The 87,672-nt window shown below is 48.5% G+C and carries 80 protein-coding genes, 3 tRNA genes and 1 pseudogene; 39 read left to right on the forward strand and 45 right to left on the reverse strand.

The annotated features are described in order from the left end of the window. The 5 genes from JNC77_RS13845 to JNC77_RS13865 all read left to right on the forward strand — a co-directional run bounded on the left by JNC77_RS13845 (position 1) and on the right by JNC77_RS13865 (position 4,117). Positions 1-77: transfer RNA gene (locus tag JNC77_RS13845), tRNA-Met, on the forward strand. Between the two features lie 688 nt (positions 78-765). Then, positions 766-2,517, forward strand: a complete 1,752-nt coding sequence (locus JNC77_RS13850) for an amidohydrolase (protein ID WP_374833501.1) — start codon at positions 766-768, stop codon at positions 2,515-2,517. Positions 2,518-2,722: 205 nt separating this feature from the next. Continuing rightward, positions 2,723-3,328 (forward strand): glutathione binding-like protein, encoded by a 606-nt coding sequence (locus JNC77_RS13855; protein ID WP_374833503.1) that lies wholly within the window; start codon positions 2,723-2,725, stop codon positions 3,326-3,328. 88 nt (positions 3,329-3,416) lie between these two features. Then, the gene (locus tag JNC77_RS13860; protein ID WP_374833505.1) at positions 3,417-3,632 is read left to right on the forward strand and encodes a hypothetical protein; all 216 of its coding nucleotides are present in this window, start codon (positions 3,417-3,419) and stop codon (positions 3,630-3,632) included. A 161-nt stretch (positions 3,633-3,793) separates the two neighbouring features. Continuing rightward, positions 3,794-4,117 (forward strand): GNAT family N-acetyltransferase, encoded by a 324-nt coding sequence (locus JNC77_RS13865; protein ID WP_374833507.1) that lies wholly within the window; start codon positions 3,794-3,796, stop codon positions 4,115-4,117. Between the two features lie 9 nt (positions 4,118-4,126). Here JNC77_RS13865 and JNC77_RS13870 read toward each other — a convergent pair whose 3' ends face one another. Beyond that, positions 4,127-4,879 (reverse strand): AraC family transcriptional regulator, encoded by a 753-nt coding sequence (locus JNC77_RS13870; RefSeq protein WP_374833509.1) that lies wholly within the window; start codon positions 4,877-4,879, stop codon positions 4,127-4,129. Positions 4,880-5,054: 175 nt separating this feature from the next. Here JNC77_RS13870 and leuA point away from each other — a divergent pair, with 175 nt between their 5' ends. Continuing rightward, positions 5,055-6,731: a 2-isopropylmalate synthase gene (leuA, locus tag JNC77_RS13875; RefSeq protein WP_374833511.1), complete on the forward strand. Its 1,677-nt coding sequence runs from the start codon at positions 5,055-5,057 to the stop codon at positions 6,729-6,731. Positions 6,732-6,881: 150 nt separating this feature from the next. Here the strand turns inward: leuA and JNC77_RS13880 are convergent. Next, positions 6,882-6,971: transfer RNA gene (locus JNC77_RS13880), tRNA-Ser, on the reverse strand. A gap of 348 nt (positions 6,972-7,319) precedes the next feature. Here JNC77_RS13880 and JNC77_RS13885 point away from each other — a divergent pair. Both JNC77_RS13885 and msrA read left to right on the forward strand, forming a co-directional pair. After that, complete coding sequence (locus JNC77_RS13885; RefSeq protein ID WP_374833513.1) at positions 7,320-7,628, forward strand: hypothetical protein; 309 nt, start codon at positions 7,320-7,322, stop codon at positions 7,626-7,628. 78 nt (positions 7,629-7,706) lie between these two features. Then, a complete protein-coding gene (msrA, locus tag JNC77_RS13890) occupies positions 7,707-8,351 on the forward strand; it encodes a peptide-methionine (S)-S-oxide reductase MsrA (RefSeq protein WP_374833515.1) in 645 nt (214 codons plus the stop codon). Between the two features lie 34 nt (positions 8,352-8,385). Here msrA and JNC77_RS13895 read toward each other — a convergent pair whose 3' ends face one another. Together JNC77_RS13895 and upp are read right to left on the reverse strand one after the other, a co-directional pair. Then, positions 8,386-8,592, reverse strand: coding sequence for a SlyX family protein (locus JNC77_RS13895; RefSeq protein ID WP_374833517.1), 207 nt, complete (start codon positions 8,590-8,592; stop codon positions 8,386-8,388). Positions 8,593-8,677: 85 nt separating this feature from the next. Beyond that, positions 8,678-9,304 (reverse strand): uracil phosphoribosyltransferase, encoded by a 627-nt coding sequence (gene upp / locus JNC77_RS13900; RefSeq protein WP_374833519.1) that lies wholly within the window; start codon positions 9,302-9,304, stop codon positions 8,678-8,680. 247 nt (positions 9,305-9,551) lie between these two features. Here upp and ubiE point away from each other — a divergent pair, with 247 nt between their 5' ends. From ubiE to JNC77_RS13920, 4 genes are all read left to right on the forward strand, one after another. Next, the gene (gene ubiE / locus JNC77_RS13905; RefSeq protein ID WP_374833640.1) at positions 9,552-10,343 is read left to right on the forward strand and encodes a bifunctional demethylmenaquinone methyltransferase/2-methoxy-6-polyprenyl-1,4-benzoquinol methylase UbiE; all 792 of its coding nucleotides are present in this window, start codon (positions 9,552-9,554) and stop codon (positions 10,341-10,343) included. Between the two features lie 14 nt (positions 10,344-10,357). Beyond that, a complete protein-coding gene (gene ubiB, locus JNC77_RS13910) occupies positions 10,358-11,938 on the forward strand; it encodes a 2-polyprenylphenol 6-hydroxylase (RefSeq protein WP_374833521.1) in 1,581 nt (526 codons plus the stop codon). A gap of 35 nt (positions 11,939-11,973) precedes the next feature. After that, the gene (coaBC, locus tag JNC77_RS13915; protein ID WP_374833523.1) at positions 11,974-13,227 is read left to right on the forward strand and encodes a bifunctional phosphopantothenoylcysteine decarboxylase/phosphopantothenate--cysteine ligase CoaBC; all 1,254 of its coding nucleotides are present in this window, start codon (positions 11,974-11,976) and stop codon (positions 13,225-13,227) included. Positions 13,228-13,560: 333 nt separating this feature from the next. Further along, positions 13,561-14,838 carry an ammonium transporter gene (locus JNC77_RS13920; RefSeq protein ID WP_374833642.1) on the forward strand — a complete coding sequence of 426 codons (1,278 nt, stop codon included), beginning with the start codon at positions 13,561-13,563 and terminating at the stop codon, positions 14,836-14,838. Positions 14,839-14,932: 94 nt separating this feature from the next. Here the strand turns inward: JNC77_RS13920 and JNC77_RS13925 are convergent, their stop codons facing one another. Both JNC77_RS13925 and JNC77_RS13930 read right to left on the reverse strand, forming a co-directional pair. Continuing rightward, entirely contained in the window at positions 14,933-16,522 is a 1,590-nt protein-coding gene (locus tag JNC77_RS13925) for a peptide chain release factor 3 (RefSeq protein WP_374833525.1), read from the reverse strand. A 229-nt stretch (positions 16,523-16,751) separates the two neighbouring features. Then, on the reverse strand, positions 16,752-17,303 hold the full coding sequence (locus tag JNC77_RS13930) for an HdeD family acid-resistance protein (protein WP_374833527.1): 552 nt from the start codon (positions 17,301-17,303) through the stop codon (positions 16,752-16,754). A 153-nt stretch (positions 17,304-17,456) separates the two neighbouring features. Here JNC77_RS13930 and JNC77_RS13935 point away from each other — a divergent pair, with 153 nt between their 5' ends. Next, positions 17,457-18,914 (forward strand): phospholipase D-like domain-containing protein, encoded by a 1,458-nt coding sequence (locus tag JNC77_RS13935; RefSeq protein WP_374833644.1) that lies wholly within the window; start codon positions 17,457-17,459, stop codon positions 18,912-18,914. On the opposite strand, the gene JNC77_RS13940 is transcribed toward JNC77_RS13935, so the two are convergent. Further along, positions 18,886-19,737, reverse strand: coding sequence for an endonuclease/exonuclease/phosphatase family protein (locus tag JNC77_RS13940; protein ID WP_374833529.1), 852 nt, complete (start codon positions 19,735-19,737; stop codon positions 18,886-18,888). The two genes, JNC77_RS13935 and JNC77_RS13940, sit on opposite strands and share 29 nt — an antisense overlap. 126 nt (positions 19,738-19,863) lie before the next feature. Between JNC77_RS13940 and crcB the strand changes: the two genes are divergently transcribed. Next, positions 19,864-20,253 carry a fluoride efflux transporter CrcB gene (crcB, locus tag JNC77_RS13945; protein WP_374833531.1) on the forward strand — a complete coding sequence of 130 codons (390 nt, stop codon included), beginning with the start codon at positions 19,864-19,866 and terminating at the stop codon, positions 20,251-20,253. Positions 20,254-20,311: 58 nt separating this feature from the next. On the opposite strand, the gene lepA is transcribed toward crcB, so the two are convergent. Further along, a complete protein-coding gene (gene lepA / locus JNC77_RS13950; protein WP_374833533.1) occupies positions 20,312-22,120 on the reverse strand; it encodes a translation elongation factor 4 in 1,809 nt (602 codons plus the stop codon). 198 nt (positions 22,121-22,318) lie between these two features. Between lepA and JNC77_RS13955 the strand changes: the two genes are divergently transcribed. Beyond that, complete coding sequence (locus tag JNC77_RS13955; protein WP_374833535.1) at positions 22,319-23,308, forward strand: complex I NDUFA9 subunit family protein; 990 nt, start codon at positions 22,319-22,321, stop codon at positions 23,306-23,308. A gap of 99 nt (positions 23,309-23,407) precedes the next feature. Here JNC77_RS13955 and ggt read toward each other — a convergent pair whose 3' ends face one another. From ggt to JNC77_RS14020, 13 genes are all read right to left on the reverse strand, one after another. Next, positions 23,408-25,063 carry a gamma-glutamyltransferase gene (gene ggt / locus JNC77_RS13960; protein ID WP_374833537.1) on the reverse strand — a complete coding sequence of 552 codons (1,656 nt, stop codon included), beginning with the start codon at positions 25,061-25,063 and terminating at the stop codon, positions 23,408-23,410. 47 nt (positions 25,064-25,110) lie between these two features. Then, the gene (locus JNC77_RS13965) at positions 25,111-25,308 is read right to left on the reverse strand and encodes a hypothetical protein (RefSeq protein WP_374833539.1); all 198 of its coding nucleotides are present in this window, start codon (positions 25,306-25,308) and stop codon (positions 25,111-25,113) included. 12 nt (positions 25,309-25,320) lie between these two features. After that, positions 25,321-26,952 (reverse strand): L-lactate permease, encoded by a 1,632-nt coding sequence (locus JNC77_RS13970; protein ID WP_374833541.1) that lies wholly within the window; start codon positions 26,950-26,952, stop codon positions 25,321-25,323. 441 nt (positions 26,953-27,393) lie between these two features. Beyond that, positions 27,394-27,480 (reverse strand) — tRNA-Leu (locus JNC77_RS13975). Positions 27,481-27,650: 170 nt separating this feature from the next. Then, complete coding sequence (locus JNC77_RS13980) at positions 27,651-28,274, reverse strand: 2,3-bisphosphoglycerate-dependent phosphoglycerate mutase (protein WP_374833543.1); 624 nt, start codon at positions 28,272-28,274, stop codon at positions 27,651-27,653. 33 nt (positions 28,275-28,307) lie between these two features. Next, complete coding sequence (gene dapB, locus JNC77_RS13985) at positions 28,308-29,144, reverse strand: 4-hydroxy-tetrahydrodipicolinate reductase (RefSeq protein WP_374833545.1); 837 nt, start codon at positions 29,142-29,144, stop codon at positions 28,308-28,310. Continuing rightward, on the reverse strand, positions 29,141-30,967 hold the full coding sequence (locus tag JNC77_RS13990; protein ID WP_374833547.1) for an ABC transporter ATP-binding protein: 1,827 nt from the start codon (positions 30,965-30,967) through the stop codon (positions 29,141-29,143). Before JNC77_RS13990 ends, dapB begins: the two co-directional genes overlap by 4 nt. Before the next feature lie 276 nt (positions 30,968-31,243). Then, positions 31,244-32,275, reverse strand: a complete 1,032-nt coding sequence (locus JNC77_RS13995; RefSeq protein ID WP_374833549.1) for a glucokinase — start codon at positions 32,273-32,275, stop codon at positions 31,244-31,246. A gap of 54 nt (positions 32,276-32,329) precedes the next feature. After that, positions 32,330-32,707 carry a methylglyoxal synthase gene (locus tag JNC77_RS14000; RefSeq protein WP_374833551.1) on the reverse strand — a complete coding sequence of 126 codons (378 nt, stop codon included), beginning with the start codon at positions 32,705-32,707 and terminating at the stop codon, positions 32,330-32,332. A 196-nt stretch (positions 32,708-32,903) separates the two neighbouring features. Beyond that, a complete protein-coding gene (gene mepA, locus JNC77_RS14005; RefSeq protein WP_374833646.1) occupies positions 32,904-33,740 on the reverse strand; it encodes a penicillin-insensitive murein endopeptidase in 837 nt (278 codons plus the stop codon). A gap of 71 nt (positions 33,741-33,811) precedes the next feature. After that, positions 33,812-34,747 carry an SDR family oxidoreductase gene (locus JNC77_RS14010; RefSeq protein WP_374833553.1) on the reverse strand — a complete coding sequence of 312 codons (936 nt, stop codon included), beginning with the start codon at positions 34,745-34,747 and terminating at the stop codon, positions 33,812-33,814. A gap of 2 nt (positions 34,748-34,749) precedes the next feature. Then, positions 34,750-35,904: a tRNA epoxyqueuosine(34) reductase QueG gene (gene queG / locus JNC77_RS14015; protein ID WP_374833555.1), complete on the reverse strand. Its 1,155-nt coding sequence runs from the start codon at positions 35,902-35,904 to the stop codon at positions 34,750-34,752. After that, the gene (locus JNC77_RS14020; protein ID WP_374833557.1) at positions 35,885-36,577 is read right to left on the reverse strand and encodes a glutathione S-transferase family protein; all 693 of its coding nucleotides are present in this window, start codon (positions 36,575-36,577) and stop codon (positions 35,885-35,887) included. Before JNC77_RS14020 ends, queG begins: the two co-directional genes overlap by 20 nt. Before the next feature lie 259 nt (positions 36,578-36,836). On the opposite strand from JNC77_RS14020, the gene JNC77_RS14025 reads away from it, so the two are divergent. Continuing rightward, positions 36,837-37,643, forward strand: a complete 807-nt coding sequence (locus JNC77_RS14025) for an undecaprenyl-diphosphate phosphatase (protein ID WP_374833559.1) — start codon at positions 36,837-36,839, stop codon at positions 37,641-37,643. 46 nt (positions 37,644-37,689) lie between these two features. Here the strand turns inward: JNC77_RS14025 and JNC77_RS14030 are convergent. After that, positions 37,690-38,736, reverse strand: a pseudogene (locus JNC77_RS14030) (DNA recombination protein RmuC); the annotation flags it as partial. 272 nt (positions 38,737-39,008) lie between these two features. Here JNC77_RS14030 and def point away from each other — a divergent pair. From def to truA, 3 genes are read left to right on the forward strand one after another with little or no spacing between them, the layout of a single operon-like run. Beyond that, entirely contained in the window at positions 39,009-39,539 is a 531-nt protein-coding gene (gene def / locus JNC77_RS14035; protein ID WP_374833561.1) for a peptide deformylase, read from the forward strand. Positions 39,540-39,544: 5 nt separating this feature from the next. Continuing rightward, the gene (fmt, locus tag JNC77_RS14040; protein ID WP_374833648.1) at positions 39,545-40,465 is read left to right on the forward strand and encodes a methionyl-tRNA formyltransferase; all 921 of its coding nucleotides are present in this window, start codon (positions 39,545-39,547) and stop codon (positions 40,463-40,465) included. Positions 40,466-40,468: 3 nt separating this feature from the next. Further along, positions 40,469-41,224, forward strand: a complete 756-nt coding sequence (truA, locus tag JNC77_RS14045) for a tRNA pseudouridine(38-40) synthase TruA (RefSeq protein WP_374833563.1) — start codon at positions 40,469-40,471, stop codon at positions 41,222-41,224. Here the strand turns inward: truA and JNC77_RS14050 are convergent. Both JNC77_RS14050 and dapD read right to left on the reverse strand, forming a co-directional pair. After that, a complete protein-coding gene (locus JNC77_RS14050; protein WP_374833565.1) occupies positions 41,221-41,829 on the reverse strand; it encodes a hypothetical protein in 609 nt (202 codons plus the stop codon). The two genes, truA and JNC77_RS14050, sit on opposite strands and share 4 nt — an antisense overlap. Positions 41,830-42,036: 207 nt before the next feature. Then, a complete protein-coding gene (dapD, locus tag JNC77_RS14055; RefSeq protein WP_374833567.1) occupies positions 42,037-42,891 on the reverse strand; it encodes a 2,3,4,5-tetrahydropyridine-2,6-dicarboxylate N-succinyltransferase in 855 nt (284 codons plus the stop codon). A gap of 206 nt (positions 42,892-43,097) precedes the next feature. Here dapD and JNC77_RS14060 point away from each other — a divergent pair, with 206 nt between their 5' ends. Beyond that, positions 43,098-43,937 carry an LOG family protein gene (locus tag JNC77_RS14060; RefSeq protein ID WP_374833569.1) on the forward strand — a complete coding sequence of 280 codons (840 nt, stop codon included), beginning with the start codon at positions 43,098-43,100 and terminating at the stop codon, positions 43,935-43,937. Between the two features lie 51 nt (positions 43,938-43,988). Here the strand turns inward: JNC77_RS14060 and JNC77_RS14065 are convergent, their stop codons facing one another. From JNC77_RS14065 to rpmH, 6 genes are all read right to left on the reverse strand, one after another. Further along, positions 43,989-44,684: a pyrimidine 5'-nucleotidase gene (locus JNC77_RS14065; RefSeq protein WP_374833571.1), complete on the reverse strand. Its 696-nt coding sequence runs from the start codon at positions 44,682-44,684 to the stop codon at positions 43,989-43,991. A 90-nt stretch (positions 44,685-44,774) separates the two neighbouring features. Further along, positions 44,775-45,671 carry an acetylglutamate kinase gene (gene argB / locus JNC77_RS14070; protein ID WP_374833573.1) on the reverse strand — a complete coding sequence of 299 codons (897 nt, stop codon included), beginning with the start codon at positions 45,669-45,671 and terminating at the stop codon, positions 44,775-44,777. Positions 45,672-45,761: 90 nt separating this feature from the next. Beyond that, positions 45,762-46,439: a ribosome biogenesis GTP-binding protein YihA/YsxC gene (gene yihA, locus JNC77_RS14075; protein ID WP_184219667.1), complete on the reverse strand. Its 678-nt coding sequence runs from the start codon at positions 46,437-46,439 to the stop codon at positions 45,762-45,764. A gap of 255 nt (positions 46,440-46,694) precedes the next feature. Beyond that, complete coding sequence (gene yidC / locus JNC77_RS14080; RefSeq protein WP_374833575.1) at positions 46,695-48,533, reverse strand: membrane protein insertase YidC; 1,839 nt, start codon at positions 48,531-48,533, stop codon at positions 46,695-46,697. Next, positions 48,523-48,957: a ribonuclease P protein component gene (gene rnpA / locus JNC77_RS14085; RefSeq protein WP_374833650.1), complete on the reverse strand. Its 435-nt coding sequence runs from the start codon at positions 48,955-48,957 to the stop codon at positions 48,523-48,525. Before rnpA ends, yidC begins: the two co-directional genes overlap by 11 nt. A gap of 36 nt (positions 48,958-48,993) precedes the next feature. Beyond that, positions 48,994-49,128: a 50S ribosomal protein L34 gene (gene rpmH / locus JNC77_RS14090; RefSeq protein WP_374833577.1), complete on the reverse strand. Its 135-nt coding sequence runs from the start codon at positions 49,126-49,128 to the stop codon at positions 48,994-48,996. A 386-nt stretch (positions 49,129-49,514) separates the two neighbouring features. Between rpmH and JNC77_RS14095 the strand changes: the two genes are divergently transcribed. Further along, on the forward strand, positions 49,515-49,862 hold the full coding sequence (locus JNC77_RS14095) for a RidA family protein (RefSeq protein ID WP_374833579.1): 348 nt from the start codon (positions 49,515-49,517) through the stop codon (positions 49,860-49,862). Here JNC77_RS14095 and JNC77_RS14100 read toward each other — a convergent pair. Further along, positions 49,843-50,925 carry an Lnb N-terminal periplasmic domain-containing protein gene (locus JNC77_RS14100; protein WP_374833581.1) on the reverse strand — a complete coding sequence of 361 codons (1,083 nt, stop codon included), beginning with the start codon at positions 50,923-50,925 and terminating at the stop codon, positions 49,843-49,845. The genes JNC77_RS14095 and JNC77_RS14100 overlap by 20 nt on opposite strands. A gap of 204 nt (positions 50,926-51,129) precedes the next feature. On the opposite strand from JNC77_RS14100, the gene JNC77_RS14105 reads away from it, so the two are divergent. Beyond that, a complete protein-coding gene (locus JNC77_RS14105; protein WP_374833583.1) occupies positions 51,130-52,059 on the forward strand; it encodes an alpha/beta hydrolase in 930 nt (309 codons plus the stop codon). Between the two features lie 37 nt (positions 52,060-52,096). On the opposite strand, the gene JNC77_RS14110 is transcribed toward JNC77_RS14105, so the two are convergent. From JNC77_RS14110 to JNC77_RS14120, 3 genes are all read right to left on the reverse strand, one after another. Then, entirely contained in the window at positions 52,097-53,071 is a 975-nt protein-coding gene (locus JNC77_RS14110; RefSeq protein ID WP_374833585.1) for a WD40 repeat domain-containing protein, read from the reverse strand. A 3-nt stretch (positions 53,072-53,074) separates the two neighbouring features. Continuing rightward, positions 53,075-54,217: a CobW family GTP-binding protein gene (locus tag JNC77_RS14115; RefSeq protein ID WP_374833587.1), complete on the reverse strand. Its 1,143-nt coding sequence runs from the start codon at positions 54,215-54,217 to the stop codon at positions 53,075-53,077. A gap of 108 nt (positions 54,218-54,325) precedes the next feature. After that, the gene (locus JNC77_RS14120; RefSeq protein WP_374833589.1) at positions 54,326-55,087 is read right to left on the reverse strand and encodes a creatininase family protein; all 762 of its coding nucleotides are present in this window, start codon (positions 55,085-55,087) and stop codon (positions 54,326-54,328) included. 216 nt (positions 55,088-55,303) lie between these two features. Here JNC77_RS14120 and JNC77_RS14125 point away from each other — a divergent pair, with 216 nt between their 5' ends. Both JNC77_RS14125 and JNC77_RS14130 read left to right on the forward strand, forming a co-directional pair. Beyond that, the gene (locus tag JNC77_RS14125) at positions 55,304-56,323 is read left to right on the forward strand and encodes a LacI family DNA-binding transcriptional regulator (RefSeq protein ID WP_374833591.1); all 1,020 of its coding nucleotides are present in this window, start codon (positions 55,304-55,306) and stop codon (positions 56,321-56,323) included. A 27-nt stretch (positions 56,324-56,350) separates the two neighbouring features. Then, complete coding sequence (locus JNC77_RS14130; RefSeq protein ID WP_374833593.1) at positions 56,351-57,322, forward strand: 2-hydroxyacid dehydrogenase; 972 nt, start codon at positions 56,351-56,353, stop codon at positions 57,320-57,322. Positions 57,323-57,386: 64 nt separating this feature from the next. On the opposite strand, the gene JNC77_RS14135 is transcribed toward JNC77_RS14130, so the two are convergent. Next, positions 57,387-58,148, reverse strand: coding sequence for a gamma-glutamyl-gamma-aminobutyrate hydrolase family protein (locus JNC77_RS14135; protein WP_374833595.1), 762 nt, complete (start codon positions 58,146-58,148; stop codon positions 57,387-57,389). 350 nt (positions 58,149-58,498) lie between these two features. On the opposite strand from JNC77_RS14135, the gene JNC77_RS14140 reads away from it, so the two are divergent. The 8 genes from JNC77_RS14140 to JNC77_RS14175 all read left to right on the forward strand — a co-directional run bounded on the left by JNC77_RS14140 (position 58,499) and on the right by JNC77_RS14175 (position 67,382). Then, on the forward strand, positions 58,499-59,242 hold the full coding sequence (locus JNC77_RS14140) for an SDR family NAD(P)-dependent oxidoreductase (protein WP_374833597.1): 744 nt from the start codon (positions 58,499-58,501) through the stop codon (positions 59,240-59,242). 317 nt (positions 59,243-59,559) lie between these two features. Continuing rightward, on the forward strand, positions 59,560-61,869 hold the full coding sequence (locus tag JNC77_RS14145) for a putative bifunctional diguanylate cyclase/phosphodiesterase (RefSeq protein ID WP_374833599.1): 2,310 nt from the start codon (positions 59,560-59,562) through the stop codon (positions 61,867-61,869). Between the two features lie 148 nt (positions 61,870-62,017). After that, entirely contained in the window at positions 62,018-62,758 is a 741-nt protein-coding gene (locus JNC77_RS14150) for an N-acyl amino acid synthase FeeM domain-containing protein (protein WP_374833601.1), read from the forward strand. 146 nt (positions 62,759-62,904) lie between these two features. Next, positions 62,905-63,126: an aa3-type cytochrome c oxidase subunit IV gene (locus JNC77_RS14155; RefSeq protein ID WP_374833603.1), complete on the forward strand. Its 222-nt coding sequence runs from the start codon at positions 62,905-62,907 to the stop codon at positions 63,124-63,126. A 267-nt stretch (positions 63,127-63,393) separates the two neighbouring features. Further along, complete coding sequence (locus tag JNC77_RS14160) at positions 63,394-64,722, forward strand: Re/Si-specific NAD(P)(+) transhydrogenase subunit alpha (protein ID WP_374833605.1); 1,329 nt, start codon at positions 63,394-63,396, stop codon at positions 64,720-64,722. Continuing rightward, on the forward strand, positions 64,722-65,141 hold the full coding sequence (locus JNC77_RS14165) for an NAD(P) transhydrogenase subunit alpha part 2 (RefSeq protein WP_184219429.1): 420 nt from the start codon (positions 64,722-64,724) through the stop codon (positions 65,139-65,141). Before JNC77_RS14160 ends, JNC77_RS14165 begins: the two co-directional genes overlap by 1 nt. Before the next feature lie 11 nt (positions 65,142-65,152). Next, positions 65,153-66,553 (forward strand): NAD(P)(+) transhydrogenase (Re/Si-specific) subunit beta, encoded by a 1,401-nt coding sequence (locus tag JNC77_RS14170; RefSeq protein WP_374833607.1) that lies wholly within the window; start codon positions 65,153-65,155, stop codon positions 66,551-66,553. A 112-nt stretch (positions 66,554-66,665) separates the two neighbouring features. Next, the gene (locus JNC77_RS14175; RefSeq protein ID WP_374833609.1) at positions 66,666-67,382 is read left to right on the forward strand and encodes an ATP-dependent Clp protease proteolytic subunit; all 717 of its coding nucleotides are present in this window, start codon (positions 66,666-66,668) and stop codon (positions 67,380-67,382) included. Positions 67,383-67,435: 53 nt separating this feature from the next. On the opposite strand, the gene JNC77_RS14180 is transcribed toward JNC77_RS14175, so the two are convergent. Continuing rightward, positions 67,436-68,752: an NAD(P)H-dependent oxidoreductase gene (locus tag JNC77_RS14180; protein ID WP_374833611.1), complete on the reverse strand. Its 1,317-nt coding sequence runs from the start codon at positions 68,750-68,752 to the stop codon at positions 67,436-67,438. A 114-nt stretch (positions 68,753-68,866) separates the two neighbouring features. Between JNC77_RS14180 and JNC77_RS14185 the strand changes: the two genes are divergently transcribed. Further along, positions 68,867-69,340, forward strand: a complete 474-nt coding sequence (locus JNC77_RS14185; protein ID WP_374833613.1) for a MaoC family dehydratase — start codon at positions 68,867-68,869, stop codon at positions 69,338-69,340. On the opposite strand, the gene JNC77_RS14190 is transcribed toward JNC77_RS14185, so the two are convergent. Then, positions 69,341-70,519, reverse strand: coding sequence for an alpha/beta hydrolase (locus JNC77_RS14190; RefSeq protein WP_374833615.1), 1,179 nt, complete (start codon positions 70,517-70,519; stop codon positions 69,341-69,343). 462 nt (positions 70,520-70,981) lie between these two features. Between JNC77_RS14190 and rpsU the strand changes: the two genes are divergently transcribed. Both rpsU and JNC77_RS14200 read left to right on the forward strand, forming a co-directional pair. After that, positions 70,982-71,212 carry a 30S ribosomal protein S21 gene (rpsU, locus tag JNC77_RS14195; RefSeq protein WP_022712514.1) on the forward strand — a complete coding sequence of 77 codons (231 nt, stop codon included), beginning with the start codon at positions 70,982-70,984 and terminating at the stop codon, positions 71,210-71,212. 504 nt (positions 71,213-71,716) lie between these two features. Further along, on the forward strand, positions 71,717-72,484 hold the full coding sequence (locus JNC77_RS14200) for a tetratricopeptide repeat protein (protein WP_374833652.1): 768 nt from the start codon (positions 71,717-71,719) through the stop codon (positions 72,482-72,484). An 85-nt stretch (positions 72,485-72,569) separates the two neighbouring features. Here the strand turns inward: JNC77_RS14200 and JNC77_RS14205 are convergent, their stop codons facing one another. The 4 genes from JNC77_RS14205 to JNC77_RS14220 form a co-directional block, all read right to left on the reverse strand. Continuing rightward, positions 72,570-73,235: a methionine ABC transporter permease gene (locus JNC77_RS14205; RefSeq protein ID WP_374833617.1), complete on the reverse strand. Its 666-nt coding sequence runs from the start codon at positions 73,233-73,235 to the stop codon at positions 72,570-72,572. Next, the gene (locus JNC77_RS14210; protein ID WP_374833619.1) at positions 73,216-74,268 is read right to left on the reverse strand and encodes a methionine ABC transporter ATP-binding protein; all 1,053 of its coding nucleotides are present in this window, start codon (positions 74,266-74,268) and stop codon (positions 73,216-73,218) included. Before JNC77_RS14210 ends, JNC77_RS14205 begins: the two co-directional genes overlap by 20 nt. A gap of 127 nt (positions 74,269-74,395) precedes the next feature. Next, positions 74,396-75,214, reverse strand: coding sequence for a MetQ/NlpA family ABC transporter substrate-binding protein (locus JNC77_RS14215; RefSeq protein WP_374833621.1), 819 nt, complete (start codon positions 75,212-75,214; stop codon positions 74,396-74,398). 267 nt (positions 75,215-75,481) lie between these two features. Further along, a complete protein-coding gene (locus tag JNC77_RS14220) occupies positions 75,482-77,179 on the reverse strand; it encodes a thiamine pyrophosphate-binding protein (protein WP_374833623.1) in 1,698 nt (565 codons plus the stop codon). A 202-nt stretch (positions 77,180-77,381) separates the two neighbouring features. Here JNC77_RS14220 and JNC77_RS14225 point away from each other — a divergent pair, with 202 nt between their 5' ends. Next, positions 77,382-78,962 carry a D-aminopeptidase gene (locus JNC77_RS14225; RefSeq protein WP_374833654.1) on the forward strand — a complete coding sequence of 527 codons (1,581 nt, stop codon included), beginning with the start codon at positions 77,382-77,384 and terminating at the stop codon, positions 78,960-78,962. An 84-nt stretch (positions 78,963-79,046) separates the two neighbouring features. On the opposite strand, the gene aptA is transcribed toward JNC77_RS14225, so the two are convergent. Further along, positions 79,047-80,375 (reverse strand): omega-aminotransferase AptA, encoded by a 1,329-nt coding sequence (gene aptA, locus JNC77_RS14230; protein WP_374833625.1) that lies wholly within the window; start codon positions 80,373-80,375, stop codon positions 79,047-79,049. Between the two features lie 153 nt (positions 80,376-80,528). Here aptA and JNC77_RS14235 point away from each other — a divergent pair, with 153 nt between their 5' ends. Further along, a complete protein-coding gene (locus JNC77_RS14235; protein ID WP_374833627.1) occupies positions 80,529-81,077 on the forward strand; it encodes a cupin domain-containing protein in 549 nt (182 codons plus the stop codon). Positions 81,078-81,146: 69 nt separating this feature from the next. Here the strand turns inward: JNC77_RS14235 and JNC77_RS14240 are convergent, their stop codons facing one another. Next, the gene (locus JNC77_RS14240) at positions 81,147-82,400 is read right to left on the reverse strand and encodes a D-amino acid dehydrogenase (RefSeq protein ID WP_374833629.1); all 1,254 of its coding nucleotides are present in this window, start codon (positions 82,398-82,400) and stop codon (positions 81,147-81,149) included. A 59-nt stretch (positions 82,401-82,459) separates the two neighbouring features. Next, on the reverse strand, positions 82,460-83,587 hold the full coding sequence (gene alr, locus JNC77_RS14245) for an alanine racemase (protein ID WP_374833632.1): 1,128 nt from the start codon (positions 83,585-83,587) through the stop codon (positions 82,460-82,462). 148 nt (positions 83,588-83,735) lie between these two features. Between alr and JNC77_RS14250 the strand changes: the two genes are divergently transcribed. After that, the gene (locus tag JNC77_RS14250) at positions 83,736-84,209 is read left to right on the forward strand and encodes an Lrp/AsnC family transcriptional regulator (RefSeq protein ID WP_374833634.1); all 474 of its coding nucleotides are present in this window, start codon (positions 83,736-83,738) and stop codon (positions 84,207-84,209) included. Positions 84,210-84,213: 4 nt separating this feature from the next. On the opposite strand, the gene JNC77_RS14255 is transcribed toward JNC77_RS14250, so the two are convergent. Next, positions 84,214-85,374, reverse strand: a complete 1,161-nt coding sequence (locus tag JNC77_RS14255; RefSeq protein WP_374833636.1) for an alpha-hydroxy acid oxidase — start codon at positions 85,372-85,374, stop codon at positions 84,214-84,216. A 136-nt stretch (positions 85,375-85,510) separates the two neighbouring features. Here JNC77_RS14255 and JNC77_RS14260 point away from each other — a divergent pair. Further along, positions 85,511-87,672: FdhF/YdeP family oxidoreductase (locus JNC77_RS14260; protein ID WP_374833638.1), on the forward strand; the 2,162-nt coding region annotated here is incomplete at its 3' end.

The raw sequence follows: 87,672 nt of genomic DNA on the forward strand, positions 1-87,672 counted from the left end.
CGCGGGGTGGAGCAGCCCGGTAGCTCGTCAGGCTCATAACCTGAAGGCCGCAGGTTCAAATCCTGCCCCCGCAACCAAAAAAATATCACTAAATCAGACGATTATAGAAAAGCTCCAATCTCCATGATTGGAGCTTTTTGCATTCTGGGGGCAGAGTAGGGGCATTAAATCTAAACACCAATCAACACACCCCAAATAAAGCCTGAGCAGGCTTGGCCTGAAATGATCTGTGCAGCTTTGTCGTGTTTTAGTACGACTATTCGGCTAAGCAACGCTGATATGGAGATTGCCCCCTTGGCAGCCTATGAGACGATTGTGATCATTTTGATAACATGAGGCACGGGGCTGCGGCGGCAAAAATTAAAAAATTCATGGCCTGCACAGGGGGCAGTCCTATGCATAGAGCAGATGTCTGTTTGTGTATGTGATGATCGGCCTGCCATTGGCATGCAAAATGGCGACGCGATTATAAGACCCCTCATAGCCCAGAATGACAGAGTGAGCAGGCAGCTGCTTCACCGTGCGCTTTTGTTTGCAAGGTTTGCCGATAATGGGAAAGGCGTTGATGAAACTCCGATGCCATTAACATTCAATGTTATTCATCTTCATTGCGGTAAACTAGAAGCGAAAAACACTGAAATGGCTTATTAACCGTTGTTTGTTTAATACCAGTCAGATTTGTGTGGCGTATAATTTTTATTTATTATCTGTTTAGGATAATTTATAATATTAATTAGATGGCAAGAAAGCAGGAAATGTTTGAGAATGTTTCATAGCAAAATAATATTGAGTATAATGATAGCATTCTCAGCCTCAATGACTACACAATCAGCAATTGCTGAATCATTCGAACGTATTTTATTCAATGGTAAGATTTTTACGGCAGATTCAGCACAGCCCTTTGCCCGGGCAATGGCGATTAAGGATGGCTACATCTTTGCTGTTGGTTCTGATGAAGAAATATTGACTTATAAATCTGCAGATACTGAATTGCTGGACTTACAAAATAAGCTGGTTCTTCCTGGTCTGATTGATGCGCATAGTCATGCCATTATTGGTGCGCTTGCTGAGCTTTCCCCTAATTTACATGATGAAGAGATCGATTTAGTTACTCTCAAGCAGCGCATAGATGGCTGGTTCGAGCAGGCGAGAGATGTGCGTAACCAGCCTTTTGTGGTCTTTGGTGCAAATCCGGCACTATGGAGCGATCCACAAATTTTGGCAGATATTTTTAATAACAACATCTGGAAAAAACAGCCATTATTGCTGATGGGCTCAGATCTGCACACGGCATGGGCAAATGGAGCGATGCTTAACACAGCCAGTATTGATGATGTTTATGTTCAAAATCTTGCTGATCATCAACGTCATATCATTGGTGTGAATTCAAAAGGCGCACCCGATGGTGTGCTTGTTGATGCCGGTGTTGATTTGGTGACGGTGCATCTGCCCAAGCCGGATGATGCGATGCTTTTGAAGGCTGCCCAATATGCAGTCCATATGAATAATAGTTACGGGATTACCGGTTGGATGGATCCTGCCGCCAATGCCGGTCCGGGCGAAGCTTTATTTTCCCGCAAACCTGCGAGTCTCGGGACAGGGATATTGCCTGCATATAAGCTATTGGCTGAGAAGGGGCAGTTGACGGCTCACGTTGCAGCTTTATTGGTGGCAAGTCCGTTGAGTGATGCAGCTGATCTTGATCGATTGGATATAGTGCGTCAGAAATTTGCAGCAGTGCCCAATCTGTCAATGCCCGGTATAAAAATATTCGCAGATGGGGTGCTTGAATTTCCGGCACAAAGTGCAGCCTTGCTTAGTCATTATAAAAACTCAGGCAAGCAAGGTGAAATGCTGTTGACGGAGGAGGGATTGAAAGCCCTCGTAGATGCTGCAGATGAAAAAGGGTTATTGGTCCATATTCATGCTTTGGGTGATCGTGCAGTAAAACAATCGCTGGACGCTTTTGAAGTCGCGCGGCAAAAGCGTGATAGCGGTATTGCGCATTCAATTACCCATTTGCAACTGGTTGATCCAAATGATTATCCACGCTTTGCGGTGTTAAATATTATGCCGGTCATGCAATTGCATTGGGCAGAGATGGATAATTATTTGCTCGATTTGGTTAAACCTTTTATCAACGATAGTGATTTTTGGCGGCAATATCCTGCACGGTCGCTGCAAAAAAACGGTGCTGTTATCGCCGGAGCAAGTGATTGGCCAATTTCAACGGCTAATCCGTGGGAGGCTATGCATCATGCCATGACCAGAGAAGGGCCGGATGGTGGTCTTAATAAAGCTGAACGTCTAGATCTCAATACGATGTTGTTAGCCTATACTATTCATGCAGCCAAAGCGGTGGGTATAGAGGATAAAACAGGCAGTCTGGTAAAAGGAAAACAGGCTGATTTTATTATCGTTGACAGGAATATTTTTGACGTCCCACATGATGAAGTTAAAAATACAAAAGTTTTGCAAACATATTTTTTAGGTAAATTAGTATATAATTTGAATTGATTATTTTGGATAAATCAAGGCGAATTTTTACTCGTATTCTGTATGTCTTGGTGTATTCAGGCTAAGAGTCGAGGGGATTAAAAATCGTTAAGAATAATAGTAATTGCGTAATTCATCAGTAGTTACGTTTTGGTGCCTCGTTGAGAGATTGAAATCCTTGTGCTACTTCCGTCTAGGCTAAGATTTTGATTTAAGGAAATTGACAATGAAGCTCTATTATAAAGCTGGTGCCTGCTCTCTAGCGCCACATATCACTTTATGCGAAACCGGGCTGGATTATAAATTAGAAGCTGTTGACCTCAAAGAAAAGAAGACAGAAACAGGTTCTGATTACTTGGCTATTAACCCGCGCGGTGCAGTTCCTGCATTGGAAGTTGCCTCTGGTGTTGTTGTCACGCAAAATGCAGCTATTTTGCAATATATTGGTGAACATTCAGATATCACTGCTTTCAAGCCGGCTTATGGCTCATTAGAACGCGCACGTTTGCAGGAAGCCTTGGGCTTTTGCTCTGATCTGCATAATGCTTTTGGACGTCTTTTCGCACCTCATCTGAGTACAGATGACAAAGCACAGGCGGTAGCAGGTGTTAACCGTCGTATGGCGCAGTTCGAAGCGATGTTAACGGACAATCAGGACTATTGGTTGGGTAGCAATGTGAGCCAAGCTGATATTTATGCGGCCGTTGTTATAAATTGGAAGGGTGTTTTGCAGCTCGATTTGAGTGCATATCCTAAAGCAATTGCGCTTTATGAGCGTGTTTTCGCGCGTCCTGCTGCTCAAAAGGCTTTGAGAGAAGAGGGATTGATATAATATCAGCACGGGCGCAATGTTTCATTGTGCCCGTTTATTATTGTGCTTAAATGTTATCTGATACAAATTTATTGCAGGTTGGTTATGGATGAAAGTATGCAAATTGCTAATTGCAGTCTGTTTGCTGGTTTCAGTGGTTTTTGTTGGCGTTCTTATTCATGATGGTGCTTTACGTGTAGCAAGAGATAAAGGGGGGCTGGATGAAGCCATTCTTGTCTTATTACTCATTATATTCTTGCCACCGGTTGCTATTTTAACCCTTACAAAAATAATCATGGCTCTTAATCGTTACTTTAAACCTTAAAATGGACATGAATGGAAATCGGTCTGTCCTCAGTTGCATAGCATAGGTTTATCTCATGATTTCTATCAGACCGGCCGTTTCTAATGATAATCAAACATTGCAGAAACTTTTCGAACAGTTGGGTTATCAAACACAGTGTGAGAATATTAGACGGCGGTTAAGTGAAAAAAACTGCTTATGAAATCATTCTTGTTGCCAGTACTGATGAAGAGATTTGCGGCGTGGTGGTTTTAAACTTTATTACGCCGATGCATGAAGATGGTTGCTGGGGTGTTATTTCAGCTCTTGTTGTTGATGAAATCAAGCGTGGTGCAGGCATCGGACATAGATTGCTTGCGGAGGCAGAAGCGGCAGCAAAAGCGAATGGTTGTTCGAAAATAGAACTGGCCAGCAGCATGAAAAGAGAGCGGGCGCATAAATTTTATGAAAACCACGGCTATGAAGAAAAACGCAAGCGTTACATTAAGCTTTTAATCAGCCCGTAATTACATAAATTATTGCATGAAGTAATCAGATGGCCGATGGCCGAAGTTACGTTTGAAGGCATTGGTAAAAGCGCTCACACTTTGATAACCACAGTCCAACGCTACCGATAAAATAGTTTTGCCTTCTGCAATAGCAGGCAGGGCAGCGAGAAGGCGTGCTTGTTGATGCCATCGCCCGAATGTCATGCCGGTTGCTTGTTCGAAATGGCGCATAAAACTGCGTCTGCTCATTCCAACGGATGAAGCTGCTGTTTCGAGAGGCAGATTAATATCGGGTGTCTGTTGAATTTTTAAACAAAGTGCCTGTAAGCGAGGCTCTGCGGGCATTGGCAAATTGAACGGCTCAGTTGGTAAAAATGTCAATTCTTCCAGCGCGAGATTACTGAGCATTTCGGTAAATTGCGTGAATGACTGGTCATTTAATTCTACTAATCTTAAAATTAGTTCCCGCAGTAAATTAGACACTTCGACTACACCAGCAATATCAGGTAAGCGGCCAGTGGCGTAAGGTCTGATGAAAAGACTGCGAAATTTAACGGCACCATAACTGCGGGTTGTGTGGGAAACCATAGAAGGTATCCAGATTGCACGATTGGGCGGTGCAATCCAGGTGCCACTTGCCGTGGTGACTATCACCACACCTGATTTAGCATAAATCAATTGGCCGTCAGCATGGCTATGCGGGGGGCCTGAAAATGCACTTTCATCTTGGGCAATCGCGTAAACTGAATGTGTATGCGGGAATCGATACTCAATGACCATTTTGATTGTTCTGACGAAGCTTGGCGCTTCGAAGGATAGTGCGTGCTTCAGACTTCCTCTTATTCTTCGACTTAGCTGCGATCGTCGGGCCTGACGGCACCCTGCGGTCGTAGTCTGCCGTCTGTTTTACAGTTTGAAGAGACTGGCTCGTGCCAGCATTAGAGGAATTACTTTCGTGTTGTTTAATCCTGATAGCAAATATCGTCCTTTTGTTTCACCTATTTCTTTGCCGGCTCGACAATGGCCTGAGCGCCGTTTGTCGCAAGCGCCTATCTGGGTATCGACGGATTTGCGCGATGGAAATCAGGCACTTGCAGATCCAATGAATGTGGATAAAAAAATGCGGTTTTACCGCATGCTGCTTGAAATTGGCTTCAAGGAAATTGAGGTTGCTTTTCCGTCCGCATCGCAAACGGAATTTAATTTTGTACGGCGATTGATTGAAGAAGATTTGATCCCTCATGATGTGACCATTCAGGTGTTGACTCAGTCACGCGTTGATTTGATTGAACGAACATTTGAATCTTTGCGGGGCGCTAAACAGGCTATTGTCCATCTTTATAATGCGACAGCTCCGTTATTTCGGCGCGTTGTTTTCAAAATGGAGAAACAAGAAATAATTGACTTGGCCGTTAGTGGTGTGACGGCGATGCTTGAACAAAGCAAAAAGCAACCCGATATACGGTGGATATTTGAATATTCGCCTGAGACTTTCTGTTTTACAGAACCGGAATTCGCTTTGGAAATTTGCGAAAGAGTGCTGGATGTCTGGCAGCCGACACCTGAAAATAAAGTTATTTTAAATCTTCCGGCCACAGTGGAAGTCGCAATGCCAAATGTTTATGCTGATCAGATCGAATGGTTTTGTCGACATCTATCCTGTCGCGATAGTGTGATTATCAGCGTACACCCGCATAATGATCGTGGCACAGCGGTTGCCGCTACTGAGCAGGCTTTGCTGGCTGGCGCTGACCGTGTGGAGGGTTGTCTTTTCGGCAATGGCGAGCGCACAGGGAATGTTGACCTTGTTACTCTGGCATTGAATTTTTATACACAAGGGATTGATCCCAAGCTTTATTTTCCAGAAATGCGTTCGGTTGTACGAACCGTTGAATATTGCAATGCATTGCCGGTACATCCGCGGCATCCTTATGCCGGAGAGTTGGTTCATACCGCATTTTCCGGCTCGCATCAGGATGCTATTCGTAAAGGTTTTGCGGCGCATGAAAGCCGCAATGATAGTATTTGGGAAATGCCTTATCTGCCGCTGGACCCTAAAGATATTGGCGAAAGTTATGAAGCGGTCATCCGCGTTAACAGCCAGTCCGGTAAAGGCGGTGTCGCATGGGTGCTTGAACAGGATCGGGGATTGAAATTGCCGCGGCAATTGCAAATTGATTTCAGCCGCCGGGTTCAGGACTATGCTGATGCGACAGGCAAAGAAACCACCGCAGAAATTATCTGGTCTTTGTTTAATGAGCTTTACCATTTAGATCAGAATAAAAGCTTTGAGTTGCTGACTTATAAAGACAGCAGTTTGGGACGTGCCGGCGAGGCACGGATTTTTTCGGGACGGATCATGCATCAAGGTCAGGAAGTGACTATTACGGGACGTGGGAATGGTTTGATATCAAGTGCCGTTTCAGCCTTGCAGGATGCGTTTGACTTAGGGGTGGATGTTATTGATTATCATGAGCATTCGTTGAAAAAAGGAACATTTGCGCAAGCAGCCGCCTATATTGAATGTCGCTTACCCGATGGAAAGAAAGTTTTTGGTGTCGGTATTGATGACGATGTCACAACGGCTTCAGTTCGGGCGGTGTTAAGTGCGGCAGCAAATGCCATCCACTAAAGCTGAGCGCTCTATACTTTAAGCCATAGTCTTGCCTTGAAACGCCCGCACACGATGCAAGCGTTTTGAGGCAGACATGAATATATGGCTTTGTCAAAGATGAAAATCTAAGCTTCTTATTATAATTTTTGATAATGATGAATGACAAGCTGGCGGAGAGAGCGGGATTCGAACCCGCGAGACGGTTCCCCGCCTACACACTTTCCAGGCGTGCGCCTTCAACCACTCGGCCACCTCTCCGCAGAATATTTCATGCATGACATCAAGTTCATGAGAAATAAGAACCTGTAATTCTAAAGACTGTGGTTGATTGTCAAATCACTGGTTCGGCGCGGAATATAGCTGGAATGCGTCAGTAATCAACCGTTAATTTCAGGAATTTGAAAGAATGTTTTTCTTCAGCAGCAAATGCTTTAATAAAGACCGAAAAAGCTGCAAATAGCTAGTTTTACAAGTGTTTTAGCCATAGGGCACGGGATGTGGAAAGGTTTGTTTAGAACTTTGATAATCACGTGATGATAGTTTTAAGCTCAAAATCTGCTTAATTGTTATTGAAGGCAAGGTAATGATTTTGTGCGGGAAAATTGAATGCTGATGATTCTGGCAGTCTTAAACAGGCTTTTTTTGCTATGTTCGGTTTTGTTTTTATTATGCGGTATAGGCGTTGCAATAGTTGATGCTGCTCGTTCCATCGGCAGTTCACTGCTGGTTTTTACATCGCTGCATGATCTTTTATCTGAGTGGCAGGGCGATGCTGGACAGTTCTTTGGAGATGCTCAACCGCAGGGATTAGCTGATATGGCGCTTGAGCAGTTTTTCGATTTGCCGGTGCTTGCAATTTTTATGGCACTGGCGCTGCTCTTATACTTGGTGTCTTATATCTTCAAAACAAATTGATTTCGCATCTTGGGTTAAATGATGCGTTTTTAATTATTATATCAAGCTGTAAAGCCTAAGCCTATACGGAGAGCTAAAATGACTTTGTCTGACCGCTATCGTCTGAAAACCGAGTTTCCGACTGCTGATACAGCTCTTAAAGGGCGCAGTGAACCGATTGCGACCGCCGACAAGCATTATATAACAGGTCGTTCCTTGCATGGTGATTGGCCGCAAAACATGAAAAAGGTCATGTTCGGTATGGGGTGTTTCTGGGGTGTTGAGCGCCTGTTCTGGCAAGTACCTGGGGTGTATGTAACGGCTGCAGGCTATGCGGGTGGTTTCACACCAAACCCGACCTATGAAGAAACCTGCACGGGACTAACCGGACATAATGAAGTGGTTCTGGTGGTTTATGATCCGGCTATCGTCAGTTTAGATGCCTTGTTGAAAATGTTCTGGGAAGAACATGATCCGACCCAAGGTATGCGACAGGGTAACGATATCGGTACGACTTATCGTTCCGGTATTTATACTTTTTCTGACGATGATAAGGCTTTGGCGGAAAAGACCCGTGATGACTATCAGCAAGCACTGACGGCTAAAGGTCTGGGGTCGATTACCACTGAAATTTTAGATGCGCCGGCCTTTTATTATGCTGAAGATTATCATCAGCAATATCTGGCGAAAAATCCCGGTGGTTATTGCGGTTTGCGCGGCACCGGCGTGTCTTGCTTTATTTAAAACAAGCGGGAAATCAGGCTGCTTAAGCCCCATTTTACCAATGGGGCGGCCTGGTCACCGGAATGTCCGGTTGGGTTTGCTCTTCAAGTTCTAAAAAGCGGGTGGTGAGCGCACTGAGTTTGGCGCGCAGGTGGTCGATGACTTTCCACTGTTCTGCAATCTCGCCGGAAAGATCCTCGATGATTTTATCCTGTTCGGTAATCCGGATTTCAAGTTCGGTCAGACGCGTTTCATGAGACATCGGTTTTACGGTTCTTTTTTAACAGGTGGTCATAAAGAATCACCGGCTGTTACACCGGTGATTTTGATTTAGACAATGCAGTCGATTATTTGGTGCCGTACATACGGTCACCGGCATCACCAACGCCTGGTACGATATAACCTTTTTCATCAAGGTGATCATCAATAGCGGCAGTGAAAATCGGCACGTCCGGATGAGCTTTGGTGAAACGCTCAATCCCTTCTTTCGCGGCAATCAGGCAAAGGAAACGGATATTGGTGGCGCCGCGTTCTTTCAGCTTGTCAATTGCTGCAATTGCCGAATTGGCTGTAGCGAGCATAGGGTCAACCACAATGATCAGGCGATTGACGATATCCTCCGGTGCTTTGAAATAATATTCAACCGGCTGAAGGGTTTCGTGATCGCGGTAAAGGCCGATATGTGCCACGCGCGCAGCCGGCACCAGATCAAGCATACCTTCAAGCAGACCGTTGCCCGCACGCAGGATAGACGCGAAAACAAGTTTCTTGCCTTCCAGAATCGGTGCCTCCATCGGTGCCAAAGGCGTTTCGATCGGCATCGTTGTCATTTCAAGGTCGCGTGTTACTTCATAGCAAAGCAACAAGGACGTTTCTTTCAGCAGGCGGCGAAAGCTTGCTGTGGAGGTTTCACGCTTGCGCATGATGGTAAGCTTGTGCTGGACAAGCGGGTGGCTGATAACTGTAACGCCCATGATCGTTCCGCTGTTTCTATAATCTGATGCTTAATGAATAGGACATTATTGCGCTATATGCTATGTGAAAACATTTTAAAAAAGCGCAAACACAGATTTATGAGCTGTTTCTACGCTTGTAACATCCTGTGCAAGCTTTATATGCGTATGATGAGAACGGCTTTGACGCGGAAGCGGACAAATGTCATTTCAGGACGGCGTCAATATGCACTATATTGCACCGCGAATTGAACAGACAGGACAAGCTATGAGCCAGCATGATGGCAATATGGATCGGGTAGGCGCAACAGGCGGTATGGAAAGCTCTTTCGGTTTTCGTCAGGTTGACGAAACGGCCAAGCAGGAACTCGTCAATGATGTTTTCCATAAAGTTGCCAAACGCTATGATGTGATGAACGATCTGATGTCGGCCGGTATGCATCGTGTGTGGAAAGATGCGATGATTGCATGGTTGGCACCGTCAAAACGTGCAGGATGGCGTTCATTGGACGTAGCTGGGGGCACCGGTGATATTGCTTTTCGCATCGTTGAAGCATCCCGCAGACAGGCTCATGTCACGGTGCTGGATATTAACGGCTCGATGCTGGGTGTCGGGCGTGAGCGCGCCATTAAAAAAGGCTTGATCGACAATCTTGATTTTGTTGAAGCCAATGCGGAAGAATTGCCGTTTGAGGATAATTCATTCGATGCTTACACCATTGCTTTCGGCATTCGCAATGTGCCGCATATTGATAAGGCGCTCTCGGAAGCTTACCGGGTCTTAAAACCGGGCGGCCGTTTTATGTGCCTTGAATTCTCCGAAGTTGAAATGCCGATTTTGGACAAGGTTTATGACCAGTGGTCATTCCATGCCATTCCTAAAATTGGACAAATGATTACGGGTGACGCGGATTCTTACAGCTATCTGGTTGAATCAATCCGCAAATTTCCGTCACAGAAAGATTTCGGCACGATGATTGAGCAAGCCGGATTTGAGCGCGTCAGCTGGCGTAATTTCACCGGAGGCATTGCCGCTCTCCATTCTGGCTGGAAGCTTTAAAATAGTTGGCAGATATGAAAAATATTTCTGCCGCGCTGCGGCTGATGCGTGCAGGTTGGATATTGACCCGTGAGGGCGTGATCGGGGCAATGCCCGTTGATGATTTGCAAGGTTTGCCGAAATTCGGGCACAAGCTTGCCAAAGCCTTCGCGCGCCCCAGGGCCCGCAATATGGAACGCTCTGAGCGTATTTCCCGCGCGATGAACAAGCTTGGCCCGTCTTATGTCAAGCTTGGCCAGTTTTTGGCAACACGTCCTGATATTGTCGGGCGTGATATCGCCGCTGATCTGGAGCTTTTGCAGGATAAACTCGATTTTTTCCCGATAAGTGAGGCTGAAAAAGCCATTGAAAACTCGTTGGGACGTCCGGTCAGTAATCTATATGAACGCTTTGATGCGCCGATTGCAGCAGCTTCTATGGCGCAGGTGCATCCAGCATATATCGTTAAAAACGAAAGCTCACAAAAGGTAGCGGTTAAAGTAATCCGCCCCGGTGTGCGTCAGCGTTTTGCACGTGACCTTGCCAGTTTTTTTATGGTTGCGCGGATGCAGGAACATTATGTGCCGGCAACACGTCGTCTGCGTCCTGTTGAAATTGCCGAAACTCTGGCGCAGAGTACCCGCATTGAGATGGATTTGCGGCTTGAGGCAGCCGCGCTATCCGAGATTGCCGAGAATATTAAAGATGATACGGGCTTTCGTGTCCCAACGGTTGATTGGGAACGCACTGGCCGTGATGTTTTGACGCTTGAATGGATTAACGGCATTAAAGTGTCGGATGTCGATGCGCTGCGTGCGTCTGGTTTTGATTTGAAAAAAATAGCCGAAACGCTGATCCAGTCTTTCTTGCGCCATACATTGCGTGATGGTTTTTTCCATGCCGATATGCATCCGGGCAATTTGTTTGTTGACCCTAAGGGCACGATCGTCGCGGTGGATTTTGGTATCACCGGTCGCTTGAATAAAAAGCAGCGCCGTTTTTTGGCCGAAATTCTTTATGGCTTCATTACCCGCGATTATATGCGGGTGGCGGCTGTGCATTTTGAGGCCGGTTATGTGCCGCATACACATGACATGGCAAGTTTTGCCCAAGCGATTCGTGCGATTGGCGAACCTATTCATGGCCAGCCTGCCGAAACCATTTCAATGGCGAAACTGTTGACGTTGCTGTTTGAAGTGACCGAATTATTCGACATGGAAACGCGGCCAGAATTGCTGATGCTGCAAAAAACCATGGTGGTGGTGGAAGGTGTATCGCGCACGCTTGATCCGCATTTCAATATGTGGAAATCGGCAGAGCCGGTAGTTGGTGGATGGATCCGCAAGAATTTAGGCCCTCAAGGCATGTTGGGCGATGCCAAGGAAACCGGTCAGGCATTGCTACATTTCATGCGTGAAGCGCCGGAACTTATCCAACGCTCGGAGCGCGCAAGCATTGCCCTTGATGATATGGTAGCTAATGGTCTGCGCTTTGATGCGGCGACAGCTGAGGCTATTGGGCGGGCGGAAGCCTATCATAATCGTTGGGGCAGGCGGGCACTGGTGGTGATCGCCATTGCTTTTGTGGTGATCGCGGTTAAACTTTTTATTGATTAGAGATCAACGATTTGATGCGGTAAGGTGGTGTTTTTATGAGCAAATCTGGCGGTAAACATACGACATTCGGTATTGCTGCCTCATTGCAAGGCAAACGCATTTTGCTGATTATCAGCGGCGGTATTGCAGCTTATAAGACACCGGATTTGATCCGTCGTTTGCGGGAGCGTGGCGCGCATATACGCCCGCTCATGACACGTGCAGCCCAAGAATTTGTTACGCCGCTTACTATTGGTGCGGTTTCTGCCGATCATGTCTATACCGATCTTTTCTCGCGTGAAGACGAGCAGGATATCGGCCATATTCGTTTGGCACGCGATGCCGACCTGATAGTGGTCGCGCCTGCAACCGCTGATCTGATGGCCAAAATGGCGCATGGTTTGGCAGATGATTTGGCAAGTGCTGTTCTGTTGGCGCGTAAAATTCCGGTTTTGGTCGCGCCTGCGATGAATCCGGCGATGTGGGATAATCCGGCAAGTCAACGCAACCGCGAATTTTTAAAACAAGACGGTGTGCATTTCATCGGCCCTGAACGCGGTGAAATGGCGGAAAGCGGCGAGACCGGTCTTGGCCGTATGAGCGAACCCTTGGCAATTGTTGCGGCAATTGAAGCGCTGCTTATGCCGCGTGATCTGCCGCTCAAAGGCAAAAAAATCATTATTACATCGGGGCCGACGCATGAGCCGATTGACCCGGTGCGCTATATTGCCAACCGCTCATCCGGCAAACAAGGGCATGCGATTGCGCGCGAATTAGCGCTCCTTGGTGCGGATGTGCAACTTGTTTCCGGCCCTGTAACAATTGCTGATCCGGCTGGGGTCAATGTCACTCATGTGGAAACTGCACGTGAAATGCAGGAGGCCGTTGAAGCATTATTGCCGGCTGATGCGGCAGTGATGGTGGCAGCGGTTGCGGATTGGCGTACTGAGAATGTTGCAGATCAAAAAATTAAAAAGCAGACGGCTGAAACCGCGCCTTCATTAAAAATGACTGAAAACCCCGATATATTGGCGGGTATTGGCCATCATGCAAAACGTCCGCAGTTGGTAGTTGGATTTGCAGCTGAAACGCAAGATTTGCTCGAAAACGCCCGCAAAAAGCTTGCTAAAAAAGGTGCAGACTGGATTGTTGCCAATGATGTGACGCAAGAAAACGGTGTCAGCATTATGGGCGGGGATGATAATCACGTTTCGCTGGTCAGTCATGAGGGTGTGGATGAGTGGCCATTTTTGAGTAAAGATGAAGTGGCAAAACTGCTTGCAGAGAAAATTGCCAAAGCTCTGAATTGAGACCGGTTCGCGGTAATAATTGCTTAAAAATAGTGCAGCTGATTTTTTCAGCGCCTTATTTTTAGGCGATGTATTTTTCATGATTCGATGAATTATCATTGAGCAGATTTTTATACATCATTTTCGCCATTGAAATTTTATGATTTTTTTTAATTAAAATCAGTATTTTAATATTTTTCTTTATGCTTTTTAGCATTATTTTTATCAATTGGCACAAAAACTGCTTTTTCTCTCACTGAGCCAAAGGAGCTTCGCCTTTCGCGAAACCTCCGGAAGACAGTGGAGATTTTGATGCATAATTTTTTAAAGCCCAGACTATCACTTCTTTACAATATGACGCTTATTCGGGTGATGTTGGTGGCTTTGGCTACCTTATTAGCTAATAAAGCAATGGCGCAAGATATATCGTCAGTTGCAGATACGGGCGATACGGCTTGGATGCTGACAGCGACTGTACTGGTTTTAATGATGACAATACCCGGAGTGGCATTGTTTTATGGCGGTATGGTGCGGCGCAAAAATGTGTTGGCGACGACCATGCAGAGCTTTGCGATTGCCTGCGTTGCGTCGGTATGCTGGATGGTGGCGGGTTATTCACTGGCCTTTAGTGATGGCGGGGCTGCCAATGCTTTTATCGGCGGCTTGTCGAATACGTTTTTTGCGGGTGTAACACCAGATTCACTCACAGGCACAATTCCCGAATATGTTTTCATCACATTCCAGATGACCTTTGCCATTATCACACCGGCACTGATTGCGGGAGCATTTGCGGAGCGGATGAAATTTTCCGCTTTATTGATTTTCACGGTTTTATGGCTCTTCATCGTTTATGTGCCGGTGGCGCATTGGGTATGGGGCGGCGGCTTTCTGGGTGGCGATGGCGTTTTGGATTTTGCCGGTGGCACGGTGGTGCATATCAATTCAGGTGTCGCAGGACTCGTTGTGGCACTGATGATCGGTAAACGCGACGGTTATGGTCAGGTCAATATGGCACCGCATAATCTGGTTTACTCATTAATTGGTGCTTCTTTGTTGTGGGTTGGTTGGTTCGGCTTCAATGCAGGCTCTGCCGGCGGGGCAAACGGCATTGCAGCTGTTGCTATGATCAATACACAGATTGCGGCTGCGGGGGCAGCGTTAAGCTGGATGGTTGTCGAGTGGCTTATCAACAAGCGACCAAGTGTGCTGGGGATTATTTCCGGGGCGGTAGCAGGTCTTGTCGGTGTTACACCGGCTGCGGGTTTTGTTAATCCGGCGGGCGCGCTGATGATTGGCTTAGCCTCAGGTGCTGGTTGTTATTTCGCGGCCGTAAAACTTAAGCACTGGCTTGGCTATGATGACAGTCTGGATGCTTTTGGTGTGCATGGCGTCGGCGGGATTATTGGTGCGATTTTAACCGGTGTCTTTGCCGATGCCGCCATTAATCCCCTTTCAGAAGGGGCAACGGTTTTCAAACAACTCTATGGTGTTGCAGTTACGATGCTCTATACGGCCGTGATGACAGCTTTGATCGTCGTAATGATGCGGATGTTTATGGAATTGCGTGTGTCCAAAGCCACGGAAATTGAAGGCCTTGACATCAACCTGCACGGTGAAACTGTGCACTCATAATTAACCCGAACAGCCGCAGAGGGGGCTGCCGCGTAACCGGTTCTGTCAGATCATCCATAGAAGATGACAACAGAATCCGGTTACGCGGAATTGTTTATTTGGCGCTTGCACGCACCTGATAATCTTTCACTTCTTCAAAACGGATGGCTTTCCAGCGCTCAGCTTCATAATTGAGCGAGAAAGTATTTTGCGCCATATAAACCGGATCATTATCCAGATCATGGGCAATATCGGCACGATGCGCTGCGATGAAGCGGTCAACCTCTGCCGGATCATCAGCAGTAATCCAGCGGCAGATTGAAAAGCGCGACATTTCAAAGCCAACCGGCAATGAATATTCAATTTTCAAACGTTCGGTCAGAACGTCGATCTGCAATGCACCAACCACACCCACAATAGCAGGCGAGCCATCATCAGGGGTGAAAAGCTGCACCACGCCTTCTTCCGCCATCTGCTGCAAGGCTTCACGCAGTTTTTTGGCTTTCATGGCATCATCAAGGCGTACACGACGCAAAATTTCCGGTGCAAAATTCGGTACACCACGGAATAGTAATTCTTCGCCTTCGGTCAGCGTGTCGCCGATACGTAAAGTGCCGTGGTTTGGAATGCCAACCACGTCACCTGCATAAGCTTCATCAGCGATCTGGCGGGAGCGGGCAAAGAAAAACTGCGGCGCGGACAAGCTCATTGGTTTGCCGGTGCGGATGAGTTTTGCCTTCATGCCGCGTGATAATGTACCGGAGCAAACGCGCAAGAATGCAATGCGGTCGCGATGGTTCGGATCCATATTGGCCTGAATCTTGAAAACAAAACCGGTCATTTTCTCTTCTGTGGAACTGACCAGACGGGTGTCGGCCTGTTGGTCACGTGGGGATGGACCATAATCACAGAAAGCTTCAATCAGATCGCGAACGCCGAATTTTTTAAGGGCTGAACCGAAATAAACCGGTGTCATATGACCTTCGCGGAAGGATTGCAGGTCAAATTCACGGCAAACGCCGCGCGCCATTTCAACACTTTCAATCCAGTCTGCACGCTGGTTTTCCGGCAACAATCCGGCCGCGCGCGGATCTTCAGGGCCATCGACTTTCAATGGCTGTTCCTGTGTGTCTTCGCGGCGGATTGTGTCGTTGTGCAGATCATATGTACCGGCAAAGCTTTTGCCCGAGCCAATCGGCCATGTGATCGGTGCTGTGTCGAGCGCCAGTTTCTCTTCGATCTCGTCGAGAATTTCCAGCGGGTCACGCGCTTCGCGGTCCATTTTGTTGATGAATGTGACAATCGGAATATTGCGCATACGGCACACTTCAAACAATTTGAGTGTGCGTGGCTCGATACCGCGCGCTGCGTCAATCACCATGACGGCACTGTCAACGGCAGTTAAAGTGCGATAAGTATCATCAGCAAAATCTTCGTGACCCGGAGTATCGAGAAGATTGAAGATGCAGTCTTTATACTCAAAAGTCATCACTGAGGTGACAACGGAAATGCCGCGGTCACGTTCAATATTCATCCAGTCAGAACGGGTCTGGATACGGTCTTTTTTTGCCTTTACTTCACCGGCAAGCTGAATAGCGCCACCGAAAAGCAACAGTTTTTCTGTCAGCGTTGTTTTACCGGCGTCCGGGTGCGCGATGATTGCGAAAGTACGGCGCTTCGAAGCAGGATGATCAGCAATAGGCATAAAAGGCTCGTTAAACTAGGGCGGGAAATCCCGCAAATAAGGATCAGCATGCAATAATGCGTTTTGCCATAAAGTAAAATCTAAATATGGCGAACGCTGAAAATCGCTGATGGTTCGGTTTTGATGTCGATATATTGAAGCTTGCTTTATCAGCTGTATGACTTTTCGTCGAGGCATAAAAAAACCGCCATGAAAGAGCTTCCATGGCGGTTGTAGGTTGGTTTATTTCTTAGCGATTTTTGATGCCAAGTCCGAAAGCGATAAATGACCAGCCTTGGAAAATCAGGTCAATAGCAAGGAACAGACCTAAAATGAACAAGCTGTTGACTGGCCATTGCAGCGCAATCAATATACCTGTGAGTGCGGTGATAACACCGGCGAAAACCAGCCAGCCCCAACCCGTTGTCGGTTTGGCTTGGACGCCCATCCAAATACGGAAAATGCCGGCGCCGACCAGTGCAATGGCTAGCAGTATGGTCAATACACCCGCTGCAAGAACAGGATTGTTAAAAGTAACAACACCGGCAGCGGTATAAAGCAAACCGCTTAAAAGCCAGAAAAAGAAACCTTTCCAGGTTTTGACATTGAAAGCATGTATGATTTCAATGATACCTGCAATGAGCATCAGCATACCAACATAATAAACCGATACGACTGTTGCGAAGAAGAGATTTCCAAATGCAATGCCGCCCAGAATAAGAAGGGCGACCCCGAGGGCCACAAACCAACCCCATTTTGTTGAAACTTCAGTTTGGTGCAGACTTGTATCGCTTGATGCCATAATGCGCAGCTCCTATGAATGTGAAAGGCGATTTATAGACGTTTATAGCAAATATGAATGCATGCTTTTAATAAATTGCAGGCAAGTGACTTTTACAGTAACTCTATTCTTATGTAATAACAACCGTTTGACAGGATAGTTCTATTGTCACAAATCTCATTATTTTATGAATATTGGCCTCATATTCTTGCTGCGGTTTCAGTCGTGCTTGGTGCCGGTGCAGCAATCCATGCAACAATGACAAAACAGGAAGTGCGAACGGCCATCGGATGGGTCGGCGTTATCCTGCTTTCTCCCATCATTGGTGCGGTGGTTTATGCTGTCGCCGGTGTCAACCGTATCCGGCGCACGAGCTTGTCTTTGCAACGCGACAGGGACGCCCATATTGCGCTTTATCACCTGACACATTTTGATACGACCAATGAGAGTGTTTGCGAGCATTTCGGCAAGCCTTTTGCTGCTATGAAGATCTTGGGGGATGCGGTCAGCAAATATGATTTTACCAGTAGTAATGAAATTACCATGCTGGAAAGCGGTGATCTGGCTTATTCAGCCATGCTTGAAGCGATTGATAAAGCTGAAAACAGTGTTTTGCTGGAAACTTATATTTTTGACAGAGATCCGATCGGCATCCGCTTTGTTGAAAGTCTTTCGGCGGCGGTAAAACGTGGGGTTGAAGTGCGTGTGCTGGTGGATGCGGTTGGTGCACGTTATTCGATGCCAAGCATTGTCAGCCTGTTGAAAGAGCATAATGTTCCGGCGGAAGTGTTTAACGGCAATATTATTATCGGCCTGAAACTGCCTTATGCCAATTTACGCACCCATAGAAAAATTTTGGTGGTAGACGGGGCTGTGGCCTTTACCGGCGGCATGAATATCCGTGCTGGTTTCATGAGTGAATATTCCGGTGATAACGCAGCACATGATACGCATTTTCGCGTAGAAGGTCCGGCCGTTGCCGATATTTTCCACATTGCTTCTGAAGATTGGCGTTTTGCATCAGGCGAATTACTACAAAGCGAACAATGGAAAATAGCGCCACCTAAACGTCCGGCGGGTGAAGAAACGCTGGTGCGGGTGGTGGCAACCGGCCCCGACAAAAACATTGAAACCAACCATCGCATGATGATGGGGGCTTTTTCCGTGGCGCAGGATCATATTCTGATCATGTCACCTTATCTCTTGCCGGATCGCGAATTGATCAGTGCGCTGGTGACTGCTGCGCGGCGTGGCGTGGGCGTTGATATTATCGTGCCGGGTGTCAATAATCTGAAGCTGGTAGACCGTGCAATGCGGGCGCAGTTTGACCAGCTTTTGAAAGATGGTTGCAAAATTTGGCGTGCCACCGGTGCCTTCAACCACTCAAAACTTATGACCATTGATGGGGTTTGGTCTTATGTAGGTTCGTCCAATATTGATCCGCGTTCATTACGGCTGAACTTTGAGATCGACATGGAAGTGATGGATTATGAGTTTGCCGGTCAGCTGGAAGAACGTATTCGCGGGATCAAAAAGACCAGCACGCCGGTGTTGTTGGATGATTTGAGAAAACAGCCATTTCTGCGTCGTTTGACCGACAGAATTATTTGGTTGGGCTCGCCTTATCTTTGATTAAGTTCAAACGTTCCATCGCTGCTTCCAGATCAATATGCGCTTTAATCGGCAGGTGGTCGGAAGCAACGCGTGCCAACGGACTATCATGGACTTCAATATTGGTAATCAGATTGTGCGGGGCACCCATAATCCGATCCAACGCAAGAATAGGGAAACGAGACGGAAAGCTCGGAACTAAGCCTGTATTCGGGTTGAAAACCGGATCAAGTGCATTGAGTGAGGATTTTTTACCCACGCGCCACTCATTGAGGTCGCCGATCATTAAGGTTGGCAGGAACTCGGCATTGGCCATTGTGCTTAAAATGGTTTCGGCCTGTTGAGCGCGCGATTTTTTTAAAAGTCCTAAATGGGCGGCAATAATGCGCAAAGGGCCGTTGGCCAGCTCCAGATCAACCATCAAGGCACCGCGTGGCTCGACGCCGGGTAAAGAAAGCTGGCGCACTTCACGCACCAAACCTTCGCGAAACAGCAAAAGATTGCCGTGCCAGCCGTGACCGGATTCGGAAAAAGAGGTAATCGGCACGGGTACAAGGCCGGAATTTTGATAAAGGCGGCCAAGATCAAGCAAACCGGTACGTTCGCCAAAACGTTTGTCAGCCTCCTGCAACGCAATTACATCGGCATTGATTTCGCCAATTACATCGGCAATGCGTTCGGGGGCAAATTGTTTGTCGGTGCCGACGCATTTATGGACATTATAGGACGCAATAACCGTGTCGGTCGGGGTGTGACGCGGTTCAAACGGCTCATAAAAAGAGCGATTGCGGATGGCTGAAAGAATACTGCCGGATAGATTATTTGGGTTTAGTATCTTTCGCAAAATTTATGTCCTTGAGTGAATGCTCGTATATTCGTCTTGATCGTTGCACAGATATAAATAGTAATGACCATCATATAAAACCAAATGAGGCTTTAGTTTAACAATAAATTTTGAGATATTGCGACCATGAAAGAAACACTGGCTGTTGCATTGGGCGGAGCACTGGGCTCTGTTGCGCGTTACTGGATCGGCATCTGGATGCTGCCTTTAAGCAGGAATCTGCCGTGGGGTACAATCGGGATCAATATTACCGGTTCTTTTGCTATTGCTTTTTTTGGCACATTGACGATGTTGCAAGGACGCTACTCTTTGCCGGAAGTGTGGCGACTGGCTTTTATGGTTGGTGTTTGCGGCGGCTTTACGACATTTTCAACTTTCAGCTTGCAGGTTTTTGATCTTTTGCGGGAAGGGGCACCAGGTCGTGCCGCGCTTAATGTTGTCATTTCAGTTATTTTTTGCGTATTGGCTGCCGCTGTCGGTTATTGGCTGGCAATGCGGTTGAATACGGCTAACTGATAAATAAAAGCCCCGCTTTGAACATTCAAAGCGGGGCTTTTGATTGTGAGAGGTGCTTTTATTCGTCGCCCATTTTGAGAGCTTGAATAAAGGCTTCCTGCGGAATTTCCACGCGACCGAACTGACGCATGCGCTTTTTACCTTCCTTCTGTTTTTCCAGAAGTTTGCGCTTACGGGAAACGTCACCACCGTAACATTTTGCCGTCACATCCTTGCGCAGCGCCGAAATGGTTTCACGCGCAACGATACGGCCACCAATAGCGGCCTGAATCGGAATTTTAAACATATGCTGGGGGATCAGCTCTTTCAGCTTTTCACAAAGCACGCGGCCGCGTTTTTCGGCCGCACTGCGGTGCACCAGCATGGAGAGTGCATCAACAGGCTCTTCATTGACGAGGATCGACATTTTCACCAGATCACCTTCACGGTATTCCGAGAGATTATAGTCGAAAGATGCATAGCCTTTGGAGATTGATTTCAACCGGTCGTAGAAGTCAAAGACAACTTCGTTGAGCGGCAGGTCATAGGTGACCATGGCGCGCGGGCCGACATAGGAAAGATCAACCTGAACACCACGACGTTCCTGACAAAGCTTCAGGATGGACCCTAAATAATCATCCGGCGTCATGATAGTGGCGCGGATCCACGGTTCTTCAATCGAAGTGATCTTGACCACATCCGGCATATCGGCCGGATTGTGCAATTCAGCCACCGAACCATCAAGCATGTTCATGCGGTAAACAACGGACGGCGCAGTTGCGATGAGGTCAAGATTGAACTCGCGTTCCAAACGCTCCTGAATGATTTCCAGATGCAGGAGACCCAAGAAGCCACAACGGAAACCAAAACCCAAAGCCGCAGATGTTTCCATCTCGAAGGAGAAGCTTGCATCATTAAGGCGCAGTTTGCCCATTGCCGAGCGCAGATCTTCAAAATCTGCTGCATCAACAGGGAAGAGACCACAGAACACAACAGGCTGTGCCGGTTTGAAGCCCGGCAGCATTTCCGGCGTTGGACGACGGTCTTCTGTGATGGTGTCACCCACGCGTGTGTCGGCAACTTCCTTAATCGAGGCGGTGATGAAGCCGAGTTCACCCGGTCCAAGCTCATCAACGGCAAGCATTTTTGGGGTGAAAACACCAGTCCGTTCGACAGGATATTTAGCGCCTGTACCCATCATGCGGATGGTCTGGCCTTTTTTCAAAACGCCATCGATGATGCGCACCAGCACGATAACGCCCAAATATGTGTCATACCAGCTGTCGACCAGCATGGCCTTAAGCGGCGCATTACGATCACCGGCCTTTGGAGGCGGCAAGCGATTGACAATTGCTTCCAGCACATCCGGAATACCAAGGCCGGTTTTAGCCGAAATCATCACAGCATCAGATGCGTCGAGGCCGATCACATCCTCAACCTGTTCTTTGACGCGGTCAGGTTCTGCGGCCGGCAGATCAACTTTATTGAGTACGACAACGATTTCGTGATCGTTGTCCATGGCCTGATAAACATTGGCCAGAGTTTGCGCTTCAACGCCCTGAGAGGCATCCACCACCAAAAGTGAACCTTCGCACGCGGCCAGCGAACGCGAGACTTCATAGGCAAAGTCAACGTGACCAGGGGTGTCGATCAGGTTCAGCACATAATCTTCGCCATTTTGCGCTTTGTAGTGCAAACGGACAGTTTGTGCTTTGATGGTAATGCCGCGTTCACGCTCGATATCCATCGAATCAAGGATCTGATCCTTCATCTCGCGCGTTTCAAGTCCGCCTGTCGATTGGATCAAGCGGTCAGCGAGAGTCGATTTACCGTGGTCGATATGGGCGACGATGGAAAAATTGCGAATATGGTCAAGTGGTGTGCTCATGGGCGCGATTTAGCAGTTTTAGAGTAAAATTCAAAGCGGTATTGCAGCGACACAGTGGCAAAAGCGCTCATTGGGCACAGTATTTGACAATAGTTCTTTGCCAAATGCACAAAAGGGATTAAATCAGCCTCATAATTCTCATCAGAAACCCTTATATTCATTAAGGTTGATATACGTTATTCACATAGGAGCTCAGGCATGAATACCGAACCCAATGAAGTCCACAACAGACCAAAACTGGTTACTGTGATCGGCGGTTCGGGTTTTGTCGGACGCGCCGTCGTGGCTGCCCTTGCCAAGCGCGGCTATATGGTGCGCGTTGCTGTGCGCAAACCTGAAATTGCCTATTATATGCAGCCACTGGGCAATGTTGGCCAAATCCAGCTGGTACAGGCCAATGTGCGTTATCGCTGGTCGATTGACCGTGCCATTGCCGGATCGGATTATGTCATCAATCTGGTTGGTATTTTGGCAGAAAGCGGCCGTCAACGCTTCAATGCCGTGCATGTTTTTGGCGCAAAAAATGTAGCAGAAGCCGCGAGCGCACAGAATATTCCGCTTACCCATATGTCGGCACTTGGTGCTGATGTGAAATCAGCCTCCCATTATGCACGAACCAAAGCCGAAGGCGAAAAAGCTGTGCTCAAAGCATCTCCGGATGCAGTGATTATGCGCCCGTCGGTAATTTTTGGCATGGAAGACAAATTCTTCAATCGTTTTGCCAATCTGGCACGTTTCACACCGGCTCTGCCGCTTGTGGGCGGTGGCCAGACAAAAATGCAGATTGTCTATGTCGGTGATGTTGCTGAAACCATTGCTTTGTCGGTTGAAGGCAAACTGAAGCGCGGCACCACCTATGAATTGGGTGGCGCGGATATTCAGTCATTTAAAGACTGGATGCGCGACATGCTCAAGGTTATTGATCGCAAGCGTTTTTTCGTATCAATGCCTTGGTGGATTGCTAAATTTAACGCCCGTTTTCTAGGGCTGTTACCAAATCCGCTGCTGACTGTCGATCAGGTGACTTTGCTGAAATCTGACAATATTGTGTCTGAAGCAGCAGCTGCGGAAGGGCGCACCTTGCAGGCTATAGGCATTACGCCTCAGGGAGCTGATGCAATTCTTCCAGCCTATTTGTGGCGTTATCGTGTGGCTGGTCAATATACCAAGATGCGCGAAGCCCACTAATTGAATTGTTGAGATAAAAAAGCCGCCGGAAATAATCCGGCGGCTTTTTTTATCTGAAATTAACCGGCTACCTATTGGGTAGCCGGTCTTTTTGTTTCTTTAGAAGCCAAGTGCGATACCGTCACCGCGCGGGTCGGCACCGCCTTCATAACCCTCGGCATGTTTGCGGATGGCTTGAGCATGACCAAGCGTACCTTCCCAGCCACTGGCCATTTTAACCGGATGACCACGCAGACGCAGCTCACGAATGACTTCTTCCGGTGTGCGCGATTCGAGCACCAGATCGCGCGAGACAGTGCCCCATGTGCGTCCCATCAGCCAGCGTGGCGCTTCGATCGCCTGCTGCACGTTGAAGCCGAAGTCGATCATACGGGTGATCATTGCAGCCTGTGTTTGCGGCTGGCCTTCGCCACCCATGGTACCATAGGCCATCACCGGCTTGCCATCCTTCATCAACATGGCAGGAATGATGGTATGGAAGGTGTGTTTTCCAGCTTCCAGACAGTTTGGATGCTTTTCATCCAAAGCAAAGAACGAGCCGCGGTTCTGCATGATGATACCAGTATTACCGGCAATCACTGCAGCACCGAAGTCGTGATAAATTGACTGGATATTGGAAACCATCATGCCATCGGCATCAGCTGCACAGAAATAAACGGTGTCGCCATCCGGCGAACGGTGGGCGAAATTGCCGCCGTGTTTTACACCGGGTTCGATTGCGTCGAAACCTAGCACAGTTTCATCATTGATGAGCTGTTTGCGTTTTGCTGCATATTCCTTCGAGAGGAAAGTATCGAGCGGAATTTTGACGTGTTTAGGATCACTCAGCCATTCGTCACGATCAGCAAAAGCTACCTTCACCGCTTCTACTAAATGGTGATAATAAGCGGCGGTGTTGTAGCCCCATGATTTGACATCATATTGCTCCAGCAAATTCAGAATTTGCAACGCTGCAAAGCCTTGCGTTGCTGGTGGCAGCTGAAACACGTCATAGCCTCGATAAGTCGAAGTGATCGGCTCTGCCCAAGTGGCATGATATTCCGCAAAATCCTCATAGCGCAGAGGGGAGCCCTGGGCTTCCATGGATTTTGCCATTTCTTGTGCGATCTGGCCTTCATAAAAGCCTTTGCGCGGCCCATGTTCGGCCAGATATTCAAAGGTTTTCGCCAGTTCCGGCTGAGCGATGAACTCACCGTCCCGTTGTGGCTTGCCTTTTGGCAGAAAGATGCGTGCCATATCGGCATTGGCATTAAGGATAGCCTCGTCCGTAACAAGCCAATCGGCCAGCGAGCGTGACACTGCCATACCGTGGCGGGCATAATGGATCGCATCGGCAAACAAATCAGCCCAAGGCAGCTTGCCATAGCGTTCATGCGCCAGACGCCAACCGTCAACCACGCCCGGTGCCGTAAGAGCTGCCAATGCGCCCCGCATCGGAATCTGGTCGGTGTGGCCGTGTTTCTCATAAAACTCGCGAGTTGCGAGTTTGGCAGCAGGGCCTGTTGCCTCAATCGCTTCAACGCTTGAAGCTTTACCGCCAGCGATAAGCAAGAAGGCGTCACCGCCAAGGCCGGCCATATGCGGGTAAACCACACAAAGAGTGGCGTTGATTGCAATAGCCGCATCAACAGCGCTCCCGCCGCGGCGCAATGCTTCCTGTCCGGAAGCTGAAGCCAGATAATGCGGGGAGCTGACCATACCGCGCTTGGCGAAAACTGCCGGTCTGCCGGTTCTTGGTCCATCAGCGTTAATCATATCAAACCCTTTATACTATTTTAAAAAGCAGATGACTGATCAGTCACTTATTTAGCTTTGGGAGGAAACAGCACACGCTGTAGCGGGGGGATGATGGCGGCAATGCTTAATGCCACCATGCCGATTGTCGACATTATGCGCCAATCATTCGTGGTGCCAAGGCTGACCAATGGCAGTGCTACGATGAACAGCACGAATGAAACACTCAAGTAAGACAAACGATTTTGTAGAATACGCTTAATCATAATCTGTCTCCTTTATTGTACGATCAAAGCGAGGATGACGGTGGCAATGCCTGTCAAAACGAATGCCGCGATTGTCCAAGGCATTGTTTTACGCAGGATTGCACCTTCCTGACCATTGATACCGGTTGTACTTGCACCCATAACCACATTAGCAGGGGCAATCGCATTACCAATGGCACCACCAGCACTTTGTGCAGCCAGAATGGTTGATGGCGGCAGACCTTTCGCTTCAGCCAGATTGACTTGCAATTCCGAGAACAGAACCTGCGAAGAGGTGGAACTGGAGGTGATAAATGCACCCAAGATGCCGATACCATTGGCGAGGAAAGCAAACACATAGGTCGGAGCAATGGCTGCGATACCAAGGGCGAGCATGGTATTTTGGCCGGTGAGTTTCATGATCGAAGCCATAACAAGGAAGGCAATGATCGGAACTGACGCAGGAATTGCGCTGGCAAAAAGACCCTTAACCACACCCGGTATTTCTTTGCCGGTGGCTTTTGCCCATTGCTTGAAATAACCAAGCTTGGTGAAGCAGAACCACGTGATCAGCGCGGTCACTGTGATTGTTGCACCTGGATGGGCAAACATATGCAGTGGTGAATAGCTGGCAGTTGCAGCCGTTTCAACACCCATACCTGTGGTAGTGGCAGGGAAAGGCAAACCGAAGTTTGGGATGTAAAGCCATGCATGAAGACGGTCGATCAGCGAGGTGCCGAGTGCTAAAATTGTCAGCAATGCATATGGCGAGAAGGCTGCCAATGTATCCATTGGCGGTTCTGCACCGGTTTCTTCCAAATGGGCTGCTTCCTGCATGGCAGGACGATCAACAATGGTTTCATCGGCTTCCTTGTAGCGCGACCATTGCGACAGCGGATAAAGCGCGAGCATTGCCAATGCAGCAGGCAAGAAGGCTGCCAGAATCGGGTCGATAGAGACCACCAAAAACTGACCTACACCGTGGATGAATGCGATGATGAGTACAAGCGGCCAACCGGCACGAACCGCTGCACCACGACCATACATCCAGACAACCATAAAGCCGCCTAGAACAGACTGTATCGCAATCAGGATTGCAGCTTGCAGCCCCATGGAAAGGCTTGTGGCAGCATCCATTTCGACAACTTGCAAGGTTGCAAGCCAGCCGACACCCAATGTGCCGTAAAATTTTGCCCAGATATGCGCGATGATCGGAATAGCAACCGCATAAACCGGACGCATACCAAATGCGACAAGCAGGGGAGCAACAACGGCAATAGGTGTACCGAACCCATCAATCCCTTGCAAGAAGGAAGTGAATACCCAACCGAGCGCTACAATGATGAAAAGCTCATTGCGGGACATGCGGGAAATCCCGCGCCGCAAGGCATCATAGCCACCGGATTGGTTCATGATTTGATAGAGCAGCAATGCAGGCCAAATCACATAGAGGATTGGCATTGCGTCCCAGATACCGCGGGCAGAGGCAACGGCCAATGCGCGTGTCGAGGCTTCAAAGGCAAATACCGCGACGCCTGCCGCGATAAAAATACCGGTGGTGCCGGCTTGCTGTGCTGTCCAGTTCATACCCACCATGAGCACAATCAGGGCTACTATGGGAGCAGCGGCCAACAGCCAGTGTAGTAAGTTTAAATCTAATGACATTTTATACCATTATTTTTTATCTCCCGAAGGAGAAAAGGGGGGGCGCGGTCTTTATGTGGTTAGACATTTCATTTCATATAATAAAAAGTATTCATTGATTGTAATCAATCTTATTAAATTGATTGCTAATATTATAATAAGTTAAGGTTATTTCTTATGGTTAAGAAATATAAATATCAAATATATGTGATAATTTATTACGTTTTTTATCTGTAATTTGTTTTAAAGTAATAGATTATTATTGTTACCTTTTATTAATTTTTATAGTTCTGATTAAGTTTAAATGCGGGAATGTTTATTCAGTTATCTGATTTCGTTGTTATTTTGCTTAATATTGTTCTTTGAATATGTTCTTAGGGAAAATCGGGTAACAAAAAAGCCCGCGCAAGCGGGCTCTTTGAGGTGCTTCTGGACCTTGGTAGTGGTCTGAAGACTTAGGAATGGTGCCCAGAAGAGGACTCGAACCTCCACGCCCTTGCGAGCGCCAGCACCTGAAGCTGGTGCGTCTACCAATTCCGCCATCTGGGCGTTGGTGATCCGTTTAAGGGGCTAAACGTCTGCTGTCAATCGGCTTTTTATAAAGTTTTGATATTTTTTAGGCTGTCTTGTGTAAAAAAACTATAAATAATGCCATTCATGTGTTTTCAGTTTGTCTTAAGATGTTCTAAATCTCCAGAATGGCATTATATTTGAAGCACTTAATCCGCTGAGAGCACTTGCTTGGAAGCAACAGTCGAATCGGCATTCAGCTTATAAATGATCGGCACGCCGGTATTGAGTTCCTGTGAGAGGATTTCTTCGCTGGTCAGGCCGTCAAGCGCCATGATGAGGGCACGCAGTGAGTTGCCGTGGGCCGCAACCAGCACGGTTTCGCCACGTAAGACATGCGGCTGGATTTTGTGCAGGTAATAAGGCCAGACACGGGCACCGGTATCTTTCAGGCTTTCACCGCCCGGAGGGGGCACATCATAAGAACGGCGCCAGATATGAACCTGTTCTTCGCCCCATTTGGCGCGGGCATCATCTTTGTTGAGGCCGGAGAGGTCACCATAATCGCGCTCGTTGAGTGCCTGATCACGGATGGTTTCTAAATCAGATTGACCGAGCTGATCAAGTATATGCTGGCATGTCACCTGAGCGCGTGACAAATCGGATGTGTAAGCAATATCGAATTTCAGGCCAGCGGCTTTCAAGCGTTCACCGGCGGCTTTTGCTTCGGCGTGACCTTGTTCGGTCAGGCCCGGATCACGCCAACCGGTAAAAAGGTTCTTTAGGTTCCATTCACTTTGACCATGACGAACGAGAACGAGAGTGCGGGACATGCTTATGCGCTCCTTGAAAGTTAAAGATGATGATCAGTCGTTCAGACCAAGTACATCGAACATGGAATAAAGGCCTGGTTTTTTACCCGTTGCCCATAAAGCTGCTTTAATCGCGCCACGGGAGAAAACGGTGCGGTCTTCTGCGCTATGTGCCAGCGTGACACGTTCAGAGGAACCAGCAAAAATGACTGAATGTTCGCCAATGACCGAACCACCGCGTAGACTTGCAAAACCGATTGTGCCGGTTTCTCTGGCACCTGTAATGCCGTCGCGGCCACGTTGGCTAACCTCATCCAGATTGACATGACGTCCATCAGCAGCGGCGCGTCCCAGCATTAAAGCAGTACCGGATGGCGCATCGACTTTATGTTTATGGTGCATTTCCAATACTTCAATGTCGAAATCTTTTGGATCGAGTGCTGCTGCTGCTTTTTTAACAAGCCCTGCCAGCAGATTAAGCCCCAAGCTCATATTGCCGGATTTGACAATTGTTGCATGACGCGCGGCGGCTGCGATTTTTTCTTCGTCTTCAGCACTCAGGCCAGTGGTGCCGATAACATGGACGATACGGGCTTGTGCAGCATAACCGGTATATTCAATGGTTGCTTCAGGACGGGTGAAATCAAGCACGCCTTCGGCTTTGGAAAAGGCGGTAAGCGGATCATCTGTGATGGCGACGCCGATTGGTCCAAGACCTGCAAGCTCGCCGGCATCACGGCCTATCAGCGGTGAACCTTTGCGCTCGATAGCGGCGGCAACGCGCACACCGTCGATCTCGGCAATGGCACGGATAAGAGCCTGTCCCATACGGCCACCCGCACCAACAATTACCAAGCCCATATCGGCGTTTTGTTCACTAGCCCCACTCATAAGTGTTCTCCTGTCGTCTTTTCATTCTCATGTTCGATCAATGCTGCGTCATTGTTTTTGCCGCTTTGCAACTGATAGAAACGGGCATAAATACCATTTTCCATAGCGATCAGATTGCGGTGAATACCTTCTTCAACCACGTAACCATTTTCCATTACAACGATATGATCGGCATTGACGATGGTTGAAAGACGATGCGCAATTACAATGGTCGTGCGCCCTTGCATGACATGTTCCAATGCCTGCTGAACGCGTTTTTCCGATTCATTATCAAGTGCCGATGTTGCCTCATCAAGCAACAAGATCGGCGCGTTACGGATGATGGCACGGGCAATGGAGAGGCGCTGACGTTGACCGCCGGAAAGGGTAACGCCATTTTCACCAACCGGCGTATCATAACCATTGGGTTGCTGAACGATAAATTCATCCGCATGGGCAAGTTTGGCAGCTTCCAGTATTTCTGCATCCGTTGCATCAGGTCGACCATAGCGGATGTTATCGGCAATGGTGCCTTCAAACAGATAAGGCTGTTGCGACACGTAAGCAATTTGGTGACGCAGTGAATCCTTGGTGACTTTCGCAATATCCTGATCATCGATAAGGATTTTGCCGCTGTCGATATCATAGAAGCGTTGGGTGAGGGCAATCAATGTTGATTTCCCAGCCCCTGATGCTCCCACAACAGCTGTGACTTTGCCGGGTTCAGCCACAAAACTGATTCCATGCAAAACTTCTGCTTTGCCATAAGAGAAGCGCACATCATCAAAACGGATTTCACCTTTGCCGACCTGTAATGTGCCGGCATCAGGCGCATCCACCTGACGTGGTTCAATGTCGAGGATTTCATAAATCATCCGCGCATTGACGAGCGCACGTTCAAGGCCGACCTGCAAACGCGCAAGGCGGCGTGCCGGATCATAGGCCAGCAACAGTGCCGTGATGAACGCAAACATGGCGCCCGGCGGCTCTTGATTAATGATGGCGCGATAACCGCCATAGGCAAGAACACCGGCTACGGCAAAACCGGCCAGAATTTCAGAGATCGGCGTGGTGCGCTCAGAAACGCGGGCGATTTTGTTGGAACGCTCTTCAGAGCGGTCAATCAGATTATAGAGTTTACCGCGCAGCTGATCTTCCATCGTAAAGGCTTTGACGATCGCAATACCTTGTACGGATTCCTGCATCGCGCCAAGCAAATGCGAGTTAAGGTCAACCAGATCACGGGTGACCGTGCGGATACGGCGTGAAATATAAGAAACCGCATAAATCAGCGGCGGGCCGATAAGAAAAACGACAAGCGAGAGCACCGGATCTTTATAGAACATCACCGCAACAAGACCAACAAGACCGATCACGTCGCGAGTGATTGAAGTAATGGTGATGCTCATCACGTCACGGATACCGTTGACGTTTTGATTGATCTGGGCCGCCAGATGGCCGGATCGGGCATCACTATAAAAATCAAGGCCAAGCTTCATCAGGTGGTCGAACATACGCTTTTGATAGCGCGCCACAAGATTATTGCCAATTTTGGCCAACTGAACAGATTGCACATAGCTGGCCAAACCGCGCACGATAAAGGCCAGAAATAATGTACCGCAAATGATCGGGATGAGATCAATTCGCTGTTCATAGAAAATCTTATTAATGACCGGTTCCATCTGGAACGCCAGAAAACCGCTGCTGAGCGCGACCAGAAGCAGAGCAATAATGGTCACCGCATAGGTACCTTTATAATCACGCGCGTTTTCAGACAAAACGCGGCGGATAATACTGCTGGCTTCAGTAGGGTCGATTTTCTTTTTTTTCTTCCGTTTAATCAAGCTAAAGGCACTTTTCGTGAGGCAAAAGCCTTGGACTGCCAAAGCTGTTTGCGGTTGAAAATGCTGTCACCAATGCCTGAAGCTTTGAGCTTTCAAGCCAGAGGTTCCGGCGGCCGGTCACAGACAGAATGCGAGTTCGCCTGAGACAGAATTTCCTATAACCTTATCAGAGCCTGTTGACCATGCCTAATGCATGGCCATTTTATTGTGGGACAAGAAAATAAACTACTTTTGAAAATCATCATGCAGGTTTTAAGGGCGGTTTTCGTTAAAAATTTAATCGGCACTAATCCAGCGACGGCCTTCGGTAGCAACCTGAAAACGTGCCGGACTGCGGGCAAAGGCCGAAAGACCGTTTAGAGCGGCCAATTGATGGGTGACGATATGAACGGGGATATCACGCATAATATGAGAATGGGGGGCTTTATCTTCAAAATTGGCACGGAAGGTGCCTTTTTTAAGAATGGAAACAATTTTTTGTGAAATGCCGCCGGAAAGATAAACGCCGCCATGTGCCATGAAAATAAGTGCCAGATCACCGGCAATGCGGCCAAGATAGGCAGCAAACAGGTCAAGCGCTTCAATGGCTTGCGCGTTACTTTCTTCCAATGCGGCAGCGGTAATATCTGCCGGAGTGTTCAATACGGGTTTCATAGTATCCGCAGTGCAAATGGCCTTATAAAGATTGCACAAGCCGCGACCACAGAGAATCTGCTCGGCAGCCACACGGCCTTCGATTGTTTCGACATGCGGGAAAATTTCATAATCGCGCTTGGTGCGCGGGCCTAAGTCAATATGGCCGCCTTCACCAGGAACCGGTATCCATGAACGATGTGCGCGCAAAAGCCCGGCCACACCCAAACCAGTGCCCGGCCCAAGCACCACGCGGGTGGCCTTGATTTCTCCGGATCTGCCGCCGATTTGTTCCAGATACTGGCTGTCGAGGGAAACGGCGGCGAGGGCTTGTGCTTCAAAATCATTGAGAATGGTGACATCTTCAAATGTCATAGTTGCGATCAATTGCTTTGGACGCACCACCCACGGGCAGTTGGTGAGTTCAATTTCATCGCCGTCAACAGGACCGGCAACAGCCAGTACCGCTGATCGTGGTTGTAAGGAAGTATGGTTTAAAACTGTGCTTTGAATGGCTTCATCAATACTGGCATAATCGGCAGTGTTGATAACCGGAAATTCTCGCGGCTCGGCATGGGCATCAACAAGAATGGCAAAACGCGCATGGGTGCCGCCGATATCGCCGACCAGTACAGGAAATTTAAAAAATGGTTCGCTATTAAAATTATCAGGCATCATATTTCCTGTCAGTTACCAAAGAAAAAAGTGATTTTAAGTGTATATCGGTTTTCAGTTCAGTGCTTTGATCAGCATCTCGGCGGTTGCCCGGTTTAAAGCCATCGGCAAATTATAGACACTGCCAAGGCGGGTGAGTGCTTTCACATCCACATCATGGGGCAATGGTGACAACGGATCGATAAAGAAAATCAACAGTTGCACGGTGTTTTCAGCAATCATAGCTCCTATTTGCTGATCGCCGCCCAATGGCCCGCTTTTAACGCGCTCTACATTTAAAACGGGACAGGCATCTTTAATCAAACCGCCGGTGGTGCCGGTGGCGACAATTTCATATGCTGCTAATTCTGCCTGATGGGTTTTGGCAAAATCAACCATATCATTCTTTTTCTGATCATGGGCGATCAGAGCTATACGCTTAATTTTTACCAATTTCAGCGATCCTTTATCAAACTCAAAAAACTGCCGGATAATGATCCGAAACGCGTAACCCGCATTGGTTGCTAGCATAAAATTTGCAATTTTTTATGTCATGACAAACAATGCTTAAATCGTTTGAAATCTATAGCTTACATATGTTTCAAAAGAAAGGGCTGGTCATTAGCCAGCCTTTTCGCAAGGTTTTGTTTTATGGATAGAGTGTCACTTCCGCCGCTGATGCGGGTGAGGGCGCATTGAGAAGTGCAGCACAAGCTTTCGGCAGAGCCGAAACCATCACAGGCTTTGGTTTTGGCGCCGGTTTATCCGATGGTTTAGCCGGTTTCCAAGGTTCGTCGGTAAACCACCATGCCAGCGATTTATCACAGCCGTCGCCCTTGGCAACCTTATCCTGAGGCTTGCAATTGGGTGAACCCGGCTGGCAACTCATACGAATATGGAAGTGATAATGGTGCCCCCAATAAGGGCGCACTTTACCAAGCCATGAGCGGTCGCCGGAAACCGTATCACAAAGCTGTTTTTTTATGCCCGGATGCACGAATAACCGCTCGACCTGAGGGTTGGAGGCTGCGTGCTTCAGCAATGCCGTATGTTTGTCCGACCACTTTTTAGGGTCGACATAAAGGCTGTTATCTTTCAACACCGAAACGGCAGAGACATCTTCACGCTGTTGATTGGTATAACGCTTGTTTGGCATAGGATTGAGCCAGATATCTGCATCAAGTCCAACCTGATGCGAGGCATGGCCGGTCAGCATCGGGCCGCCGCGCGGCTGTGAAATATCGCCTACCAGCAGGCCGTTCCAGCCATCTTTTTTGGCATCGCGTGAAAGCTGCTGCAGCATAGCAATAAGATTTGGATGGCCCCAATTGCGGTTACGCGACAAACGCATCACCTGCCAGTCTGGGCCGTCAATCGGCATTGCCACAGCGCCGGACATGCAACCTTTGGAATAAAAGCCGATTGCTTGCGGTTGAGCATTCAGATTGGGTAATTTCATTGCGCCGAAGGCTTGTTTTGCAAGCATGTCTTCAGCTTGCGCTGTGGGCACTGCAAGTATACTCAGACTGAATGTTGTGAGCAATATGGCGGCGTTTTTCAAAAAAAAGCGTTTTTCAGACATATGGATTTTCCAAATGATGATGAAATTTTATAATCTTTGTGCGAGCGCCAGTTCGACTTTTCCCACATGGACTTAAAAGCAATGCGATAATTCGGATAGATAAACTGATAGCCGGTTTCGGTTATTTTTTTATTAGAAACGCGTTTGTTCTCGCCATAAAAAGAGCGCGCCATCGGGGTCATTTCAGCCTTGTCGAAATCAATTTCTTCCGGCGGTGTGACACCCATCAATTCGGCGGCAAAAGTCACCACATCCTGTGGCGGTGCTGGTTCATGATCGGTAATGTTGAAAATACCGTCGATTTTTCGCGTGCTTAAATATTCAAGCGAGCCGGCAATATCTTCCACATGGATACGGTTAAAAATCTGGTCTTTTTTAATAATACGACGTGCGGTACCGCGTGCCAAATTAACAAAAGCATTGCGGTCAGGGCCATAAATGCCGGAAAGACGTAAAATTGCGACCGGCATTTGGTATTTTTCGCTTAAAGCCAGCCATTGTTTCTCGGCTTTTATCCGCTCGTTTGAACGCTGTGCCGATGGGTTGCAGGCAGCCGTTTCATCAATGAGTGCGCCCTTATGATCGCCATAAACACCAACGGTGGAAAGATATCCGATCCATTCAATTTTATTGTCAGGTGCATTTAATGCATCTTCTACATGGGGTAAGGCCGGATCGCCGTCTTTGCCGGGTGCTGCCGAAATGACAATATGAGTGGCGTTTTTTAAATGACTTGCAAAATTCGGGTCAATTGCATCTTCTGCAAATACGAGTGGCTCAATGCCATATTGTTTTAACGTTTCAAATTTTTCTATTGAGCGGGTTGTGCCATAGATGGATTGGGCATTGTCTTTCATTTTCTGTGCGAAAAATTGCGCTGAATAACCTGCACCGATAAGAAAAATCCGCATAGCTACTGGCACCTGTTCCATTCATCTAAAACATAAGGGTCGGTTTCATCTTTAGCATAATGCGCGTGTAATGGGCTAATTTTATCGTGAGGCAATAATTGCCGCAAAGCCCAGACAGCCGTGCCGCGCACTAAAGGATCTGGATCGTTCAAATGGTATTCCAATTGCGGCACAAAGCTTGAAAAGCCGGAATTGCCGGCAGCAATCATCACATTGCGTAAGAAGCGATTGCGGCCGATGCGCTTGATCGGGGAGCCGGAGAAAAAAGTGCGAAATTCGGCATCGTCTAAATTCAGCAGAAATTCCAGCGAGGGGCTGCGCAGATCTTCGCGGGCGCGCAGTTTGATTTCCTGTGCTTTTTGAGCAAATTTATTCCACGGGCAGGCCGATAAGCAATCGTCGCAGCCATAGATGTGATTGCCAATGGCTTTCCGAAATTCGTGCGGGATCGGGCCTTTATTCTCAATCGTTAAATAAGAAATGCAGCGCCTTGCATCAATTTTGAAGGGAGTAGGAAAAGCATTGGTCGGGCATACATCAAGACAGGCGCGGCACGAGCCGCAATTGTTGCGATTGGGTTCATCGGGGGGCAAATCCAGCGTGATGAAAATAGAACCCAAAAACAACCATGAGCCATAGTCGCGGCTGACCAAATTGGTGTGTTTTCCCTGCCAGCCCATACCGGCTGCGGCGGCTAGGGGCTTTTCCATCACAGGTGCCGTGTCGACAAATACTTTAACCGCGCCGCTTGCGCGCGCGATGAAGCGACTGGCAACATGTTTGAGCTTGCCTTTGATAATGTCGTGGTAATCGCGATTTTGCGCATAAACCGAAATGGCACCGCGGTCTTTATGTTTCAAAACTTCCATCGGGTCATGTTCGGGGCCGTAATTCATGCCGAGCATGACAATGGTGCGCACTTCCGACCATAGGGTTTGCGGATTGGCGCGACGCTCTTCTGTTTCCTCCATCCACTCCATATCGGCGTGATAACCATTGTCGATAAACTCGCGCAGGCGTTCTGGTGCCTGCGGAATGGAACCGGGATGGGTAAAAGCCACGACGTCAAAACCTGCTGCGCGGGCTTCATCCGCGAGCAGGTTTTTGAGTTTCAGCTTTTTGGCCGTTTCTTTGTCGTCAGAAGTCAAGGTCACCATAATGTGCCACCGGCGCCAATCCACGAACCCGGTCGTTTAATAGCGGACGGAAGGATGGGCGCGATTTCATCCGCGCATACCAGTCCCGTGCCGCTGGTGTTTCAGTCCATTCAATTTCGCCCAAATAATCCAAAATGGAAATAGCACTTGCGGCTGCCATATCAGCATAAGTGGCATGTCCACCACCCAACCAGTCACGCGTGGCGGCCAGCCAGTCCAGATATTTCATATGCTGGCGGATATTGGTGCGTGCGGCGCGGATTGCGGTCGAATCAGGCGCACTGCCGCCTATTTCTGCCGACATCTGCAATTTATAAACGCGTTCGCGCACAATATGACGGGTTACTTCATTTTCAAATTTGACCAGAAACCAATCAACCAGACGGCGCACTTCAGCGCGCTCCATCGGGCTTTCCGGTAGAAGTCGACGATTACGCTTCAAGGCACCGCGTGTTTCGTCGAGATATTCAGCAATCACCGACGCACCAATAACCGCTAGATCATTTTCAGCCAGCAAAACCGGTAAAGTGGCAGCAGGATTGATCGCTAAAAACTCTTTACGGCGTGCCCAGGGGCGTTCTTCGATAAGCTCGGCATCAACGTCATATTCGTTGAGAATAAGACGGGTATAGCGGGAACCGGACGACATGGGATGATGAAAAAGCGTAAGCATGACCGCAGGCAACAACACTTTCAAATATGGCTTCCAAGCATAGTCAATATGACTGACATAACAGAAACTTCGTGAAGCGCTGCTGCTATGTTGAACTGCCGGAACCCGTCGACAAGGATTAGGGTGCAAAGATTGGAGGAAATGTTTTTCCGTAAAATAACCTGATAGGCATTTATGCTGAAATTATTGTTAAGCTTTCATGTTTAAAATGTGGTCAATGAGCATTTTTATATGCTTAAGTGACAAAAGGCAGCAGTTTATGAACATCTATAATTTTCTTGAGGCGGGTTTTTTGGGCCTCGTGGAAGGTATGACCGAGTTTATACCTGTGTCATCGACCGGGCATTTATTGCTGGTCGGACATTTCTTAGGCTTTGAATCCGCCGGAAAATCCTTTGAAGTACTGGTGCAACTCGGCGCTATTCTTGCAATTTTGAGCGTTTATGCAGCTAAAATCATGCGCTTGTTGCGCGATTTTTCCAGTGATGCCAAAACACGTCGTTTTGTGCTGGGCGTGTTGGTGGCTTTTCTGCCAGCGGCTTTCATTGGTGCATTGGCGCATGGATTTATCAAAACAGTGCTGTTTGAAACCCCGATGCTGGTTTGCATTATGTTGATTTTGGGCGGTTTTATTTTGCTCTGGGTCGACCGGATCGACTTGAAGCCGCGTTATCATAATGCAATGGATTTCTCGCTGCCAATGTGTCTGATCATTGGTTTTGTGCAATGTCTGGCGATGGTGCCTGGTGTGTCGCGCTCAGGCTCAACCATTGTTGGCGCTTTATTGCTTGGTGCCGACAAGCGCTCGGCGGCTGAATTTTCATTCTTTTTAGCGATGCCGACAATGGCGGGTGCTTTTGCCTATGATCTTTATAAAACCCACAATCAATTGTCATTCAATGATGGCGCATTGATTGCGGTTGGTTTTGTGATGGCCTTTATTTCCGGCGTCTTTGTTGTGCGCTATTTGCTCGATTATGTATCACGTCACGGTTTCAAGCTGTTTGCATGGTGGCGGCTGATTGTCGGTGCTGCTGGTATGGCTGCTTTGATGGTGTGGGGCTAAGAATTCAAAATGCCGGTTAAGTAACTTAACCGGCATTTCTTTTTATTCATTCATCATCAACAAGGCGCAGATGCCATTGCGGTTCGGAGGTAGGTGTATCGGGTGTTGGTGGGCTGCCAAGTTCAAGTGTTTCAATTTTTTCGCCACGGCGGCTGATTTTGGAGGATGAGATCAGAATATCATCAATATCTTTATTGGCTTGCTGGAAATGGGTTTGTAATTTGCGAACACGCTCGTCAAGCCGCGTTACATCTTCCATCAAGCGCATCACTTCGGCTTGGATAAGATGGGCTTGCTCCCGCATACGGGTATCTTTCAATACCGATTGGATTACCTGAATTGAAAGCATCAAAAGCGATGGGGAGACGATAACGACGCGGGCACGATGGGCTTTTTGAATAAGCGATGAAAAATGCTCATGGATATCTGCAAAGACCGATTCTGACGGCACAAATAAAAAGGCCGTATCCTGCGTTTCACCGGCAATCAGATATTTATCGGATATATCTTTGATATGGACTTCAATATCGCGGCGGAATTGTTGCGCGGCTTGTTTTTGTGCCTCCGCACTTTTGGCCTCGCGCACCGCTGTCCATGCTTCCATCGGAAATTTGGCATCAATCACGAGTGAGGGCGCATTATTGGGCATACGGATGATACAATCCGGACGGGTTGCATTGGAAAGTGTTGATTGAAACTCATAAAGCCCTTGCGGTAAAGCATCGGCGATGATCGCCTCCATCCGTGCCTGACCATAAGCGCCGCGGCTTTGTTTATTGGCAAGAATGGCCTGTAACTGCACCACTTGTCCGGCCAGTGATTGTATATTGTTTTGTGCCGTATCAATCACCGCAAGCCGCTCTTGCAGTTTGGCAAGATTTTCATGCGTTGATCTGGTTTGTTCGTTCATGGTGTGACCAAGGCGGTTGGTCATGCCGTCGAGGCGCTCGCGGATGGATTGATTAAGCTCGGATTGGCGCGAGCCGAATACTTCCGCCATGGTTTGCATCCGGCCTTGCATTTCGGCCTGACTTTTCAAAATTTCAGCCATGCGCATTTCTGCGTCACGGGCGCGCTCTTCGGCGAGCATTTCGGTGATCATCGCGTTTTTCGCGTTACGGTTGCCCATCCATATAAACAGCAGCCCTATGAGAATGACGGCAAGAAAAATTGCGCCGAGCAAAAAACCCGCTGAAAATTGATATTGGCCAAGCTGAAAAACTGGCTGTGTCAGGCTATTTGTGTTTTCCATACATATTGCTTTAACCGATTCGCGCATGAATTAAGAGATCAAAACAGGAACATTTTATCATTCGGCCGTTCACGAGCATTGACGTGGTAACTTGTAACAATTAGGTGAAACCCATGTCGATAAAACCACTGATTATTTTACCCGATCCTGTCTTGCGTTTGGTGTCAAAACCGGTTGAGCGTTTTGATGCACAACTGCAAGCTTTTGCTGATGATATGTTTGATACCATGTATGATGCACCTGGTATCGGGCTTGCTGCTATTCAGGTCGGTGAGCCGATCCGTCTGGTGGTGATTGATCTGGCACGTGAGGGCGATGAAAAAGCGCCGCATGTGTTTGTCAATCCGAAGATCGTGCATTCATCCGATGAGCGCAGCATTTATGAAGAAGGCTGTTTGTCTATTCCGGAATATTATGCTGAGGTAGAACGTCCCGCACGCGTGCACGTTGAATATCAGGATGTGCAGGGTAAGCCACAGGCAATGGAAGTCGATGAATTGATGGCCACATGCATCCAGCATGAAATTGACCATTTGGATGGCGTTTTGTTTATTGATCACATTTCCAAGCTGAAACGCGATATGGTGATCAAGAAATTCAAAAAAATCGCCAAAGAACGCCAGCAAAGCAAGCAGGTGCTATAATGTCATTGCGTGTCGTTTTCATGGGAACGCCGGAGTTCTCCGTACCTGTTCTCACCGCTATTATTGGTCATGGTTATGATGTGGTTGCCGTTTATTCGCAGCCGCCGCGTGCCGCAGGACGCCGTGGTCTGGAGTTGACCAAGTCCCCTGTACATCAAAAAGCGGAAGAATTCGGCATTCCTGTCTTTACGCCAAAAAGCTTGCGTTCCGAAGAAGAGCAGCAAAAATTCCGTGATCTGGAAGCTGATGTTGCAATTGTTGTCGCCTATGGCTTGTTATTGCCGCTGCCGATTTTGGAAGGCACGCGCCTTGGTTGCTACAATGGTCACGCGTCGCTATTGCCGCGCTGGCGCGGTGCGGCACCGATCCAGCGCGCCATTATGGCTGGCGACAAAGAGACCGGAATGATGATTATGAAAATGGATGAGGGGCTGGATACCGGCCCTGTTGCCATGGTTGAGAAAATCACGATCACCGAGAATATGACCACCGGTGAATTGCATGACAGGCTGAGCATGACAGGTGCGGATTTGATGATCCGTGCATTGGGTGCTTTGGAGCGTGAAAGTCTGACGCTCAGTCCTCAGGACGAAGACGGTGTGGTTTATGCCGCCAAAATCGACAAGGCGGAAGCGCGTATTGATTGGTCGAAGCCAGCTGAAATTGTGCATAATACCATTCGTGGCTTGTCGCCTTTTCCGGGTAGTTGGTGCGAGATGGAAATTGGCGGCAAAGTGGAACGCGTTAAAATTTTGCGCTCTACTTTGGCCGGAGGTTCAGGCACACCCGGCACCCTTCTTGACGACAAGCTGACCATTGCTTGCGGTGCGGGGGCTGTGCGATTGCTGAGCCTGCAGCGCGCTGGTGGCAAGGCATTGCCGGCATCCGAATTTTTACGCGGCGCAGCCGATTTGCGGGTTCTTTGAAGAATGCCGCGTTATCGGTTGACAGTTGAATATGACGGCACGCCTTATGTCGGCTGGCAGCGTCAAGAAAATGGTCACACCATTCAGGCGGCTATCGAGCAGGCTTTCAAGCGCTTTACCGGTCAGGATTTAACGCTTGGCGCGGCAGGACGCACCGATGCAGGTGTGCATGCCTTGGCTCAGACTGTGCATGTGGATTTGGAGCGTGACTGGTCGGCCGGTAAACTCCGTGAGGCCTTGAACGCCCATCTGGCGCAATGGCAGGAGAAGGTCAGCATTATCAATGTGCAGAAAACCGTTGATCATTTTGATGCGCGTTTTTCTGCCCGTGGCCGTCATTATCTTTATCGCATTCACAATCGTCGCCCGCCGTTAAGTATTGATCTTAATCGCGCATGGTGGGTGTCCAAACCGCTTGATCATGAAAAGATGCATGAGGCTGCGCAGCTTTTGCTCGGCGAGCATGATTTTACCACTTTTCGCGCGAGCCAATGTCAGGCAAAAAGTCCGGTCAAAACATTGGATCGTCTGGATGTGACACGCAATGGCGAGATTATTGAAATTCGGGCGTCGGCGCGCTCGTTCCTGCATAATCAGGTGCGCTCACTCGCCGGTAGCTTGATGGAAGTCGGTTCCGGCCGCTGGACCAGCCAAGATTTGGTTGCTGCATTAGAAGCGCGTGAGCGTTCGCGTTGTGGCGCGGTTGCACCGCCTTACGGGCTCTATCTTATCGGCGTCGATTATGATGATCCAGTTTAATAACCGGCGTTAAAATCGTAATTAATGCCGAATAATTCTTGTAACATGATGGTGATGGCAAAAGACACCATGAACATCGCAATATAAAAGGGCAGGGCAAAACTGGTTGGTTTTTGCAGAGCCGTGCGTGTGAGGCGATAGCTCATTACGATAATTGCGATCATAAAGACAAGCGACAGAATGCTTATGGTTTGGCTGCGCTGTTGCATCACTAATTGTACCAGGCTGATGGGCGCAAAAGCCCATGCCAACAATGCTGTGCCCCAGTTGCTGGCAATGACATAAGGGGCAAAGCGTTTGGCAATACCAATTTTGCTAACGACAAGGCCAAGAAGAAAAATCGGCAAAATCCATGCCGTAATATCAACAATTGCTGCTTTGATGACGATGGAAAAACGCATGGCAGTTTCCTCTCGCCCGCCGGTAAGTTCTGCTGCATAGGCAACCCAACCCGCAAGCAGTGGCGGAAGGCTTACAAGAATTGCGTAAAATGAGCGCCAAAAACCATCGGCTGAGATGTCGAGATAGGCAAGCCCGTCGGACTTGCCGGTCATCATGCGCCAGACACCGTAGAAATAGCGGTAAATTGTGTCGATTGTTGGCAAAGTTCACAAACCTTAACTGACGCGAGGAGGAATAATTGGCTGTAAGCTTAGGAAAATAAACGCAAAAATACAACAGATACAGCTTGCCTTATTGGCGGCATGTTTTGTCGCTATTCAATAAGTCTCCAGTCGATGTAAAAGTTTCAATACCGTTTACATCCCCCTTATAAGACGAGGACTTTTGTCCTCGTCTTATTTGTTCCAAGGTTAGTCACGCAACAAATCATTGATCGATGTTTTCGAGCGGGTGCGTGCATCGACACGTTTGACAATGACCGCACAATAAAGACTTGGGCCCGGCTGACCATTGGGCATTGGTTTGCCAGGCAATGCACCTGCAACGACCACAGAATAAGGCGGCACTTCGCCATAGGTGATATTGCCGGTTTCGCGGTCGACGATCTTGGTAGATTGGCTGATGAAAACACCCATACCAAGCACCGCGCCTTCACGGATGATGCAACCTTCAACCACTTCCGAGCGAGCACCGATAAAGCAATGGTCTTCGATAATGGTCGGACCTGCCTGCAACGGCTCTAAAACCCCGCCAATGCCGACGCCACCAGACAGATGCACGTGTTTGCCGATCTGGGCACAGGAACCAACGGTTGCCCATGCGTCCACCATGCTGCCTTCACCGACATAGGCGCCGACATTGACAAATGAGGGCATCAGCACGGCCTTTGGTGCGATATAAGCGGAATGTCTGACAACGCAATTAGGGACTGCGCGAAAACCAGCTTGCAGAAATTCCTGCTCACCCCAGCCATTAAATTTGGACGGCACTTTATCCCACCATGAGGATTGGTTGGGCGAGCCGCTGATGAGTGCCATTGGCTTGAGACGGAAAGAGAGCAACACGGCCTTTTTCAACCATTGATGGGTGTACCAGTTGCCATTTTCTTGTTTTTCTGCGACACGAAGCTTGCCTTCGCCCAGCAATTGCAAGGCATGTTCTACTGCATCGCGAATTTCGCCCTTGGTATCAGGGGTAATCGCTTCAGCTTCTGTAAATGCATTTTCAATGATGTTTTGAAGTGAATGAAGATCGGTATGTTGCATTGGTGCGAGACTTTTCAATAGCGAATTGTAAGAGCAGTTAAACACTGCGGGCGTAATTAAAATAAGGCTTAAGTGCTTATGGATAGTGGAAACACAGGGTTCACGCAATCTTGATATACAACAACAGAATGATTTTTTATTCACCCTTGTAATGCTATGCATCTTTGATGACGATGTGAAATAACAGGAATGAGACAGGATAAAATATGAATCCGATTGAGAAAAACGGTTGGACGCCATTTCCGAACTCACAGGAAGCTGTGAAGCAGGCAGCGGAAGTGCCTGTAACCCCACAAACCACATCCGACGCTTACCGTTTGGCTTTTGACGATAATGATTTTCTGACGCGACGTGAATTGCGCCCTGTACGTTTGCAACTTGAACTGCTCAAGCCTGAAATGGTGCTGGCAGATCGCGGTATCAAATCAACCGTTGTGTTGTTTGGCGGAGCGCGTATCCCTGAACCGGGTGGCGAGGCATGGGCTGCCAAAAACGAATTGCAAAAGAAAAATCTCGAAGCCAATGCCAAATATTACGAAGAAGCACGTGAGTTTGCACGTCGCTGCTCGGAATATTCAGCAACCACTTATTACCGTGAATTTGTTGTAGTGACAGGCGGCGGCCCCGGTGTGATGGAAGCGGGAAACCGCGGCGCACAGGATGTGGGTGCGCCAAGCATCGGTTTGAATATTGTGCTGCCGCATGAGCAGGCGCCCAATCTTTATGTGACACCGGAGCTATGCTTCAACTTCCATTATTTTGCTATCCGCAAAATGCATTTCCTGATGCGTGCCAAAGCATTTGCCGTGTTTCCGGGTGGTTTCGGAACAATGGATGAATTGTTTGAAACCATGACGCTGATCCAGACCAATCGTATGGAGCCGGTGCCATTATTGCTGTTTGGCAAAGAGTTCTGGAGCAAGGCCATCAATATTGATTATCTTGCCGAGCAGGGCACTATCTCACCATCCGATGTGGATCTTCTGACCTTTGTTGATACGGCAGAAGAAGCATGGGAAGAAGTGAAGCGCTTCTATTCATTATAAGTTTTTAAAAAAAGGCGGCAGAGTTAAAAACTGGCGCCTTTTTAATTTGTCTCAGAGTACCGATTTTAAGAATGCTCCGATATTATCGGTGACATAATCAACTTCATCAGTGTAGCTTTCATCGCTTTCCCAGATTTCCGAAAACGTCGGTTCGAAATTATTGGGTACGATCAGCACGGTTTTCATGCCAAGATTTTTCGGTACAGTGAGATTGCGCGCCAAATCTTCAAACATCACCGACTTTGTCGGATCGACCGAGAATTTTTGCAAGAAACCGTCATAGGTTGCCTGTGCCGGTTTTGGCATTAAATCGGCGGCGACAATATCAAAAATATCGTCAAAACAATCGAGAATCCCGAGCTGGCTGGCAGCACGCTCGGCATGGGTTCGATCCCCATTGGTGAAGATAAAACGACGACCTGGAAGCTGGTTCAGGATCTTCGCCAAATCCGGATCAGGTTTCAGCCATGTATAATCAATATCATGTACTTTCATCAGAAAGTCGTCCGGATCGATATTGTGGACTTCCATCAAGCCTTTTAGCGTGGTGCCGTAATCGCGGTAGAACTGTTTTTGCAATTTGCGCGCATCATCGTGATCAAGCTGCAACAACTCCCGAATATAGGCCGTCATCCGTGCGTCCACTTGCGAAAACAAATTGGTTTCGTGCGGATAAAGTGTGTTGTCGAGATCAAACACCCAATCTGTAATATGCGAAAAAGCTTGAGCATCCGGTATGTTAGTCATCACATCCTCAGAAAATAAAGACCACAATAAAATCCAGCAGCCGGCATTGTTTCAATACCGGCTGCTACAGACAAGAGACGCTTGTAAATTTTAGCGTACGATCAATGTGCCGGCACCGCGCTCGGTGAAGAGTTCAAGCAGAATGGAATGAGGCGTTTTACCATTGAGGATAACCACGCCTTCAACGCCGCGGTTGATCGCTTCAATGCAGGTTTCCACTTTCGGGATCATGCCGCCGGAAATGGTACCGTCTTTGATCAAAGCTTTTGCATCAGCAATCGACAGTTCTTTGATCAGGTTTTTGTCTTTGTCCAAAACGCCCGGAACATCGGTGAGGAACAATAGGCGGGTAGCCTTACATGCACCGGCAATTGCACCGGCAAAAGTGTCGGCATTGATGTTGTAAGTGTGACCGTCACGACCCGGTGCAACCGGCGCAATCACAGGAATCATTTCGGAACGGGCCAGGAGATCAAGCAATGTGCGATCAACCTCAACCGGCTCGCCGACAAAACCAAGATCCAGCACTTTTTCGATATTGGAATCCGGATCAATCACAGTCTTGCGGGCTTTTTCGGCAAAAACCATGTTACCGTCTTTACCGCAAAGACCGATTGCCCATTCTCCTTCGGCATTGATGAGAGCGACGATTTCTTTGTTGATGGAACCGGCAAGCACCATTTCAACGATTTCGACGGTCTTCTCGTCGGTAACACGTAAGCCACCTTCAAAACGCGATTCAATGCCGAGTTTGGTAAGCATGGCCTGAATCTGCGGGCCACCGCCATGAACCACAATCGGGTTGATGCCGGATTGTTTCAACAATGCGATATCACGTGCAAAAGCTTTGCCCAGTTCCGGATTGCCCATGGCGTGACCGCCATATTTCACCACGACATTTTTATTCTCGTAACGCTGCATAAAAGGCAGTGCTGCGGATAAAAGTTGAGCTTGTACTTCGGCATTCTGTTCAGGTGTATTGGTCATTACATTATCCATAGCAGCAAACGGACATAAAGTGGTTCATTACAGAAAAGCATTCCTGACGGAATGCTTCAACTGGTGTTTTGTGATTAATCAGGCTTCTTTGGCAACAAGCGCGATGGCCGCGCGTAATTCTTCAAAGCCGATGCCTTTTTCCGATGAAGTGGCAATGATACCGGGGAAGCAGGCGGCGCGTTTGATGGTGAGTTTCTTGGTCTCTTCCATCAGGCGCGGAATGCCGGCTGGTTTGATTTTGTCGATCTTGGTGAGCACAATCTGATAAGAAACCGCAGCTTTGTCGAGGAGATCAAGCACTTCGGCATCGTTCTTTTTGATGCCGTGGCGCGAATCAATCAGCACATAAACGCGTTTCAAAGTGGTGCGGCCGCGCAAATAATCAAAGACCAGTCGCGTCCATGCATCCACTTGCGATTTAGGCGCTTCAGCAAAACCATAACCCGGCATATCGACAAGCGCGAGTGGCGGCAGATCGCCGTCCTCGCCTGAATAGCCATCAGGCACAAAATAGTTGAGCTCTTGTGTGCGACCCGGCGTGTTGGATGTGCGTGCCAAGCCTTTTTTTGTCACAAGCGCATTGATCAGCGAGGATTTGCCAACATTGGAGCGTCCGGCAAAGGCAATCTCGACAGGGCCTTCTGCCGGCAGAAACTTCATCGACGGAACGCCGCGGATGAAAATCCAGCTTTTGGCAAAAAGCAGACGACCTTCATTGATCAGAGCCTGACGCGCAGCTTCTTCGCGGGCAAGCAGTTCGCCGACATTGGAAGATGTAATATTGATCACAGGTGCTTTTGCAGGTGTGGATGCTTTCGCTGAAGCCGGAGAAGCAGAGCTCAAGTTTTTGGATGTTGGTTTATCTTGTTTGCTCAACTTGGATATCCAGTTCAGAAGGGGTTTTATTTTCAATGTTGGCATCAAGCTTAATAGCTCGCTTGTCAACTATGCAATTAAAAATGATGTAAAAAAAGCCCCTGTGAAGACAGGGGCTTTTATTCTTATACCGGATTATTTAGCCGGTTTGGGCTTTTTCTTGAAGAGACCTTTAAGATTGTCCAACAATTCGATCTTGGCACCCTGACGTTTCATGATAATCGCCTGCTGGGTGATCGAAAGTGTATTGTTCCATGCCCAGTAGATGACGAGACCAGCAGGGAAAGCGGCCAACATGAAGGTGAAGATGATCGGCATCCATGTGAAGATCATCGCTTGTGTCGGATCCGGTGGGGTCGGGTTCATGCGCATCTGCAAGAACATGGTGATACCCATGATCACCGGCCAGACACCAATCATCAGGAACTGTGGCACATCATATGGCAACAGACCGAACAGGTTGAACAGCGATGTTGGATCCGGCGCTGCAAGGTCATGAATCCAGCCAAAGAAAGGCGCATGGCGCATTTCAATGGTGACATAGAGCACCTTATAGAGCGCAAAGAATACAGGGATCTGCACCAATACCGGCCAGCAACCAGCAAGCGGGTTAATTTTTTCCCGTTTGTAAAGCTGCATCATTTCCTGCTGTTGCTTGACTTTATCATCCGCATATTTTTCACGGATTTCAAGCATTGCAGGTTGCATCATCTTCATACGTGCCATCGAAGCATAAGACTTGTTGGCAAGCGGGAAGAACAGACCTTTGAGGATAACGGTTACCACCAGAATCGCGACACCGAAATTGCCGGAGAATTTATAAATCCAGTCAATCAGGTAGAACATCGGTTTGGTGATGAAGTAGAACCAACCCCAGTCGATCAGCAATTCGAAGTTTTTGATGCTGAGATTTTCTTCATATTTTTTGATGTCGGAAACAACTTTTGCACCGGCAAAAACATGATTGGTCAGTTTTTGAGTTTCACCAGCAGCAACAGTGATCGGCTCGCTCAGGAAATCAGCCTGATAGCGCGGACGGTCATTGGTGAAATGGGAGAAACGGGCCGTGTATTTTTCTGCCTGTGGCGGAATAAGGGTTGCAGCCCAATATTTATCGGTGATGCCGAGCCAGCCGCCGGACACGTCTTTAAACGGCATGTCCTTGTTGTCTTCGATCTTGGAATATTTGATTTCCTGAAGACCGTCGTCACCCATTACACCAATCAGGCCCTCATGCAGTACATAAGTGGCGCTTGCATGTTCCGGCTGGTTGAAGCGGGTAACGCGACCATAAGAGGCCAGCGAAACAGGCACACCTGCTTCATTGATGATATTGTCTTCGAAAGTGAAGAGATAAGCATCATCCACCGAGATGGTGCGTTTAAAAGTGATGTTTTTCTCGTTGGTGAAGGACAATGTTACCGGTGTTGAAGGGGTAAGCTTGTCATTGCCTTCAACCGTCCAGACAGTAGTCGGACCCGGGACTGCGCCGGTTGTGTCATTGCCGGCAAAGCCCAGTTCAACAAAATAGCCCTGACGCAAGGCAGAAGGTGCCAAGAGCTCAATATTCGGCGATTTGTCACTGACGGTTTCGTGATATTTGCTCAGGAATAAATCATCAAGACGCGCGCCGGTCAGATTGATGGAACCGCGCAAAGCCGGGGTTTCAATGGCAATACGCTTGGACTGACCAAGTGCTGCCTCGCGGCTCAGTGAGCCGGCGGCAACATTGTCAGCTCCCGGAACCTGACCCGGAATATTATCAGCAGATTGCTGTAACTGGGGGGTGTCGCTTAAGCCGGTATTGGCTCCATTGCCCTGCTGCGTGGCGGTTTGTGCCTGACGCTGCTGCTCCTCAATGCGTGTCTGTTCACGCTGGGCTTCCGACTTGGGGCCCATGTAAAAGACCTGCCAGAGTGTCAGTATGAGGATGGACAGGGCAATGGTGATGAAGAAATTTCGATTATTTTCCATTGACGGGTCCTGATTCCGGTCGTTCGCTTCGGCGCTTCTTATCTGATCGGTTGCTTTCATTGCTGCGCTTGGCGCGCTTGGCAATTTCTTGGGCGAGGATCAGAAAGGGCGCAGTGAGTGCCTCTCTTCGTGCAACAATCACATAGTCGGTTGAAGGCTGCATGTCATCTGCTGCATGACAGCGCACGGCTTCTCGAAGCCTGCGGCGGATACGGTTGCGAATAACGGCATTGCCGTTTTTCTTGGTCACCGTAAAACCGACCCGCGTTGCGTTGCCAATTTTAGCATTAGCCGATTCTTCTGGAGTGCGCCCCCGCACTTCCATCAGAAACAAGGGGCCACGGCGTTTTTCGCCATTCCTTACAGTCAAAAACTCCGCTCTCTTGCGAAGGCGGAGTGTTTGTTTGTTGGTTATTTTGTCCATTTCGCTCATGGCCGCGCTTTAAAGCGCGGTTGCGAATTATGCGGACAACCGCTTACGACCGCGAGCGCGGCGAGCGGCAATAACTTTACGACCGCCGGTGGTGGCCATGCGTGAACGGAATCCGTGGCGACGCTTACGGACGAGCTTGGATGGTTGGTATGTACGCTTCATTTATTTAATACCGCGGTGTGCGGCCCTTCTTGGTTCTGTATTTTGAACAGGAGCGAATTCGTTTAACGAAAGCCTCCGGCTTTTGGCCGGATGTGAAATGTTCACGAATATGTTGCGGCTTATAGAGAATGCCGCCTTTTGAGTCAATCACAAGTAAATAGGTTAGGGCACAAGTAAATAGGTTCAGGCACAAGTAAATAGGTTCAGGCACAAGTAAACGCGCTCGGGAAAGGCCGGAGCTGTTCATTTAAAGGGACTAACGCCATTTAAAAAGCGTTGATAATAAAAAAGTGATTGCTGTGATCAAAATAAATATGCTCTGCATAGGCGGATGAATTTCAAGCGGTGACGCTTGAAATTTTAACATTGCAAAGCAGGAGTTGAGCATGAGCATTCGTCGTATTGAAGTTGGCCCGCGCATGAGCGAAGCTGTCATTCACGGCAATACGGTTTATCTGTCCGGTCAGGTCGGCACACCAGGCGCCAGCGTTTTTCAGCAGACGCAAGATGTTTGCGCAGAGATTGATGCAGCTTTGGCAAAGGCCGGCACTAATAAATCCAAAATTCTGCAGGCGATCATCTGGCTGGATGATATGGCTGATTTTGGTGAAATGAATAAAGCGTGGGAAGCTTGGGTTGATCCGGCCAACACGCCTGCACGTGCGACCGGCGAGGCAAAGCTCGCCAGCCCTGATTATAAAGTGGAAATCATTATTACGGCAGCGCTGGACTAATGGTTTTAAAACTCGGCTCTGGCATTTTGTCCAGCTGCTCGAGTGTGACAGGCTGGCGAATACGGCGTGAATAATCTTTTGCGTCACCTTTCGCCAGCTCATTGATATGCGCTTTGGCAATTGTATGTTCTGCTGTATCCGCTGTCGAAATCAGTTCGTGATCATAGAGGTAATAAGGCGCATAGCCTGATAATAAAATACGATAATCAAACATGATGCCCGGGTCCATCAGGCGCGCCATTTCAAAAATGACGGTGGTGCAGTTGGTTAAAAGCGTGTTGTAAAACTCCGGCTCTTCGGCCAGACGGTTGGCATTTTCCACATAGTTTAAAAACAATGTTTTGGCGGTTTCCTGCTCAATATCGATCGGATAGCGATAAACCTGCTCACCACGAATATTGGTGCGGGTAAAGATGATGTCGCTTTCTTCGGCGGCAATCATTGCCAGTTCAAATTTGCGGAAAAAACCACCAATTGTGGAAAATTCTTCGTGATGTTCTTTGCGAATTTCTGCGGAAAAAACGATATGGCGGCCATCGGCAAATCCGAAAGACACTAATGTGTGTGCAATGGCAGGGCCGGTCCAGTAAGAAAGAAAAGCATCCGTTGAAATAATGGTGTTCAGATCGTAAGTCTCGCTTTTCCAACGAATTTTATATTCGGTTTCGCTTATCCATTCAAAATCACGGATATTATTGAGTGTGACCATATCGCCATCAATCGTGCCGGTGACGGTATAGGCAACTTCTGCAGCCCAAATACGGTTGAGTGATGGTTTGATGGTTGCCCACCAACCCAAAATGGCAAGGCACAGACATAAGAAAATAGCGCGGCGTGGCCACGGGGCTGGCTGACGTTCACCCCACAGATACCAGACCAGCACGCCAAGCCATAAGCCGATGATGGCAATACGCATTAAAGTGCCGAAAGGGGCTTGAAACCAGATGGCGCAGCTTGCCCAAATGAAAAAGGCAATTGCGACAGGACAGAGGATGAGCTTGATGATGATATTGAGCCAGTCGTAATTATTCATTACGCTTAAACGATCCTCGCCAGTTTGCATGTTGTTTACATGATGTGTTTTCAACGCATATTTTCAGTGCCAAGAAGCGCTTAAACGAGGCTAGGTAATAAAGTTAAAAAAATCCAGCGTAATTCGGTTCCTGTAAATCCAAATTTGCATTATTTTTGCCAAACTCCATGTTTAATCCTTCGTGACCCCGCATTCTTAACCAATGCCTAATGTTTAGGTGGCAAAAAAGTTTTTATGGTAAACGGTTTCTTAAAATCATGTTTGGTTGCCGGTATATTATCCGGTTGTGTGTCTTTCTCAATTGCATCAATGGCGGAGACGCTTTCTTTGGCGTCGGTGTCGGGTAGCAAGCAGCACAATATACCTCTCGAAACACAAACACCTGTGACGACGAAGCCAGCTGCTATCAGTCCGACCGGAGAGGGGCTTATCATGATTGACCCGACGAAGAAACCGGCAGAAAAGAACGATAAAAAGCCGGAGAATCTGGTTCGTAATCGGACCTTTATCTATCAGTTTTATCATCCTGATGAATTGGAGGGGGGAAACCCGTCACGTGAATTGGTGGTGCTTTTGCATGGCTCGGGCGGCAATGAAGCAAGTCTCGTTCCCCTGGCGCGCCGTGTCTGGCCGCGCGCGGTCTTGCTCGGTGTTAGAGGACGTGTTTTGCAGGATGGCGGCACGCGCTGGTATCGTAAAATAACTGCCGTAAAGTTTGATGAAAAAGATGTGCAGCAGGAAGCTGATGCTTTTGTTATTTTTATAAGCAAGTTGGCAGAGAAAGAAAATCTTGATTTGCCGAATGCGACTTTTGTCGGCTATTCTAATGGTGCCAATTTGCTCGCTGCCACCATGTTTATGCATTCCGATCTGGTACGTCGTGCGGTGTTGATGCGCTCAATGCCGGTGCTGGCACAAATGCCGAAAGCGGATCTGAGTAAAGTTCAGGTGCTGACGATTACCGGTGAGCAGGATAAATTATATTCACCTTTTGCGCCGGCTTTATCCGATGCCTTACGCCGCAGTGATGCCAAACTGGATGCGGAAATGGTGGATGCAGGGCATATGCTCGGCTTGAAAGATCGCCAGATCATTAGGCAATGGTTGGCTTCTCTTGATGGCACGAACTTGACCGATGTGAAGGTCAGGCCAAAAAAACATTAAGAAAAAAGCAGTGGTTTTAACCACTGCTTTTTTAATTTCATGCGGTGATGTCGATCAAACCACAGTCACCATTTTCGGAGCCGTAGCTGAGGCGATGACCGGCCTTGTCCCAACCCATTGATGAGACCGCACTTTTGCCGGGACGACGTAGCAGCACTTCTTTGTTGTCAGCAAAGCGCACGACCATGATCATGCCGTCCTGATAACCGATCGCGACAATATCTTCGCTTGGATGACAGCTTACCGATGTTACCATCGTATCGCCGCGCATGCCAAGTTCCAGCGGTGCTTTGCCCATCGGCCCGTCTTTGCTGGCAAAAGGCCAGACAATCGCGGCTGATGCGCCGGAGGTGGCGAGCCATTTGCCTTTGGCGCTCCAGGACCAGCTTTTGACCTTCGCCGGATAACCGGTCATGCGCATATGGCGGTTATCTTCCAGACGCCAGCCATGCAGCGCATTTTCCTGCATGGACGTAACCAGAAAGCGGCCGTCGGGCGAGAAAGTTGCATCAATATGGGCACCTTTCCAATCAAGATCGACAGGTTTTGCAGAGGTGCCTGTCCAGATCAGGTCGGCGCCATTGTAACGTGCAATAGCAATGCGCTGGCCCTTCGGGGCACAGGCGATGCCTTCCACACTGCGTTCCTGCGCCAATTCCTGTAATTTGCCGTCGGAACCGAGCACCCATGCAATACGGCCTGAACCAAATGCCACCATCCCATGCGGACCGCTGGCAATAGTGGTGATCCATTTGCGGGATTGATGAGCAATTTCACGGACTTTGCCGGACGCCTCAATGCGGCAGACGCGGCCATCCTCACCACCGGTAAGGATGCTTTTACCGTCAAAGCTTAGAACAGCGCAGAGGATACCATCATGCGCGGTTACTTTTTGATGGCCGTTATCTTGCCAATTTACGGTACCGTCGGCCATGACAAAAAACGGGATGTCATTGACGAAGCAGCTAAAAAGGCAATGGCCTTCGAGATCAAAAGGAGCAAGTGTTGGCATGGCTTATTTACAGGCCTCGAAACCGGATTTGAGCGCTTGCTTGTCAAGATCGCGTCCGATGAATACAAGGCGGCTTTCCCGCTTTTCATCATCTTTCCAAGGGCGCTGGTGATCGCCTTCGATAATCATATGGACGCCTTGAATGACATAACGGTCATTGTCGTTTTTAAAGGCCATAATACCTTTGAGACGCAGAATATTGGGGCCTTGGGTCTGGGTAATATCCTGAATCCAGCTGAAGAATTTTTCCGGATCCAACTCGCCGGTACGCAGCGAGATGGATGTCACCGTCACATCATGAATGTCGGATGCTTTGCCCTGAGCATGATCATGTTCATGATCGTGCTCGTGATGATGGTGATCGTGGTCGCAATCAGGGCCACAGCTGTGGTCGTGATTATGATGGTGGTGGTGATGGTCGTGCCCGTGATCGTGATCACAATCAGGCCCACAAACATGATCAGGATGATCGTGATCGAGGAAATGTGGATCATTATCCAGTGCGCGCTGCAAATCAAAAGCGCCGCGATTCAGCACACGGTCAAGCGCGATATTGGCGCGCTCCGTGCGATGGATGGTGGCATGCGGATTGATGGCGCGCACGGTTGTTTCAATCTTGGCCAGATCATCTTCACTGACGAGATCGGTTTTGTTGAGCAGAACCACATCGGCAAAGGCGATCTGGTCTTCTGCTTCGCGGCTGTCTTTCAGGCGCAGCGGTAAATGCTTGGCATCAACGAGCGCAACGACAGCATCAAGGCTGGTTTTGGCACGCACATCGTCATCCATGAAGAATGTTTGTGCAACCGGCACCGGATCAGCAAGACCGGTGGTTTCAACGATAATGGCATCAAAGCGACCCGGGCGACGCATCAAGCCTTCCACCACGCGGATAAGATCGCCGCGCACAGTGCAGCAAATGCAGCCATTGTTCATTTCATAAATCTCTTCGTCGGATTCGACGATCAGATCATTATCAATCCCGATTTCACCAAATTCATTGACCACAACCGCATAACGCTTGCCGTGGGCTTCGGTGAGGATACGGTTGAGGAGCGTGGTTTTGCCTGAGCCTAAATATCCGGTAAGAACGGTAACAGGGATACGGTTCGGCGTGGTAGCCGTTTCAGTTTGCTCTTGGCTCATAATGATCGCCTCTCAATTTGGATGCGGATTTAATCAGAAGACGGATATAGGGAATCGATCCGTGAAATGCTATACTATTACATAGACACTTATGCACATTATGATGGCTTATTTTAAGTCTTCACAATCAAAACGGCTGATATCCTCCAGTAATTCGCTTAAACCTTTGACTGCATGGGCAATGAGTTTTTCACCGGCTTGGGCGTTGGCTGCTTTGGCATTGCCGGCCACACCTTGCGCGTTGAGATCGCTCATTTTCCAGCCGAAAGCATGCGGGCCATAGGCACGAAGATGTTTGAAGTTTTGAATAAATTCGGCCTGACGATTGCCGAAATCTTCAGCTTTGTTCATGTCCACAAGATCAGGACGGAGCGCCAGCATCACCGAGGTTTCAATAAAGCCGCCATGAATGTCGAGCGATTTTTCCTGTTGACTGATGAGCCCTTCAGGCACGCCAAAGCGTGTCCAGCTGGTGGCGACCACCAACATATTGTGACGCACCCGCAATTCGGTGGCGACAATGGTGAGGAGGGGGGAATTGCCGCCATGCGCGTTGATGAGCATTAATTTATGGATGCCTTGGGCATGTAAATATGCGCCAATGCTGATCCATTGATTGACCGCTTCATCAAAGGAAAGTGTTTTGCTGCCTGCAACATCCATATGTTCAATCGAATATCCCACCGGTTGCGCGGGAAGAAATTCAATGTCGAGTTTGCCGGAGATGGCTTGTTTCAAACGATCGGCAATGCCTTGTGCAATGATGGTGTCCGTTTCAAACGGCAGGTGGCTTCCGTGTTGTTCATGCGCACCGAGTGGCAGAACGGCAATCTTTTGTGGTGTCGTAGTTTCAGAGGCAGCAGAGATCACTTTTACATTTCCGTTTGATTGCTTATACACTTTATAGTCGCAACAGCATAATTCATATCATTCCATATTGATCTCCTTATCAGACCAATTTACTAAACTTTATGATATAGCGCATATTTATGTTTGTGTTGTGCCAAAGCAATATGCGGCATTATCCTGCCGGAGGCGGATTGCAGCCTGAATAATCAGGTCAACGGGGGTTAGACAGGAGGCGTCGTGGCTCAAAAAATAAAACTATCCACAATTGCTGATGCATTGGGTGTTTCCACTGCGACTGTTTCACTGGCTTTGCGTGACAGCCCCTTGGTGGCTGACCAGACCCGCGAGAAGATTAAAGAGCATGCGCGCGAGATCGGTTATATTTACAACCGGCGCGCCGCCAGTCTGCGCACTTCGCGCTCCGGCATTGTCGGGGTGGTGGTGCATGACATTATGAACCCGTTTTTTGCCGAGATTTTGCGCTCGATTGAAACCGAGCTTGACCGTTCACGCCAAACTTTCATCCTTTCCAATCATTATGACCAGTTGGAAAAGCAGCGCACATTCATCGACACTTTATTACAGCTCGGTGCGGATGGGGTGATTATGTCACCGGCAATTGGCACACCGGCTGAAGATATTCAGCTCGCTGAAGATAATGGTCTGCCGATTGTGTTAATTGCGCGTAGTGTTGACGGTGTTGATGCACCGGTTTTCCGTGGTGATGATGCTTATGGTATGAGCCTTGCCACTAACCACTTGATTTCACTTGGCCACAAGAAAATCGCGATGGTGGGCGGCACCGACCAGACATCGACCGGCCGTGACCGTTATCACGGATATGTCATGGCGATGGAAAAGGCAGGTTTGGAGGTCAAACCAGAATGGCGCATTCAGGGGCCGCGCACCAAGCAAGGCGGCTTTGAAGTAGCACCGCAATTTCTGGCGTTAAAAGACAAGCCGACTGCGGCTGTTTGCTGGAATGATTTGACCGCTATCGGTTTGATGAATGGTATTGCGCGCGCGGGTCTTGTGCCGGGCGAAGATATTTCGGTTACCGGTTACGATGATCTGGAAGAGGCGGCGATTGCCACCCCTGCTTTGACGACTGTCTGGAACGGTCAGCGTGAAGTGGGGCGCCGAGCCGCTCGTGCCTTGCTTGATCAGCTCAATGGTGTGCCAGTGCCGGTTCCGCAAGAATTGATCCATCCGGAGCTGCATATTCGTCAATCCACGACGAAACCGAAGAAAAGCTGATATCATTATAAATCAAGGGATGCGGTTATGGAACAGAAACAAACAATTCTGGTTTTGGGCAAGTTTAACACAACAGTGTTGGAAAGATTAAAACCCGAATTTGATCTCATCCATTTGATTGACGGGGATGGCAGCAAACTTGAAGCGGATAGACTGCCCGCGATTAAAGCTGTCATTAATAGTATCGGGGTCAGATTTTCTAATAGCTTGATGGATCAACTGCCGAATTTGGAAATCATTGGTAATTTTGGCGTTGGCTATGATGGTATTGATGCCAAATATGCGGCGCAAAAAAATATTATGGTGACCAATACGCCGGATGTCTTGACCGAAGAAGTGGCGGATACCGCTGTTGGCTTGCTCATCAATACTGTGCGTGAATTGCCGCGCGCGCAGAATCATCTATTGCAGGGTAAATGGAAACAAAGCGGTTATCCGCTTTCCAAACTCTCATTGCGTGAGCGCAAAGTCGGTATTTTTGGCCTTGGACGGATTGGCAAAGCAATTGCACGTCGATTGGAAGCTTTTGATTTATCAATTTCATATCACAATCGCAGCAAAGCTTCGGATGTATCCTACACCTATTATCCAAGTCTGATTGAGCTTGCCAAAGCGGTGGATACGCTGATTTTAGTGGCGCCGGCCAGTGCAGAAACCACTCATGCTGTCAATAAAGATGTGTTGGAAGCTTTGGGTAAAAACGGTGTATTGATTAATGTCGGGCGCGGTTCGCTGGTGGATGAAAAAGCGCTCATTAAAGCACTTCAGGACGGGGTGATTGCAGCTGCCGGACTTGATGTATTTGAAAAAGAACCGCATGTGCCGGAAGAATTGATGCAAATGGACAATGTCGTATTGCTGCCGCATGTTGCTTCAGCATCGGAACTAACTCGACTGAATATGAGCAAACTGGTGATTGATAATCTGCTTGGCTGGTTTGGTTCGGGCGAGGTGGTGACACCCGTCTTTGAAACTCAAACAGTGACCCGTAAATACTAATTCAAAAAAACCCCGCATAGAGTATTCAATGCGGGGTTTTTTTAAATGACGAATTTAATAGCAATCAGCTGCGTTTTTGATGATGGGCGCGCACAGCATCACCAAAAGCTTCAAAAATTTGGCGCGAGGGCGCATCGGTCTTTGCCCAATATTCAGGATGCCACTGTGTGCCGATGGCAAAACTTTTGGCATTTTTCACGGAAACCGCTTCAATGGTGCCGTCTTCGGCCATTGCTTCGACAGTCAGGCTCGGTGCCAAAGTGTCGATTGCCTGACGATGCAGGGAGTTTACCGTAATTGTTTCCGCATTGATAATGGTTGCAAGGCACGAATTGGCTTCAATTGTCACCGGATGCGCAAGACCATAAAGCTCATCACGAACTTCGGTGGTCGGTGCGCGATGATCTTTACGGCCTTCGATTTCTTGAACCTCGTTGGATAATGAACCGCCCAACGCCACATTGAGCTCTTGTAATCCGCGACAAATGGCTAAAAGCGGCACGCCTTTTTCAATCGCTTTGCGGATCAGCGGCAGTGTTGTGGCATCACGTGCTTGATCAAAAGGTTCATAAGCCTGGCTCGCCTCAGCGCCATAATGGTCGGGGTAAATATTCGAGGCTGAACCGGAAAGAAGCACACCGTCTACGGCTTCCAAAATCGTCTCAATGCTGATTGCAGCGCCCAGAGCCGGAATCATGATCGGGGTAAGGCCGGCAACTTCAGCAGCAGCAATCAGATATTGCTCAGAAATAGCATGCCAGCTGACATTGTCGATTGTTTTGAGGTCTGATGGAATAGCAACAAGCGGACGCTTTATGTCGGACATAGAATAACCCTGTTATAAAAAATAATTATTACTGCCTTATATAAAGGACAGAATTGCGATTTGTGCAGTCCGTTTTGATAGGTAGGAAGAATATAGATATTGTGCGGAGATTTCTCAATTGCCGATCCAGATGCAATGAGGGGGTATAAATATTTTTTGTTCAAACAGAAGATGTGCCAATGTCGTTCATCTGTTCAATTTAGGGCAAAAATTGTGCATAAAACATGCTTTTATGGGGGAAAGCCAGATTATGTGCCTGATTGGATAAAAGTTTTGGCAAATAGTCTTGTAGGTGGTTTTGAAAGTATATTATGACCAATGGGTAAAAAGATTTTAAATTGAGGGGAAGTATGACGGGCAGGGAGCTATTTTCCGTCAAGGATAAAGTCATTGTTGTAACCGGCGGATCATCGGGCATCGGGCAGCGGATTGTTTCAGTTCTTGCAGAGCATGGTGCGCAAGTTGTTTGTGTCGGTTTTACCCAACATGAGCCACAAGTTCATTCTGATCGCGTTTATTATATAAACGCCGATGTCACAAACCACGTAGAAATTGTGAGCATTTTTGACAGGGCAGAAGCCAAATTCGGTGCGGTTGATGTCGTTTTCAATAATGCCGGTGTTGCCCATCAAGCGCGGGCACTCGATACTGATTATGAAATGCTGGAGCATATATTCAGCGTCAATGTGGCCGGTGCATTCATGGTTGCACAAACCGCTGCCAAGCGGATGATTGCGGCCAAAAAAGCTGGATCGATCATCAATACAACCAGTATTTTGGCAGAACGCGTGCAAAAAGGAGCCGCGGCTTATTCAATGTCAAAGGCGGCGATTTCGCAGATGACGCGGGCATTGGCGGTGGAATGGGCGCAAAACTCCATCCGTGTCAATGCTATTGCGCCGGGTTGGTTTCCCACGGGCATTAATTCGGAACTATTGGAAGGCCCGGCTGCAGGTTTTTTAAAAGCACAAAATCCGATGCGGCGTCTTGGCGATTTATGCGATCTTGACGGTGCGGTTTTGATGCTTGCATCCGATGCCAGTGCGTATATGACCGGAACGATTGTGACTATTGATGGCGGACACCATTTATAAGTGAAAACTGACAGTTTAATGCATTGATCAGACGTGCCAAAATTTACATAAAAACAGAGTTCAGTTTAAATCTGCATAAAATATATATATTTTAATTTTCTTAGTATGACAGTCCATACATGATCTGAATGTGCAGTCTTAAGACTTATTTTTCTTAATGATGATTATAATAATAAAAACAATACTTGAGGTATATTGTTTTTATTGCTTTTTAGGTTGTAACTATTAATGCGCTACAACTATTGAGTTTGATATTGGAAATCATTTTTTAATGGATTCTCTGTATTGTGCGGCAGTTAAGGGGAATTAGGCAGAAAATGGCAAAACGCCGGCGTACTGATATACCAGAAGATGTTCGGCTATCTTTTATGCGGTCGCTCTACGGGCACCGGACGACCCTTTGGTTCGGTCTTGTCGCTCATTTAGTTGGTTGTTGCGTTATTTTTTTAAAAACCCTTGATGTCGCTTATCTTTGGTTTTGCGTTGCTTTTTGCATTGTGACCAGTGGCCGTTTGTTGGACATGTCATATTTTGATCGTGCCAGAACCGTATCAATGACTCATGCGCAGCTCGACCATTGGGAGGCGCGCTATCTTATCGGGGCCTCGCTTGTTTGTCTGCTGTTGGGACTCGTTTGTTTTTACAGTACTTATGTAGCGCGTGATCCGTTTGCTGAATTGACCAGTCTTGCAATTTTAATGGGTTCGGTCGCATCGATTGTCGGGCGCAATTATCCGTCTGCGGCGGCTGTGTTATTGATGTCGATTTCGGCTATTGTTCCTGTTCTTATTGGTTTTTTTCTTGGCGGTACGCGTTTTCAGATGGTGGCCGGTCTCTTGCTGGTACCGTATTTTCTGACCAATATTCAGATGGCGAATGGTTTGCGCCGCTTCCTGTTTGAAGCCATTATGGGCAAACATAGTCTTTCAATCGTTGCCAGTCGTTTCGATGCGGCATTGAATAATATGCCGCAAGGGCTGATCATGTTTGATGCCGACAAAAATATATCGGTGATTAATGATCGCGCCGTTGAAATGCTGCGTATCGCCGAGGGTACTCGGATGCAAGGCCGTTCGATAGAAACCGTTTTGCGTTATTGCAGCAGGCAGGGCGTGTTTCCCCATAATGATTTTCGTAATATCAGCGCGCGTATGGATGATATTTTAAGCGGCATGCGCAAACGTGATATTTTTCAATTTGCCAATAATCGCTATGTTGAGTGCATCGGTAATTTAAGTGAAGATAGTGGCACTGTTCTAATTCTCGACGATGTAACCCAGCGTGTGGAAGCTGAAGCTCAAATCCAGCATATGGCACGTTATGACAGTTTGACGGGACTGCCGAACCGGAGTTATTTCGATACAATGGTGCGCTCATTAAAAACGCAAAATCCGAAGGTCCCTTATTCCGGCCTGATCGTCATCGACATCAACCATTTCAAACATGTTAATGATACGCTGGGACATCATGCCGGTGATGAGTTGCTCAGGCTTTTTGCTGTTCGCTTGGGTGAATTGGATTCAAAACATTTTGTCGTCTCACGCTTTGGCGGAGACGAATTTGTTGTTTATGTTGCAGCCCTTAATGAACAATCCGAGATTGAAGCTGTGGTTAAACAAATTCAATCAGCTGTCACCGGTATATATAAACTGGATGCGGCTCAGGTTCTTGTTAATGTGAATATGGGTATTGCAATTTGCGAAGCCGGACAATGTGATGCCAGCGATATGCATATTCGTGCCGATTTGGCGCTTTATGAAGCCAAAGCGAATGAAAATAAGAAATGGGCAATTTTTGAAGAGGCAATGGATGTCAAATATCGCAGCCGCCAACGCTTAAAAGGCGAATTGCGCAAAGCTATTGAAGAGGGTGCGTTAAGCGTTGTTTATCAACCGATAGTCAGCGCTCATTCATTACGTGTCGTTGCATGTGAAGCGCTGTCGCGCTGGGAGCATCCCGAATTGGGCGCTATTTCTCCGGCCGAATATATTCCGTTGGCGGAAGAAATGGGGGTTATTTCAGAAATTACCCGCTTCATGCTGCGCCAGGCATGTCTTGATTGTGCAAAATGGGGCGGTGAGGTCGGTGTTTCCGTCAACTTGTCGGCGATTGATCTGGCCAATACCAATATTACCCAAATGATTGCGGATGCTTTGACTAATGCCAAGCTTCCTCCGCATCTTTTGGAAGTGGAGGTAACAGAAAGTGCGATTATTAATGATGGTTATAATACCGCTCTGGTGCTGCAATCTTTAAAAAATGAGGGTATCAATATTGCATTGGATGATTTTGGGACCGGTTATTCAAGCCTCAGCTATCTGAATTCTTTGCCATTGACCAAGGTAAAGGTTGATCGCTCGTTTGTTCGTAACATTGTCGAAGACCGCCGTTCCTTGATGTTGCTGCGTGGTGTGACCCATCTTTCTCATGAATTGGGACTTGGTGTTACGGTTGAAGGTGTTGAAACCGAAGAGCAGTTGGCGTTGGTGCGTATTGCGGCAGGTGCTGACCTCATTCAAGGTTATTTGATGGGAAAACCGATGCCGGTAACTTCTGTGCCTGACTATATCGGGAGGCCGATATTAAGCAGTAACGGCACAGTTTTGCCGCATATACCTTCCACATAAATTCAAGCAAATCGCTGAATATTTTATTTGATATTGACAGTTCCTGCGTGATGATTCACTTGAGATATGATCAAATTTAAAAAATCGGGAGCATGTTTGATGACTGCTTCGCGATTGTTTCAATGTCTTGGGTGGCGGGGCTTATTGAATGACGGGTACAACGGCGGCAAAGCCGCCTGTTTCTAATTTTGCCAGACAATTATTGCAATTCCTGGATCGGGTGGAATATCGCCGGGTTATCAGTGGCGAAGATCTGGAAGAAATCGGCAGGTTGCGATATCGCTCCTATATGACGCGTAACGTGATGGATGCAGGCAGGGTGCCTTCCATTGTAGATGATATTGATCTTGATAGTCATGCTTATGTCTATGGTGTTTATATTGACGGTCAACTGGTCAGCACCTTGCGCGTTCATCATATTACACCGGAACATCGCAAGGGCACGAGCTATGCGCTTTTCCCCGATATTCTTGATCCGATGCTGGACAGAGGCGAAAGTTTTGTAGATCCCACGCGTTTTGCTGCCGAACCTTCTGTTTTAAGCGAATATCCGGCCATTCCTTATATGACCTTGCGTATTGCCACGATGGCATCTGAATTCTTTGCGGCCGACCAATGTCTATCTGCTGTTAAGCCTGAGCATATGGCTTTTTATCGCCGGATTTTTAAATCTGTTATTTTGGCCGAACCGCGCTCACATCAAGGTTATGGCATTTTGGTGGGGTTAAGCGGTGCGCCGATTAAAGCAATCCGCGATAATGTGATGGAGCGCTTTCCGTTCTTTAATTCGCAGCCGCATGAAAGGCGTGCGATGTTTGCCGATGTGTCAGCAGGGCCGGTGCCGCTGACTATATTACCCACCGCCAAATATACTTTTAAAGACAGCTGACTTTTATAAATTTTGGTGAAAATATGGCTGGTTCAGCGGTTTTCACTTTTTCTGATGCGTAAATCCCAGATTTACAGTCAATAGATTGAACTTTTGTCGTAATTTCGATATGAAAACTATCAATGATCAGAATGGGTGAACAAAAAATGGCAAATACAGCAAATAATTCGTCGTTGGAACTTGGCGCTCCTATGGATTATCCGGAGCATGTGCAGACCTATAATGGTTTTGTGAGCCTGGTAAAATGGGGCACGACGGCTTTGGTTTCTTTGCTGATTGCAATGGCATTCGGCTTTTTTGTCGGAGGTTTCATCTCCGGCGCAGTTGTTTTCTTTTTAGTGATGATTGCTGCCTGGTTTATTCTTTGAATTTATAAGAAGTCAGTTTTTCCACTTGGAAGAGTGACAAAAATATTTTAAATCAATAATTTAGCGCTCTCATTCAGCGTGAGCGATGTTTTGTTGACAAAAATATGCTGTTACTCCGCTCCAGTTCGGGTGCTTCTTGTCAGCTGCTTATTATTAAGCGGCTGACAGAGTGATGACTGGTCTTTTGAATTGGTATTGTTTGTAAAAGATGTGTGAGGTCTGAAGGCTGCTCTGTAGTGTTCGGACCTTGATAAGAGGGAGATAAGCTTGGCCCAAACACTATTTATAGCCAGAGAATCAGATTCGACTGAAAGTCGCGTAGCGGCTTCAGCAGAGACGGTGAAGAAGTTTTCCGCCCTTGGATTTGATGTCATCGTTGAGAAGGGGGCGGGTGAAAAATCCCGTATTACCGACAAGGAATATGAAGGCGCGGGTGCACGTATTGTTTCCGCAGCAGATGCTGCAAACGCAGATATTATTTTAAAACTGCGCCGTCCTTCTGCAAGCGAGTTGAAAACCTATAAACGTGGTGCCGCGCTTTTTGCCATGCTTGATCCGTATGGGGCGGAGGCAGAAGTGGCAGCGCTTGCGCAAGCTGGTATCTCTGCTTTCACTATGGAATTCATGCCGCGCATAACGCGCGCGCAGGTGATGGACGTTTTGTCTTCACAGGCAAACCTTGCCGGCTATCAGGCGGTGATTGATGCTGCCGCTGAATATGACCGCGCATTGCCGATGATGATGACGGCGGCTGGCACTGTTTCGGCAGCACGTGTGTTTGTCATGGGTGCGGGCGTTGCCGGCTTGCAAGCGATTGCGACCGCTCGACGTCTTGGTGCAGTGGTGACTGCCACCGACGTGCGTCCTGCTGCTAAAGAGCAGGTTGCATCTCTTGGTGCCAAATTCATCGCTGTGGAAGATGAAGAATTTAAAGCCGCAGAAACTGCCGGTGGTTATGCCAAAGAAATGTCGAAAGATTATCAGGCCAAACAGGCAGCACTGATCGCAGATCACATTGCCAAGCAAGATATTGTGATTACGACAGCACTTATTCCGGGTCGTCCGGCGCCAAAGCTTGTGTCTGCGCAAATGGTTGCCAGTATGCGACCGGGCTCTGTATTGGTCGATCTGGCGGTTGAACGCGGCGGCAATGTTGAAGGTGCCAAAGCTGGCGAAGTTGTGGAAACAAACGGCGTTAAAATCGTTGGTCATCACAATGTGGCAGGCCGCATTGCTGCAACTGCTTCGCAGCTTTATGCGCGTAACCTTTATGCCTTTCTGGAAACTTTGGTGAATAAAGACAGCAAGATTTTCTCGATTGATCCGGCAGACGAGTTGGTCAAGGCAACACTGTTGACTCATGAAGGCAAGATTGTTCATCAAGCTTTTGAAAATCTTCCTGTTCAGGTGGCGACGAAGGCAGAAAAGCCTGCTGTAGATAAAGCGCAGGCAGTGAAAGAAACGGCTGCAAAGCCGAAGGTAGCAGCCAAGGCAAAAGCCACTAAAGCTGTAACGAGCAAGGCTGTTGCTGAAAAGCCAGCAGCACAAAAGCGTAAAACTGCGCCTAAAACACCCAAAGGCGGAGGAGAAGCATAATGGAAAATTCTGCACTTGAAAAAGCTCTGAACGGCTTGAGCGATGCTATGGAAGCCGTGCGTCAGGCCGCAGAAGGTACAACCGGACTGGGTGATGCCGCAGCCGCTGTTGTGCATCAGGCTTCAGGCGGCGTGGTTGATCCGTTCGTCTTCCGTCTGGCCATTTTTGTTCTGTCGATTTTCGTTGGTTATTATGTGGTCTGGTCGGTCACACCTGCACTGCACACGCCTTTGATGGCGGTTACCAACGCGATTTCTTCCGTTATCGTTGTGGGCGCTTTGCTGGCCGTTGGACTTTCATTAAGCGGTTGGGCAACCGGATTTGGCTTTGTTGCTCTTATCCTTGCCAGTGTGAATATTTTTGGCGGCTTTCTGGTCACCCAGCGCATGCTCGCCATGTATAAGAAAAAAGATAAGTGAGAGGCTGTATAATGAGTGTTAATTTAGCGGCCTTTCTCTATCTGGTTTCCGGCGTGCTGTTTATTATGGCATTGCGGGGTCTGTCGCATCCGACCACCAGCCGTCAGGGTAACATGTATGGTATGGTCGGTATGGCTATTTCCATCCTGACCACTTTGGCATTGGCGCGTCCAAGCGTAAATGGTCTTCTCATGATCATTGCCGGTATTGCTATTGGTGGCGGTATTGGTGCGGTGATTGCGCGTCGCATTGCCATGACGGCAATGCCGCAGCTGGTTGCGGCCTTCCACTCGCTGATCGGTATGGCAGCGGTGCTGGTGGCAGCGGCAGCGGTTTATTCGCCGCTTTCCTTTGGTATCGGTGAAGTCGGCTCCATTCATGCACAGGCTTTGGTGGAAATATCCATTGGTGTTGCCATTGGTGCGATCACTTTCACTGGTTCGGTCATTGCGTTTTTGAAACTCGACGGGCGTATGTCCGGACGACCGATCACGCTGCCGGGTCGCCATTTTATCAATGCAGCGTTGGCTATTGCCATTGTAGCACTGGTGGTGGTGCTGGTGATGACCGAAAGCCATACCGTGTTCTGGCTGATTGTAGCACTTTCACTGCTGTTCGGGGTTTTGATCATCATTCCGATCGGTGGCGCGGATATGCCAGTGGTTGTGTCGATGCTCAACTCCTATTCGGGCTGGGCAGCAGCTGGTATCGGCTTTACGCTTGGCAATCTGGCACTGATCATCACCGGTGCTCTGGTGGGTTCGTCCGGTGCGATCCTCAGCTATATCATGTGTAAGGGTATGAACCGCTCGTTCATCTCTGTGATCCTTGGCGGCTTTGGTGCTGATGCAGCGGCAGGTCCTGCCGGTGAAGTTGAGCAGCGTCCGGTCAAGCAGGGTTCGGCAGATGACGCGGCTTTCATCATGAAAAATGCGGCCAAAGTCATCATCGTACCAGGTTATGGTATGGCGGTTGCACAGGCACAGCATGCGCTGCGTGAAATGGCTGACAAGCTAAAGGCCGAAGGCGTTGAAGTTAAATATGCCATCCATCCGGTTGCCGGTCGTATGCCGGGTCACATGAACGTGCTGTTGGCGGAAGCGAACGTGCCTTATGATGAAGTGTTTGAACTGGAAGACATCAATTCCGAGTTCGCCACGGCTGATGTTGCCTTCGTGATTGGTGCGAATGACGTGACCAACCCATCGGCGAAAACAGATCCGAAGTCACCGATCTTTGGTATGCCTATTCTGGATGTTGATAAGGCTGGCACGGTTCTGTTTATCAAGCGCGGCATGGGTTCCGGTTATGCCGGCGTGGAAAACGAATTGTTCTTCCGCGACAATACCATGATGCTCTTTGCCGATGCCAAGAAGATGGTTGAAAATATCGTCAAGGCACTGGATCATTAAGCATGCGCTAAAATAAAGTTGGAATATTAAAAAAAAGGGCGGTTTTCGGAAGAAGCCGCCCTTTTTTTATTTTAATATTATTTGTTATTTTATTACATGTATTGGAGCGTAAATGATTTGCAAAAAGATACTGCTTGTAACCGGTTTGCTGACTGCGTTTGTGCAGATTTCACATGCTGAAACCGGCACTGTATTTCCTACGAAGAGGGACGCACCTGTTGATCAGAGTAAGGAGACTGAAGTTGCAAAGGTCGACGGCAAGGATGTTAATGTATTTTTTTATGGCGATGTCACTGAAAATAAGGTTGTAGAGTTACAACAAGCGCTGGACACAATTAACATCAACTACCCTAAGGCGCGCGCTATCAACTTATATATCAATAGTCCAGGTGGTGAGGTTCGTGCTGGATGGACTGGTTACTGGGCTATAAAAAGCTCTGTCATTCCAGTTAAAACTATTGGCGCGGGTTTCGTCGCTTCAATGGCAACTCTTCTTTACTGCGCCAGTTCTGAGCGAAGCGCGGTTAAGCAAAACGAGTTCTATTTGCACGCTCCTTCGACTACGCTGAATGAAATAGGTAGGCCAGATGTGGTCCGGCGATTAGGAAGGGAGCTAGATAAAATTTCTGATGATATGATTGATATTTACACCGCTTGTACAACACTTAACAAACAGGAAATTGCGGATATTGCTAAAGCTGAATATTTTGCAAAATCGCTTAATACTGAAGATGCTATTAAGATTGGTATGTCGCAAAAGTTAGCAGAGAAAATTTTGCCTGCCGGTGCAGCTTTTTATATTTTTGATAAGCCGTCAAAGTTCGAATAATTGGGTTGGTAGAGAATTTTGCGCCCGATGTAAAAGGATCGGGCGCAATTTCTTTAACCGTAAATCATCTTGTCCTGACGGGCGCGCAACTCTGCCAGTTTCGAACCGGCCGGAATTTGCACATTGTCATAGGTGATGAGCTCGCCTTTTTTAATCGGCTTGATCACTTTAGCACCGGTTAGCATACCGCAAGGAATGGCTTTTACACTGCGGGCTTCTTGCGCAGTCATAATCCATGAACGATAGCAATATTCACCGATCGCATCGAGTTTTTCGCCAATTTGCATATCTTTTTTAGCCAGTGCGCAAACTTCTGCCACCGGCTTGGAAAGTGGCACCATATCTGCTTTGCCGTAAAGCGCCACACGGGCGCAGGTGAGGGGCACTTCTAAAGAGGTGAGGTGATAAGGACGATGAAAGGTGAAGTAAGGGCCTTTGCCAAGCTTCAGGTCTTCCATGCGCTCGATAATGCGCGGATGCGACATCTCGGCCACGACGAAGACGCCGGGTGCCACACCTTTGCCGATACTGAAATCGACTACACCTTTACGAGAAAGCACACCGCCGTCTTTTTCCGGAATGAGCACGCTGGCAAGCTGGTCAATTGATGCAGCAGGGCCGTGCATACCGGCTTTATCCGGTACAAGGCCGGTGGCATTGGCAATGGCTGCCATTTCCACCATGGTTTTGGAGCCGTCGACAAACTCCACCAGCAAGCGCACATTCATGTTACGGCGCTTGGCTTCTTCCATATAATCATCAGGAATAGCATCAATATTGAGCGGATTGTTTTTACCCTTACCGGCAGAAACAATCGGATAGCCCATTGCGGTCACAAATTCGATCAGCTCCATGCAGGAGGATGGTTCGTCGCCCGCGCCAAGCGAATAAGTAACACCGAGACGCTCGGCCTCGGTTTTCAAATAGGCGCCGATAGTGACATCGGCCTCGACATTCATCATCACAAGATGTTTGCCATGCTCCATTGCGCGCAGGCCAATTTCCGCGCCCACGGCCGGAATGCCGGTTGCGTCAACAATCACGTCGATCAGGCCACTATCAAGAATATGATCCACATTACCGGTGACAGCAATTTTACCTGCTTCCATCGCGGCATTAAGATCATCAAGCGTGGTGACTTCACGCGCATGGCCTGATTCCTGATAGGCAATGTCGACAGCACGCAAGGCGTTGGAGAGCGTCAGAGTGGAGATCGCGCCTACTTTCAGGCCGGGCATACGGGCAACAGCTGTGACAATGTCGGTGCCCATTTCGCCACAGCCGATCAAGCCGATGCGAACAGGTTTACCGGTGTCGGCGCGTGCTTGCATATCGCGTGCAAGGCCGATCAGTTCCACATTGGTTGCCATTTATATCCTCCACATGGATTGATTGTGGTTGTCTTGCTGATTAAGTCTAGTGTTCAATAATCGGCAATTGGCTAAAAGTCGATTCATCATCAGTTAAGTTGGATAGATAGTTCTATGAAAGACGCAATTACGCTGGATCAGGTACGTGAGGCCATCGGCACTGAAATTGGTTGTTCCGAATGGCGCGTGGTGACGCAAGAAATGATCAACCAGTTTGCGGATGCAACCGATGATCATCAGTTCATCCATGTGGATCCGGTAAAAGCGGCTGAAACGCCATTTGGCGGTACGATTGCTCATGGTTTTTTGACGCTGTCGCTGCTTTCGACCCTTGCTTATGAAGCATTGCCGATGATTGAAGGTGCTACGATGGGCATCAATTACGGCTTTGATAAAGTGCGCTTTATGACACCGGTTAAATCGGGCGCGCGTGTGCGTGCACGTTTTAAACTGGTCGATGCCGATATCCGCCCTTCAGGCCGTGTGGTCAATCACTATGAAGTGACTTTGGAAGTGGAAGGCTCGATCAAACCAGCATTGACCGCCACATGGTTGACCATTGCAGTGGTCGCGCCGCCTGAAGACTGATTAAGTGTTACTTACTTCAATATGATCTATGGGGGCGGGTTGCCCCCAATGTTCGGTTGCTAAATATTGCAATGAGAATGGCCCGTGCAGCATCATGCCCGGATCATAAAAGTTTTTGATCTGTGCACCTTTTAAGTAAAGCAAATGCATGCGGAAAAAATTGCCCTTGGCACGTTGGTAACGTTTTTCACTATGCATATGTTTAAAACGCATATGATGAATAAGTGGTTTTTGGCCAGCGTTGATTTTAAGTGCTTTCGCCGGATCTGAACCATAAAAATGAATAATATCGGTGAGCACCTGAATTTCAGTCCATAGAACAGGACTGTCTTCCATGATGAGACGAACATCTTCACGCAAAGCTTTGGCGCGTGGATGAAGAGCGATCATCAACAGGCAGGAGCCGGTTATCAGCAGCGATACAGGTTGTTTGCGTAATAAGTCAGGGTGCTCACGCCAAACATCTGCCAGCGCCTCTATCGCCTGCACCGAGCCAAGGCTGTGCGCAAAGACAATCACTTCCTGCGCATCTGTTGTCTGCAGCTTTTTGGTTAAGCTTTCGGCAAAATCGGTACGTTGTTTTTGAAGCAGAGGGCTTTTGCCTTTGACGCGGTCATAAGCGGCAGACCAATCATCCAGCAGATAAGAAAAGAACAGTTTATCACCGGGATGGCGGATGAGTATGGTTGCGATCATCAGGCTCAAAGGTAGAGACCAGAAGAGGTGGAGCATCGAGAGGCCGACAATTAAAGGTGCGGCAGCAATCATGCCGGTGATGGCAATGAGGGTGGCAGATAATAAAAACGGCCAAAGGAAAAACAGCACAAAGCGCCAGCTATTGCGGGCATAGCGATAAAGTGTGCCGGTCAGCACAATGCTGGCAAAGGCGCGAAAGCCGGTGATAATACGGGTGATCGTGTTGCGTGCTGCATAATGATCGTAAATTTCAGCCGAGCTGAATTGGCAAAATTCGCTTTCTGTCTGCCAGTTTTCCGCCTTGCTCGTCACCTGCATTGTGGAGGTGAAGTCGCTTGTTTTATTGATTGCTCCAACTGTAGATTTAACGTGCCACAATTTGTCGAAGTCATTCACCGCCTGAATATGACGACCGCGAATGGCTTTTGCATGGAGGCCTTCATAGCCTGTGAACTGGACGACCAGACGTTTTTGAATATGCATGGCGGGGTGATTGCAATCTATAGGCAAGGGGGACAAAAATGGAACCGCAGTTGAAAGACTGCCTGATAAAGCGTGATTGTGAAGAAACTGTGCCGACTTGATCACGATAAAGCGAGTTTTTTAAGAATCGCCATAGGCTTTTTTATGATTCTTGAAAGTAAAATGGTGGCTGCTTATGAAAGATTCCGGTGAATAATCCGCTAATGACAGGCTGAATTTGTTTGATAGAAATGAGTTTAACCCCTGATTTTTGAATAAATCGCGCTCAAATGCAGGAAATCTCTTGTGGGATGTGGACAGGGCAGCGCCATTCTGTTATTAGCCAACACCAATTTGCAGCGGTAGACCGTTGCGAAGCTTGGGTGCCTTTGGGCGTTTTGATAATTTTTCATTATCATCGAATGTTTTAAAGACCCCTGAGGCTCAGGCTATAACGAAATTCTAACCGAAACGGGATTACACGTGCAGGTACTCGTCCGCGATAACAATGTTGATCAGGCTCTCCGCGCTCTCAAGAAAAAGATGCAGCGCGAAGGTATTTTCCGCGAAATGAAAATGCGCGGTCATTATGAAAAACCTTCAGAAAAGCGTGCTCGCGAAAAGGCTGAAGCCGTTCGCCGCGCTCGTAAGCTGGCTCGTAAGCGCGCGCAGCGTGAAGGTCTTGTAGGCGGCGGCCGCGTAGCTGCCCGCTAATTATCTTTAAAATGCATATGCTGTCACGGCATATGGCTTGGTAAGCTTATTCAAGTTTACTGCTTTAAAGATAAAACATGAACCGGCTTAAGTGATGGTTGATGTGAAAAGCTTAAAGACTTTGCAAAGGTGGAGTGATGTTAATCGCTGCCACCTTTTTGCATGTCTGCTGTTTATTTGGATGCCAAGCATAGTTGCATATAAGTCAGTATCAGGCGCTCTGAATTGCTTTCTTGCGCTTGCTGCATTGTCAGGGCGCTCAAGTTAAACTAACTTAAGTTTCATAAAAATCACGGGCAATATAATGGAATTATATCCGTTCTGTTACGCTGGATTTTAGAGACCGCATGATGGCCATGGTGCTTGTAGCACGACGGCGACCATGTTTTGAGTTGAAAGGACATGCCATTGGGACTGCGATCTGGAGCACCTTATCAGGCTGGCTTGCGCCATGCTGTCCGTTCACATTCGCTTCAAAGTCTGGCGACGCTCGGACTTGTTTCCATGCTGCTGGCAGGTTGTCAGGGCGCTGGCAATAGCGGTCTGACGACTGTGGATCTGGCACAGGCATCTTCGCAGAATATCGGTTCGCTGACAGCTGTTATTCAGGCTAATCCGCGTGATCCGCAAGGCTATAATGTGCGCGGTTCTGCCTATGGCAAGGCGGGGCGCTACAAAGATGCGCTGAAGGACTTCGACACAGCTTTGCAGCTTAATCCGAATTTCTATCAGGCTTATTCCAACCGTGCATTAATCTATCGTTATATGGGCGATAATGCCAAGGCGATTGCAGATTATAGCCGTGCTTTGCAGATCAATCCGCAATATGATGCGGCCTATATCGGACGCGGCAATGTTTATCGTTTGGCGGGGCGTCTCGATCAGGCAATGGCTGATTTCAACCGAGCGATTGAGCAAGATACCACCAATGGCCGTGCCTATCACAATCGTGGTTTGATTTATCAGGCGCGTGGCCAGCACAAACAGGCAATTGAAGATTTCTCGACCGCTTTGTCGCTGCAATCAACCGCACCTGAACCCTATAATGGCCGCGGTATTTCTTATGTAGCACTTGGCGATTACGATAATGCGTTTGATGATTTTAACGCAGCCATCAATCTTGATAATCGCTTGGCGGAAAGCTGGGCCAATCAGGCACTGGTTTACGAGCAGCGTGGCGAGCGTGATAAAGCATCTAAATCTTATGCGCGCGCCGTGCAGCTTGACCCGAACTATAAGCCTGCCAAAGATGGTCTGTCACGTACCCGTTAAGTGATTGGCTGAAGATTAAGTTTGGTGAATAAAAAAGCCGCGATGGATGTTCATCGCGACTTTTTTTGTCTTCGATTTGAGCCCGTCAAGCTTTCATATTGCGTTTATCGACGCGGGCAGTGATACGATCGCCGATCCATTGAATACCGCAGACAAGCACAATCAAAATAGCAACAACGGCAATCATGATGGTGGTTTCAAAACGCTGATAACCATAGCGGATGGCAAGGTCGCCCAAACCTCCGGCACCGATGGCACCCGCCATGGCAGACGCGCCGATAAGCGTGATGATGGTGACGGTAAAGCCAGAGACAATACTAGGCATGGCTTCAGGTACCAGCACATCACGGATAATCGTCCAACGGTTGGCACCCATCGAGCGGGCCGCTTCAATCAAGCCGTTATCCACTTCGCGCAAAGATACTTCTGCGATGCGCGCATAATAAGGAATGGCAGCGATGGAAAGTGGCACAATCGATGCCCATGTGCCGATAGCCGTACCGACAATGAGGCGGGTGAGCGGAATAAGCGCCACCAGCAAAATGATGAAAGGCACGGAACGGAAACCGTTGATAAAAGCGCCGAGTATCATATTGATAGTGCGATTTGGTGCCAATCCGCCGCGCTCTGTCATCACCATGATGATGGCAAGCGGCAGGCCGACAACTAACGAGATCAAGCTCGACATGCCGGTCATCAGGATAGTTTCCCAGAAAGAGCGCCAGAGAAGATTAAGCATCGCCTGAGACATAACCAAGCACCTCCGTTGCGTCTGAATTTTGGGTCAAATAATCAATTGCAGCTTTCAGGCGGCTTTGGTCATTGGCTGAAATTTGTAAGAATAATGTGCCGATTGGCTGACCCTGGATGGTATCCATGCTGCCATGCAACAAATGGGCTGTTACAGCTGTCGCATAGGTCAGATCATTGAAAAGCGGCCGTCTTGCATCCACTCCGGAAATTTTAACCCGAACCACAGCGTCATCATTGCTGTTTGAAGTCAGGCGGCTGGCGATGGTTTGCGGTAGTTGCGGTGTCAGCACTTGCAACAGGCTTTGCGTGGTTGCAGCAGATGGATGAGCAAAAACCTGCCAGACGGAGCCTTGCTCGACGATTTCGCCTTTATCAAGCACAATGACGCGGTCGGCAATGCGGCGGATGACATCCATCTCGTGGGTAATCAGCAAAATGGTGAGACCAAGCTGTTTGTTGATGTTTTTTAACAATTCCAGAATGGACTGCGTGGTTTCCGGATCAAGCGCAGAGGTGGCTTCATCAGACAATAAAAGCGCAGGCTCTGCGGCGAGTGCACGCGCAATGCCGATACGTTGTTTTTGGCCACCGGATAATTGCGACGGATAATGTTTTGCTTTGTCGGCAAGATCGACAAGATCCAGCAATTCTGCAACGCGCTTTTTGCGCTGTTCAGGCTTTTGACCGGCAATTTTCAACGGCAGTGCAATATTATCTTCGATCGTTTTGGCCGACAGCAGATTGAAATGCTGGAACACCATGCCGACACGGCGTCGAACCGGTTGCAACTGGCTTTCGGTTAAGTTGGAAATCTCGCGGCCCTCAATGCGGATGGAGCCGCTATTGGGTTTTTCCAAACCATTAATGCAACGAATGAGGGTGGATTTACCGGCACCGCTGCGCCCGATAATTCCTAAAATCTCACCCCGCTTAACATTTAAAGTAATGCCGTTAATCGCAGGTGTCGTGCCAAAAAACCGTGTTACGTTTTCTAATTCGACAATATTGGCAGCGTCTGGCTCTGTGGGCACGGTCTGATGTCTTTCTTAATTATCACTCAGCACTCAGATATTTTGCAATTTTTTCTGATTATAGAAATATGCTCAAAAAGCAACCGCGCCAAAGCTATGGCGCGGTTTGTTTTAATGCCTGAGAGGCTTATTCCCAGGCAGGAATACCAGTGCCTTTATAGGCGCGGTCAAGCTCGGCTTTCACCGCATCGTTCTGGAAAGAGCTGACGAGGGTTTTTACCCAATCTTTGTCCAGATCATCAGTGCGCACAGCGATGAAGTTGTTATACGGGTTGTTCTCGCGGCTTTCCCAACCTATGGCATCTTTTGGCTCGAGACCGGCTTTGGCTGCCCAATCATTATTAACGATGGCAATATCAAGATCATCAATCGCACGCCCTACTACACCTGCATCAAGCTCTTTGATATCGACATTTTTAGGGTTTTCGATGATATCGATAGGTGTGGCCAGCACACCGGCATCCGGTTTCAGCTTGATAATGCCATGCTGTTCCAATACGCGTAGCGCACGACCTTCGTTGGATGGGTCATTTGGCACACCGATCACTGCGCCGTCTTTAACGTCATCCAGTGATTTCAGCTTGCGGGAATAAATACCGATCGGCCAAACAGCTGTGTAACCGGCAACGCTGATTTTATAACCATGCTGCTGGATCTGGGCATCCAAAAACGGGGAATGCTGGAAGGAGTTGGCGTCAATTTCTTTACGATTCAGCGCTTCATTTGGCTGGTTGTAATCGTTGAAAATAACGGTCTCGACTGTAAGGCCTTTTTTCGCCGCTTCTTCAACAACAACTTTCCAGACGGATTCGTCTTCACCGCCCATGATGCCGACTTTAACGGCATCTTGTGCCTGAACTGCGAGGGGAGCAAGACCGAGGCTGAATGCGGTGGCTGCAAACAAAATTGCTTTGAGGCTGTTTCTGCGCGAGATATCTTGTGTCATTTTGTGCCCTTTGACGAGTATTAATTTCTAACGATCTCTGCAAAGGGTTTAAACTTCCCCTCACTTTGAATTATTTTTGATAATTCACTGTAATTTGCCGTTAAACAAGGAAAAATATTCTACTGAGGCCATATGCGCAGTGATTGTTTCACCGGAAAGTTGGTATTTCAGGATTCGTTTGTCATTTATCGGAAAGTGGCTGTTTCAAGCGGTGAATCATACAAAAAAGCCCTGATATTGATCAGGGCTTTTATAAGGGATTTTTAGTTATTTTTGTTTGGCAAAACCTTGCTCGCGCATCTGGCTCAATGTCATTTTGGGCGACAGTGCTTCCGGATCAATGCGGATTTCAATCAATGATGGTTTGCCTGATTTTTCGCATCGTTCAAATGCAGGGGCGAAATCTTCTGTTTTTTCAACCAGCTCGGCATGGCAGTGATAAGCGCGAGCAAGAGCGGCAAAATCAGGATTTTGCAAGCCTGTGCCGGAAACACGCGCCGGATAGGTGCGCTCTTGATGCATGCGGATGGTGCCATACATGCCATTATTGATGACGATGAAAATAACATTGGCACCATATTGTGCAGCCGTTGCCAGTTCCTGACCATTCATCAAAAAGCAGCCGTCACCGGCAAAACCTAAAACCATCCGTTCAGGATATTGCAATTTGGCGGCAATGGCAGCCGGAACGCCATAGCCCATCGAGCCATTGGTAGGCGCAAGTTGGGTGCGAAATTGATTATATTGATAAAAACGATGCGCCCATGAGGAATAATTTCCCGCGCCATTGGTGATGATCGTATCGGCTTTCACATGGGCTTTTAACCATTCCATGATTTCGCCCATTTGCACCTTACCCGGAATAGTGGGTGTCTGGATGTGCTGGAGGAAGTCCTGATGCAGTTTTTGTGTCCAGTCCTGCCATACCGGTTTATCGGCCGGATTGTGGATTGGTGCGAGTTTTGCCGCTTCACGGCAAAAGGCTGGCATGCTGGCATTGATGCCTAATGTTGGATAATAAACGCGGCCGAGTTCTTCGGCTCCGGTATGAATATGGATCAGTTTTTGTTGCGGCACTGGCGCTTCAACCAAAGCATAGCCCTGGGTGGTCATTTCGCCCAAACGCGCGCCAAGCACCAGCAAAAGATCAGCCTGCCTGATGCTTTCTGCCAGTTGCGGCCCGACTGCGGTGCCGAGATCACCGGCATAAAGCGGATGAAGATTGTTGAATAAATCCTGACAGCGGAAGGATGCAGCGACCGGAATATGCATATGTTCGGCAAATCGCTGCAAATTGGCGACAGCTTCTTTATTCCAGCCGCCACCACCGGCAATCAGCATTGGTCGTTTGGCTTGGCTTAAATGCTCCAGCATTTCCTGTAATTGCGAAGGGGCTGCATGCATTTCCACTTGGCGAGCGGCTGGCACATCCTGTGCTATGGCAAGTGAGGTCAGCATATCTTCCGGTAGTGCCACGACAACGGGGCCGGGGCGACCATTAAGCGCACGATGAAAGGCTTGGCTGACAAGCTCCGGAATGCGTGCCGGATCATCGATTTGCACCACCCATTTAGCCATCTGGCCAAACATGCGGCGATAGTCGATTTCCTGAAAGGCTTCGCGCTCGACCTGATCGCTGGCCACTTGTCCGATAAACAGCACCATCGGGGTGGAATCTTGAAAAGCGGTATGCACACCGATGGACGCGTTGGTGGCGCCGGGGCCGCGGGTGACGAAACAGATACCCGGTTTTCCGGTCATTTTACCGTAAGCTTCTGCCATATAAGCGGCACCGCCTTCCTGACGGCAGACGATCAGATCAATGTTATCTTGTTTATCATGCAGCGCATCCAAAACAGCCAGATAGCTCTCGCCCGGAACACAGAAAATACGCTCCACTCCCTGATGGATGAGCGCATCCACCAGCAATTGCCCGCCTGTGCGTTGATGCGCGTGATCTGTCATGATTTTTGTTCCCGTTTTTAGCTCGTAACTGCTTTGGATTTAGGCTACCAAAGGTCTGATTTGATTATCATGATTTCAGCACAGCTGAGCGCTGCCGCATAGCTTGAATTTGATGACCAAGTGTCATGATGCCATGCGTAAGCAGTATTATCAGCTGTTTTGAACTATGCAGACGTTTGACGAACCAGAAGAAGTGAAAATGATGCCCCGCCAAAATTCTCCGGCTATAAAAAATTTTGCCGATATTGAAAAATACGTCAATTCATTGCCTGATCTCTATAAAGGACCAGGTGGTGCGGTCGCGGTTATTCAAGACGGTGAAGTTGTTTTAAAGCAATGCTGGGGCTATGCGGATTTAACATCGCGCCGTGAAATAAAGCCCGATACGCGCTTTGCTATGTGCTCGGTGACCAAACAATTTACCTGTGCCACCTTGCTGGATGCGGTGGGTGAGCCGGAAGTGCTGGATGCGGCTTTTGCCAAGTTTTTCCATGATTTTAAAGACGAACTGCCGAAAGTGCGAGAGCTTTGCAACAACCAGTCAGGTTTGCGCGATTATTGGGCGCTGACGGTTTTATGCGGGGCTGATCCGGAAGGCGAATTTTTGCCCGAAGATGCGCGTAAATTATTGAAACGTATGCAGCATGTACAGTTTTTGCACGGCACTGAATATTCTTACAATAACGGTAATTTTCGCATTGTTGACGAATTGATCGAGCAGCACACTGGTCGCTCGCTGATTGATTTGATGCGTGAGCGGATCTTTGATCCGGCAGAGATGAAAACCGCAGAACTGCGACCGAATACCGGCACATTTACTGATTGCGTTGGCTATGTTGGTGATATTGTCACCGGTTTTAAACCTGCAAAAAACCGCATCCATTGGAGCGGTGATGCCGGTATGGTGGCTTCCCTTGAAGACATGATCGCATGGGAAATTTTTATCGATAAAACCCGCGATGATGAAAACGGCATTTATCGTCGCTTGTCGCGCCCGCAGACCTTTGCCGATGGTAGTGCCAGCCCTTATAGTATGGGCTTGAAATATGCAGATGCAGGCAAATATCGTTTGAGCGGTCATGGTGGTGCACTGAATGGTTGGCGTTGCCAGCGCTTCCATTCGCAGGATGAACGCTTGTCTGCCATCATTCTCTTCAACCATGAAAGCAGCGCTTATGGTGCTTGTCTTGATCTGATGCGGGTGGCATTGGGTGAGGCCAAGGCTGCAAATGATGCGGCACCCGTTGCTGTTGATGCAGCATGGTATGGCGATTATCTGGATGAGCGCACCGGCCTGTCGATCACGCTTTCAAAAGCTTCAGAAGGCCAGATGAAATGCCGTCTTGGCACGTCTGCTGAAATGGTGCGTGTTGTGAGCGAGAGTGAAGCCACCAATGGCTTGACCAGTTTGAAGCGCGATGGCGACATTGTGCATTTGCGCCGTGATGCCGAAAAACTGGTGCTTGAATGCCGAAAGCTTGTGAAAGCGGAAACCCCCAATATTTGTGGTCGTTATTATTGCGGTGAATTGGATGCGGCTGTGGTTGTTGAAAAAGTTGGTACGGCTTTTTATGCAGCTTTTGAGGGGTTTTTGGGCAAAAGCAACATGCAGCCGGTATATTATGCGGGTGGTGATGTGTGGTTGCTGCCATGCCAGCGTTCGATGGATGCACCGGCACCCGGCGATTGGACGCTGGTTTTCCAGCGCGACACATTAGGCAATATTGCCGGTATTCGTGTTGGTTGCTGGCTGGCGCATAATTTGAATTATCGCAAAATTTAAAAGTGCATAATTTGAGTTTTATTGAAGACAATAAAAAAAGCCGCGGAAGATATCTTCCGCGGCTTTTTTGTTCATTCGTCTTATTTATGCAACGCGCTTCAATGCATCGGCAATCGTCGACACGATGGTGTCGATCTGCTCTTTTTCGATGGTCAGTGGCGGTGACAGCGCAATGGTGTCGCCGGTGACGCGGATGAGCAGACCTTTGTGGAAGCAATCAACAAAGACATCATATGCACGGGCGCCGACAGCATCGGGACGTGATGACAGTTCAATCGCACCAACAAGGCCGATATTGCGGATGTCGATGACATGCGGCAGACCTTTAAGCGAATGCAATGCTTCCTGCCAATGGTCAGCCAGAGAAGCTGCACGGGTGAGCAGACCTTCTTCAGCATAGATTTCCAATGTTGCAATACCGGCAGCGGATGCAACCGGATGGCCGGAATAGGTGTAGCCGTGGAAAAGCTCGATGGCGTTTTCCGGACCGGTCATCAGACCATCATAGATCTTGCTGGTCGCAAATACAGCACCCATCGGAATGGCACCGTTGGTCAGGCCTTTTGCAGTGGTCATCATATCCGGTTCAACACCGAAATAATCAACAGCAAAAGGTGTTCCGAGACGTCCGAAGCCGGTGATGACTTCATCAAAGATCAGCAGGATGCCGTATTTGTCGGCAATCGCGCGCAGACGTTCCAGATAGCCCTTGGGAGGGAGAATAACACCGGCAGAACCGGACATAGGTTCAACGATAACGGCGGCAATGGTTTCAGGACCATTCAGCTGTACGATACGTTCCAAATCTTCCGCAAGTTCAACACCATGCTCAGGCAGACCTTTGCTGAAAGCATTGCGTTCAACGTCGAGGGTATGGCGCATATGGGAGGCAGGAATCTGCGGGAATACGCGGCGGTTGTTGACGAGACCACCAACAGAAATGCCGCCAAAGCCCACACCATGATAGCCTTTTTCACGACCAACTATGCGGGTGCGGGTGCCCTGACCAATGGAGCGCTGGTAGGCGATGGCAATTTTCAGCGCAGTATCAACGGATTCAGAACCGGAACCGGTGAAGAAAACACGATCAAGCTTTTTATCGCCTTTGCCCGGCGCAATTGCTGCCAGTTTTTCAGCAAAGTCGAAAGCAACATTGTGACCCATCTGGAAGGTTGGCGCGAAGTCCATGGTGGATAGCTGACGCTCAACGGCTTCGGTGATGCGCTTACGACCGTGTCCGGCATTACAGCACCACAGACCTGCGGTTCCGTCGAGAACCTGATTGCCGTCGATATCGGTATAATAAACACCCGAAGCGCCAGCGAGAATACGCGGGGACGCCTTAAACTGGCGGTTAGCCGTAAACGGCATCCAGAAATTTTCAAGGCTCGGGGCATTGTTTTTGGTCAGCATAGCGATCTCCTCTTTCAGGCACTATCATATTCATGCTTTCTGAGCCGCAACAAGTCCTTTTCTGCAAAAGACTAAGCCATTGAAAAAACAGGTGCAAATTCGTGATTGTTTGATATATTCAACATCAGTAACAGTAATCGGAGGAGAAGTGCTGTGAATATGGATATTGGCGGACGTTTACGCACCCTCAGAATGCGGCAGAATCTCTCGCAAAGAGAATTGGCAAAACGTGCCGGTGTCACCAATTCCACCATTTCGCTGATTGAAGCCAACCAGAGCAATCCGTCGGTGGGGGCTTTAAAACGAATCCTCGATGGTATTCCCATCGGGATGGCGGAATTTTTTGCACTTGAGCCGGATGTGCCGCAGACGGTTTTCTATCAGGCCAATGAGCTGGTGGAGATTGGGCGAGGGCCCATTTCTTATCGGCAGGTGGGTGAAAATCTCTTCAATCGTGCGCTGCAATTGCTCAAAGAGCGCTATGAAGCCGGTGCTGACACTGGCAAGGTCATGCTGGTGCATGAGGGCGAAGAGGGCGGCATTGTGATTTCCGGCCGCATTGAAGTGACTGTCGGCTCCGAGCGGCGCATTTTGGGGCCAGGGGACGCTTATTATTTTGACAGTAAACTGCCGCATCGTTTCCGCTGTGTAGGGCCGGTGCCTTGCGAAGTGGTGAGCGCCTGTACGCCCCCAAGTTTTTAATATTGATTCAATAAGTTAAGCCCGCGATGTTACTTAAAACATCGCGGGCTTTTTTATTGAGAGTTAGATTCAGCCGTAGCGGGAAATACCGATATCGCTCATGTCGATTTCTGGTTTAACGCCGGTGATCATGTCGGCCAAAGCGCGGCCTGAACCGGCAGCCATTGTCCAGCCCAGTGTACCATGACCGGAGTTGATGAAGAGGTTGTCATAGCGTGTGGCGCCAATGATTGGGGTTGAATCCGGTGTCATCGGGCGAAGACCTGACCAATAGGTTGCAGCCTTAACATCGCCACCACCCGGGAAGAGGTCGGTTACCGATAATTCCAAGGTTGCACGACGATTGGCTGGCAGATCTTTGCTGAATCCTGACAATTCTGCCATGCCGCCAACGCGGATACGGTCGCCAAGACGGGTGATCGCGATCTTGTAGCTTTCATCCAGAATGGTCGAAACCGGTGCATTGTCTTCATTGATGATCGGCAGTGTCAGCGAATAGCCTTTGACCGGATAGATCGGTGCATTGAGGCCGAGGCTTTTGACCATCGCACGGGTATAGCTGCCAAGAGCCACGACAAAACGGTCGCTGGTGATGTTACCCTGATCGGTTTCAACCGCAGTAACACGGTCGCCGGATTTCAGGAAGGATTTGATGTTGACGCCATATTGGAATTTGACGCCCAAGCCTTCGCAAATTTTGGCCAGCGCATTGGTGAATTTGAAGCAATCACCGGTTTCGTCATTTGGCAAACGCAAACCGCCGACATATTTTTCTTTGACGCGAGCCAGACTCGGCTCAGCCTGTGCACAGCCTTCACGGTCAAGCACTTCAAACGGTACGCCGTCTTTACGCAGAACTTCCACATCTTTGCCAATCGCATCCAGCTGTGACTGTTCGCGGAAAAGCTGCAAAGTGCCCTGTGTACGGTGGTCATATTCAATGCCGGTATCTGCACGCAGCTGAATGAGGCAATCGCGGCTATATTCGGCAATGCGCACCATGCGGCTTTTATTGACGGCATAACGCCCCGATGTGCAGTTGGCGAGCATCGACAACAGCCAAGTATATTGGAACGGGTCGGAGGTCGGGCGGATGATCAGCGGCGCATGTTTCATAAACAGCCATTTGGCCGCTTTAAATGGAATGCCCGGTGCTGCCCAAGGGGAGGCATAACCCGGCGAAATCTGGCCGGCATTAGCAAAGCTGGTTTCCAGTGCCGGACCGGTTTCGCGGTCGATAACGGTCACTTCATGACCGGCTTTGGCCAGATAATAGGCGGTGGAAACACCAACAACGCCGCTGCCTAAAATAGTAACTTTCATGGGATGACCCCTTTATTGCTTATAATTTTAATTGTTCAAATTGCGGTTGTCGGGTGCTTTTAATCCACATAGTGGCGTGAATAGCGGCTCCCTAAAGCTGTCAGAATTTCATAAGGGATCGTATCACAATCCCGCGCTACGTCTTGCAATGATTGATGCGGGCCGATCAGTTCGACCAGACTGCCAAGTTTCAATGTGCCTTCGGCTAAGTCAGTGACATCAAGGGTAATGCTGTCCATCGACACACGACCAACGATCGGCAGTCGTGTATCGCCATAAAAGGCCGAGCCTTTATTGCTTAAACTGCGAAACCAGCCATCGGCATAACCAACGGCAATGGTGGCAATGCGCATGGGTTTTGGTGTCACATAGGTGCAGCCATAGCCAACCGGCGTGCCTTGCGCCACATTGCGCACCTGTATGATACGGGCAGAAAGTTCGACAACCGGCAGAATCGGATGATCCGGCAAATCAGGGCCGACGCCATATAAAACCACACCCGGACGCGCCAGATTATAATGGAAACTTTTATCTTGAAAACATGCACCGGAATTGGCGAAGGCGACCGGCATTTCTGGCAAACGCGCCAATGCACCTTTCATGGTTTCAAGCTGGTGTTTATTGAATGGATTATTAAATTCATCACCGACAGCCAGATGGCTGATGATGAATTTGATGTCGAGATGATCAAGCAGATCAAGGTGATCGGCTAAATGATCAAGCTCTTCATGCGATAGCCCTAAACGCGCCATACCGGTATCGATCTGCAAAAGTGCGGGTAATGTTATACCGCGCTTGATGGCAAGATTTTGCCAGTTGGCAAGCTGTTCTAATGAATTGAGGACGGGAATAATTTGCGCATCGGCGCAAACCTCTTCTGTATGTGGCTGCAAGCCATTGAGCACATAGAGAGTAGCATCATTGGCAAGGAGCGGGCGCAATTTTAAAGCTTCACCCAAATGCGCGACGAAGAAGTCGCGGCAACCGGCCTGATAAAAAGCGGGTGCCACTTTATCTGCGCCCAGACCATAAGAATCCGCCTTAACCACAGCACCGGCGCGTGTGGGCGCAATTTGTTTGGCAACAGCCTGATAATTATGGCGCAAAGCCTTCAGGCTGATTGTCAGGATGCCACCTGCAGCCAGATCATGTTCATTATTGTTAAGCTGCATTTTAGAAAGTGACATCGGCCATGACCCTGACAGAACAGCAGTAAATTTTGTTTATCATGATATGCTAGTCGAAGATCGTTCGAATATCTTTGCTATCTTTCGAATATTATGCGATTTATAATCGAAATTTAGGTATTTTTCATCTTTTATTGGAAGATTATGCATGTCATCGCTTGATAGTATCGACCGCAATATCATCCGTAGCTTGCGCCGTGATGGTCGCATGACCAATAGCCAGTTGGCGGCGGAAGTAGGATTATCGCAATCGGCCTGTTTGCGCCGTGTCCAGATTCTGGAGCAATCGGGCGTCATCCGCGGTTATACGGCGATTGTCGGCTCCACTGATGGTGACGAGCGTCTGGTGGCGATTGTGCGTATTACGCTTGACCGACAAACGGAGGAATATCTTAATCGTTTTGAAGAGGCGGTGCGCCGTCATCCTGAAATTCAGGAATGTTATTTGATGACGGGAGATGCCGATTATATTTTGCGGGCGGAGGCAGAAAATGCCGCCGCCTATGAAGTCATTCATAAGGAAATCTTGTCACGCTTGCCGGGAGTTGCGCGCATTCATTCCAGCTTTTCCATCCGCACGGTTTTGTTGTCGAAAGCGCCTAGCCAGCAACGTGCCGGTTAAGCCATCATGAGCGGCCGTTTTCCCAAGGATTAACCTGTAAAATAGAGCGATCAATGGTTTCAATATCGCGTTTGCCGCAAAGTGCCATGCTGATATCCAGCTCGTTACGAATAATTTCGAGTGCTTTGGTGACACCTTCTTTGCCCATGGCGCCAAGCCCATAAAGAAACGGGCGGCCGATAAAGGTGCTGCGCGCTCCAAGAGCGCGTGCTTTCAACACATCCTGGCCTGAACGAATGCCGCCATCCATGTGGATTTCAATCTGGTGGCCAACCGCATCGACAATTTGCGGCAGCATGGAAATGGAAGAGCAGGCACCATCCAGTTGTCTGCCGCCGTGATTGGAAACTATAATTGCATCAGCACCGGTTTTGGCGGCCATGCGGGCATCCTCGACATCTAAAATGCCTTTAAGGATCAGCTTGCCGCCCCACTGCTCTTTGATCCATTCCACATCGCTCCAATTGAGCTGCGGGTCAAACTGCTCTGCTGTCCAAACCGCGAGTGAGGAGAGGTCGGTGACGTTTTTGGCGCGTCCGGCGATATTGCGGAAGGTGCGGCGCTTGGTGCCTAGCATTTTAAGGCACCAGTTTGGGCGCGTTGCCATCTGCCAGATATGATGCGGCGTAAATTTGGGCGGTGTCGACAAGCCATTGCGCAAATCTTTATGGCGCTGGCCTAAAATCTGCAAATCAAGGGTTAAAACCAGTGCCGAACATTTGGCGGCTTTGGCGCGTTCAATCAGGCTTTTAACAAAGTCGCGGTCGCGCATCACATAAAGCTGAAACCAAAATGGTTTGGTGGTAACCGATGCCACGTCCTCAATCGAACAAACACTCATGGTGGAAAGGGTGAATGGCACGCCAAAGGCTTCTGCTGCCTGGGCTGCCAGCATTTCGCCATCCGCATGTTGCATGCCGGTGAGGCCGGTTGGAGCAAGAGCCACCGGCATTGCCACCTTTTCACCAATCATGGTGGTTTCAAGCGAGCGGTTGGTCATGTCGACCAGCACGCGCTGACGCAATTTTATCTTTTTGAAATCATCTTCATTGGCTTGATAGGTGGATTGGGTAAAAGCGCCGGAATCTGCATAATCAAAAAACATTTTCGGCACACGACGGCGTGCAAGTTTTTTCAGATCTGCGATTTCCAGTATTTGCGCCATAGTATCCACCCTTTTTTCTAAAATATAGTGCACAGAAACACGGATAGCATTAATTGCCAATATGAATAAACTACTATTCAATCAAGTTAATAACTGGCAGAATGAAAGCATAGCTGACGTATAAAGAGGAACGGGCATGAGCAAGTGCAACGGTAAAACCGGCTTTATCGGCAAAGCTTCTAAAGCTGCGGGCGGATGGGGCGCGCTTAAAAGTTCCGGCAAGCAAATTTTGCAAAGCGGGGCGGCTCTGACCAATGTCCGTACCATGTTGAAGGCCAATCAGCCCAATGGCTTTGATTGTCCGGGTTGTGCATGGGGCGATCCGGAGCATGGCTCTTCCTTTGAATTTTGCGAAAACGGGGTGAAGGCAGTTGCGTGGGAAGCCACAGGACGGCGCACCACACCGGAGTTTTTTGCAACCCATACAGTCAGAGAATTACAAGGCTGGACGGATTATGATCTGGAACATATCGGCCGCTTGACGCATCCAATGCGCTATAATGCACAAACAGATCAATATGAAGCGATTGACTGGGACGAAGCATTTGCTGAAATCGGCTCAATTTTGTCAGGGCTTGATAGTCCGCATCGCGCTGAATTTTATACCTCCGGCCGTGCCTCTAATGAAGCGGCTTTTCTTTATCAGTTATTTGTGCGTGCCTATGGCACCAATAATTTTCCCGATTGCTCCAATATGTGCCATGAGGCCAGCGGCGTTGCGCTGAAACAGTCCATCGGGGTTGGTAAAGGCACAGTGTTGCTGGAAGATTTTGAAAAAGCTGACGCTATTTTTGTGGTCGGCCAAAATCCGGGAACCAATCATCCGCGTATGCTGGGGGATTTGCGCCGTGCGGCAGAACGGGGTGCACGCATTGTTGTGCTTAATCCGGTGCGCGAACGGGGATTAGAGCGCTTTTCTGACCCGCAAAACAAGCTGGAAATGATCACCGGAGGCAGTGAAGCCATTGCGAGCGATTATTTGCAACCACGATTGGGCGGTGATCTGGCGGCTTTTCGCGGCATGGCCAAAGCGGTGTTTGCAGCTGATGATGCAGCACTGGCACGAGGCGACAATTCCGTGCTGGATCATGTGTTTTTATCTGAACATACAGTGGAATTTGAAGCCTATCGAGCCGCCGTCGAGGCGACAAGTTGGGACAGTATTGAAGATCAGGCCGGTCTGACACGCTCTCAGCTTGAAAATGCCGCGCAAATTTATCTCAATGCCGGCAATGTTATTACCACATGGGCAATGGGCATTACTCAGCATCGCCATTCTGTGATTACCATCCGAGAAATTACCAATTTCATGATGCTGCGCGGGAATATTGGTCGGGAGGGCGCGGGGCTTTGTCCGGTGCGTGGCCATTCTAATGTGCAGGGCGACCGCACTGTCGGCATCAATGAAAAACCGTCAAAAGCTTTTCTTGATGCTTTGGAACGCGAGTTTGGTTTTGAAGTGCCACGCGCTGAGGGGCATAATGTTTTAGGCGCTATTGGTGCGATGCTGGATGGCAGTGCAAAAGCCTTTATCGGTTTGGGCGGCAATTTTGCCCGTGCCACGCCTGACAGTCCGGTAATTGCCAAAGCATTGAGCGGTCTGGATCTGACTGTGCATGTGGCAACCAAGCTCAATCATTCGCATCTTTTGCCGGGTAAAAATTCTTATATTTTGCCATGTCTCGGGCGCACCGAAATTGATCTCAACTCCAAGGGGCAAGCACAGATTGTAACAGTGGAAGATTCCATGAGCATGGTGCATGGCTCCGGTGGTATCAATCAGCCAGCCTCCAAATTGCTGCGCTCGGAGATTGCCATTGTTGCAGGGATTGCCAATGCAACATTAGGCGCCAAGCCTGTCAACTGGCTGGAGTTGGCTGATGATTATGATCTGATCCGCAATCATATCGAGCGCGTTTTGCCTGATTTTTATGATTTCAACAAACGGGTGCGGGTGCCGCGCGGGTTTCATTTGCGCAACGGTGCCGCCGAGCGTGAGTGGAATACATCAAGCAGCAAGGCCACTTTCTGGACAGGCGCGATGCCGGAGGCGGTGGAGCATCAGCAGGCGCGTGGTGTAGCGGGACAATATGTGCTGCAAACTTTCCGCAGTCATGATCAATATAATACCACTATTTATGGTATGGATGACCGCTATCGTGGTGTTTATGGTGAGCGGCAGGTGGTGTTTGTCAATCCGGCTGATATGGCGGAAATGGGTGTTGAAGCCGGAGACAGAGCCGATATTATCGGCCAGTTTGATGATGGTATCAAGCGGGTTGCCGAGAATTTCCGCTT

The sequence above is a fragment of the Paenochrobactrum pullorum genome (assembly GCF_041929845.1).
In the GTDB taxonomy this organism is placed as follows: Bacteria; Pseudomonadota; Alphaproteobacteria; order Rhizobiales; family Rhizobiaceae; genus Paenochrobactrum; species Paenochrobactrum pullorum.

What these genes read in the sequence shown, in the direction of transcription:
- JNC77_RS14185 (WP_374833613.1), top strand. Translation starts at nt 68,867, where the DNA reads ATGAAAGACGCAATTACGCTGGATCAGGTACGTGAGGCCATCGGCACT.
- ubiE (WP_374833640.1), top strand. Translation starts at nt 9,552, where the DNA reads ATGAGCCAGCATGATGGCAATATGGATCGGGTAGGCGCAACAGGCGGT.
- JNC77_RS14065 (WP_374833571.1), bottom strand. Translation starts at nt 44,684, where the DNA reads ATGACTAACATACCGGATGCTCAAGCTTTTTCGCATATTACAGATTGG.
- queG (WP_374833555.1), bottom strand. Translation starts at nt 35,904, where the DNA reads ATGGTGACCTTGACTTCTGACGACAAAGAAACGGCCAAAAAGCTGAAA.
- JNC77_RS14165 (WP_184219429.1), top strand. Translation starts at nt 64,722, where the DNA reads ATGGAAAATTCTGCACTTGAAAAAGCTCTGAACGGCTTGAGCGATGCT.
- JNC77_RS13920 (WP_374833642.1), top strand. Translation starts at nt 13,561, where the DNA reads ATGACGCTTATTCGGGTGATGTTGGTGGCTTTGGCTACCTTATTAGCT.
- coaBC (WP_374833523.1), top strand. Translation starts at nt 11,974, where the DNA reads ATGAGCAAATCTGGCGGTAAACATACGACATTCGGTATTGCTGCCTCA.
- JNC77_RS13895 (WP_374833517.1), bottom strand. Translation starts at nt 8,592, where the DNA reads ATGTCTCATGAAACGCGTCTGACCGAACTTGAAATCCGGATTACCGAA.
- JNC77_RS14215 (WP_374833621.1), bottom strand. Translation starts at nt 75,214, where the DNA reads ATGACACAAGATATCTCGCGCAGAAACAGCCTCAAAGCAATTTTGTTT.
- JNC77_RS13965 (WP_374833539.1), bottom strand. Translation starts at nt 25,308, where the DNA reads ATGATTAAGCGTATTCTACAAAATCGTTTGTCTTACTTGAGTGTTTCA.
- JNC77_RS13925 (WP_374833525.1), bottom strand. Translation starts at nt 16,522, where the DNA reads ATGCCTATTGCTGATCATCCTGCTTCGAAGCGCCGTACTTTCGCAATC.
- JNC77_RS14110 (WP_374833585.1), bottom strand. Translation starts at nt 53,071, where the DNA reads ATGCCAACACTTGCTCCTTTTGATCTCGAAGGCCATTGCCTTTTTAGC.
- JNC77_RS14150 (WP_374833601.1), top strand. Translation starts at nt 62,018, where the DNA reads ATGACGGGTACAACGGCGGCAAAGCCGCCTGTTTCTAATTTTGCCAGA.
- aptA (WP_374833625.1), bottom strand. Translation starts at nt 80,375, where the DNA reads ATGCTGACCAAAAACAATGCCCCGAGCCTTGAAAATTTCTGGATGCCG.
- JNC77_RS14180 (WP_374833611.1), bottom strand. Translation starts at nt 68,752, where the DNA reads ATGGCAACCAATGTGGAACTGATCGGCCTTGCACGCGATATGCAAGCA.
- argB (WP_374833573.1), bottom strand. Translation starts at nt 45,671, where the DNA reads ATGACCAATACACCTGAACAGAATGCCGAAGTACAAGCTCAACTTTTA.
- yidC (WP_374833575.1), bottom strand. Translation starts at nt 48,533, where the DNA reads ATGGAAAATAATCGAAATTTCTTCATCACCATTGCCCTGTCCATCCTC.
- JNC77_RS14115 (WP_374833587.1), bottom strand. Translation starts at nt 54,217, where the DNA reads ATGAGCCAAGAGCAAACTGAAACGGCTACCACGCCGAACCGTATCCCT.
- JNC77_RS14170 (WP_374833607.1), top strand. Translation starts at nt 65,153, where the DNA reads ATGAGTGTTAATTTAGCGGCCTTTCTCTATCTGGTTTCCGGCGTGCTG.
- JNC77_RS14135 (WP_374833595.1), bottom strand. Translation starts at nt 58,148, where the DNA reads ATGTCCGACATAAAGCGTCCGCTTGTTGCTATTCCATCAGACCTCAAA.
- msrA (WP_374833515.1), top strand. Translation starts at nt 7,707, where the DNA reads ATGACTTTGTCTGACCGCTATCGTCTGAAAACCGAGTTTCCGACTGCT.
- JNC77_RS13930 (WP_374833527.1), bottom strand. Translation starts at nt 17,303, where the DNA reads ATGGCATCAAGCGATACAAGTCTGCACCAAACTGAAGTTTCAACAAAA.
- JNC77_RS14220 (WP_374833623.1), bottom strand. Translation starts at nt 77,179, where the DNA reads ATGACAGATCACGCGCATCAACGCACAGGCGGGCAATTGCTGGTGGAT.
- JNC77_RS13995 (WP_374833549.1), bottom strand. Translation starts at nt 32,275, where the DNA reads ATGCCTGATAATTTTAATAGCGAACCATTTTTTAAATTTCCTGTACTG.
- JNC77_RS14025 (WP_374833559.1), top strand. Translation starts at nt 36,837, where the DNA reads ATGAACATCTATAATTTTCTTGAGGCGGGTTTTTTGGGCCTCGTGGAA.
- dapB (WP_374833545.1), bottom strand. Translation starts at nt 29,144, where the DNA reads ATGAGTGGGGCTAGTGAACAAAACGCCGATATGGGCTTGGTAATTGTT.
- ggt (WP_374833537.1), bottom strand. Translation starts at nt 25,063, where the DNA reads ATGATTAACGCTGATGGACCAAGAACCGGCAGACCGGCAGTTTTCGCC.
- JNC77_RS13955 (WP_374833535.1), top strand. Translation starts at nt 22,319, where the DNA reads ATGAATACCGAACCCAATGAAGTCCACAACAGACCAAAACTGGTTACT.
- def (WP_374833561.1), top strand. Translation starts at nt 39,009, where the DNA reads ATGTCGATAAAACCACTGATTATTTTACCCGATCCTGTCTTGCGTTTG.
- JNC77_RS13970 (WP_374833541.1), bottom strand. Translation starts at nt 26,952, where the DNA reads ATGTCATTAGATTTAAACTTACTACACTGGCTGTTGGCCGCTGCTCCC.
- JNC77_RS13885 (WP_374833513.1), top strand. Translation starts at nt 7,320, where the DNA reads ATGCTGATGATTCTGGCAGTCTTAAACAGGCTTTTTTTGCTATGTTCG.
- JNC77_RS14105 (WP_374833583.1), top strand. Translation starts at nt 51,130, where the DNA reads ATGGTAAACGGTTTCTTAAAATCATGTTTGGTTGCCGGTATATTATCC.
- JNC77_RS14205 (WP_374833617.1), bottom strand. Translation starts at nt 73,235, where the DNA reads ATGTCTCAGGCGATGCTTAATCTTCTCTGGCGCTCTTTCTGGGAAACT.
- JNC77_RS14145 (WP_374833599.1), top strand. Translation starts at nt 59,560, where the DNA reads ATGGCAAAACGCCGGCGTACTGATATACCAGAAGATGTTCGGCTATCT.
- rpmH (WP_374833577.1), bottom strand. Translation starts at nt 49,128, where the DNA reads ATGAAGCGTACATACCAACCATCCAAGCTCGTCCGTAAGCGTCGCCAC.
- JNC77_RS14200 (WP_374833652.1), top strand. Translation starts at nt 71,717, where the DNA reads ATGCTGCTGGCAGGTTGTCAGGGCGCTGGCAATAGCGGTCTGACGACT.
- truA (WP_374833563.1), top strand. Translation starts at nt 40,469, where the DNA reads ATGCCGCGTTATCGGTTGACAGTTGAATATGACGGCACGCCTTATGTC.
- JNC77_RS14255 (WP_374833636.1), bottom strand. Translation starts at nt 85,374, where the DNA reads ATGGCGCAAATACTGGAAATCGCAGATCTGAAAAAACTTGCACGCCGT.
- rnpA (WP_374833650.1), bottom strand. Translation starts at nt 48,957, where the DNA reads ATGGACAAAATAACCAACAAACAAACACTCCGCCTTCGCAAGAGAGCG.
- lepA (WP_374833533.1), bottom strand. Translation starts at nt 22,120, where the DNA reads ATGAGCACACCACTTGACCATATTCGCAATTTTTCCATCGTCGCCCAT.
- JNC77_RS14250 (WP_374833634.1), top strand. Translation starts at nt 83,736, where the DNA reads ATGTCATCGCTTGATAGTATCGACCGCAATATCATCCGTAGCTTGCGC.
- JNC77_RS13850 (WP_374833501.1), top strand. Translation starts at nt 766, where the DNA reads ATGTTTCATAGCAAAATAATATTGAGTATAATGATAGCATTCTCAGCC.
- JNC77_RS13860 (WP_374833505.1), top strand. Translation starts at nt 3,417, where the DNA reads ATGAAAGTATGCAAATTGCTAATTGCAGTCTGTTTGCTGGTTTCAGTG.
- JNC77_RS14020 (WP_374833557.1), bottom strand. Translation starts at nt 36,577, where the DNA reads ATGCTTACGCTTTTTCATCATCCCATGTCGTCCGGTTCCCGCTATACC.
- ubiB (WP_374833521.1), top strand. Translation starts at nt 10,358, where the DNA reads ATGAAAAATATTTCTGCCGCGCTGCGGCTGATGCGTGCAGGTTGGATA.
- dapD (WP_374833567.1), bottom strand. Translation starts at nt 42,891, where the DNA reads ATGCAACATACCGATCTTCATTCACTTCAAAACATCATTGAAAATGCA.
- JNC77_RS14190 (WP_374833615.1), bottom strand. Translation starts at nt 70,519, where the DNA reads ATGCATATTCAAAAACGTCTGGTCGTCCAGTTCACAGGCTATGAAGGC.
- JNC77_RS14240 (WP_374833629.1), bottom strand. Translation starts at nt 82,400, where the DNA reads ATGAAAGTTACTATTTTAGGCAGCGGCGTTGTTGGTGTTTCCACCGCC.
- JNC77_RS14155 (WP_374833603.1), top strand. Translation starts at nt 62,905, where the DNA reads ATGGCAAATACAGCAAATAATTCGTCGTTGGAACTTGGCGCTCCTATG.
- JNC77_RS14010 (WP_374833553.1), bottom strand. Translation starts at nt 34,747, where the DNA reads ATGCGGATTTTTCTTATCGGTGCAGGTTATTCAGCGCAATTTTTCGCA.
- mepA (WP_374833646.1), bottom strand. Translation starts at nt 33,740, where the DNA reads ATGCTTGCAAAACAAGCCTTCGGCGCAATGAAATTACCCAATCTGAAT.
- upp (WP_374833519.1), bottom strand. Translation starts at nt 9,304, where the DNA reads ATGGGCGTTACAGTTATCAGCCACCCGCTTGTCCAGCACAAGCTTACC.
- JNC77_RS13855 (WP_374833503.1), top strand. Translation starts at nt 2,723, where the DNA reads ATGAAGCTCTATTATAAAGCTGGTGCCTGCTCTCTAGCGCCACATATC.
- JNC77_RS14060 (WP_374833569.1), top strand. Translation starts at nt 43,098, where the DNA reads ATGAATCCGATTGAGAAAAACGGTTGGACGCCATTTCCGAACTCACAG.
- JNC77_RS14095 (WP_374833579.1), top strand. Translation starts at nt 49,515, where the DNA reads ATGAGCATTCGTCGTATTGAAGTTGGCCCGCGCATGAGCGAAGCTGTC.
- JNC77_RS14130 (WP_374833593.1), top strand. Translation starts at nt 56,351, where the DNA reads ATGGAACAGAAACAAACAATTCTGGTTTTGGGCAAGTTTAACACAACA.
- JNC77_RS14175 (WP_374833609.1), top strand. Translation starts at nt 66,666, where the DNA reads ATGATTTGCAAAAAGATACTGCTTGTAACCGGTTTGCTGACTGCGTTT.
- crcB (WP_374833531.1), top strand. Translation starts at nt 19,864, where the DNA reads ATGAAAGAAACACTGGCTGTTGCATTGGGCGGAGCACTGGGCTCTGTT.
- JNC77_RS13870 (WP_374833509.1), bottom strand. Translation starts at nt 4,879, where the DNA reads ATGGTCATTGAGTATCGATTCCCGCATACACATTCAGTTTACGCGATT.
- JNC77_RS14225 (WP_374833654.1), top strand. Translation starts at nt 77,382, where the DNA reads ATGCCCCGCCAAAATTCTCCGGCTATAAAAAATTTTGCCGATATTGAA.
- JNC77_RS13980 (WP_374833543.1), bottom strand. Translation starts at nt 28,274, where the DNA reads ATGTCCCGCACTCTCGTTCTCGTTCGTCATGGTCAAAGTGAATGGAAC.
- JNC77_RS14100 (WP_374833581.1), bottom strand. Translation starts at nt 50,925, where the DNA reads ATGCAAACTGGCGAGGATCGTTTAAGCGTAATGAATAATTACGACTGG.
- alr (WP_374833632.1), bottom strand. Translation starts at nt 83,587, where the DNA reads ATGTCACTTTCTAAAATGCAGCTTAACAATAATGAACATGATCTGGCT.
- JNC77_RS14140 (WP_374833597.1), top strand. Translation starts at nt 58,499, where the DNA reads ATGACGGGCAGGGAGCTATTTTCCGTCAAGGATAAAGTCATTGTTGTA.